The following is a 115,343-nucleotide window of genomic DNA, read 5'->3' as shown; positions in this document are numbered from 1 at the left end:
TGCCGATAACACCGTCTCAACAGCCTCAGCCAATGTGATTTCGGCTCCATTATTATATACTAAATCGCGGCCAAAAGCGCCAAGATGAATTCCGGTAAGCACGATCTCATTAAATCCTGCTGCCACCAGTTTTTCAGTCTCAGCAGCAATGCTGGCAAGTGACCGGGACCGCAAAGGACCACGGGCATAGGGAATAATACAATAGGTGCAAAAATTAGTGCAGCCTTCCTGGATTTTCAGAAAAGCCCTTGTTCGCCCAGGCATTGAAAATAATGGTATATCTTCAAATTCCTTAGCCTGCATAATGTCGGCAACAACGTTAACCTGGCAGGTACGGTTATTGTTAGCAGCCTCTTCCACCAGTTCAACAATCCGTGTCCGGTCTTGTGTACCGACAATAACATCAACACCGGGAATTTGTGAGACTTTATCAGGCGAAACCTGCGAGTAGCAACCAGTAACAGCAATAATAGCCGCTGGATTTTGCCTGCCGGCGCGTCTAATAAGCTGACGGGATTTTTTTTCGCCAAGATTAGTAACCGAACAAGTATTAATTACATAGATATCGGCATGTTGGTCAAAGTCCACTACTTTGTAACCACGTACCTTAAACAGGCCTTCCATGACCTCAGTTTCGAACTGATTTACCTTACACCCCAGCGTTGTAAACGCCACTTGTGGCATAGTTAGCCCCCCAAATCGCCGCATTCATACATAACCGCAGAAATAGCTGCTAACGCTGCAGTTTCTGTACGCATAATACGCGGTCCCATGGTTACAATTCTTATGCCATGTTCCTGGCATAAGTCAACTTCAGCCAAACTAAAGCCACCTTCCGGACCAATAAACAGCAGATAGGTCTGACTGCTGGAATCAGTAAGCGCCTGTTTTAATCCCTGGACGGCTTGTCCTTCATACAGCATGATTTTATTGGCTGAAGAAAATTCGTTATTATCCAATACTTGCGCCAGACTAGTTACCGGATAAACTTGCGGAATATAGCTCCGGCCACACTGTTTGGCTGCTTCCCGGGCTATTTTCTGCCAGCGCGCTACCTTATCTGCCTGTTTAGCAGCATCGTAGCGAACTACTGAGTGTGCGGCAGCAACCGGAATAATACCATACACACCAAGTTCTACTGCTTTTTGAATAATAAAATCCATCTTTTCGCCTTTAGCTAAGCCTTGAACCAACCAAATGTTAATCGGCGGCTCGGTTGTATCTTCGAGAAATTCAAGCAGCCTAAGCTCAATAGCCTCTGGATTTGCCGCCATGATTTCGGCCTTGCCCGATTTACCGTCCTGATCAGACACCAGAACAGTAGCACCGGCACTAAGCCTAAGCACAGAAGCTATATGGCGGGCATCGGCATTCGCAATAACCATATGCTCGCTAAGTGGTGCATCAATAAAGAAACGACGCATAACAGCGTTACCGGCTGACGCTGTTAGCTACAATGGCTACCCAGCCGCCTTCTTCAATCACTTTATCAATAACAAACTCATTTTCAATCAGCGCTTGGGTAACATCGCTTAAACGTTCACAAATAATACCGCTGGCAATGAAGACACCGGAATTAGCCAGTCGGTTGCGGACATCTGGCAGCATTTTTATTATTATGTTAGCAATAATATTGGCAACAATAACATCAGCCTTACCTGTCACACCTGTCAATAGATCTCCCTGGATAATCGTAACAGTATCTACAACCTTGTTAAAGGTAACGTTTTCTGTTGCGACCCGTACTGCCACCGGATCAAGATCAATCGCATGAACCAAAGATGCGCCCAGCTTAGCTGCAGCTACTGACAAAATACCGGAACCGGTACCCACATCAAAGACAGTATATCCAGGTTTAATTACATCCTCCAATGCGCGTATACACATTGAAGTGGTATGATGGGTACCAGTACCGAAAGCCATCCCCGGATCAAGTTCAATAATAATGTCATCTTCAGCGGGCAGATATTCTTCCCATGATGGTTTTATGACAATATGCTCACTTACCCGCACTGGATGAAAATATTCTTTCCAGGACGAGGCCCAATCCTCCTCCTGTACTTCCCGGCAATGTATACAGCCACGCCCTTTGTCAAGATCATGTTCCTTTAGACTGTTGAACCGTTCTTCAAACACGCGCAGTTTATCATCCAAGAACTCGTCAACAGGCAAATAAGCCTTAATAGTTACAACTTCAGTCTCCAGTTCTTCGGGGATGTCGCAGTAATCCCAACTTCCTGAGCGCCGGTAAGTATTAATCAATTCAGGATCTTCTATTACTACCCCGCTTGCCCCTAGATCATGGAAGATATTAGCTACTGCTTCTGTAGCTTCATGGGAGGTTTGAATGCTGATCTCAGACCATTTCATGCGCCATCGCCCCTTAAACTTCAATTAATAAGCCACTACCATTTACAAAACACCGAAGACGTCTTTAAACTTTTTAAAAAAACCTTTTTCCTCGGCAGTAGGATCAGCCCCGCCGGCATTCGCAAATTCCCGCAACAGGTCTTTTTGGCGATTGGTTAATTTTTTAGGTGTTACGATCTTAACACGCACATGTTGATCACCACGCCCGTGCCCTCGTAAATGCGGAATGCCTTTGTCTTTAATGCGAAATACAGTACCGGTTTGTGTCCCTTCAGGAACTTTAAGCTGAACTTTACCATCCAGAGTGGGAACTTCAATTTCATCACCCAAGGTAGCCTGCACAAAATTAATTGGTACTTCACAAATGACGTCATTGCCTTCACGTGTAAACAGTTTATGCTGTTTTACAAAAAGATAAACATACAGATCCCCGGGAGGACCGCCACGTTGCCCGGCTTCTCCTTCATGGGTCACTCTAAGCCGGGAACCATTATCAACACCGGCAGGAATTTTAATTTTAATTTTGCGGTTAACACGCACTTTTCCCCGTCCATGGCACTCTTTACAAGGTGATTTTATAATTTTACCTTCGCCATGGCAGCGATCACAGGCCTTAACGTTAACCATGCGACCAAACGGAGTATTCTGCGTTACCTGAACCTGGCCTGTGCCGCGGCAGTCAGGACACGTTTCCGGATGCGTTCCCGGCGCAGAACCTGAACCCTGGCAAGCACTGCAATCTTCGGTACGAGGTACTTGAATTTCCGTATCTAATCCGAAAGCAGCTTCCTCAAATTTAATTTCCATGTCGTAGCGTAAATCAGATCCACGTTCAGGTCCTGGATTACGACCGCCACCAAACCCTCCGAAACCAGACTGGCCAAAAAACATATCAAATATATCAGAAAATCCACCAGCACCGCCACCAGCGCCAAATCCACCAGCGCCAAATCCGCCACCACCGTTAGCAGCATCAAACGCAGCATGACCAAATTGGTCATACTGCGCCCGGCGCTCGGCATTAGATAGAATTTCGTAAGCTTCGTTGACTTCTTTGAACTTTTCTTCGGTTTCTTTAGGATTATCGCGGTTAACGTCAGGATGGTACTGGCGGGCCAATTTACGGTACGCCTTTTTCAACTCGTCTTCAGATGCTGTTTTGGCTACACCCAGCACTTCATAATAGTCTCGCTTACTCACTTCACACCATCCCAGCTATTTTATTTCTTATCTTCGTCTACCACTTTATACTCAGCATCAACTACTTTGTCGTCCTGTGGAGCAGCGCCCTCAGGAGCTTGTTGACCGCCTGGCTGTGCACCTTCGGCTTGCGCCGTTGCCTGATACATAGCAGTTGATAATTCATAGAGCGGCTTGGTAAGAGCTTCGGTATCAGCCTTGATCACTTCAATGTCACTGCCTTTTAACGACTCTTTAAGTTTGTTAGCAGCTTGTTGAACTTGTTCTACCAGCGCTTTGTCGGCCTTATCACCAAATTCTTTAATAGTTTTTTCCGCATTATATACCAAAGAGTCGGCATTGTTGCGTACTTCTATTTCATCTTTGCGTTTTTTATCTTCAGCGGCGTGGGATTCAGCCTCTTTAACCATTTTTTCTACTTCATCTTTATCCAGACCGCCGGAAGAAGTAATAGTAATCTTCTGTTCTTTACCTGTACCTAAATCTTTTGCCGATACATGAACAATGCCATTGGCATCAATGTCAAAACTGACTTCAATGCGTGGTACACCCCGGGGAGCCGGCGGAATACCTGAAAGTTCAAAACGTCCCAGGGTTTTGTTATAGGAAGCCATTTCCCGTTCGCCCTGAAGGACATGAATATCAACAGAGGGTTGATTATCGGCAGCAGTTGAGAAGGTTTGGCTCTTGGAAGTCGGAATAGTAGTATTGCGTTCAATAATTTTGGTGAAGACCCCGCCCAGAGTTTCAATACCCAAAGACAGTGGGGTAACATCTAACAGCAGGACGTCTTTGACTTCGCCGACAAGTACACCGGCTTGGATAGCTGCGCCAACAGCCACGCACTCATCCGGGTTAACTCCTTTGTGTGGTTCCTTACCTAAAGACTTTTTAATAGCCTCCTGAACAGCAGGAATACGGGTAGAACCACCAACAAGAATAACTTTAGCAATATCGCTCGCAGATAATCCGGCATCACTTAATGCCTGACGGGTTGGTCCCATAGTAGATTCGACAAGATCAGCTGTCAATTCATCAAATTTGGCACGAGACAAGTTGAGATCAAGATGTTTTGGGCCAGTTTGGTCAGCTGTTATAAAGGGTAGATTAATATTGGTAGTAAGTACCCCTGACAACTCGATCTTAGCTTTTTCAGCAGCTTCTTTCAGACGCTGCATAGCCATACGGTCACTGGACAAATCAATACCCTGTTCTTTTTTGAATTCACTTACCAGCCAATTTACAACGCGCTCATCAAAATCATCACCACCAAGACGGTTATTACCGCTGGTAGCCTTAACTTCGAATACACCGTCACCTAACTCAAGAATAGACACATCAAATGTGCCGCCGCCTAAATCAAATACCAACACAGTATGGTCATTACTTTTCTCCATACCATACGCCAAAGCTGCTGCTGTAGGCTCGTTAATGATACGCAGCACTTCCAGGCCGGCGATAGCACCGGCATCCTTTGTGGCTTGGCGTTGACTGTCCGTAAAGTAGGCAGGTACAGTAATTACTGCCTGACTTACTGTTTCACCAAGATATGCTTCGGCATCGGCTTTAAGTTTTTGCAAAATCATTGCCGAAATTTCCTGGGGAGTATAGTCTTTACCTTCAATAGTTACCTTATAAGTAGTACCCATATGACGTTTGATGGAGCTAACAGTACCGTCAGGATTAGATACTGCCTGCCGCTTAGCTATCTGCCCAATAAGGCGTTCACCATTTTTTGAAAAACCTACAACGGAAGGGGTAATACGACTGCCTTCAGGATTTGGAATAACAACAGGTTCGCCGCCTTCCATTACAGCCACACAGGAGTTAGTAGTACCAAGGTCAATACCAATTACTTTTGCCATTATCGAATTCCTCCTTAAGTAAAAATCTTGTTAATTAGTTTCCTACTACTTTTACCATGCTGGGACGGATTAATCGTCCCTTTACTTTGTAACCCTTTTGCAATTCTTCAACTACCATGCCATCAGGCTGAGTATCATCTGCAACCCGCATGACGGCTTCATGCTGGGTTGGGTCAAAAACAGTACCAACCGCATTGACAGACTCTACACCCATTTGGGACAGAGCATTGTGCAATTGTTTGAAGATCATTTGCACTCCTGTTGCCAATGTTTCAAGATCTGTGGCCTTACTGGCCGTTGCTCTTTCAAAGTTATCTACCACAGGCAGAAGCTCACAAACAATTTGTTCAGCTACGACTGTTGATAATTCTTCCTTCTCCTGCCTGGTACGCCGCCGAAAATTATCAAAATCGGCCTGTAAACGTTTATACCGGTCAGTCATTTCGTCAAGCAATCGACTCTTTTCATCTAACGCAGTCATAAATTCATTTACATCTTCAGGCACAAAACATATTTCAGGATTTTCGTCAGCAGTTGTTGCATCAGAAACGCTTTCCTGTTTTGCCTCAAGTTGCTCTTGCTCGGTTTCCTTTTGTGTCACTAACTTTCACCTCCACATTAAAAATCAGGCATGCTGTTATCGGCGCCGCCCGCTTTCTGGGCATTGGCTCCTTCTTCTTTTTTCTTAATAATAGTATCAATACGCAAAATAGCCACAGCCACTTCACCAGCGGCCTTGATAGCATGAAGCTTGACTGGGACAGGATCAATTACACCCCGTTCCAGCATATCGACTACTTCACCAGTATCACAATCAACACCTAACGAATCTGTGTTTTGCGCCGCTTGCACAGTCATAATTTCTTCTACTTTTTCCAGTGGATTAAAACCGGCATTCTCTACAATTTGCGACAATGGCTGTTTCAGTGCATTGGCCACACAGTCAAGACCATAGGCAGCCATGCCTTTGAGATTCTCCCGGTATTTGATAACCTCGCGCGCCATAGCAATTTCGATTGAACCACCCCCTGGCACATAGCCGCCTTTCACTGCCGCCTGTACACTGGATGCCGCATCTTTAGCAATACGCTCGCGTTCTCCCACCACCTCTTCTGTAGCTGCGCCAACCAAAATAGTGGCCATAGGTTTTCCATTACCACCAATGACGCGCACTTGTTCAAGCTTTTCATCCTGGTATACCTTTTCTGCAGTACCCAGGTACTTTCCAATATCGGCAGAATCTTTTTTAAGACCTGTGCGTTTAATCATGCGTGCACCTGTGTGATCGGCTACCCGCCGCAAATCCTTTGAGGATACACGCTCAATAACCATTATATTAGCATCTGTAAGTATTTCTTCAGCAGCACTATGTACACCCCGGTCCGCCATCACTACGCTGACACCAAGCTCGACAATTTTCTGCACGTTTTTCTTAAACTCATCTTGCAGATCAATATAGCGTTTAAAGCCGGTCTCGGTACTTAAAGCTTCATCTTCAATCTCTTCCGGTTCAAGCGCATCATCAACAAGCAGTAACTTGGCATCTACTATTTTTTCCGGCATTTCCTGGGACATACGTTCTTGATCTACAATAACGCCCATAAATACTTCATTGTTGGCACTAGCCTCGGCGGTGATAATTTCAGATAACTTGAAATTGTATTCATTAAGTTTTTCCACACCGATCAGCTTAGCAGCTTCTACAACTAAATCGGCAATATCCTCATGCTCCCGTCCAGCAATCATGGCAATACTCCGCAAAATAGGGTCATTAACATCAGTAATGCTGCGTGAACGCTCGCGTACACCCGCTAAAATCTGGGCGATACCATATTTCACACCTTCAATGACTCTGGCGACCGGTACGCCGCGCATGACTTGGTTTACACCCTCTGAGACCAGACTGCCGGCCATAATTGTGGTTGTGGTTGTCCCATCACCAACTTCTGCCTGTTGCGCTTTGGCTGTATTTATAAGCATTTTGGCTGCTGGATGGTTAACATCCATTTTATCTAATATAGTAACACCATCATTGGTAATAATGACTTCACCAAAACGGTCAACCAGCATAGTATCCAGTCCTTTAGGACCGATAGTGCCTTCCACAGCAGCAGTTATTGCCCGTACAGCATTGGCATTTGTTAATAGCGCGGCTAACCGCTCATCAACATCAGCTCCACTGCCGGCTTGCTTCAAATTCATGTAGTTCCTCCCATCTATAACACTTTATACTGTTTCAAAATTTCACCTAAATGACGTTGCATAAACTTAAGCACCGACATGGTTTTACCATATTCCATTCTGGTAGGTCCAAGCACGGCTACAGTTCCTACTACCTGACCATCGATACGGTAGGTGGCCTGAACAACACTGCAATCATGAATGCCAGTATATTTATTCTCCTGACCAATTGTAACAATCACACCATCACTATTGGACATGTGGAGAATATCACACAGTAACCTGTCTTCTTCAAGCATGGTTAAGAGGCCTTTGATTTTATCAACATCCCTGAATTCAGGCTGATTTAGCATTTGCGTTGTGCCGCCAAGATACACCTTCTCATTTTTTTCAACAGTAAGTACTTGCTTTAAAAGTGTGATCGCCCGCTCATACACTTGAGGATCAGGCAAAATATCATTTTGTATATCTTTTAGAACCGGCGTTGTGATCCGGTCAATAGCCAACCCTCCCAGACGGGAATTTATCGCATTGGCCACACGCCCCAAATCCTCATGATTAAGCCCCTCAGGTATGGCAATAATTTTGTTTTCTAACAGGCCTGTGTCTGTAACGATGACAACAATCGAACGTCGTTCATCCAGTGGTAGAAACTGAATGTATTTAAAGGTACATTGCGACACTTGTGGTGCTAATACCATGGATACATTACTGGTCATGCGGGACATAATCTTAACAGTTTCCTGAAAAACCTCTTCAATTCGACGCGCTTTAGTATGATACCAATTATCAATGATTGCGATATCTCTATCGGAAATCTGAGGTGGAGCCAGCAAGCAATCAACATAAAAGCGGTAGCCTTTGACTGATGGTATTCTGCCGGAGGAAGTATGTGGTTGTTCAAGATAGCCCAAAAGTTCCAAATCTGCCATTTCATTGCGAACGGTGGCCGGACTAATACCTAAATCATACTTACGGGCAATCGTCCGTGAGCCAACCGGTTCGGCAGTAGATATATAATCATCAATAATAGCCTGCAAAATTTTCCGCTTTCTTTCATCTAATATGGGGTCCACCTCCCGCTTGTTAGCACTCGCGTCAGTCGAGTGCTAACACCTACTAAAAAAATACCACTCATTGGAGTTAATGTCAAGATAGTAAATGTGTATTTAATCAGGTAAAAACGAACGAAATACAATATTGCCAAATTTCATACCGCGCTCAGTTAGCCATATCTGTCTAGTATCTGCTGCCACTAAACCCTGACGGTTAAGCTTATCCCAAACCTCACCAAATTGACTGAAAAAATCAGTCGCAAAATATTGGTTAAATGCTGCTACTCCCATTCCTTCTACAGTCCGTAAGGCTAAAAAAATATATTCAGCCATCGACTCGTTTTTCGTAAGCTGTTCTTTCATCGCAACAGATGAACTTTTGGCTGCTATCGCTTCAATATAGTCCTCAATCCCGGTTACCTGGCTTATCCTCTCACCCTGTAAAAAAGAATGCGCTGCACAGCCAAGACCCAAATATGGCTGATATTGCCAGTATTTTAAATTATGGCGGCATTCGCTTCCCGGGCGGGCGAAGTTTGAAATCTCATAGCGCATGAGACCGTGAGCGGGTAAAAAATCAGTCATACGATCATACATGGATTCTTCCTCTAGCTCATCTGGTAAGACAAGTACGCCTTGGTCATAAGCAGCAGCCAACGGAGTGCCTGCTTCCAATTTAAGACCATAAACTGAAATATGACTGGTATTCAGTGCTACTGCCTGCTCAAGTTCCTGGGCAAAACCGTCACTAGTCTGTCCTGGCAAGCCATACATCAAATCAAAACTTATATTAGTAAACCCAGCATTGTAAGCAGATTCTATCGCCGCAAGACTATCTGGCGTTCGGTGAATTCGTCCCAGGCAGGCAAGCAATTTGTCATTAAAAGATTGAATACCAAAACTGAGCCTATTTATACCCATAGCCTTTATGGCAAGCAGTTGCTCTTTGGTAACTGTACCAGGATTGGCCTCCATACTAATTTCCGCCCCAGGCTGGATAGTGAAGTTTGTAGTCAAGCTTGTAAGTATTTTTTCCAACAAAGGTACAGGCAGTACACTGGGTGTGCCGCCACCAATATAGACTGTGTCAACAGTTGGTTTACACAGCATACCGCCCTGATCAGCAATCTGCTGACACAAGGCGGTAGTATAGGCATCAAACAGATGCTCAGCCAGAGCATAAGAAGAAAAGTCACAATATAAACATTTTTGCCGGCAAAACGGAATATGCACATATAGACCAAGCTTACTCATAGTTATTTTGTCCTTAGTCCATTTTCAAAATTGCCATAAAGGCTTCTTGGGGAACTTCCACATTACCCACTTGTTTCATGCGTTTTTTACCCTCTTTTTGCTTTTCCAGCAGCTTTCGCTTGCGGGTAATATCGCCGCCATAACATTTCGCAAGTACATCCTTGCGCATCGCTCTTACTGTTTCGCGGGCAATTATTTTGCTGCCAATAGCGGCCTGAATAGGAATCTCAAACATTTGACGGGGAATAATCCCTTTGAGTTTCTCGGCAAGCTGCCGGCCGCGATGAGCAGCCCGGTCCCGATGAACAATTACACTCAAAGCATCCACAGGTTCGCCGTTAAGTAAAATATCCAATTTTACAAGCTCTGAGGTCTGATAGCCACAAAGTTCATAATCCAGCGAAGCATACCCGCGTGTCGATGATTTCAGCTTGTCAAAGTAATCAAAAATAATCTCACTAAGTGGCAAATGATAGGTTAGCGTAACCCGGTTCGTATCCAGATATTTCATATCTTTAAATTCGCCGCGTTTTTCTTGTGAAAGCTCCATAACCGGGCCTACATAATCATTAGGTACAATTATGGTTGCTTTTACATACGGTTCTTCCACATAGTTAATTTCTTGTACTGTCGGTAATTTTGACGGGTTTTCAATCTCGATAACCTGGCCATCGGTTTTAAACACACGATAAATTACACTTGGTGCAGTAGTGATAAGGGTTAGATTATATTCGCGTTCCAGGCGTTCTTGAATAACATCCATATGAAGAAGTCCCAGGAAGCCGCAGCGAAAACCGAAACCAAGCGCAATGGAAGTTTCCGGTTCAAAGACCAGTGATGCATCATTTAACTGTAGTTTTTCTAAAGCATCCCGCAAATTATCATAGTCAGTGCTGTCTACCGGGTAAAGTCCGCAATACACCATCGGCGTAATTTTGCGGTAGCCAGGCAAAGGTTCAGCTACTGGACGTTCGGCCCCGGTAATGGTATCGCCCACCCGGATATCGATTACATTTTTTACACTGGCAGCAACAAAGCCGACCTGGCCTGGCCCTAATAAGGCAACATTAGCCAGATATGGCTTGAAAACGCCAACTTCTGCTACTTCAACAATCTTATTAGTGGCCATCATTTTAATTTTCATACCTGGCTTAATACTGCCGTTCATAACCCGTATATAAGCGATTACACCTTTATATGAATCAAAATGAGAGTCGAAAATTAAAGCGCTTAAAGGTTCGTCAACCTTACCTGCAGGCGGGGGAACCTTTCTTACAATCGCTTCAAGAATTTCTTCAATACCAGTACCAGTCTTGGCACTAGCCAGAACTGCATCAGAAATATCTAACCCAATTACTTCTTCGATTTCGGTTTTCACTCGCTCTGGTTCGGCACTTGGCAGGTCAATTTTATTGATAACAGGAATAATCTCAAGATCATGCTCAAGAGCTAAATAAACATTAGCAAGCGTCTGTGCTTCAATCCCCTGCGCTGCATCAACAACTAACAACGCACCCTCACACGCGGCTAAGCTGCGGGAAACCTCATAAGTAAAATCAACGTGTCCGGGGGTGTCAATAAGATTGAGCATGTAGATTTCGCCGTCTTTGGCTGTATAAGACAGCTGCACAGCCTGGGCTTTGATTGTAATGCCACGCTCCCGTTCAAGGTCCATATGATCTAATACCTGTTCTTCCATCTCACGGGCAGAGAGAGCTCCTGTATACTCCAACAACCGGTCTGCAATGGTAGATTTACCATGGTCGATGTGGGCTATTATTGAGAAATTACGTATATGTCCTGTATCCATATAACTGGGGCTCCTCCCTGGTATAATAAAGCTTTTTTACATACTTCTATAAATTATACCATTACCAGCCCGCAAACTGCAAGTTTTACCTATATTCACGAATATACTCATCCATTTGCTGCACCCCTTGCCAGGTTTTTGTTCTTAGATTGTGCATAGCAGCTTCAACATAAGGCTTACTTTGCTTCCAATATTCTCCAGCTGCCTTTTTAGCGCTAAATGCTTCATCAACAAATTGTTGCTGCCAGATAGTAAGCCAATATTCTAATCGCGAAAAATAAGTTTCAATTTTCATCGGAACAGGAATTAAATAATTGGCAATAGTTACTACGACACTATATGCAAAAATGTCCTGTGCCGGACGATGAGTCAGTGTTGCCATCTGGTATTCAACTATCCCTACACCAACGGCAATAATTGTTAGCAATATAAACAGACCACGAATAATCAACCTTATATCTGGTGTCACCACCTGTCGGAACATGGCAATCCTCCTTACTGCAACTACCGGTTTTCAGCAAGTATCTCGACCAATATGTTTCCCAGCAGTTCCATGCTCCGTATTGCTTCTTCCTTGCTGCTTTCCTGCGAACCTACCTCAAGTAAGAGAGCACGCGGATGAAGATGTTGGTTATACCGCCATTCCTCAAGCAGAATACCACGACATAAACCAGGATATTTTTCATTGAGTTTAGCCTCAATTAATTTTGCAAAAGCGTGATTCTGCTGCCAATGGGGCTGGGGTAAATCCTGATGTCCGGTAGCTACAACAATAGCAATTTTGGCTACTTGTATGCCATTGATGATAGCTGTCACATTTTCACGTTTTTCAGCATCTCGATGAATATCAAAAATCATTTGCAGCGAGGGGTTTTCACCTAACATTTTTTGGACTGTAGCTTCTGAAGGTCCATACGCTTTCATAAAGCTGGGATAATCATGAATAGCCCGACTATGGATAGCTTTAACACCAGCCTGTTCGAGCTGGCGGGCTAAAGCTTCACCTACTTCTACAATATCACCGCATTGACCGCCTGGCCGGTGGGCAACACCGGAATCAGGAATAAATGATTCTGCCGTATGAGTATGATAGATCCCCACTAATGGCTTTTCCTGGCTTGCACTTTGAGAGTCAAATTGGGGGAAATTCGGTAGAGTTGCAGCACTGACAACAGGCGTACCTGACTTTTTAAAAGCCAGCATAAAAGGAATCTCTTGGGTAAATAAGGTGCGTAAATCCCTAAAATCGATATTTGTCAATAATGACACTAAGCGATGACTGACAGTCCTGGAAGTTACTTCAGGCGTTATTTTTACTGCATTTTGCGTCCTGGTTACCTCAGATAACCCTGGTACACCTAAAAATAACACGGTTTTCGCGTTAGGCCATAAGGCTGGAAGACGTTGACCATAATAGGCTGACCCGCTTACAGGAATGGCACTGGTTGTACAATTAAGATAAGTACTAAATGCTAATCCTGCTGCCATCGCCATCATACAACTAATAAATGCTATATTTATTAGTTTAGAGGTGTTGTATACTCGCAGGAAATTGATCCAAATCCTATTGGTATTGCTTTGTTTTCGCTCTTTTCTTGATACCATTGCTGCCTCCACCAGACTACCCTGTTGGAATTTTGTTTACATACAATCTATATGCCTGACAGCAAGGCGATAGTACACTTATTATCGGACTAGCTATATTATTAATGTAAATACATATGAATGTTCTCATAATCAATATTAGGATGCATAGCTTGATTGATACCACCGGCCACAACAGCAGCAACATCCTCAATAAGCCGGTCAACTTCTTTTGGCGTTACCATGAGGTCGCCGAGCATTTCCGGCAACACTTGCCGAACAATAGTGTGACGGTCCTGATCAGACAAATTTGCCATACTTTTAAAATAACGGCCAAAAGCAGCATGTTCTTGTAAGGCATTAATGGTATCCATAGCGATTGTGGTGGCGTGAACTACAGTTGGCACTCCAATCGCGACAACAGGCACGCCTAAAGAAGCTTGTGTAAGACCAAAACGTTTATTGCCTACACCTGAACCAGGATGGATACCAGTACTTGCTAATTGAACTGTGGTAATTACCCGCTGACTTGACGCCGCAGCCAGTGCGTCAATAGCAATTACCAACCCAGGCTTTATTTTACTTACAATTCCCTGAATGATTTCACCTGTCTCCATACCGGTTATACCCAGGACACCGGGAGAAATAGCACATACCGAACGCACACCGTCTTTTAGTTCAGGGGACAGCATATCCTGAAGATGACGAGTTACAACAATTTTATGTGCCGCCCGTGGTCCTAAAGCATCAGGAGTAACGTTCCAGTTGCCAAGCCCCACAATTAAAACAGTGGCATTACGTGGTAATTTGATCATGCTAACAAGCTCATTAGCCAAAAAATTCATGATCTTTTGTTGCAGCGGGGTATTTTTGTAGCGGAGGCCTGGTGCTTCAATAGTAATGTATTTCCCTTGCATTTTGCCCATCATTCGTTCGGCTTCCGGTGTAGTAATACTTACACGGGTTATGCTTGCATCCTCATCTTCACTGGTTTCAATCAAAACACCGGGAATGTCTTCGCGCACCCTTTTTGTCAACATTTCACGCGCTTCTAAGGCCAAGTCGGTCCGTACTGTAGTAACGATTGGGTCCATATATGTTCTCTCCTTTAGTGCCCAATATATCTTAAACCTATCTTTTCCGAAAAAAAAGGCACCTATACGAAGCTATTTATTATGGTGTTTTGCTTGCTTTTTCCTGAATGCCATGCTAAAATGTTTTAGTAATATATACATAAGGAGGTGAATTACTTGCCAAATATTAAGTCATCTGAGCGTAGCGTAAAAACTGACGCTGAACGGCGTGCCCGCAATTATTCGGTAAGATCAGCAATTAAAACTTCTACCCGTAAGGTGGAGGAAGCTGTGAATGCTGGTAAAGCAGATGAGGCCAAGAACCTCCTGATTACTGCCGCAAGCGTTATTGACAAAGCAGCCGCCAAGGGCGTTATTCATAAAAATGCCGCTGCCCGTAAGAAATCCCGCTTGGCTATTAAAGCCAATGCTACTCAACAAGCTTAATAAGTAAAACCCTGTTCGCCAGCGAACAGGGTTTTCGTTTTTTTACTCGCACAGTTCTATGATTATTTTTTCCAATACTACCGGTCCACTCTTGCTTGCTTTTAAATCCCGGTCAGCGGCCGCTAGACTAAGTAGAGCGGCTTTCAATTTACCTTCATTAAAACTACGGCTTTGTTTGACCAGCTTTTCACCAATAAAACCAGGAACTTTGAAAAAATCGGCAACTTCCCGGCTGCCACAGCCCTTATGAATGAGCTCTTTAGTCTGCCAAAGCTGTCTAACTTGCCGGGCTAAAAGAACCAGTATCCGTAGCGGATGTTCACCTGCTGTCAATTGCTCTGCAAGTAACGCCAGGGCCTGCGGCGTTTGCCTTTGACTTAATGCTTCCACCATGGCAAAAACCGATACTTCCGGCACAGTTGATAAGATCTGCAGTAAGTCTTGCCGGGTAATGCGTGACTTGCCTGCTGTATATAAAAGGACTTTTTCTAACTCATTATTCACAAAATCAAGTGAAACCTGCGGCATCATGCTGACAGCCGCCAACAAATGTTCCTGGGCATCAGAAGCCATTTTTATGTTAAGCTCTGCCAGTCGCTGTGTCAGCCAACTCCTCAATTCTTTGCCTTTTAATGGTGCTGCTTCCAACACCACACCGTTTTTTTCCAACACTTTAAAAAGTTTGCGACGTTTGTCAGGTTTATCTGGTGTAATAAATACAACATGACTATAGGCAGGCATGTTGCCAAACAATTTAATTAACCGTTCGGTGGCAGCATCTGTTTTATCTTGAACCTCGCTAGTGCCTGTTTTGCGGCCAGTACCAAACAGCCCGGTATTGCGCACAATAATCAGGTTCTTTTCGCCAAGGAATGGTATTGTTTCAATTGTATTAATAAGTTCTTCTCGCTGCGGATCAGACTCAAAAATAATAAGATTCATATCCCGGTCTTCTACAGGCACGACACTGACAATAAGCGCCTGCTCAACCTGACGGATGTAATAGGTTTCCTCACCGTGCAAAAGATATACTGAAGCAATTTTATTCTGTTTGATACCGTCAAGCACTGTTTTATAATCCATGTTTCACCACATTTTTATTATTTAATATAAGGTTCAACCGTTAACTGTTTGCCGTCTGAGGTAAACACTATCGCACCCTGTTTATCTGTGCGATACACTTCAATTTTCCTTGCGGCAAGCCGGTTTAGCGTTTCCGGGTGCGGGTGACCGAATTGGTTACCATAGCCGGCAGAAATAACCGCAAATTTAGGATCAGCAGCTTGTAGAAAAGGCTCGGTAGTGGATGTTCTTGAGCCATGATGTCCTACCTTTAATACAGTACAAGATGCAAGGCCTTTTGTCAAAAGTGCCGCTTCCCCCTGTGCCGGCAAATCGCCGGTAAGCAAAAAACTATGCTGCCCATAGCTCACCCGAATTACACTGGACACTTCATTTCCACCAGCGACACGCAAAATGGTATCAGATTCGTCCCCGGCCTGCTCGATACTTACTATTACTTTGTCAAGCTCAAAGCATTGACCCGTATAGGCAGGAATAACCGCTACCGGTGGTTGGGTACGAAGCAAGGCTTGTACTGCCGGTGAATATTCTTCTGGCGGCAAGAGCACGTTAGCAACCCTAAGAGCACTGGCAACACCAGTTGCTCCACCTGCATGATCCTGATGTCCATGGGTCAAAATCAGATAATCAATCGCCCGCACACCGTAATGCTTAAGATAGGGAGCAACTACCCTTGCCCCGATATCGAAATCTGACTCTCCCATAGTTCCGCCAGTATCAACCAAAACTGCTTGGCCATGGGGAGTAATAATCAATGCTGCATCCCCCTGCCCCACATCAATAAAGTGCACTCTCAGGGGGTTCGGATACCAGGTATACACTGACACGGTGATACTAAGCAGTACGGCTGCCAAACTACAGCAGCGCGGCCATTGACGAACAACCTGCCCCGGCCCTAGCAGTTTAAACAGACGCCAGCCATAAACCCAGGCTAAGACTAAATAATACCCGGCACTGCCTATTATCCCAATTGCGGGTATATATACAGTACTATAAGGTACTGCTGCCAGTAGTTCTGTAAGCAGCATAACAAGACCGATTAAGAGACTGCTAATCACAAAGATTACATTGCCGGCAAACGGAACCATTGTATAAATAATGACCCCGGCCAAACCCAGAATAATTACCAGTTCAATAACCGGCAAGACAATCATATTAGCTGCAAAAGAGATCAGTGAGAAACTATTGAAATACCAGGCAATTACCGGCAATACACAAAGCTGCGCCGCAAGCGTCACTGCTAACGGTCCTGCTAGCCAGGAAGGCCAGCGTGACAGATAATCTACCGTCTGCTGATACAAAAAGACCAACCCGGCGGTAGCGCCAAAAGATAATTGAAAACTGATATCAAATAATAACAGCGGCTGATAAATGAGCATCGCTAATGCAGTAACTGCCAAGGCTGCCGGGGCATAACTCTCCCGTTCAAGTATTACCGCCAGCAAGCTTATAAGCCCCATAAGCGCAGAACGTATGACTGGTGGCGTTAGCCCGCTCATGCAGGCATAGAGAATAACTGCCATCGCAGCTAAGGTTACCGTAAATAAGCAATTCCAGCGCAGTCGTCTGCCAAGCCAGGTTATCAAACCAACCACAAGCGCGATATGCGCACCTGATACAGATAAAATATGGATTAACCCTGTTGCTGCAAAATCACTGATAACATCCTTATTTATTCCCTGATAGCCGCCAAATAGAACAGCTGTCAAAATAGCGGCATCATTTACCGGCATTACTTGTTGCAGCCCGGTAATCACCCTGTCTCGCCAGTTAGCCAGGACTACCTGCCAGGAATACCCCTTGTAAGGAGTAAGCACCTGCAGCATTTGCTCTTGTCCGTTCATGCGGGCAGTGATCCCCTGCCGTTTAAGAGCGGCAACCATATCAATCTGACCTGGATTATTGTAGCCATGAAGTTCTAATAATTTTCCAGTAACGGTTACTTTGTCGCCATAGGCTGCCGGTTTACTCTTTGCCTCTTTATACTGGATATTTATTCTGATGTTTCCCGTCACATAGCAGGCAGCCTTTGCTCCTGCGGGTGTAACCTTTTCGGCTTTGAGCAGATAGCGTACCCGTCTTTTTTGTCCGTCAATCGGTGTTATTTCAGGAACAGCCACCAGCGTGCCTTCGATATTGACAGTCTGCCCTGCATAATAGCCAATATCATCAGCTCGTACCATAACAGCCTGATGATAGCAAAGCATTCCAGCTACAAAAAACAGGGCGATAACAGGCCAAAAGCTCTGCTGATAATTACGACTAATTCGCCATAATGAGGTTATTACCAATAAAACGGCCAATAGTGCAAGCGTGGGAAAATGCCAGCTATATAATGCCGCCTGCCAAATGCCTGCGGCAAAAGCAACACAGGCAAATAAAAGGATATTGGTTAGTTCCATGGCTACAACGATATCTTATCTTTAAACTGATTGTATTTGGCTTCCCCAATTCCCGGTACTTTTTTGAGGTCAGCAAGATCACTAAATGCCCCGTTTGCCGTACGAAATTGTGCAATCCGTTCCGCCAGTGCCGGACCAATACCTGGCAGCTTATCAAGCTCAGCCGCAGAGGCGGTATTGATATTAATTTTATCATTAGAATTGCTGGCAGACGCGCCTGAATTAGGAGTACCATTACCAGCAGCAGTAACCGTATACGGAACATTGACTTGCATCTCATCTTTCAAATGCAATGCCAGATTAATTTTGGCAGGATCTGCACCAAAGGCAAATCCGCCTGCCGCAGTAACCGCATCAACGATCCGGCTGCCCTGGGGAAGTTTATATACACCAGGTTTATTCACTCCACCACTAACATAGACGACAACCTCGCTACTTAAAGAGCTATTCGCAGTAGTATTGGCGGCTGGTAAATTTCCTGGAGCAGTTGACACCGCGCTCTCCCCCGGGTCATCAGGGTCTTTTTGCCAAAAGCCATGGAAACTATAGACTACTATCCCGCATGCCAGCAGAACCACAATAAGCAGCTTTTTCTGCAGAATCCCCATATGTCCTACCTCACATTATGCTTTTGACAGTACTATTTCAACATATTGCGTCAATATCCTGCTGAGTTTGTAATATTTGTAAGTCATTTTACAGATATCACCATTGACACTTTTTGCCTAATTGATTACCATAAAATTTGTAGAATTGGTTTTGGCTTGGTAGTGTAGGATGGCAGGATTGTATAGCCCGGAAAGTGAGTAAGTTGTGTGTAACCGGCCAATAACTAGGTTAGGTGTAGAAAGGTAGGATGAAATATGTCGATACAATTTTCAATCGTGGTTCTGTATATTTTTATGCTTTTTGTCATTAGTCTTTACGCCAAACGTAAGGCCGCAGGCGGCAGTATAAACTTTTTATTTGGTGGACGGCAGATGAATACGCTGTTAGTTGCTGCCAATGTTACCGGTTTGGCCGTAGGCGCTGCCTCGACTATTGGCGTTGCTGAAAATGCCTTCACCGCAGGTATTGCCGCCGGTTGGTACAATGGCGCCTGGTCGGCAGGTGCCCTGGTAATGGGCGTACTGGCAGCCGGTAAATATCGTGCAATGAACTGCACTACTATTCCTGAATTATTTGAGCGCTATTATGATAAAAAAGGCCGTGTAATTAGTGTTATTGGTTTAATTACCATCCAAGTAGTCATAACTTCCATGCAATATCTGGCCGGCGGAGCGATTTTATCTTCTCTGCTGCCCGAGATCTTCTCTTTTACCGGTGGGATGATTACGAGCGCCGTTGTTTTCATTGGTGTAACTTTGATCGGCGGGTTATGGTCTTCAGGCCTATCAAATGTCGTTAGTATTATTCTTATCTATATTGGTGTTATTACGGGAACCATCATGACCGTAAACCAGCAAGGTGGGTTACCCGCCATCGCGGCCAAATTACCGCCTGGCACCGATTGGTTTGGCCCGCTCGGCGGTCTGGGACTAGCTACTATAATTGCCTGGTTTGCGGTCATGATTACTCAGTCAATAACGGCGCAGGGCCCGGTACAAATTGCTTGTGGCGCTGCTAGTGCCAAAGCTTCAAAACACGGTTTTATTTGGGGCGCAGTCCTAATTTTGCCGATTGGGTTCCTTTGTGCCGTCATGGGTCTTGCCGCCAAAGTAGCGATGCCTAATGTTCAGGCAACCTTGGCAATGCCCAAGATTATTATGGGACTTGATCCCATAATCTCCGGTACCACCCTTGCTGCCTTATGGGCAGCCGATGTATCAACAGCCTGCACCCTGCTGCTCGGCGCGGGCACCTTGTTTTCCCAGGACATCTATAAACGCTTCATCAACTCTGAGGTTACGGAGAGTAAATATGTGATAATTAATCGCGTAACCATTTTAGCCCTTGGGGTTATTACGCTATGGCTGGCCTTTAATGCAGTAGGAATTTTGAAAACTTTATTACTGGGCTTAAGCTTAACAACAGCTTTTACACTTGTATTTCTCGCCACCCTCTTTGCACCAGGCTTATGTCGCCGGAGTTCAGCTTTCTATACAACACTTGCCGGCATCCTGGCTTTGCTAGCGTGGCAGTTCATCCCTGCAGTACGAATATTTGCTCACCCCATCTATTTAGAATGGTCAGTCTGTTTGCTGACCTTTTTGACAGTGGCACTCGTTAATACGCGAAAAATTACTGCTAAAGCAGCCCCGTCCATTCCGGACTAGTAAATAACAGGAGGACACGTAATGCATGAGGATATAACCAGTATTGATGTCGGACGAGCTGCTTTGCGAATGGCGATTAGTGACAGCCGACAAGATGAACAAGCTGTCCGCCAGTTGCTTACAAAACAAAACATGCAGGCGGTAGCCGTAGATTTTGGTGGCGAGTTTATTCCCTCAGTGAAAAAAATTATTGAACGGGCGGCTGTGGCTGCCCAGCGTCAAAATTTAGTACCCTCCAATCATATCGGCGAAGGTGCTGTTGCCGGTGCTGTGCATGACGCCTTAGAGCAAATTGCCACTAAAGCAGTAGGCCTTAATGTGGGCGGCAAAATTGGCATCGCACGTTATGGCGAGCATCTTTGCGTCGCTGTTTATTTTGGGGTTGGCGTATTAAACCTAAATGAAGTTGCCATCGGACTTTCTCATCGATCCTTACCATTAGGCTAACAAAAAGAAGGGTGTCTCAAAATAGGTTTTTTACCTATATGAGGCACCCCCCTTTTTTGTTTTGGTAAGCAACGAGCACGATGGCTTACTACGTAAAATTAAAACTTGCTCTCTATGCCAAAATAAACCCCTTTCGTGACTAAATCTAAACCTTTAACTGGATCCTTCCAAGTATCAAATTCGTGATTCTTAATGTTTTGGTATTTTGTATATCCATATCCTAAATTAAAATTCGCATGAGTTAATCCAATCTTATACTCTTGAAAATCATGACCAGCATCAGCCTTGATATAAGCATTTGTTTGCTTCGTTAATTCCTTTTCTGCAATAAAACCAATAACCGCCGTATTTTTACTGATGTTATCCCTTGTAACTGCCGAAAGCGGATTGTCAGTATGATAACTCCAACTCCCTGAGGTATGCCTTATACCAGCAAAAACAGCAACATTGTCCGCTATTTGTTTTTGAATGTTTAGATTAATTGAATCCAACTTTGGCCTTGTATATTGCTGGCGATTATCATCGAAAAAATCATACCGGTAAGTACCAACACCTATATTCACGGCATAATTGTTTTCGGAGCCAACATTTACGCCGTACTCCAAGGCGTAACCATCGACGTTTCTATCTTCATGCCAACCATGTCCATTATATGTTTCTTTGTTATGTGTATTTTGGTAACTAAAATCTACCTGGATATCACCCGGGGCAATGTTTACATGGGGAGCAGCTACAGCAATATTGGATATTAAAAATACCCCTGCAACCCCCAAAAATATAGCACGTTTTACCATAGAACTTACCTCCGCCTAATTTAAACTTTATTTTATTTTACCATAATATATACTAGAGATAAGTTAAAGATTACCTAAAGATTCCGAATAATGACTACTTACGAATCACTGACATTCGCTGTTGCGTTTGCTACGTTGATAGTTTTGGTTATAAAAGCAAAGTAACCGCCCTGGCTCAATAGTGCGGTTACTTTCTTTAATCTCGCATTTTGGGCTAACCGTTGGTTAGGCAACCCAAGGCTGGCATGTTAGAGCATGTCAGCCCTTTTCTATATTGTACCTAATTAAAGAAAATTATTCAAGCGTATTGCTTAGATATTTTTTGGCGTTAGTCAAAACTCCCTGCTGCCAGCTTTTGTTCCTGATAAGAAGGCCCCACCACTGAGAAAGGCCTGCCAATGACCGGCACAGCGCCAATTAACTCCTTTATATAAGGATGCAGCGGCTGCAGCATAACATCCTCTACCGCTCCCAGCTCCACAAAATTTCTGCTCCATAATCCAGGCTCCTCGAGGTAAATAGTTACAATTATACCATATTATACAGATCTCATTTGCAGAATACTTACACTTAGTTCACTCAATATTTTCCATCTCCAAACAAGCAACCTGGTGTCCTAAAGCATATTCCTGCAACGTTACCGTTTTTTCCAAACAATGTTTCTTGGCCAGCGGGCATCTTGAGTAATACAGGCAACCGGCAAAACTCCCTGCTGCATGCTTTTGTTCCTGATAAGAAAGATCAACCTCTGATAAAGGCCTGCCAATGACCGGCACAGCGCCAATTAACTCCTTTGTATAAGGATGCAGCGGACGCAGCATAACATCCTCTACCGCTCCCAGCTCCACAATTTTCCCGAAATACATGACGGCAACCCGATCGGAAATATACTTGACAACAGATAAATTGTGAGAAATAAAGATATAGCTAAGACCTATGTCAGTTTGCAGTTGCTGCAGTAGATTCAATACCTGGGCTTGCACGGAAACATCCAAAGCCGAGGTAGGTTCATCTAAAATAAGAATTTCAGGATCGTTTATTAACGCACGGGCAATTGACAGGCGCTGCCGCTGGCCGCCGCTGAATTCATGTGGATAGCGATGCAGATGTTCTTTTGACAAACCAACTAATTCCAATAGTTGTACTACTTTTTCATCAATTTCACAGGGCTTCCATTTCCCTATAACCCGCATAGGTTCTGCCACGATTTGCCTCACAGTAAACCGCGGATTTAAGGATGAATAGGGATCTTGAAACACAATTTGAATACGCGAGCGCAAGGGGCGCAGCTGCGCCTCAGAAAACTGAGCAATATCAATACCAGCAAGCAAAATTTCGCCACTTGTCGGTTTTTCCAAACGAAGTATCAGGCTGGCTAGTGTGCTTTTCCCACAGCCGGACTCGCCGACAATCCCGAGTGTTTCCCCTTTGTACAGCGTCAGGGAAACACCATCGACAGCACGAATGGTCCGCGTCTTTTCTAATATAGACCTTTTGGTAAAATGTTTCTCTACCATTTTTAATTCCAGCAAATTGGTCATTGGTATCTCTCCTTGGAAGCTTGCCAACAATTAATGCGATGGTTTTCCGGCAATGTTATAGCAGCCGGTTTTTGTTTGCTGCAAACTTCCTGGCGTTCAGAACACCGTGGATGGAAACGGCAGCCGTTCACAACTGCCCGTACATCAGGAACAGTACCGGGAATAGACGTTAATGTCCGGCTTTTGGTAGAAAAATCAGGAATTGAATGCAACAACGCCTTAGTATACGGGTGCTTTGGATCTTGCAGAATGGTTTCGACCCTGCCACATTCGACAATTTCTCCGGCATACATTACAGCTACTCGCTGACAAAGCTGAGAAATAACACCCAAATCATGAGAAATGAAAATGGCTGACGATCGCGAATTTTTAACTGAAGCACGTAACAGGCGCAGAATTTGCGCCTGAATGGTTACATCCAGGGCGGTTGTTGGTTCGTCGGCAATTAACAGCGAGGGTAAACAGGACTGGGCCATGGCAATCATTACCCGTTGCCGCATACCGCCGCTTAATTCATACGGATAACTTTGAAAAATCCGCTCAGAATCAGGTATATGTACTGCTTTGAGCATGTTCAGCGCGTGTTGGATGGCCTCTTTCCTGGTAATGGCCTTATGGGTGCGAATAATATCAACAAACTGTGACCCGATTGTAAATACCGGGTTCAGGCTGGTCATTGGTTCCTGAAAAATCATTGCCATCTCTTTGCCGCGAATAGCTTGCATCTGCGCCGGTGTCTTGTTTACTAAATCCTGTCCTTTAAACAAAATCTTTCCGTCGGCAATGGCTTTGCTGCCACCTGGCAATAGCTGCATAATAGCTGCGGCAGTAACTGATTTTCCTGAACCTGACTCACCGACAAGTCCGAGAATCTCGCCGGGAAACACGTCAAAACTGATATCATGCAATACCCGGCGTATTTCACCGCCTGACAGCAGCTCCACGGTTAAATTCTCTATCGATAAAATGGTTTCTTTCATACTGTTCTCCTGTTCAGTTTTTCGAGCGGGGATCAAGCAAATCCCGAATCCCATCGCCTAAAAGATTAAAACCAACTACAGTAATAAAGATTGCTATGCCGGGAAAGGCTACATACCACCATTGGTCAAGCGCATAGATTCGCGCTGTACTAATCATGGCCCCCCATTCCGGTGTTGGCGGTTGGGCACCAAGACCAATGAAGCTAAGAGAAGACGCAGTCAAAATGGCTTCCCCAATACCAAGCGTAATCTGAATCAAAACCGGTGCCAGGCTATTGGGGATAATATGACGAGACAGAATCCAGGCTGGGGATGCCCCAAAAGTCCGGGCCGCTTTAACATAAGGCTTTTCTTTTAATGACAGCACCTGACCGCGAACCAGCCGCACATATACAGGAATCTTTACAATGGCTACGGCCAACATGGTATTATACAGGCTGGGTCCAAGGGCAGCAGCCAAAGCCATTGCCAGCACAAGAGAAGGGAACGACAGCAAAATATCAGTTACCGTCATAATTACCTGATCAAGTAAACCACCCTGATAGCCGGAGATACTGCCGACAATTGTTCCCACAACCGCTGCCAGCAAAACAATATAGAGGCCAACCTGGATTGAAATGCGACAGCCATATACTACACGGCTGAAAATATCCCTACCGATCTCATCTGTACCAAACCAGTGCGCAGCACTTGGGACCTGCAGTTTATTGACAATATCAATAGCGACAGGATCATAGGGAGACAATACCGGTGCCGCCAAACCAATAAATAACATGACCAGCACAATAATGCAGCCAATTAGGGTTAACGAATTTCTTCGCAAAATCGAGTAGACCGAACCAAAAGACTTCATGGATTATTCAACCTCCCGAATTTGCGGATCTAACACACGATATAATAGATCAACCAGTAAATTTATCAATACATAGCTGAGAGCTACTACCATCGTAAAGCCCATGATAGCGGGAAAATCCAGGAATGCAACTGAGTCAACTACATATTTTCCCATCCCCGGCCAGGAGAAAATGGTTTCCGTAATAATAGCTCCCCCCAATAGTTCACCAAAAATTAGTCCGGCAACGGTTATGGTGGGAAGCAACGCATTTTTCAATGCATATTGACAAATGATTTTGCGATTAGAAAGACCAAAGGCTTTCGCAGTACGAATATAATCCAACGATAATACCTGAATCATACTTGCACGAACCTGGCGGGCTATAACAGCCAATTGTACATAGGCCAGACAACTTGCCGGCAAGACTAAATGTTCAAAGGCACTTACTACCACTCTGCCATCGCCGGCCAGCAGTCCGTCAAGCAAATATAACCCCGTTACCTGCGGCGGCGGTGTGAGAAATGTATCCAATCGTCCGGAAGCCGGGAATAATTGCAGCCATTTATAAAAAACAATCATAACCAGCAACCCTGACCAAAACAACGGGGTCGATACACCCAACAGAGAAATAAATCGACTCACATGATCCCCCCAGCGGTCTCGCTGCACTGCCGCTAAAACACCAAGGGAAATTCCAATAAGTAAAGTTAGCAGCATACTAACAAGTGTTAGTTCTAAGGTCGCCGGAAAGTATTTTTTTAGTTCACTGGCTACCGGTTGTTGGGTTCGAATGGATGTTCCCATATCACCATGCAGCAAATCCCCGGCATAGCGGAAATATTGTACATAAATCGGCTGATCCAGACCAAGATCCGCCCGTATTTTGGTCAATGTTTCCTGGCTGGCCTTTTGTCCGGCCAGCATCCGTGCCGGATCACCGGGAATCACATGCGATATGGCAAACGTAATAACAGATACACCCAAAAATACAATCAATAACCGTGGCAGCCTTTTTATAAAATATCGCAGAATAAACATTCCGGACGTCCTCCAACATAATGGTTACGGGCAGGAGTTTCCCTGCCTGTAACCCGCTAAATTTAATTATGACTTACGCTTAATTCTTTTTCATTGATTCGAAGTTGTACATATTTTCCAGCATAGGATTAAATACAAAACCTTGTACATTTTTCCGCATAGCTGTCATAATATCGCTTTGGAATAATAAGATATAAGGCGCGTCCTCTAAAACGATTTGTTGGGCTTGCTGATACAATTTGACACGTACCGGCTGCTCGCTGATGCGTTCAGCCTCCCTCAGCAGTGTATCAACTTGATCATTTTTATAGAAGGCCCGGTTTCCTGACAAACCGTGCATCCGCGAATCATAAAGATAGGTCATAAACATTTGCGGATCAGCATAATCAGGGCTCCATGCGCCAAGACAAAGATCAAAGTCTGCTTTATCTACCTTTTCACGGAGCGTTGCCCATGCAACTTTTTCCAGTTCCACCTTGATACCGACTTTACTCAAGTTATCCTGGATAAGCAAGGCTTCACTTTCCCAATACGCTTTGTAATCCGAGTATAATAATTTTAAAGTTAAGTTGGGACCTACACCGGCTTCTGCTAGTAAATGTTTAGCCTTTTCTACATTTGTACTGTAGCTTTTCAGATTGGCATCATAACCCCAGAGGCCTTCCGGAACAGGTCCTTTCAACTGAATCCCTTTACCTTTGATTGCTCCCTGAATAAGCGTTTGATAATCGATTGCATAGTTTAAGGCTTGTCGTACTTTTACATTATTCAGCGGAACTTTTTTATTATTGATGTATACCAGATTTGCGTTCAAGCTGTGAAATTCTGAAATCTGAATATCGCTTTTTCCTTTAAGTGCATCCAACTGATCAACAGGAATACTTTCGGCAATATCAAGATCGCCATTTTCCAATTGCAGCCGCTGGGTAGACGCATCTTTTATAAATTGAATCAGGATTGTTTTTAATGCTGGATTTCCACTCCAGTATCCTTCCATTGCCTGCAATTTGATATTTTGTTGGCTATTCCATTCTTTTAGATCATAGGCACCACTGCCCATTGTATGGGAAGCAAGATATCCGGAAGCCAAATCACCATCTTTTTCATACTTCATAACAGCCGGATTTATAATGCTTGCTGCGTTGGTTGCCAACGTATACAAAAACGGTGGAAATGGTTTTTCCATTATAAATTTAACGGTATAGTCATCAACCACTTCAACTGTTTTCAAGGTCGGAAAATAATCTGCAGGACCTTTTCGAATTTTTAGCACACGATCAAAGCTGAATTTGACTGCCTGGGCATTAACTGGCGCACCATCATGAAACTTTATGTCTGTGCGCAGTTTAAAGACCCATTCCTTTCCGTCCGGACTAACTGTCCAGGACTCTGCGGCCATCGGTTCAACCTCGGTACTGCTTTTGCCATCCACTGTTTTGTACTTCACAAGGCGATCATAACAAGGATAGGTAATTTTCCATGAGGCATTATCCATGGTTGCTGCCGGGTCAATTGTTGCCAGATCAGCAGCCATACCAATAACCAATGTGTCTTTAGGGACCTTGGCCTGCTCTGCCGGTTTTCCGCCGCAGCCGGCTAATAAAAAGCAGAGCATAACCAGCATCAAAATTTTTTTCATACTAACCCCTCCAATAAAACATATATGAAAAGCTGCCTTCTAAACAGAATTACTGTAAAGAAGGCAGCTTTACCTTTATATTTTTAAAATTTTCTCTAGTTATTCAATATTATCCCTTTAAGGACGTTTGCCGTTAAGTATTTTATCCGCTTCTTCGGCGGAAAGATCATAGTTGTAAAAAGTTTTAAAGAAATCTATTGTTTCCTTAACCATATTGATCTGTTCAAATTTATTGGGGTGTAAAAGCTTGGCCGCCCATTGAATCTGCAATGCTTCTTCCGCACCATAACGATCCCAGAAAAATACCCCTTCCGGATTGATATATACCTTGCCATCTTTTATTGCTCTTATATGTTGCCATGCCGGATTCTTCAATAGTCCGTCAATATTTCCACCTTTCATAAACGCTGTATTTCCCAGGATGATAATATCCGGATTCCAGTTGCTCACCTGTTCCAGCGACACTTCCTTGCCGTTGCCGTCCATGTCCGCCACATTGGTGCCACCGGCTACTTCAATCCAGGAATTTACAATGGTATCTTTGCCATCCACCATCAAAGGAGTCAATGATGTAATATGCAGAACCTTCGGCCGCTGCTCCCGGGGAATTGGGGCTGTTATTGCGGTTATCCCGGCAAGTTTGCCATCCAGATAGGCTATATATTTTTCCGCTCTGTTTTTTGCCTGCTCACCAAGAATTGCGCCGGTAATTCTAACACACTCTTTCAAACTATCAAAATTGGTAAAATGCAGTTGAACAACAGGAATACCCAACCTTGCCAGCGTTCCCGCGTTCTTGCTATTGGCAGTAATAAAAATAATGTCCGGTTTTGCCTTTACCAATTCTTCCATATTGGTACCTGCTGTATCAAAAACAGCTACCGCATTGTTCAACTGCGGATTTATTTTTCCCATCCACGGCCTTTGCGCCGTTGCTGTCGTAGCTACTACCTTGTCACCTTCACCTAAAATACATAGTATAGCGTGGTGCGCAGGCCATGAGTCGGCAATTCGGTCAATTGCTACAGGAATTTTAACTTGTGCCCCACTCATATCTGTGATGGTGATGTCCGGTTTTGACTCCCTTGCGGGTGAATTGGTGACCTGCGCACATCCAGACAGCAAGAATACAATTAGTAACATACTCCCGAGCATTATATTCTTTAGATATTTACTTATCCTCATCGTTTCACATCTCCTGTAGTCTCTATAGCATTATCTCCTCCGGTCGCCACCACATTACAAAAGTCTTAGTCTTTCTTAGAAGTTTAAATCCCCCGTCTTGCTTTGGTATCAAATAACGATCAATATTCCGACGGTATTGCTCTTCAAACTCCGGCAGAATCTCGCCAACAAAATGCAAATCTGCATAGGCCTCTTCTCTGGAAACATAATCCCGCTCAAAGCCGTCGTCCACCACGACAATATTCGGATTTGCTCCCATATCATATACCATATTAAACATAATATTATAGCCAAACATGCGAGCATACGGATCCTGCGGCATTTTTTCCTGCACAATGCCCTCAAGAAAGTCCAGTTGTATTTCCCGAAGACTTGGAGCATTTGCCCAGCCTAAAATATAGACATATTTCCTGGCAATAGCATTGATTTTTACTATATCGGAAAATCCCACTGAGCGTGATGCAATTGCGATATCATGTTTGCCAACATTTTCAACCGCGTCATCTGACAGCCAATTAGACCTTAGCGGCGTAATATTGTCAACGCCTTCACTCCTGGCATTTTCCATACACTTTGCCAGCATCTTTTCGGAAACATCCAGCGCTGTAACACTCTTTACTTTTTTTGCCACAGGAACAGACAATCGTCCTGGTCCACAGCCGATGTCCACTACCGAATCCTCAGCAGACAACAGCATCTGCTCCACCTGGTTCTTAGTAAAATTCTTTTCCAGCTTCGCCATGCCGTCATACATACCGGCAACACTTCCCCAGCGTTTTTTTTGCGAGTCCTCATCCATATTGGCAAAGGGCATCTTCCCGCGCTGGTGCAAAACCTTCCAATTGATCAGTCCATTCATCGTTATGCCTCCATATCATACAAAAATACTTTTCCATAACCACTTGGTCGTAAAGCTGTCATTCTTTCCTCAGTTAAGCCCATCCCTTTCGCGTATTTAAGAGCAAATACAGGAAAAATGGCGCCCCAATTATGGAAGTCAAAATTCCTAAAGGAACTTCCACAGAAAACAAGGTTCGCGCTAAGTTATCTACCATTAACATAAATATACTACCCATAAGGCTTGATGCAGGAAGCAAAATTTTGTAATTAGGTCCCACCAGCAACCGGGACAAATGAGGCACAACCAGCCCCACCAGTCCGATCACGCCGCTAATTGCCACCGCCGAAGCCGTTATCATTGTTGCACAGATCACAACGCAAAATCGCAATCGAACGGTATTTATCCCTAATGCTTTTGCTTCTTCATCGCCAAAAGACATGACATTCAGATTCCAGCGCAGCAATGTCAGCACAAACAATCCTATCAGGATCGGAGCAGCCGCCAGATACACATCACTATCGTTAACAGAAGCCAAACTACCCATCAGCCAATAGGTAATAGCTGGCAGTGTGTTATTGGGATCAGCCACATATTTTATCAACGAAACAAATGAGGTAAATAAAGTTCCTATTATAATACCTGCCAAGATCATCATCAGAATGGTTTCGCCTTTTTTCCCCAACCAGATTGCAATCATGTATGTTATCATCACCGCCAATAATCCAAAAGCAAAAGCAGACGCCTGAATGCCAACCGCATTTAAGGACAGCAATATTGCTAAGGCTGCACCAAAACTGGCACCGGATGTCACTCCTAAAATTCCGGGAGAGACCATTGGATTGCGAAACATGCCCTGATAAGCGGCACCAGCAGTGGCTAAGGCCGCCCCCACCAATATAGCAGCCATAATTCTTGGCAACCTGATTTTTAGCATGACAATTTCCATATCCGCTGGCCAAAATGGTGTCATGTGAATAATTTTTGATACAAGAATTCCAAAGGCAATATCTGGTGCAATCGCATAACGGCCTACCGTGAACGATAAGAAAAATATACCGATTAATATCATGATTAATATGATTATTTTTAATGATTCAGCAGACTGTTCAATTACTTTTGCCATTAAAACTTCTTGCTGAGCTCAATCCCATACTCAGCGCCAGAATCATAATAGTTCATGCCTTTGACATAACGTTGGTCGGTGATATTGCGTCCATATAAAGTAAGTGTTGTATTCTTGTCCAATTCTTTGCTGATGTTGGCGTCGATGGTAGTGTACCCACCTAAGATGCTTGACGCCGTCCAAGTGTCACTCAAATTATTGGCATTTGTCGTACCTGCAAACTTGCTAACATGCAGCAGCATGATATTGGCCGCAATATCCCTGTTTTTATAGTTAAGTGCCAGATTATAGCGGTTATGGGGAGACTGGCTGTCATCTAGCGCATTGCTTGAGGTGAAATAGGAGTAGCCACATTTATAACCGAGCTGATCGGATAAATTGCCATGAAACGCCAGTTCAAATCCTTTGCGCGCCAAATCTTTGCCTGTATAGATGGACGTAGTATTATTATCCGCATCTTTATGTGACCCTACAGCAACCCGGGCCTCATTGATATCATAATAGAATGCTGTCAATGAAGCATTTAGCATTTTATTATAGTTTGCTACAATACCGGCCTCATACTTATAGCGTTCTTCCGGATCAAGTTTTTCATTATTTTCCGTAAGGAGATATTTGCCGGCCGGTTGGCGCGAATATCCCAACCGTGAAGACAGCTTATAGACTGAATCCAGTTGATAAGCACCTCCCAGAGAAAAGCTGGTTGAATCTCCCTCCCATAACTCCCCATAACTATTATCATATGCTATACCACTTCCACTGCCATTATTAAAATATTTAGCCACCCCTTTGGTAATATGTTTTTTATCCAACCGTGCCCCGGCATCCAGTGTCAGTTTATTATTAACTTGCCTTTCCCCGTACAGATAGGTTCCGTACAATTCCTCCTGACGCTCATAGTCGGCCGTTCCCTGCACCCCAGTTGGCGAATGCCACCATATAGCCTGAGTGCCAAACTTCAGCGTATCCCGGCCAAAATTCAGCGTATGCATCAAATTCAATTCGCGAAGGTATTCATTTTCTTCTACGCCTTTTCCTGTTTTCAGCGTAACTCTGGTTGATCGTACCGAACTGTAGCCGAAGCTGAAGGAGGTTGTATTATGTTCATTCCATTGTTTAGCTGCATTAGTCGTGAATAGTGTCGTATTAATGGGATCCCATTTGCCAATAGTGCTTAAATTCATGTAATTGCCATTTGCGTCAAACCAGGCTTGCTGGTCATTCCTGCCACGGTTGACCATCAGTGTCATATCAGCAAACCAGTCCGGGCCTTTGTCGCCGACTTTCAGAAAATAAGTGTCAAAATCCCTGCCGTTATTCCAACCACTCTTGCCGTCGCTCCTGTCTTTCGCATAGCCCATTGTATAATAAGCCGTATCATTGATTTGATCACCATGCACCAAACTCAATTTTTCCGTGTCAAAAGTTCCGTAACTTATCTTGGCTTGGTCAATCGATTTAGTGGCTTTCAGGGTTTTAATGATAATGTAGCCCTGATTGGGAGCACCGCCTTTGCCGAAATTGCTGGCAATCGAAGCCACTGGCCCCATTGTCAGAATGGACGCATCCCTGACAAAGGTGATGGATTCGATAATGTCAACAGGTAAGTTGGCAATTACACGCGAAGCCTGAGTTTCGGGAAAATAGACACCATCAATGATAAACCCGACACTATCGCCACCACGGGTCTCGACTTTGTAATAGCCTTTATTACCCCAGCGCATACCAATAATCCCTGACCCGCTTTCGATTAATTCCATTACATCCTTGGGGTGCATGGCCTCAATTTCTTTCCTGGTAATGATTTCTGTTGCCGCCTTACTGCTTTCTGGAACAGTCAAACGATCGTAACCAGGTGTTGTTTTCTCTTTTTCCGGCTTTGCTGCCGATACCACCACGGGATTCATTTCGCTGTCAGGCACCGGCTCTACTGCAAAGGCTGATGGCGATACAGTGAATAAAGAGGATACGACGAGAGCTGCAATTGCTTTCTTGGATTTTCTAATTTTCATAATAATCTCTCCCCTGAATTATTTTGTTCTTAGGCTGATTTATTGCAATTTAAATATAACAGGTACAACAACCCAGGCGGGAACCGGCCGCCCGCCTTGATAAGCCGGACTGAACCGCCAGCGGCGCAATCCGCTGATAGCCGATTGATCTATGCTGTCATAACCAGAGTTTTGCACAATTGCCGAATCACCGACGATTCCATTTTCGAGGATTAAGACCCGTATGCGCACTGTTCCCTCCCAACCATGAACTCTGGCTTCTTCCGGATAAGATGGCGGTGGACCGTCAATGACATAGGGAAGCCTGCCTGAGCCGCCGGATGGTGAACTTTCGGCGGTGCCATTACCGCTATTACCGCTACCTATCTGACCGGTCGTAGTCGTTGCAGAGCCATTGCCGTCAGCGATTCCGTCCCGTGTTGCCTGGCCTTTGAATGCCGGTTCTGTGGCAGTGGCATTCGCCTGTTCGAAAGTGGGTGCAGGCTGAGCAAGAGCGGAAGCCTTCTCGGCTGGAAGTCGGCTGTCTGCTGCCGCTTCAGCATGGCTAGGCGGTGAGGCAGCCGCCGCTTGCACTGGTGCATCGGCATGGTTGTCGTCACTTATATATTCGCCCAATTCCACTTCAATGGGAATCAGAGGCTCTGGCAAAATCTCCTGTTGTTTATCCTGAATGTATATAAGCCCAATGCCGACAACGATCATCAGATGAATAATAGCGGACAGTGAAAATGCAATTCCCCAACGTTTTTCTATCATTGTAGCCATTAATAAAGCCTCCTTTATTGTTGTACATCGTCGGAAGTAAGTGCATAAATCCTGTCAAATAATAACCGGACGCTTCCTATTTTTTACAAGAAAGCGTCCGGTTATTATCATTAAAATAGTCCGGATAAATTACATTTTCGAATAGAAAATAAGTCCTGCTTTTTGAAGTCACAACTTTTATTGTAAATTCAGAACCTGGCAATAATATATAACTATCCTGTAATGTAATTTGTATGCTCCTTTTCAAAAAGAAGACGCCGCCTTTTCCAGCTACACCCCTCGGTTGCCTATCATACGTTAGTGGATTAGATAAACAATTCAGAGTTACATAAAACTTAACGGAAAATGAGAAAAGATATAAATTTAATTTAGTCTGTTCACGTTTTAACAAAATTTCTTAAACAAATTCCATTTTAGACATTTTTTCTTTTATTTCTACATTATTATATACTATAACTACCAAAAATGTAAAGTAGCATATATGATCTATAGCTAATATAAACATAATTATATAATTTTTATATTTGTTTATGTGTATTTATATTTGATATTGTATATTTTAACTTTCTTTTAAGAAGAAGCCCGTTTATGTAAGTACACCCATTATTTACTTTATCAGTAATAGCATGTGTACCACATACCTTCGCCGCCCGCTTTTAACGATACTGAATGTCGATTACCAGGCTCCAACCCGGCAGAAGGCAAAAAAATACCCAGCTTAGTGCTGGGCCAAAAGAAAGTGATTGAAATTTGACATATAAATTATATATCTTTATGGTTGTAATATCAATCATTATGTACCTTTTTCAACTTTTTTATTGTTATTTATCTAAGTAGCCAGTTAATTCATTACATGCAATTCGAGCCTACACATATCTAAAATTATTTATGACCATTACATAACCATCAACATATTATACATTGATCCCAGAAGGAGGTTGCATAATATGGCTGAAACTGAAATAGATAACTTTAGAGACTATAAATGTTTATACAAAGAAAAACATCCTGCACAAGTACATGGGCGAACCTGTTTCCGGCTAGAGGAGACGGCTCCTGACTTCTGTTTGCCTGCATACTATCGTGGAAAAGAAATAGAAGTTTGCCTGAAGGATTTCCATGGATGCTGGCTGCTTCTTTTCTTTTATTCCAGTAACTTCACTTTTGTTTGACCAACGGAATTGGCGGCAGTTGCCGCTGCTTATCCTTGCATCCGTGAACTTGGTGCGAATGCCATAGCAATCAGCACTGATAGCGTTTACTCCCATAAAGTATTTGCTGAAACCTCGCCCAGTGCCAGGAAAGTAATGTACCCGCTCCTATCTGACCGTAATGGTAAAATTTCATGTGCCTACGGTGTATTAGATAAAGACAAGGGAGCAGCGTATCGTGCATCTTTTATCATTGATCCGAGTGGACGAATTCGCTATTATTCTGTCTATCCTCGTGAAGTGGGACGAAATGTGTGGGAAATTATCCGCACACTTCAAGGTATTCAGTATGGTGAGGCAACCGGTGAAGGAGTTCCTGCTGGTTGGGAACCGGGTGAACCAGGTATCAAAAGGGATTTCAGAAAAGTTGGTACCATATAGCAGAACCAAACCACCCGATATATATGGGTGGTTTGGTCATGTGCCTTATACAAACATAACCTTAAGCAATGTTTGCATCCCTGTTTGCCAGCCCCTCTTCAATAATTTTTTAGTGGCATGCTTTGTATATAAAACTATCCAAGTGTAGCCGTAGATACAGTCTTATCCAAATAATTGCATTATAATAGGACTGTAAGTAAATGAAATAAAGGGGTGGTCGTGTTAAAATGAAAATTCTAAATCTATTTTGCTCTTGTACAGGCAATACCAAAAAAGTTGCTTTGCAAATCGAAAAATCAGCACAATGTCTTGGACATGATGTTACTACTATTGAAGTAGTTGCTAAAACTAACGAGAATGTATTTAATTTTTTGGATTTTGATTTTGTGTTCATTGGATCAGGAGTGTATTCATGGCTACCACCAAAGTTTATGTGCGATTTTCTTGCTGCAACGCTGAAAAAGCATATTAAACAAGGCGATGTAAAAGGATGTGCTCCAAGAATTGCTGGAAAAAGAGCAGTAGCGTATTGTACATATGGGGGTGCACATACCGGGATAAATGAAGCTGTTATTACTCCGAAATATTTAGGTCAACTACTTGATCATCTCGGCTTCGAAATAGTAACAGAATGGTTATTTGAAGGTGAATATAATAGTGAAGGTTACGCCCACTGGTCTGTAGACGGACGCCTGGGAGATATTACCGGTCGACCAAACGTTGATGACCTGCGGAAGGCTGGAGCTTTGGTAACCGGTATTTTAAAAGTATAATCTTGAATCTGCATACAAGTAGTTTCATGAGGCTGAATTAGCGATTATAAGAGGTAGCTTATTCGCTTTTTATTTAATTCAATCTGCCTAAATAAATAAATTTAACCCAGAATCGTCTGTGGCAGCTAAATAAGAAGCCACCCCAGCAATTTCAACACCATCGATAAACTCTTCTTGTTTTATGCCCATTAAATCCATTGACATAGAGCAGGCTACAACCTTTACACCCATATGCAAAGCATTCTTTATGAGAGTTTCTACATCGTCTACGTTGTTCTTTTTCATAATATATTTAATCATCATAGGACCCATCCCACCCATATGCATGTTTGATAAAGGTAACTCACCTGCATTGTTAGGCAGCATAACATCAAACATTTTTGCAATAGTATCCTTAATAACTACTGGCCTATCTTTTCTCTTAAGAATATTGAGACCCCAGAAAGTAAAGAACATAGTAACATGTTTCCCTAACGATGCTGCCCCTGTAGCAATAATAAAAGACGCGATTGCCTTATCCAAATCTCCGCTAAATACAACGAGCGTTGCTCCCTCTTTGCCTTTTTTACCTGCAACGGAGTTATTGTTCGCAGTATCATTTCCGGTATTTTTATTTCCCTTCTGAATTAGCGTCACTATTTGTTTTGTATCTCTTTCAAACTCGCCTTTAAGCAAAGTATTCCCCGTTTTATTACACCAAGCAGAAATATCTTTTTTAAATCCTGGGTCTGTGGCTCTTACTTCCAGTATGTCACCGTCCTTTAATTTAGTCATTTCTTCGAAGACCCTTCGGATTGGGCCGGGACATTGGAGACCACAGGCATCAAGTTTTACAGTTATTTTGGTAGAATTCAGAACCTCAGTTACCTCATTATCTTGTGTGTTATGCCAAACTTTGTCCCCCTTATCACCATTAATTCCTTTTACTAAAGCATACGTTTTATATCCACCATCTATATTTTTGCACATATACCCTAATTGAGTAAGAATCCTACAAGCTACGTAACCACGCAGCCCGACTTGGCAATATACATATATAACTTTATCTTTTGGCAGTTCGTTTAACCGACCACGCAGCTGGCCAAGAGGAATGTTAACAGCATTCTCAACCGTACCCAAATCTGCTTCAAAAGGCTCTCTTACATCAAGGACTAATCCACCATCACGAATGATGTCATCCACTTCATGCCATTGGATAGTGTCAACTAAACCCTCTATAATATTAGTGGCAACATATCCTGCCATATTTACAGGGTCTTTTGCCGAAGAATACGGTGGTGCATAGCATAATTCCAAATCAGGTAAGTCAAACACAGACAGCTTACCTTTAATGGCGGCTGCAATAACATCTATACGTTTTTCTACCCCTTCAAAACCTACCCCTTGTGCTCCAAGTATTTTACCTTCTTTCGCGGTAAAGATTAGTTTCAATGAGATTGGGAATGCCCCAGGATAATAAGCAGCATGAGAACCTGGATGGATGTGTAAAACGCGATAGTCAATACCGACAGCGTTGAGGGTCTTTTCATTATTCCCGGTTGCAGCAACTGTTAAATCGAATACTTTGGCTACAGATGATCCTAAGGTACCGGGATAGTTAGCAATTCTACCTGCTATATTATCGGCAACAATTCGTCCTTGCCGGTTGGCCGGCCATGCCAACGGAATTAAAGTGGAGTTACTATTTATATAGTCCTTGACTTCTACAGCATCTCCAACTGCATAGATGTGGGGATCAGATGTTTTCATAGAAGAATCAACTATAATTGCATTTCTGGCATTCAGTTCAAGACCGGCATCTTTTGCAATCTTAGTTTCCGGCTGAACTCCGATAGAAAGAATAATCATTTCCGTATCAATTTCCCGGCCACTCTTTAATGTAACTTTTCTGCCATTATTACTAAAAGATTTCACACCATCTTCTAGTATCAAATCTACGTTCTTGTCCAGCAGATGATCATGAACAATACATGCCATTTCATAATCAAGTGGTGCCATGACTTGGTTAGCCATCTCTACAATAGTTACATAGATACCGCAAGCATGCAGGTTTTCCGTCATTTCAAGACCGATAAATCCCCCGCCAACCACTACAGCGCACTTAGGCTTGTTGGTATCGATGTAATTTTTTATTGCATCTGTATCTGGAATATTTCGCAGCGTAAATAAATTTGTTGCTTCTTCTATACCGGAAATTGGTGGCTTAAGCGGGTTCGCTCCTGGAGAAAGCACCAAAATATCGTAAGTCTCGTGATAGCTTTCGTTAGTTCTTAAATTTTTTACGGTTACAGATTGATTAGCCGTATCAATTTGTATAACTTCACTCAAAATTCTTATGTCAATATTGAACCTGGCACTCATTTCCTCAACTGTTTGTACAATAAGTCTGGATCTATCCATTATTGTTCCACCGATATAATAGGGAAGACCACAATTTGCAAATGAGATATATTCGCCTTTTTCAAACATAATAATCTCATAGTTTTCATTGAGTCTTCTAAGACGAGCAGCAGTTGAAGCACCACCAGCAACGCCACCTACGATAACAATTTTTTGGATCATATTGGATTCCTCCTGTTTTCCACGTTATGACTACTGCAGTACCAATGACGTATACTATTTATAAAGATATTGTCCATTAGTTTCGATGTTTATATGCGTTTCATTAGCACTTACGTTTTTTGACGTATAGAAAACAGGGTACCGGCTGACCAGTACCCTGTTTTCATAGTATATTTAATTCATCTATCAATATCGATTATCAATAACTCTGGCTGTTTTCTTTTCACTACGCGGCAGCTGTCCGATACTGAGCGCCTGAGCATTAATTGTTAAACCCACTTTGGTTTTAAAATACTTTTTCACACGCAGTTCCAGGCTATTGGCATCAAAACCCTCTTGCTGCTCAAACCGTAGCAACATAGCATCCTTGCCTTCTTCGCGGTCTATGATAATCTGGTATTCACTGCTAATGCCTTCAATATGTTTTAAAACATCTTCCACTTGACCGGGATAGATGTTTACCCCCTTGACCTTAACCATATCATCAGTTCTGCCCAGAATTAAGTCATGGCGGGGATGGGGTAAACCGCAGGAGCATTCTCCTGTCAGCATCCGGGTAATATCCCTTGTCCGGTAGCGAAGTAGCGGTGCCCCTTCTTTGGTCAAGGTGGTGATAACCAATTCTCCAAACTCTCCGTCAGCAACAGGCTTGCCTGTCTGGGGATCAATAACCTCAAATAACAGATAGTCATCCCAATAATGCAGGCCATTACAGGCACTGCAGCTTATAGAAATTCCCGGTCCATATATTTCAGTAAGTCCATAAATATCATATAACTCAACACCCAGTTCCTCACGTATTCTAACACGCATTTTGTCGCCCCAGCGTTCAGAACCAAGAATTGCTTTTTTTAGTTTGATATGTTCTTTCAGGCCGCGTTTGTAAATTTCTTCCGCTAACAACAATGCATAAGAAGACGTCGCGCAAATGGCTGTTGACTGTAAATCCATCATCATCTGCAATTGTTTCTCGGTATTTCCCGGTCCCATTGGAATCGCCATCGCCCCTAATCGTTCAACACCAGCCTGAAAGCCGATACCAGCTGTCCATAAACCATAGCCTGGCGTAATTTGCACCCGGTCTTTGGCTGTCAAACCAGCGACGCTCATACAACGATGCATTATCTCGGCCCAAACTGCAACATCTTGGGCAGTATAGGGAATAATTATCGGTTTTCCTGTTGTCCCCGATGAGGAGTGGATTCTAACAATTTCTTCATCAGGAACGGCTTGGATATTAAGCGGATAGGCCTCACGTAATTCCTCTTTAGTGGTAAATGGGATTTTGGCAATGTCTGCCGGGGTTTGAATATCAGCTATATCAAAGCCGGCAGCTTTAAATTTATTCTGATAAAAAGGACTTTTTTGCTGCACTCGCCGGATTAAGGCCTGTAACTTGGTAAATTGTTCTGCGTTCATTACTCAGCACTCCCTTATTTATTGCACATATTGCTGGAAGTTGTAGCCAATTTCCAGTGCCTTCTTATTTAACTCCAAAAATTTCGCTGGCAAATTTTCTGTAATTGTCTGTAAAACTTCTTCCCGCGAAAAAGGCAATAACTGCTCCTTAATGGCAACTCCCAGCATAATAACATTTAGTACCTTGGCAGTACCGGCGGCAGCGCACAGCCTTTGTCCGTCGACAAATACCACCTGCTGCCTAGTGCTTTGCAGATAATGAATCATTTCAGCTGCCTGGTAGCTGTTGCCTCCCAGGGAGGATGTCACCGGGATAATTGGTTTAATATTGACTAATAACTGACCATCAGGTTTCAGAAATCCAATATTTCGCAAGGCTTCAGCTGGTTCAAAACCGATAATTAAATCTGCCATCCCTAGTGGAATGGCCGGCGAACAGTTTTGATCACCAATGCGCACATGACTAACTACACATCCACCCCGCTGCGCCATGCCAATAGTCTCCGAAGTTCTGGCAAAACACTGGTTGCTAATGGCTGTCTGAGCAATTATTTTGGAAGCAAGCACAGTTCCCTGACCACCAACACCTGCCAATAAACAATCTAATCTCATCATTCTAACCCTCCAATTGCCTGCGCCGGACATATCTGCCCGCACAGCTGACAGCCATAACATAAATGCGGATTAATTGTTACCTTATCCTCGACTGCACTCATGGCCGGACAGCCAATCTCCTTAATGCATTTCTTACAGCCAATACAGGTTTCTTTTATTTCCTGAATAGTATTCGGTTTGATGATCGCAATACAGGGAGATTCAAATATTACAACAGATACACCTTTATAGTTTACTGCTGCAGTTACTGTTGCGATTGCCTGCTCTAAATTTAGCGGATTGGCCTTGGCAACAAATGCCACACCACAGCCCTTCAGCACATTTTCGATACTAATTTTTTCCGAGATATTTCCCATCATGGTTTTGCCTGTGCCAGGATGAGGTTGATGGCCGGTCATGGCTGTTGTACTGTTATCGAGAATAATAACTGTGATGTCATTTTCATTGTAAACAGCATTAATAATTCCGGGAATACCTGTATGGAAAAAAGTTGAGTCGCCAATAAACGCAATTTGCTTCCGATCCGGTTCAGCCAGCTGCAAACCCTGGGCAATAGTGATGCCAGCTCCCATGCAGAGACAAGTATCTACCATATCCAGCGGCTGGGCATTGCCTAAGGTATAACAGCCGATATCCCCGGTAAATACTGCTTTTTGTCCGGTCTTTTTCAGGGCTTGCTTTACACTGTAAAAGGAAGCCCGATGCGGGCAGCCCGCACAGAGTACTGGCGGTCGCACCGGTAACTGCGGCAGCTCAACCGGCTTAGGTAATGCCGCCTGCGCCTGCCCGAGGAATTTACTGATGGCTGCGGCTACAATTTCATAGCTATATTTACCAGCTACCGGCATAGCCTTGGTCAACTTGCCTGTTATGCGAACGGCAAGACCTAGCTTACCACATAATCGAAGTAAATTTTCCTCAACCACCGGATCTAATTCCTCAATCACCAGAACCTCTTCCAGGCCATGCAAAAACTCAAGAGCCAAGTTGTCAGGAAAAGGATGTGGTGTTGCCAGCTTGAGCACCTTAACAGGAGTATTAATCGTTGCTAGCGCTTCCGTTACATAAGTAAACGAAACACCACAACCAACAATGCCCAAGGGACCCTGGCCACTAATGTGGTTATAAGGGGAAACCGAAAAATCCTGACTGATTTTAGCTTCATTAGCATCAATTTTTATATGATTTTGATAAGACAAGCGCGGGAATATTACCCACTTGGGGTCTTTTATAAAGCCTGCTATTTTGTTGCGATACCGTTCATCATCAGTTTCAACACTGGCGCAAGCGTGGCAAACCTGGGTTGTGGGTCTAAGCAGTACCGGTGTATTATATTTCTCAGACAAAGCAAAGGCCTCGCCAATCATGGTATAGGCTTCCTCCGGCGTCGACGGATCAAAAACCGGCAGATGCGCATAGCGGGCAAAATGCCTGGTATCTTGCTCAGTTTGCGAAGATATCGGGCCAGGATCATCAGCTACCAAGACAACCATACCGCCTTTTATGCCGATATAGGTCAAACTTATCAACGGATCGCTGGCAACATTAAGACCTACCTGTTTCATCGTAACCAAGGTCCTAGCCCCGGTATAGGCCGCCCCGGCAGCTACCTCCAGGGCAACTTTTTCATTGACTGACCATTCTACATATATATCATTATCCCGATGCTTAGCAATGGTTTCCAGTACCTCGGTCGAAGGTGTCCCCGGATAGCCACAAACAACGTTGACACCAGCTCTGATAGCACCAAGCGCGATTGCCTCATTACCCATAAGAAGTTTGGTCTTCATGTATTCTCCCCCATCTTTTCTGGACAAATAAAAAACACCTATCCTTTTTACAAGGACAGATGTCTAACCTGCGGTACCACCTTGGTTGTCAAACATTGTGTTTGACCGCCTCATAAGAATGCCATCACATTCTTGGCTCGGTAACGTAAGCACACGTCCAAAGCTAGTCAGTCCAAAAAACTTTTCACTCCACCCTCAAGGGTCCATTTGTTCAGTCCGCATTTCTGCCAAGTTCCCAGCACTCCTGGCTCTCTGTAAGCGCGCGAATGATTTAATCTCCCTATCATCAGTTTACAATATTATATTGGAAACTAAACTTTACTATAAATATATTTAACCACACGGCATTCTTATTGTCAATATGTACTTAGGTGAAGCGCTCCTCCCTGAGCGCTTCACCTACTTAATAGTGTCCATTAAAGAGATTCTATTAAAGACCCGTAAGTAACTGAGCTAATATCTTATACTTAGCTTCACGGAAAATCTGATCATAGTCAACAATGTACCATTCCCCATTGATTTTCTCAAGACCTACTGGTTTAAATACAAGATTAATTGAATTTTGTTCTGCTTGCATAGTTGCCAGGGCTGCAGCATAATTACCTTGCTGTGCCACAATCCTGACTGAGAGTAAATTAGCGTTTTTTATAGTAGCGCTGCTCTGCCCAGTCACAAACTTTAGGACTGTTTGCGTATCCCCAACAGATGTTGGCGACACATATAACGCAGCCTCATTCATACGATTGCTTTTGGCAGCATCAAAGAAATTTTCGATTACCGCTTCGGGTGATAGATTAGCCTGACGCGTAAGATTAGAACCGTTACCGCCGCCACAACCTGCTGTAATTAGCAAAGCCATCATAAATACTGCAACTGCAAGAAATTTTTTGTTCATGGTTAGTTTACATTCATCCTTTCGCTCTAATATTATGGTAACAGGATACGGTTTCATTATAGCACATTGCAACTGCCTTTTTATCTGGAAATTTCCACCATCAATAAATACAATGAGCGCCCCCCTTATTGGTTGGCGCTCATTGTATTTTAGTTCTACCGTTTGCTTTGCAACTCCCTGGTAAAAGCAATCAATTTATTCGTTACTGCCACATCACCCATCCCCATTATGTGAAGTCCATTTATTTGCTGATAAATCTGACTGATAAACTCACAGGCTACCTCAAAACCAGTTTTTCCCTGCTGCATTTCAGTAAGTATATTGGGGGGTATGGTTATCCCGGCCACATTCTTGTTGACAAATTCAGCCATGTACATAGTCCCTCCCAAGAAATTGCTATTATTGTTCATCTTGGGGATGATCTTTCATAGGAACTTTGCCATTGATCATATCGTCGACGTGATTTTCCATATTAGCTTTTATTTGCTTAGCTTTATCTGCTGGAATTCTGCCTTCTTTTACATCTTGATCAATGCGTTGAGCCATCTCTTCCAGCATCAATTTTCTAAGACTCTGTTCGCTAACACCATGCTCTTTCGCAATTGTCAGTAAAGATTTCCCTGATTTCATCTCCGTTTTCAGAGTTGCTTCATCTATGTTAAGTAGACTTAATAATTTTTCATTATGGAACATGTGACCCATAGGCCCATGTCCATGCATGGGAGCATTGCCATTAATAATGTCTGTTACATGCTTTTCCATATTGGCTTTCATTTGTACTGCCTGATTCTCCTGGATACAACCTGCTTTTACATCCTCATCAATACGCTCAGTCATTTGTTGGGTCATGAAAGCCGTAAGTTCTTGTTCGGAAACATTATGCTCTTTCGCAATCGTTAGTAAAGATTTTCCGGATTCTCTCTCCGTTTTCAGAGTTTCTCTGTCTATGTTAAGTAGATTTAATAATTTTTCACTATGGAACGGACTGTGACCCATCGGCCCAAATCCATGCATGGGAGCTTTGCCATGAATCATATCTGCTACCCGTTGATCAGTATCAGCTCTCATTTGCGTTGCCTGAGCATCAGACAGCCTACCTTCTTTTACCTTTCTGTCTATATGTACAGATAGTTGTTTAACCATAAAATCTGTGAGTTCCTGCTCTGAGATACCTTGTTCTTTGGCAATGATCGCTAATGTTTTGCCATCCTTTATATTGGCCTCAAAGGTTTTAGCATCGACTTTCAGGAACTCCAGTAAGGCTTGCTTATCCTCATGAAAGCCGTTCATCCCACATCTTTTAGGAAAATCACCTTTTTCAAATTGAGTCTGTTGCAATTTGCCTGTTGAATTATCTTGCTTATCTACAGTAGTAGCAGCCAACACAATTCCAGTTGCTGTAACCATTGTTGCCACACTGATTGCTAATAACCACATTCTCTTCTTATTCATTTTATTACCATCCTTTTCTTTTCATTTAGCCTGGAGGCTATAGTTGTATTATGAGCTCCAATTTTTTGAATAACTTTTGAAAATATTAGAAAAAAGTAAAGGACTATAAAAAACGCAAAAAAAAGAACCCGGCTGGATTTTAGTTAGCTGCAGACATCCGGGTGCCGGGAAGACCATTCAACAGTTTAACACAGTATTTACCACTATCACCTACCAATATATTTGTACAGCAATAGTCTTGTGTGATGCGAAAAAGATTTTCTATAGGCATACCAAGAACATGACACAACAATAGTCTGTTGATTCCGGCATGTCCAACAATAAGAATATTTCCTTGGGTAGTATTCACGATGTCTGTGAATGCAGCAAGAATCCTTGACTGGCATTCGGCAAAACTCTCAGCTCCGGGAATACGATAATTGGCAATATTGTTCCCCCGTTTGGCGTACTCTACAGGATAGGCCGCTGCAATTTCCCGGAAGGTTTTCCCCTCCCATTCACCCATGCTGATTTCCCGCAGTTCGCGCTTACTTGTCAGCTCGATATTTAATTGCTCTGTAATAATTCTGGCAGTATCAACCGAACGTATCAGATCACTGCAAAAAACTGCCGTAAGCTCTTGCCTGGCGAATTCTACTTGCAGCAATTGGGCCTGACGCACCCCCTCAGCAGCTAAGGGAATATCAATATGACCAATATAGCAGCGCTCCTGTTTTTCCATGACTATCTTACCATGGCGAAGCAGATAAATCCGTCGTTCCTGCCTGTTACCTGCCACTTACGGCATCCTCCCTTGGTCCAATTACGCTAATACTTCGCTTACCAGGAGGTAGTGACAAATCACAGGCAATTGCTGCTTCAAGCACAATACTTCGTTCTTGTTCAGCTTGCCGGATAACTGGTAATTGTCTGACAGCCTGTAACACAACCGCTTCATCCAGTATTTTCTCCTGGGATAATACTTCTACAACAAGCTTTACCTTACTAGGCTGGCCGCTGAAAACGGTAGCTGTAAAATTGATAACCTCAGGCAGAGGCAACAGTACTTCATCAAAATCAGCCATAGTAATCATACCGGCTTGCCCCAGGCTTATCCTTCCATCCTTCCGGCAGCGGACGCATTCCAAGCGCCGCAATATACTGCCGCAGGGACATAGCTCAGGAATAAACCGCGAAATATCCCCTGTGCGGTAGCGAATTAGCGGCATGCCCTTCCTTGTCAGAGTAGTAAATACGACCTCGCCATACTCTCCGTCTGGAAGCACGCTGGTAGAATCAGGATCAATAATTTCGAAGTATAAATCAGCTTCCCGTAAATGATGTCCGGTATGGGCACTGCATTCCATTCCGCCACCTAAACCCATTTCGGTCATGCCATAATGATCGTATATTTCACAATTCCAGATGCGCCTTAGTTCATTCACGACAGCAGCAGGTACATAATCAGTACTTAATAAGCCGCATCTTGGCGCCCAGCTGCTCTTGCCCCATTTTTCCCAATAACGGGCCATTGCCAGAACTTGTACCGGAATACCAACAAGACTTGTTGCCTGTTCCAAACACATTTTCCGGACAGCATCTGCGAGATTTTGCACAAGGCCGTAAGCAACAGGCACTACCCCAATACCAAGCAATCCTTTTAATAACAGATCACCTACACTACCGGGACGCTCGCCAGGCAGCAAAATCAGTGTTTTGTCACCTGGTCCCACTAAGGTAGACATACCACAACCAAAATGCTCAATTGTCAATTGCTGATCATATTTACTGAAATAAACCCGCTTGGGATTGCCGGTAGTACCTGAGGTAGCAAGCGTCACCACCCGGTTGATTTCGCTTTGGGAACCACATACCATCTCAATGGCATGCTCAGTCACATCATCAGCTGTAGTAAAGGGATATTCAGAAAAATCTTCCAGGCGTGTAAGGGCTGCTACTTTTTGATCGGCCAGACGCCGCCGGTAAAAAGGACTCAGACTCTGCACTCTTGTTATTGTGTCCTTTAACCGGGCTAGTTGGTAGTCAGACAGTTGTGCCTGGGTCAGTTGCCCGCCTACTGCCCCTATTTTCGCCGCTACCAATGCATCTAATGGTGTTTTCTCCACTCCAGCTGTCATTGTCCCCTCCGATACAAAGCCTGCCCCTGCCGGTTAGTAAGATTATAGGCACAAAAAGGAATCAGTTTATTATCAGGCCCCACCACATGAATAAAACACTGTTTTAACCGGTCTAAATCCAAGGTCCAGGCATCCTGAAATGCCATTCCTGATACAGCCAGCTTATAGGTACTTACTCGTTCCAAAAACTCATCAAGGCTGGCTACATTACCCATACCGGCTTGTGGCCCGGGTTGCTGTTTACGCTGACCTGCTTCTGAGTGAGCTGACGACCATTGCCTGGCAACAAACTGTCTGGCACGTTTTGCCCCATCGGCTATAGGTTCACTCTGACAGCAGCAAGCACTCGTATTTTCTTGTACCAAAGGCTTTAGATGTCCTCCAGGCATTAAGACAAAGTTACCATGAAAAGAACAATGGGAATGTTCACCACCCGGCGGCCTAAAATGCGCTATTTTCATCTGTCCATCTGTCTGTTTCTCAATTTCCCGCAGAACTTGGGGAATAGTAATCCTGTCAGTATCTTTCGGTTCTACCGGATATCTGCCAAAATAGCTTACCGGCTGAAAGTGAACGCCCCGTACAGCAGGTATCTTGCTTATAGCAAAGTTCAGGATATCGCCAATCTGACTGTCATTTACCCCTGGTACCAAAGTAGGCACTAGCACAATCCCAATTTCATGGGCGGCACAAACCTCAATGGCTTTTTTCTTGATATCAAGTAATGCTTTCCCGCGCAATTTGACGTAGACATCGTCGCTCATTCCATCAAATTGCAAAAAAACACAGTTTAGACCTGCCGCTTTCAGTCTGCTGACATACTGTTCATCAGTTGCCAGCCGCAGGCCATTGGTATTAACCTGAAAAAAAACCAAGCCTAACTTTTTTCCCAAGGCAATGATTTCTGGTAAATCATCACGGACAGTCGGCTCACCGCCTGATAATTGAATATTATAGGGACCGCCGCTGTTCATGAGCATCCGGTACCACCCCTCAATAACTTCAAGTCCTGGCTCGTCCTTAGCCACCGGCGAAGTGGCGGCAAAACAGACAGGACAGTGTAAGTTACATTGATTTGTCACTTCCAGCAGCACACAACAAGTCTGCTGACGATGCTCCGGACATAAACCACAGTCAAACGGACAACCCTGGCTGACTTCGGTTGCGCACACCGTCGGCGAAGTTGGTATTTTAGCATTAGTCCAGCCTAAATAGCTGGGCTCTCCCTCCCAAATACAAACTTGGTACTCGCCATGCTCTGGGCAATGCTTCCGCAAAAACACCTGATTGCCTTTTGCCACCCGGGTTGCCGGAACCCGCGCCAGGCATTCGGGGCAAACACTTTCCGTTGTAGAAAGTACGATTTCTTCTGTTTTTTCAATGGCATCCATCAGTACTATCTCTCCCTGTCAGCAGTCTGCTGTTTAAGCAAATCTTCTAAAAAAATTTCAAAGTTAGCTTTGCTTTCCTGTGGGTTGCTGTCTGGAAAGCTAACCTTAATCACCGAATCCGCAATAATTCCTTTGACTGTTGTACCATCTGTTAGAGTGGCTTGATAACAAGGCCGCGGAAAATTCTTATGATATTTAATAACACCAAGCGGCGCAAAACATTCAATAAACTCTTCCTTGGCTTTTATGGGCAGCCGATACTCATAAATATTGGCACTGCTAAAACAATTTTCGACTCTCTTACATTCATACTGTTTCATGTGTCAGTGCATTGATTGCCTTAAGACAGTAATCAATGTCCTCATCAGTAGTAAACCGTGATAAGCTCAGCCGTATTGTGCCGGCAGGAGCTGTACCCAAATAAGTATGAATCAGCGGCGCACAGTGGAGACCTGTGCGGCAGACGATCTCAAAACTTTTTTGCAGCACTTCGCCAGCGTCTTCTACCGTCCAGTCCTTTAGTGTAAAAGAAATAACCGATGTTCGGGGTGGCTCGACATTAATAACATTCGCTCCGGCTGTCACCAGTCCGGTGGCCAACCGCTCGGTCTTACTTTGCAGCGCACTGACGTTTAGAATATGCCCGTCACTCCACTTTAGGGCCGTTGATAGTCCGGCGATTGCAGGGTCATTGGCTGTACCGGCTTCGAAACGGATGGGCATAGTTACCGGCATCTCGTCAAGATCACTCTGGACGCCTGTTCCACCTACCCATACAGGTTCCAGATCAACTTCGGGAGCTATATATAAGCCACCTGTGCCAGACGGACCTAACAAATACTTATGGCCGGTAAAAGCTACTAAATCAATTCCCCAAACTTCTGGTAGAACTGGCACAATTCCCAGGCTTTGCGACGCATCCAAAAGCGTAACTGCGCCTGCCTGTTTAGCCAGCCTGCCAAGCAAAGCGGCGTCATTTACTGCGCCGGTAACATTAGAAGCATGTGTAAAAACAACCACTTGCGGCTTATATTTTGCTAATGCAGTTTCCCATTCCTCCGGGTCAACCCGCCCCAGCTTATCCACGGGAAGTATATGAACAGCTACCCCCTTAGTTTTTGACAGATAGTGCAAGGGGCGCAGTACGGAATTATGTTCGGCAGCTGTAGTTATCACCGCGGCCCCCGGTTGCCAGTGAATACCGTGCAAAGCAATATTTAAGGCATAGGTAGCGTTTGATCCCAGAACAATTCGGGTGGCATCTTTTACCTGCAGCAAATTAGCCAATAATTTTCGGCATTCGCCGGCAATATCCGGCCCGGAAAAACCAGAACGTCCGGCATGATAGGGCACGCCACTAACATAAGAAGCCACTATTTCACCAACTTGTGGTGCCTTGGGCCAGGAAGTCGCAGCATTATTTACATATACCTGCATTACAGATTCGCCCCCTATTGTAATACTATTTTCTCCAAACTGCCTATTCCCACCAGGGCTGTTATCCGGTCCCGGATAAATTCTGCCGTCTGCTGTCGACGCAAAACCGCCGCTAGTATTTCAGAATTTCCGGAAAACTTTGCCAGCGGCAAACTAAACCGCTCGTTTAGCGATACCCGCCTGTCACCTTGTACTAACTTGTCAGCAAGAAACAGCACCGCTGCTTCATCAATTGCCTGCTCTGCTGTTAATTCTAAATCCATATGTGCAGCTACAATACCAGCTAAAGCTGAAAAACCATTGCTGGTAACCAAACGTCCCCCCCGCAGGGGATGATTAGGTTTACCTTTAGCAAGATCATGCAACAATCCCCCGGCGACCACCAATTCACTGTTAAGCTTTAAACCAACGCCATTAAGCAGGTCCACCAACTGCTGCGCGACCGCAGCAACAGTCTGCCCATGGCGCAATACCTTATCGCCGGTCTGATACTTATCTAATAAGGCCAGACATTCGTCATATGTCGGTATATTCCGTTTGACATAAAACTTGGCGAGTTGCCGATAGTCATCCAGAGTATCCATATCCATCAGTATACCCTGATCAGCAACCGGCACAACCACACTGTCGGCAGCAAACTGTTCTAAAATATGGCGAAGCCCACCAGTACCATCCCCGCTAAGAATGCTGGCGAAACACTTGTCACTAATCACCGGCGGATGACCACGCTTACCGTTAAAAGTTGGATATACCACGGCAGCACCTGTCTGCCGGTATTTTTTTATCAGTTCCTTAATACTGCTGCTTCTTATCAGCGGGGTATCGCCAGGCAGCATCATAAAGGCCTCTGCATCTGCGGCCAAAGCTCTAACACCAGTAACTATAGAAGAAAACATGCCTGACGCATAATTTGGGTTTTCAATAATGCTGACAGACAAACGTTCTAATACCGGATATAATTCGGTCGCCCGGTGTCCAACTATCACCCGGATATCATTTACCCCGCCCAGTCGCAAACTGTCTACTGCCGTTTCAATTACTTTTTTTTCCCCTAAGGGCATCAGTGGCTTGAATGTTCCCATCCGGGAAGAATAGCCTGCAGCAACAATTAATCCGGTTATCCCTGAGCTATACATTTTTCCCGCTCCACCCTGGCTTTTATCAATTCAGCGACAATGCTTACCGCGATTTCCTCCGGAGTTTCCGCATAAATGTCAATGCCAATTGGTGAATAGACTTGTTGGAGCTTGGCTGCGCTAACGCCTTGCTCTTGTAATATCTTATATAAATGATCCCGTTTATTTTTGCTGCCAATCATCCCAATATAGCCTGCCTCAGTTTCTAGCGCTTGTTCTAGCACAGTTCTGTCGTGAAGATGTCCGCGCGTTACAATGACTAGATAACTATCTTGGTCAATAGGCAATTTTGCCATACACTCAAAATTGTCTACAACCATAATTTCCGATTGAGGAAACCGTTCCCTATTGGCAAAAGCCGGTCGATCATCAATAACTACTGTTACAAATCCTACCATTTCTGTCAGTTTGGCAATTTGCTGGGAAATATGACCAGCCCCAAATAGATATACTGTACTAATCGTACGGATAGGATCAACAATAAAAATTCGGTTCTCGTTCGCATCAGCATGAATAGAAATTTTGGCCGGACCTGAAGACATCTTTTCCATAAACTCCGGTTCACAGTGGAAGTTTCCGATAATAGTACCATCCTGCATAACAAGGCATTGCTGTCTTGTTTGACCAGCCACCGGTTGGCTGCTTAATTCTGTCATTAGCCATGCCTTTTGTGCCTTATTCATTGTGGCGAGAATGGCTTCATAAATCAGTCGATTATCGTTATTGACCGCATCCAGATAATCCAGCAGGATTTCGCCTTTACCGCCACAGATCATGCCCAACCCAGCTGCATCTGCACCTGTCAAATCAAAAGGCAATATTACCGATTGACGGTTTGCCAACACTTCTTTTGCTAATTCAATTGTATCGGCTTCTACCCGCCCACCGCCAACTGTACCAATAATGGAGCCATCTGCACAAATTATCATCTTGGCTCCGACGGAACGCGGAGCTGACCCAGCACTATGAAAGATGGTAGCCAAAACAACATTTTCGCCAGATGAAAGCAGCTTAACTAAGTTTTGGTATAGCTTTTTCATGCAAGCCTCCTAACATTTCTTAGATACAACATGTTAAACAGGTGGTATGTTGGCAATACACCACCTGACTATATCTATAAGTTTCTTTTGTGCGCGAAATAATATATAGGAGGCCTAAATTTCGAGCCGGCCTGAGAGGTCATAGCCATTGGCTTCTAGGATTTCCTCAACTTTATCAAGCGTCTTTAACACAAGGTCCGGGCAGCGTGATGCCCGGTTTTGCGGGTTCTTCTCTAAGATGATATCACAGGTACTGCCGCTATATTGAGAACTTGCTTCCTGCTCAAACCATTCCGCAAACTCTCTTATCATATCATTGACACGACTGTCTTCCATTTCTTCGACTGATCCCTTACCGGCATATAGACCGATCAGACAGGCCCCGCCAGTCAAAGCGCCACAAGTCCTGCCACTGAACCCCAGGCCGCCAACAAGTCCTGACATAGCCCGCACCAGATCAGGATTTTCTTTTCCCTGGGCTTCCAGCCCAATAATAAGTAAGATTTGGCTACAGTAAAAACCCGCTTGTGATAACTCAAGCAACTTTAAAAATCTGTCTGTCATATTTCCAGCCCTTCCTTTCGCCTCATCATAGCTTATATGACCTGAATAAACACTTCCATGATTCCTCCGCAGACCATCCCTTCATCTGCAGCCACATCATTCAGCATTCTAACTGTATACATCTGGGATTGCTTATTATCTAGTGCTATTAACGCCTGACGCCTAACATCTGCTTCCCCACAGCCACCGCCAATGGTACCACAAGATCTGCCATCAGGTAAAATCAGCATTTTACTGCCTGCCTTACGAGGAGTTGAACCACGGGTTTCCACAATAGTGACTAAGGCTGCCTGTTCCCCTTTGCTCTGACATTCACAGATATACTCTAACAAATCCCGATCCATTAGAACGCCTCCTTATGCCCACTCAGTGGACAGCCGGACCCACCACGAAAAGCCGCTACCACTTCTGCCGCAATACTAAGTGCTATTTCAGTAGGCGTTTCTGCTTTTATATCAAGACCAATAGGCGCGTGAAGCCGTTTTTCAATATCTATTGGTGCTCCTTCTTCCTTCACCAGATTAATAATCTCTCTAATACGTTTTTTACTGCCAATCATTCCCAGATACCGGGCATTGCTTCCCATAGTAGCACGCAGACAATCCAAGTCATAGCGGTGTCCGCGGGTGACAATAATAACAGCCGTACCATTGTCTATTGTTAGGTTTTTCATGGCTAGCTGAAAATTATTACAGACTACCTGGTGAGCGCCAGGAAATCTGGCTGTATTGGCAAATTCCGGACGGTCATCAATAACCGTCACGGCAAAATCTATTAATGACAGTATCTGAACCAACGGTTGGCTAATATGGCCGCCGCCAAATACGATAGCGCGCAACTTTTGGACAATTCTATCCCAAAATAGTTTGTATGTATTTTTTTGCTGATCTTCAACTAAAATAATTACCGGCTTGGTCCAACTCGTTGTCCGCACTATATCCAATATTTTATCCATCACAAATGGCTCTAGTTGTCCATCCATTTTTGTTTCTGTTTTGCCATCTGATTGAATAATAATCATTTGCCCAAGCAGGCTAGCCTGCTTGGGGTTACAATCTATCACCGTCAAGGTATCTATTACTCCGGCACTATTGCTATTCAACGCTGACAGCAATTTAGAAAAACTCATCCCTGCTCCTCCTCGTTGTCACAATGGGACTGATCAGGGCCTTTTCCAAACAAATCAGTGATTTTAGCTATGGCGGCATCAGATAAAAAGTTAATTTCTGCTGGCTTGCCGTCAAAGGTCTCTCCCGACAAGATTATGCCGTTACCGGTTTCCAAATATCCCAGCGGCAGGTTCCGTCTAAATAGTTTGCCTGTGTTTTTATCAATAACTTCAACAATAACCTCATCTGCCTCAATTTTTTCTAAAAGCTCTGTTTCTTCTGTCATTATTCGTGCCACCACACTTTCTTATTTTCCCGTTGGAACGATCAAGCGCGGCCCCATATTACATTTAGGACATTTCCGGCCATTATTGCTCTCTTCACAATTTTTGCAATAATAGGTAAAACACCTACAGCATTGATACAAGGGGGCATTATTCGTTAGTACACTATTACAGCGAGGACATGTTTTTTCGTCCAAAGTATTTCATCCTTCCATTTGCCTTTTTTTAGCCACTAGTAAAAAGTATCCCGCCTTAATCTTGGGAATGGATACACATTGCCACAGTTCTTCCACTGATCCGCATTCCATAATATAGCAGGCAATAAACTCCCGCAAAAATGCCGACTGGTCTTCCCAAACAACGATAGTAAAGCCGGATTTCTCCAGCATTTTTTTTAGTTGGTTTCTATTCAGATATCCAGCCGTACTATCGGAAACCGGTAAATAAACATCTGTTATCGCCAGCTTTCCTCCCGGCACAAGAACACGGCTAATTTCAGTTAAAACTGTACCGGCATCTTGCATAACCGACAAACTACATTCAGTTATTACGCCGTCAAATGAGACATCGGCAAACGGCAGGCTTTCGCCTGCTGCCTGAATAAACTGCAAATATGGCGAGCACATCCTGCCTTGCTCCAGCCGGGCCTCAGATACATCGACTCCTACTGCCTGTAACCCACAGGCATCCTGCAGATACTCCATAGTTACTCCGGTGCCGCAGCCGACATCAAGCACTTTTGCACCAGGCATAAATGCACAGTACTTAATAACCTGTTTGGTTAATGTCAGCCCGCCCGGATGTTGGTGAAGCATCATTTATCCTCCAACGCTGCTTCCACCTTTTTCATTTTGCCATTAGCTAATTCCTCAGGAATATAAACTAAGCCACACTGCGGACATCTATACAGCTCAACCGGAAAGTTGCTGCCAAGATACGACAACTCTACCTTTCCCAATGTCAGCTTAATGCCACATGTAACACAAACAATATCTAATGGTTCTTCTAACAGTTTGCTCATGTTTCCTCCACTATCCTTCAATTTCTATTCTGTGACAATAAGCATTTTGAACGACAAATCCATCCGCCTGCGGCAAATACTCTACCCAATAGGTCACGCTGGCCGGCTTAAAATATGCTATATAATGGCCGCTCCTGGCGTCCTTGAGTTTACTGCCGGAACTTTCCGCATGGGCAATAACGTTAGTAACATCATCGACAAGAATCCGCCTATCCTCCATCAGTTGCAATACATCAGCAGGAATAGTGACCTTGACCTCAGCTTGCGGCTGTGCCACCTCTTCACCCCAAACTTCTCTTAATAATGTTTGTTTCAATTTGGCACGGTTTTCCTGACGCTTTGAATAACCAGGCCCTGGTTGCGCAGCCAGATTTTCCTGGCCACCACCCAAAATCAAATCAAGGAGATGGTATGTACGTTTTCCCTGACTGGCAAAATTATCCCGGCACATGCTACAGTACGCGAGATAGTCTAATTCACTTTCATTAATTCGTCTATCTATAACTTTATGCGCAATCTCCTTGTTGGCATAAAGCATTAAACCTCCATAACCGCAACATACTGTAGTTTCACGGCTTAAAGGCAACTCTTCAATTTGATATCCCAGTCTACCCAAAAGGTTTCTTACACTGGTCTGAATCTCAGCATCATGCCTTGTGGTACAGCTGTCATGTATCGCCAATTTTTGCTGTGTCTTGGCTAATTGGGTGCTGCCTTCCGGCAAACCAATACGTTCCAGCAATGTCCATAAGTTTTCCACCGGCATGTCAGGTGAATCATTTTTAAATAGGCTCAAACAGGTAGGACAAGCCGTAATAATCTTGGGACTTCCCAAACTACGCCAGTTGCTTTCCAGATTATTCCTTGTCTCCCGAAACACTGCCTCCTGTCCTGCCCAACTGGCTGGTGCTCCACAACAACCTAATAGTAACCCGACACCACCGTCCAGCTTTTCACGTAAAAAACTGTACATCTGTTGCACATATTGCGGTGATGAGGCTGCTAACTGGCAACCGGGATAAAATACCCACTCACTTGTTGAAGTGCCAGGCTGATTTCTAGTCAGAGCACATGCTTCGCTATTGCTAAATTGCATATCCCTTAAAGCAAAATCGTGAGTCGATGGTGGCATTTTCCCCTTATTTACCATTATTTTTCTTGCTTCATGGCAGATTTCACCCATATTCAAATTTCCCGGACAAATTTGTTCACACAGACCACATAAACTACAAGAGTTAATCATATTGTTAGCATGGTGGATTCCCATAACAATGGACAAGTTATTGTATACCTCGCGTGCATACCGTTTGGGGTACCCCCGATAATGTGCAAGATATTCACAGGCTTTCACGCACTCCTGGCACTCACATAACAAACAACGATTAGCTTCCTGCACAGCTTCTGTTTTACTGTAACCGCTGTCACAATCACCGGCAATTACCATGGGTTCAGGTTTTATCCCTTTTATATTGGTATAGAGGGCAGTCTCATAAGATCCCTCTTTCTCTCTATTAGCAGTAAGGGATGCATTTTGAAACAGCCGGTCAATCGAAATCGCGGCGGTTTTACCATCAGCTATTGAAGCAATCGGCGATGGATGTCCGTATTCACGGCGAAGACTGCCACCGGCGAACACTTTGCTGTTGCTTGTTGCTAACGATGTCAAATCAACCTTGATTTTGCCATCTGACGCTAACTCCAGACCTAAGTCTGAATTGTCAGTTAGTTGAAAACCTGTAGCCAGATAGATCGCATCATACTCCGCGCTCAAACTATCTAAGGCATTAATAGCTGTATTATAGCGAATCTCTATAGGAAATTTGGCGATAATCTCAAAATCATTATGAATCAATTGCCGTGGCAGCTTGTTTTCCGCGATATCCCAGATGCTTCCTCCCAAACGGTCTGCAGCTTCAAAAACAGTCACTTTGTACCCTTTGCGACTAAGCTCCAACGCTGCGGTCAAGCCGCTCAACCCGGCGCCAACAATAGCTACCTTCTGACTTTTAGCTTTCGGTAATAGTAACTTGGGAGCAGTATTGTTGTTGTTATCAACACAAATTTGTTCTAAACCCCTGATAAAAATAGATTCGTCAATTTCATTACGCTTACAGGTTTGCCGACAGGGTTGATCACAAATTCTGCTAATAATTCCGGGAAAAGGGACCATTCTGTTAAATAAGGCAAATCCTGTCGCGTAATCTTCTTTCTGTACAGCTTTAGCCATACCCCGGGCATCAACATGAACCGGACACCCCGCAGTACAAGCCGGTGGATTTTCCTGAATACATTTTGATTCCCGTTCACGCAATAAATTTTGATCCATTTGATCCATTTGAAACACCCTCTTCCTGGTATAGAAATCCTAAAACGACCGGAAAGCGATACGCTTTCCAGTCTAATTTTAGAATACTACATTTTTTATATTCGCTTATTTACCGCTAATTACTTTTTAGCAGCGAGTGCGTCCAGGCCTGCTTTAATTTTTTCCGGCAATGCAGGTACTGAGTAAATACGTACGCCGCAGGCATTATAAATGGCGTTAAGAATAGCCGGATGTGGAGCTGTCAACGGTCCTTCACCTACGCCAGCTGCACCATATGGTCCGTTCTCACGCGGGGAGATATTGTAGATGATTTCCATATCATCCGGAATATCCTTAATAAACGGCAGGCCGCAACCAACAAGGCTGGTATGTTTTTTGAGGTCTTCAAAGTCTTCAGTAAGAGCAAGACCGATACCTTGGGCCAAACCGCCGTAGACCTGGCCATCGCAGGTTGTTTTATTGGTAAGTGTTCCAATATCCTGAACAGTTACAAACCGGACTACGGTTGCCTTACCGGTCTTCATATCAACTTCTACTTCAGGCATAAAGACTGCATACATGTAAATGGCAAATGGGTCACCTTGCATGGTTTCCAGATCGCAGTCAGTGCACATGGATGCCGTCCATGAACCATCATAGTGGAGAGGAATTTTTTCAGCTACCATTTCGTCGTAAGTCCGGAACGTGCCGTCAGGTTTACGCATAGCATTGACCAGCATTTCACTGGCAACCCTCGTGGCGTTACCAGTCATAACGTTTTGACGGCTGCCGCCGGATGGACCGCTGGCTGGTGTAAAGGCCATATCATTCATGACAAGCTTAATTTGATCAGGAGTAATCCCCATCTGACGGAAGGTTTCATGAGCATGTGTCAAAGTTGCAAGGTCGGCACCTTGACCATGATCCTGCCAGGAATTACCAACAGTTATTGTGCCGTCCGGATTAAGTTCTGTCCAAGCATGCGAACTGTCCGCGCCATCCAGACCGCAACCATATATTCCGAGTGATAAGCCAACGCCGCGTTTCTTTTCAGGGGTTGAAAGTTCTTTACAACGTATCTTGGCTTCTTCCCAGTAAGGACGGATTTTATCAAGCATTTCCGGCAGGCAGAATACTTCCGGTACCTGGCCGGTTGGTGTGGTAGCACCAGGGCGATATACATTCTTATAGCGCAATTCCAATGGATCCATGCCAAGTTTTTCGGCCAGCTCATCAATGCAGATTTCTGATGACAAGAAGGCTTTAGGCGAGCCGTAGGCGCGGAATGCAGATCCCCAGCCATGGTTGGTGCACACGCACTGGCCTTTACCGCGGATGTTCGGAATATCATAACCAGCACCGGTAAACTGACCTTGACGGATGCAGTTCAGGTCACCGAATTCACTGTACGGACCATGATCCAGCCACCATTTGGTTTCCATTGCCAAAATTTTACCTGTTTTATCAGCAGCCAGTTTCGTTTTAACAAGTGCAGGTGAACGCTTGCCTGTATAAGTAATTTGCTGGAACATATTGAAGACAAGAGAAACAGGCTTACCATCGCAAGCAAGACAGGCAACACCCAGTAAAGCTTCATTTGTTGGACTAAATTTGTAGCCAAAAGTAGCACCAGTCGGGTTAGCTAAAAGGCGGCATTTCTCCGGTTCAATACCAATACCGGCGACAATCATGGCATGATGCAAGTGTAATGCAATACTCTTAGAATGAATAGTCAGGCGACCTTCTTCATCAATATAGGCACTGCCGCAATCAGGCTCAAGCGGAAGATGCGGCTGACGGCTGCAGTAGGTTTCGACTTCTGCAGTAACAACATCTGCGCGATCCATAAATGGTTTAGTGTCTTCGCCTTTTACCACACCAGTCTCAAAGTAAATATTAGGAGTTCCGGGATGGATTTCAATAGCATCAGGTGCCATTGCGGCAGGAGCACTCATGTATGCCGGCAATACTTCAAGATCAACCTTTACTGCTTTAGCTGCTGCTTTGGCATGTTCTTCCGTATCTGCGGCAACTATGGCAATAGCATCACCAAACTGGAATACTTTCTCATCGCAAAGAATGGGGCGATCCCAGCCGTCACCTTTATTAGTCGGGAAAGTGATCAGACCGGAAATCCGGTTTTTACCTTTAACGTCTTTATGGGTGATTACTTTATATACACCAGGCATTTTCTCGGCTTCCGAGTAGTCAATGCCTTTAATATTCGCATGAGATACCTCTGCTTGAACAAGAGCTAACCGCAAAGTGCCTGTAGGCATTTGCAGCGCAACATCGGCGCCAAAATCCCAGGTACCGGTAACTTTCTGCAAGGCAGACGGACGAATATAGGTTGTGCCGTAAATTTTGTTGCCGACAGGTTTGAAAATCAGTTCTTCTTTGCGCATTTCCCCGCGAAGAATACTAGCAGCTGCCATAACAGCATCGACTAAAGGTTTATAACCTGTGCAGCGGCAGGCATTGCGGTGTTTTTGGAACCATGCGCGAATATCTTCTCTAGTGGGGCTGGGATTCTCATCAAGCAATACTTTCGCTGATAAAATAAATCCAGGACTGCAGAAACCGCATTGAGCGCAGCCATAGGCCATCCAGGCAACTTGCAGCGGATGGAGGTTAGTAGGTGTAGCCAATCCTTCAATGGTTGTAATATTGGCTTCATCAGGAACCTTTTTCATCTTCGTGACGCAAGACCGTATTACCCGGCCATCCATAATAATTGAACAAGTCCCGCATTGCCCTTGATTACAGCCAACCTTGCAACCAGTCAACAGCAGTTGTTCCCGGAGCACACTAGCCAAACTGGCATCCAGATCAACAATTAGCGTTCTGGGCAAACCATTGATAATCAGAGTTTTCTTTTGCATCTGCTCTCTCGTCTCCCTTATTATTCAATAATCTATATTTCAGGGGATTTCTTCATCCCCGAAATACGCATAACCTTACTGTGCAGCTATTAGTAACCTTTGCCAAAGCTGCATTCGGGATAGCGGCATTCTTCACATACAAGACACAACCCGCCATAGCCAAACTTTGTTATATCTTTCCTGGACAGTACTTCTCCAGCCAGTATGCGGGGGACCACTAAATCAAATATCGTACTTTTATGATACATTACACAGCCAGGCAATCCAAGAACCGGAACAGTTCCTAAATAAGCCAGCATAAACATTGCACCAGGCAGAGTAGGTGCTCCATATATAACAATCTCACCGCCTGCCGCCCTGATACCGGAAGGTGTTACATCATCCGGATCGACAGACATGCCGCCGGTAGTCACAATCATATCGGCGCCTGCGGCGCGCAAACTATGAATGGCCTCTGCAATCATAGAAATATCATCCGGTACAAACACTTGCTGTAAAATAGAACTGCCTAACTGTTCAAATTTATCTGTCAATACCGTGCCGAAACAATCCTTTATTCGACCATGATATACTTCACTGCCGGTAGTTACCACTCCCACCTTGCAGGCCTTTAAAGGTTTAACCTCCACAACCGGGTAATAGTCAATACCAATCTGCTCAATTTGTCGAAGCTTAGCTGCGTTAATCACCAATGGAATAATTTTACAGCCCGTAACCTTTTTCCCTGCATTCACCACCTGGTTAGTGTGTAAAGTAGCTGCAGCCACTTGGTCAATATCGTTGATTTTTTCCAGGGCTTCGACATTTACTTTTAGCAGTCCAAGAGTATTGGCTCTTATTTCAACCTTGCCTTCTGAGGCCTCATTCAAGGCCAGACCTGGCCCGGCTACGGCCTTAGCAAATCTGGTTGCCGCATCATTTTCATGAATTGTCTGCGCATTTACTTCCCAGACATAAATATTTTCCTTGCCAATATCCAGTAGTCGCGGAATATCTTCCTTACAGATTACATGGCCCTTCCTAAATGCTTTGCCTTTACGTTTTCCTGGGATAATTTCAGTAATATCATGACAAAGAACCATACCTTCTGCCTGATATACAGGAACTGCTCTCATTGATCTTCCTCCTTAGCTAATTCCAATCTGCATATATAGCCTCTTGCAACACTAGAGCGTTCTAGAATGTTCCAAAATGTCCTAGAATTATTTTAGAGCAATTTCGAAATTATATAATTGCAAGATTTATGCCAATTTTGACTATTTTTCAAAAATACAATCAGTGCCATTTATTCTCTATTATTCACCTCCTCTCCACACGGACATTTTTTTTATTCGGAATACATTATCCCATATTTATGGCTATAAGTAGCTTTTTAAGCCAAATAAATTACTTTAATTACCATTAATTTTTCTTTGCAAAATAATAAATATAAGCGTGTACTAGACACATAATAACAATACTTCTCTCTCTCTCAGTCTAATATGTGTACCTAAATATGTGCATAATTGTGATGCAAAAGTGACACTTATGCACTATTTGTATATTTCATACTGTTTCATTTTTCGGTACAAGGTATTTCGCGAAACTCCCATGCTGCGCGCTGTCAGACTAACATTTCCTCGATGGTTGAAAAGCAATTCCAGTATTTCCTGTCTTTCATGCTCTTCAAGCATGAAGCGTCGCCCCTGTCGCCCCTCTCTCCCGCAAAAAGATTCTGCAGCATGATAATTTGAAGAAACCACATTTTCGCTATCTGTATTTGCTGGTTGCCAATTACAAATTTCTTTCGGTAAATTCCCGAGATTTACCACCTGCCCTTCTGTCAGACTAACAATTCGCTCCACCACATTCTGGAGTTCACGCACATTTCCTGGCCAGTCGTATCGTACAATTCGGTCAATAACCTCCGGACTAACCAAAAAGTTCCGGTCATGCTTATCCTGCTTTTCTAAAAAATAGTTAAACAATGCTACGATATCATCGGAACGTTCCCGCAGCGGCGGTATTGTGATCGATATAACATCTAACCGATAATATAGATCTTTGCGAAAGGTCCCCTTTTCTACTTCTTTCAATAAACTTTTATTGGTAGCACAAATCACCCTGACATCAACAGGGATTACCTTATCACAGCCAATTCGATTTACTTTTCTCTCCTGCAATACACGCAGCAACGCTACTTGCTGTTCCAACGGCATATCGCCAATTTCATCCAAAAACAGCGTTCCGCCGCAGGCGAGCTCGAATTTACCTGGCTTCCCCCCACGCTTAGCCCCAGTAAAGGCACCCTCCGCATAGCCAAATAGTTCACTGCCAATAAGTTCCCTGGGTATAGCCCCGCAGTTTACAGCTATGAAGGGTCCGGTGTTACGTTCACTTCGATTGTGGATAGCCTGAGCAAATATTTCTTTTCCTGTACCGCTTTCGCCTTGAAGCAATACGCTGGATAGTGAGTTTGCGGCAAGTGAGGCTATCCGGACAGCTTCCAGAATAGCTTTACTTTCGCCAATAATGTCGCTAAACTGTAAAGTCCCATAGTTTCCGCTAAACCGGTTCACCAAATTTTGAATTTGTTTAATGGGCCGTAGAATAATAACACCGCCTGTCACTGCTCCCTGTTCATCGGTAACAGGCTCCCCTGATGCCCAAAAATGACTAATCTCACCGTTGATGTCAAGCATGATTTCAGTGTCTGCGCAGGATTCTTTACACATTAGCATTCTTCTAACAAAGGAATTTTTAGCTCCTAAGATGCTTTCTACCTGAATTCCACGCGTATCCTCAATGTCATTTATGCCAATGCCAAGTATATTTTTGGCAACAGGGTTCAGTTCGCTAATAACACCATTATTGTCAACCATAATTACGCCATCAGACATAGTATTGAAAATACTTGTCAACCGATTATTAATTACACTTAGTTCTTTATTTTTTTTTCTAATACCTAGCTGAGCCATAATTGCTTCCGCTGCAGCCATCACCATCCCCAGTGTATGTAAATGAGCAGCCTCTGATTTGCCTGAAACATCAAGAATTCCTATAACTGTCCCTTTCTCGTCAATGATCGGGGCTGCCGAACAGGTCAAACAGTGATGTTTGCGGCAGTAATGCTCAGATCCTGAAACCTGAATTGATTGCCCTGTAATCAATGCTGTACCAATAGCGTTAGTACCAGCTTCGGCTTCACTCCAATTCGCACCTTGAAAAAAACTCGCCGTCATTGGGTTTGTCAAGGTATCCTTATCGCCAAAAATTTCCATAATATAACCACGTGTATCGGTTAGTGCCACAACAAAACCAGAGCCTGCGACAATCTGGTACAAGTTTTCCATAAAGGGTTTGGCAATAATAATAAGATCCCGGTTTTTTCGCAACATAACCTGAAGACTGGCAATTTCCAATTGGCGATGAATGCTATCATCATTGGGATTAACCTTGGCTTGACGGCACCTTATCCATGAATCCCAAATTTCTGGTCTGATAGAATAATTATAATTCTTGTCAGTACTTTTTAGCGTGGCTGTAAAATTTAGCCATCCGTCCCAGGTACTATCAATAGAGTTTTCGGCATACACAGCCATAAGTCACCCTCCTGTCTAAATTTTAACGTAACATCAGGTCCTGCAAATAAAGAAAATACGGCTTGTGCCAATCTTTTTACTAAGCAGCAGCCGCTGTTGTCCTCGTTCCGGTTTTAAAAAAGTTATGCTTATAGGGAAAATAAAAAGACAGAGCACGCAAAAAAAGGAGAGCGCTCTGCCTCAAATAGTAGCACTTACTCCTTTCCGCAACGGGAGGCTTACCGGTTTCCTGGTAAACCCAACGATCTGGTTGTCGTAGTTTCCATTAGACTACCAGATTCGGAGTTAATGAATATTCTGTTATTCATCAATATTATTCGTTACTAGCGATTAAAATCCTGCCTCATCGATGAAATATTCTCCAACGAGTTACATTTATCTGTCTAATGCGATATTTGAAAATTATAACCAGTGTGCATAGTGCCATTTCCCTTTGCTGCACTTTGCTTTTTTATTTATAATATAAATAGTACAGCTTGTTCTAGGTACTTTCATAATTATAAGGAGTTGAGCGGATGAAAGTCGTATCAGTATACGAAGCGGAAGGTATGGTAATGTGCCATGACATTACAGAGATTGTTCCCGGAAAGTCAAAAGGCCGGGCATTTAAAAAAGGTCATGTAGTAAAGAGCGAGGACATACCTAAACTACTAAATTTAGGGAAAGAGCACTTATATGTCTGGGAAATAAATGAGAATGCTTTGCATGAAAATGCTGCAGCAATTAGAATCGCCGAAGCCGTTGCCGGCCAAGGCATTACCTTGACAGAGCCAGTGGAAGGCAAGGTTGAACTTAGAGCGAAAATGGCGGGTCTGTTAAAAATTAATACCAGTGCATTAGAAAAAATAAACGACATTGATGAAATAGTGTTGGCTACCATTCATTCAAATCAGATGGTCGGTGCCGGAGACGTTATTGCCGGCAGCCGGGTTGTTCCTCTGGTAATTAATACTGACAAAATACGCAATGTGGAAAAAATAGGTGAGGCGTTTTTCCCAATCGTGGAGATCAAACCGTTAAGATCGCTAAAGGTAGGAGTCGTTACCACCGGCAGCGAGGTTTATCATGGACGCATACAAGATCAGTTTGGCCCTGTTATACAGAGAAAAATAACGGAATTAGGCAGTCAAATTTTACGGCAGATCTTTTCTGATGATAATGTTGCGATGATTTCTGAGTCCATCCTAACGTTAATCAAAGAAGGGGCCGAAATGATTATAACCACCGGCGGGATGTCGGTTGACCCGGATGATGTAACCCCTGCGGGAATTAAAGAGGCCGGCGGCTGTGTCATTGCTTACGGAGCACCAGTACTTCCGGGGTCAATGTTTATGCTTGCCTGTATCGGCGATATTCCGGTATTAGGTTTACCCGGTTGCGTGATGTATCACAAAACAACAATATTTGATTTGCTTGTTCCTCGTATTTTAGCAGGAGAGGAAATTACCCGGAAAGACATTACTCGCTTGGCCCATGGGGGATACTGTTTCAATTGTGATTTGTGCCAATACCCTCATTGCACTTTTGGTAAAGGCAGTTAGGTGATGAATGTCAATTTTTACTCTTTGCAACTACGTACCATCGTCCATCTGCTTTAGCGAAGGTTACCGGTATCTGGGATTTTGGTGCTGATGTTATGCTTCAAATGCCGCCTGGAACACTTTAGGCGCGACTTCACCGGAATGAGCGAACTAACCAAACTTACAACGAAGTTAACCCAGGATTAAAATATTATCCTCGTTATAACCTTTTAAAACACTAGCAACCCTTTGGTTAACATTAATTGATAACCAAAGGGTTTGCTAGTGTTTCAGTTCCGGACTGTATAAGAAACTGTAATTTTGAATTTCAGTTATTCATTTTTCCACCTTGTGTATTCTCAGCAACGTTTCCGCCAATTCCTCCGGTGCTACGAAAAATGGAGAATGGCCCGTATTTAATTCACACACTAGTGTATTGGGAAATCCGGCAAGCATTTGTTTTTGCAAATCAGGAGGTATTGCATTATCTTTAAGAGTTTTAATATACACTTTGGGAACACTCCCCCACTTTTGAGGGGTTATATTAAGGGGTTTAACAAAGACCTTGGGAATGTTAGCACCTGTTACATGTACCTGCTCACTCAGCGCCTCTGCCGACTCAGCTGAAAGGTGATTTAAGGCAAATTTTATATCCTGTTCTACACAATCATTATAAAAGAGAGATTTTGCATATTCTGGCTTTAGCGTCATACTCTTTCCATCTGCAGATGGTATAAACGCCCGCATATATTCAGCAGCCAAGTCAGCAGGCAACACAGAACTTATCGATTGTCCATTTTGTAATAAAAATGCTGCAAGGTATACTAATTTTTTTATCTTGTGCGGTCGATATTCAGCAGCCTCGGAAATAATACAGCCTGCCATACTATGTCCGACCAAGATAACCTTTCCCGGCTGTTCATCAATAACTTGAATGACTTTATTAACATATGTTTCTAAATTCTGGTCGGCAATAGGGGAATGGTCTTGACCATGTCCCGGTAAATCAATTGCGATTACTCTATGACCTGACATTCTTAAAATTGGTACTACCTTGTCCCAACACCATGCTCCATGCCATGCTCCATGGACTAATATATACGTTTCATGTTGCTGTCCGCTTGACAAAGGCGGGGACGTTGTACCAGTCATGGCTGCGAAGCCAGTCACTGACTGGAAGATAAAACACAAGGCCACGATTATAGCTATATCTCTAAAAAAATTTTTAACCATCTCTACCACTCCTTGTATGATTAAGGTCAATTCAATGTCAACCTGCAACAGTGGACGTCATTCTCCATGTTCAATTTCTTCAGATAAGATCACCTCAGTGCTATTCAACCACTGCCCACGCAAAGTGCATATTCTCCCACGCATAATAACCATCTGTGCGTCCCTGGAAGTAACGCTTTTGGATATCGGCCGGGCTTAAGTCTTGATGGAGGTGGAAGCCCAAAGGTGCAAGATCTGCGGCAAGCGTGGATGGGTCGAATCCCGTTTTTATCGGTTCACCCTGTTTCTGGGCATACTCTAACATAGTTCGAATACGTTTCGGAGCTCTCTCAGGATAAAATGCGTCAGTATCTAAGTAATCAAAAACAACCCCGCTGCCCGCGGGAGCGATTTTTGCGATGTCACGCAACGTAGTGAATATCTCGTCGCGGGTCAAATATATGGTGACTCCCAACCAACTAAAAAAGCTTACGATCTGCGGATCATACGCTGAGTGCGCGAGTGCCGCTACTAGATTCTCCTGTGTAAAATCCACCGGTACAAGGTGCAGTTGCGCCGGTTGCTCCCAGCCCAACGCAGCAAGGCGCTGGCGCTTAAGGGCTTGTGTGGCGGGATGGTCAACCTCGAACACCTGAAGTTGTTTCAATGTCTTCAAATGTCGAAACGCGTATGTATCCATTCCCGCCCCTAGAATTACATATTGTTGTACTCCCTGCTTGATAGACTGCTCAAGGCATTCTTCCGCATATTGCGAACGACTGCAGGCAATGGACACGGGTAAAAAGGTTTTCATCGCCCATGCCAGGGCGGTGGCCGGATCATGGTACTGAGCAGAAATTCTTTGGACGGTTGACGTTAAACGCACGTCGAAGTTTGCACATACCTCATCCCCAATCAATTGATGGGCAAGAAAGTCATCAAATATCTTGGGGGTGTCATGTACAGCATGATAACCCCGGCAGTAGGCAATAAGCAGTGCCATACGGCTGGCCTTGTTCTCTTCCATTGCTCACCCTCCTCATTACATATTCAGCAAACTAAATTAAACAAATTTTTTTATATAATACTTGGTATAGTGACTCTTATTCTACCTAACGTATTCCACATTCTATCGGTAAACACGATGTTTTCAGTGTCCTTCTCAATAAATTTCCTTTTTTTCATATCGTCTAAAACTTTAAAGTACAATTCATTTATGGATGTATTAAAGTATTCAAAGAATCTTTGTCCAACTAATTTTTGAAAATTTGCTGCCGAACGATGCATATATATAATTCTATATAAAATAAACCGTTCGAAATTCTGCTGTTGCGTCACTTTGTAACCGGCCAACACAGGAGAATTGTTTTTATTAAGAGCGGCAATATACTTTTTGACATCATAATTATTATAAGTCTCTCCCTCATCAATCATCGTTCCGGCACCGGCACCTAAACCGACTACTCTCGTTTCTGTTGAAACATATTTATGTAGAGTAGATCTCTTATTATAGAACATAGGATGTTCTTCCCTCGTATATTGGTGTGCCGTTAGTTTTTTTTCTGCTAAGGCATCATATTCTAACAACCTTTTATAATGAGCCGGCACCGTAAAGTCTTCTTTTTTCTGAAGTTCTTTACTCAAGGGAGTATTTTCAACAATTTTCAGTGCATATAAAGTCAATTGCTGCAAATTCTTAAACTTACATAATTCATCTAAATCCTCTTCAAACTCGTCTTGAGATTGCCCGAGTAATCCATAAATCATATCAACATTGACTATAAAACCATATTCCAATAACAAATTAATAGCATTCTTGGCTTTTTCCGCAGTATGAGGGCAACCATTTTCTTGCAGTAAATGATCGTGGAAAGTTTGAATTCCCATGCTAACCCGATTAAATCCAGCGCTTTTTAAAGCATCTGCCTTATTTTCAGTAAATGTTGTCGGATTCCCTTCAAAGGACCATTCCGCCCCGCTTTCAAATGAAAAACTGTTTAGGATAACTTCAGAGATTCTTTTAATTTCATCAACACTAAGCAAGGTTGGAGTTCCGCCCCCAAAGTGCAGAAGACTAAATGTGGTTGATTTAATATAAGGAGTATCTTTTATTGCCATTATTTCCTTTTCTAAGGCAGCTAGATATTCGGATACTAATGCCGGATTATATGGATCGGTATAATAGGGACAATACTCGCATCTGGTGTGACAAAAGGGAATATGCACATATAGGCCATTTTTCGTGTGTGGATATTTATTTTCTTTACTAAACAGTATTTCTCGGAATTTAGGTATTACATTCATTGACCAGTTCAGTTGTCCCAGGCGCGAACGAATGTCAAACATTTCTGTATAACTTTTTTTCGCAAAATTCTCTAAAAACTTTTCCCTTTCCACCGGATTTTCAAGATTCATTTTAAAATCCATTTTAACACTTCCCTTACATAATTTTTATAATTATTTAATTTTTTATAAGGTCGGTTAAGTACAATTTCATATAATGATTTACTTCCTCATATTTTTCGATAAACGAAGCATGACCGCAATTTGCTAGTATATAATGCGTAGAATTTTTTATTTTGGCTACAATTTCTTCTTGGCAAGGCAGGGGAAAGATAAAATCCTTTTCACTGCCCATGATCAAGGCCGGAACGGATATTTTTTCCAATACAGCTTCTAAATCCGGATGGTTTTTAATGGCCTTCAATAATGACTGAAAGGATTTAATATTTTGATTGTATTTTGTATAATAGCGAAGTACATCCCTTTCCATGCTCGAAACTTTTTCAAGATATTCTTGCGAATGATGCCACGGATAAATAAACATAAATAGATTTTCCAAGCTTACGCCTTCCTCTAAAAGCAGCGATAAACCTCGGACCAGTTTTTCAGCGTGCATGTATGGTTTTACTCCGGTATTTAATAAGATCAAACCATTAATGTCCTCTTGAAATCTGTACGTAAACCAAAGTCCGATCATGCCGCCAACAGAGTAACCCACTACATAAATCTTCTCAAATCCTTCTTCATCCACAATTTCCCTGCCGGCGTTAACTATATCTTCAAATCCAAATTCTTGTTCAGTTTTTTCAACTGAGCCACCCATTCCGGGATAGTCAAAGAATATCATTTTGTAATTATCGCGAAAATACGGATAGCGTTGTTGTTTGATCCACGATTCATTGCCAATATAAAGACCATTAAAAAACAACAGGCAATTTGTAGAGTTTTCATTACCGCATACATAATAACTTATTGTTCTTTTATCACTTTCCTTAAATTTTTGACTAACATTTTTTCTCATTTTTATGACACATCAATTCTTTTTTACTATTAATTCCAATTAAATATGTTACTGTTCTTTAATTGTTTGCCCAAAACCGCCATCAATAATAATATTTGAGCCGTTTTCAAATACATGATTATTATTCGTTAAAAATGAGATAAAATCAGCTATTTCCTCAGCTTTGGCATAGCGTCCCAGCGGAATTCTTTGCAGCGATAGTCATTATACCATGGTGATTTTTTTATTAAGTCGGTTGCCACCGGTCCGGGAGAAATAGCATAATACTTGATTTTATCGCCGTTTTTATCACTACTTATTTGTTTTGTCCATTCTATAAGCATGGCTTTAGAAACAGATAGGCTAATTGACCCTTCCGCGGCCTAACTCCCGATATACTACCTAAATTAACGACAGTGGCAGAATTTGAGGCTTTTAGTTTTTCCACAAAAGCGTTATACACTGCTACAGCACCAAAGTAGTTGGTCTGAAGAACCTTACACCAATCCTCTACCTTGATCTGGTAAATTAAATTATCTTTTAACACGCCGGCATTATTAACAAGTATATCCAGTCGTTCGAACTGGAACCTTCTTGCAGCTTCGTCAATTTGTCCTCTGACAGTAACATCAAATTCAAGAATTTCACCTTTCCCACCGGCACACACAATATTTTCCAATAGAGGGATAGCACTATTTTTATTGCGGCAGTTGATATAAACATAATGCCCGTTTAAAGCCAGCTTTTTGCTGATTGCCGCACCGATTCCCCGATTTCCCCCTGTTATCAACGCAATTTTTCTATTTGTATCCATTCTTCTTTTCCTCTCAGATGGATAATTCCTGGGCAGTTACATACAGATTATTTTCTTCAAGTGTCCATAGCAAAAAAGATTCTAATTTTTTATAATATTTTTCTTTGCTGATTTTGATTATATTAACGTTAATTGTCTTTTTGGCCAACTCTAACGCGGTTACTTTCCCGATTGTCTCCAACCCGGCACTAAAAGAATGCAATTGGCGAATATTTTCCAGATTTTTATAACCATCATTTTGCAAAATTAACGGAGTTGTATCTAAAAGCCATATTTTACTTACTCTGTGACGAATAGTAGGCAAATAAATCATTTTTATAAAGATGAAGATTTTTTGTAAAAGATTGTCTAGTTCCTTTTCCGCCACGCCGGTCGAACATTTATATAATAAGGGGTAAATAATAATGTTGGGGATCGGCATAAGGCTGGATATTAACTCCTGGATTGTGTCCCCTGCGGCAAGATTAATAATTTTTACGTTTTCCATGGATGAAGGACCATTTACCGAATTCATACCGTCCTGGTCGAATAAACAAAGAGTATCCCCTGAGTGGAATTAGCGGGGAGAAATTCAAATTCTTCTTCCGGGCTACCCAAAAAAACATATAAAAATTTTATTTTCATTTTTCCCTCCCTTCACCTACCACCACTGGAACGGTTCTGATATATTTTCAGTAAGCATTCTGTCGAAGTCTTCCCGGTCCACTAATTTATGATAGGGTGATTTTCGCACGATAAACTCCTTAGCATGAAAAATGGCTCCTGCCGAATCAAAAGAATAAATATTGCTTACCATATCATCATTGATAGCAACACATTCCACAAATACCTTTACCTTTCCTAATGCGGGATGTGTTCTGTAAAATTCTAATTCCTGGCCGCCGATTGGCAGTCTGCCAATAAGATTAATGATTCTTGAAAAAAACACCGCTGATTGCAAACAGGAGTCATTGCCAAGGGGAGAGGTTAAAAAAGCCGACTCTTGCCCGAGAATATAGTTTCTTTCTTTGTCAAGACAATCGTACTCGCCAATAAAATAATTTTTGTTCTCGCTCACGGCAAAACGAGCACATGAACTTTGGAACAAAGGCCCCAGAGACGGGAAATATTTCACGTAGTACTGATTTTTAGGCAAATGATAATAATGATAAGCGCAATCAGGTATATTCAGCTTACGCGGTTGCGGGGAAACAGCGGAAAGGATTACTTTGGAGACGGCATTAAGCCTTGTTCCAATAGCTATATTAGACTTATTAACCCTTGGAGAGGTAATTTCAATTTCTAATTCAATATCCTTACCCCTCTCAGTAACTTGTTTGAACACAAATTCTGCATTCAGCGCCCCACCCGGCGGCATAGCCAACGCACGTAAAATAGAAAAATCAATAAGTCTCGCCGGTTTTAAGTCTTTTACATCCTGGTTCCTATAATGCTCACAATAGTACAATGCCGCTTCAAATAAAAGTTCCATGATCATGGTAGCGGGAACAAAGGAATTAGTTCCAAAAACATGATCTTTCAAATAAATGTGATGAGAAGAATCTATATTTAAATGTAAACCGATTGTTCCCCCATAATTAATAAAACTTCCCACTTTGTTTTTTAAATGCGGATACTTATCTGCATTTAAAAAATGATTATCAGAGTATTCTTTAACTTGGGCAATATCATACATATTACAAGTTCCTTTCAGGCTTATTTAAATTTAGCATAGAGAATAGAGGTGTTTTGACCGCCAAAGCCAAAACTGTTGGAAAGTGCATACTTTACCTTTACTTCCCGAGGTTCTCCAGGAACATAGTCCAGATCCAATTTAGGATCACGGTTCCGCCAATTTCTCGTAGGATGAATAACGCTTTCGTTAATACTTTTTATACAAACAATACCTTCAATCGCCGCACTGGCCATGATTGAATGACCAATCATAGATTTGGTGGACGAAATAGGTATGGAATAAGCGTAGTCTTTAAACACATTTTTTATTGCGACTGTTTCTGTCATATCATTCATTTTTGTTGATGTTCCGTGGGCATTTATATATCCAACAGCGGTAGGACAAACTTTTGCCATTTCCAGACAGGCCGTTATGGTAGCCGTACTGACTTTGGCTTCTGGATCGGGATCGGTGGAACGGTAGGCATCGCTTAAATATCCGTATCCCAGAATTTCCGTCAATATATTGACATTTCTTTTTTGGGCTGACTCAAGACTTTCAAGTATCAATATGCCACAACCGCTCCCCATAACGAAGCCGTCCCGATTGGCATCGAACGGTCTGCAGGCTGTCTCCGGATCAGGATTTCTTGTTAACGCTTCCAGACGGGTAAACCCAATCATTGCGTTCAAATTCCAGTTATAAGCACCACCGGCGATAGCCATATCAATATATCCGTGTTTTATCTTTAAAAATGCTTCACCAATGGCACTGTTTCCGGATGCACAAGCTGTAGCTATGCTCAATTGTGGACCGGTTATGTTGTAATTCCGGGCAACAAAATGATTTATGGAATCCGGGTCATCAAACAGTGCCTCTTTCCCAACTTTTTTTGTTTTAAGTAGCATATAATACTTATCATTATTAAAAATGCCATTTTCAGTAGCCTCCGCAAGCAGCGGAGCATATTGATCAATATATTCGATAAAACTCATTTCCCTGTCAGCAATACAAGTTGCAATGCCATCGGTGGATTCCATTTTTCGCGGGTCAAGCTTTGCCTGTCTCAGTGCCTCATACACGGCAATAGAAAATTTTCTAACATCATCATCCTCCGGGATGCGAGAAAAAAAGCATGGATCTTCTTCGCAATAATGCCAGTAGTCAACTTCCGGCAAACAGCCTGCAATTTGCACTATTTCTCCCGTAATTTTTTTACTATTTATTTTTGTAATTCCGTTTTTATTTTTTAAAAGAGAATCCCATAGTAAGTTAACACCAAAACCAAATGGAGTTACCGCTCCCATTCCCGTTACCACTACTCGTCTCATTTTTTTACCTCTTTTTAATAATCAGACTGCAGGTTTCTCCCAAATAACTAAAGACATTAATTAAACAGACTTTATTCTCATTTTCAATTGCTTTGGCTTTGACATACCGTAATTCATCGTCCAAAAAAAGTCTGTCAAAATATAACTGTGGAGCTATAATATTGGCTTGAAGTGCCAAGCAGGCAAAGGCTACTGAGATCGCCCCGGATGCAGCAAGAGTATGTCCTACGTAAGATTGAGCAGTAGTTATAAATGGATTGTCACCAAATAAGTTTTTAATAGCCAAAGCTTCAGCAAAATCCAAATCTGTAATACCACTGGCACTCGCCTGAATAAAGTCAATATCCTTATACTCGATTTTTGCCATTGCCAGGGCCCGGACCATACACTTTTCGAAGTGTTTTGCAATATCTTTAGCGCTATTCCTATTCTTTTTCGTAAAATTAGGTATGTAATAATTGCTATAGCCGATAATTTCGCCATAAATTCCGGCTTTTCTTGTTTGTGCTACGTTTTCTTCTTCAACTATACACAGGCTGCTGCCCTCACTGCATGAAAAACCTTTGCTGTCAAAACAAAACGGCTTCGAATCGGCAAACGACTCACTGACTAAGCCATTTTCACTCAGTCTGCAAAAATAGTCCGCATAAATTTCATCTTCAATACCACCGCAAACAACTCGAATAGCCCGCTCATCTTTTACAGCCAAAAAAGCTTCGCCTATTGCGACAATTCCGCTATTGACTCCATTTACCAGCGTATTACTTAAGCCATGCAAGGAATTTTGAATTGATATTTGTCCCGCCGTAGTATTAGGCAATCTAGTCAGCATCCACAGGGGAGAAAGCAAACGATATCCCTTTGATAACCGGGCATCACAGATAGCAAGCTGTGCGGCAGAACACTATCTCCACCAGTCTGTTAAACTCTAGCAAATACTATGGATGAGTTATATCCCCCAAGGCCGCTTGTGTTACTTAAGCAATAGTCTATTTTCACATCGCGGGCAGCATCTTTTACATAATCCAGATTGCAATTGGAGTCGCCTTTCTCAAAATTCCTATTTACATGGACTTTTTGAGTTGCAAGACTTTTAGCGCAAACAAAAGCTTCGATGGCTCCGCAAGCGGCAAATGTATGACCGAGCATCGATTTTGTACTATTAATAGGGATCGAATATGCCTTTTCGCCAAAAACTTCCTTGATGGCGGCGCTTTCTTCAGCGTCATTTGACTTTGTGGACGTCCCATGAGCGTTGATATAGCAAATTTCATGTGGCAAAAGTTTCGCGTCCTCCAATGCACCTTCCATTGCAAGAATTTTTCCTTTGCGAGATGCATCGGTTATACTGACACCATCCATTGCACACCCATATCCCACAATTTCCCCTTTCACATCGGCCCCTCTTTTTCTTGCGTGTTTTAATGATTCCAGCACCAAAACGCAAGCACCCTGTCCAATCACAAACCCGTCCCTGTTCTGGTCGAACGGCCGCATGGCATGTTCCTTGTCGCTGCTTGAGGTTATCATACTCAGGCGGCTGAATCCAGCGGCATGCACGCCCGTCAGTTTATTATCCACTCCTCCTGCTAATATAATCTGCACTTCCTCATGTTGAATCTTTCTAAAACCTTCCCCAATTGCTTGATTACCGCCAATACAAGCTGATGCGATTGTACTGCCATATCCTTGTAAAGAAGCAACAATGGAAAGATGGGAAAGGAGAAGGTTAGGATAGGTCTCAAGAAACCACTTGGGGTTTCTTTCCTCCACTGGTATTCCTTCGTATTGCTCGCAAATTGGGGCTCCACATGCGATAATTGCACCAATATTATATTTCATCGTATCCTCAACAGGGTGCAAATTGGCATCTTCCAAAGCTTTGAGACCAGAATAAACAAGCATTTTAGTCGCTAAATCCTGTTTATTGAGTTTAGCTTTCTTTTGCCTGTCAATATTCCCAAAATCATTAAAAGAAAAATCATGGGCTATGCCGCCAAGAAAAACATTGTATCTTGTCAACTTTGCATAATTGCCTTCCAAACGGCGAATGCCATTCTCTCCAGCTATTAGCGAATCCCAAACTTTGTTACAATCGCATCCAAGCGGGGTCACCAATCCGATACCTGAAATGACAACAGGTTCCGCCTTAGCCATTTGCCAGTCTCCATTCGGCAAAATACACTAAATTTTTGACCTTTAATAAGGATTTAAAATTTTGTGTTTGTTTGATCTCATTCAGCAATTCATCCTTAATATGCGGGTATTCTTTTAACCTGTTAATTTTTTCATCCTTACTTTCACTATTTTCTTCCTGTAAGAAAGGTGGAAAAATATCGTCTATCGAAACTTTACCCAAATTGAAATCTTTTTCCAAACGAAAACAAATATCGATAAAATCAATTGATTCGGCGGCCAAATCAGCAATCAGATCAGATTCCATGGTTATCTCATCCATTGAATCTTCTAATCCCAGCACCTCGCTTAATAGTTTTTTTACTTTTTGCTCAATCTGTTTATTCATAATTCATAATTACTCCTTTCGAATATTTAGAGCTTATCCCTAATATAAGGCTTATCGGATATATGTTGGAATATATTATTTCCCTTAATTATAAAATATAGGTAATTATTTAATCAAGTTCAATATTATACCATTTTATACAGAAATAACTTGTATATCTAATAATTACCTAATTTATATGCCAAACTCTCTATTTTATACTAAAACTTTACTAAAACTAATATCCCAAGTTTGGCAACATATTTTTCCAAGTCATTATAAATCAAAATAGCTGTCCCCCGCTATTTCGGGAGTTTATTCCGAAGCCTGACTCAAAAGAGAATTATGAACATCCATTAACTCGTACCGAACGAGTTAATGCTCATGTCACTGTTTGCATTTTGGCCTATCTTCTGCGAAATACTATGGAGATGATGCTAAAGAAGGCTGGATATTCAATATCTCCCATAGACGTTTTGAAACAAACACAAAGTTGCCAGTTAAATCAAGTAAGTATCAAGGGCTCACCTGGTTATTCTCTTACCATATTAGAAATGACAGAGGATCAAATAAAATGGAAAAAACTCTTCAACTGTGAAAATTTATTGAAACCAAAGACATTAGAGCAAATAACAACATTTTTGAAAAATGCGTTGTAGTGACAAAAATACTATTGATGCATGACTTAAAGCCTTGCTACGCTTAGTTCTGGAAAATTTTACGCCAAACTTGGGCTTTAATGGATTCGTATCGATATTTCTCGACAAACTTAATCTTTTCTTCTGGATTTATTTTTGTCTTTACTGGCATAAAAACTCCCCCCATAGGAGACAATTTATTTTTTATTGTCTCCTATGGGGGGAGCATATCAGAATGCGACAGCCCCTTTTTCTCTCTATAAAATACTAATTCCGGCTCGTGAATAGATCATTATGGAAAGGCGCCTGCTTATTTTATGCAAGCCTGATAGCCGTCCACTACAACTTCAAGTTGTCCTGTATGGGGATTAAAAATCAAACCATGAATAGGTACATCCTTAGGGATAAGTGGATTATTGCGAATTTTTAAAACTACTTCCTCTATGTTATCTATGGGATGATGAAAGTGATCTATCCAATTTCTCAACTCTGCTTCTATCATTTTGATAGCATCTGGTGAAATTTTGCGTACTAACATTTTTTGAATAAGGCCCTCAGCTGTTGTATGAGCCAAACCACAGTCAAGATGACCAATCACCATTACTTCTTTTACACCTAATTCGTAGATACTAACAATTAAACTGCGAATCGTAGATTCAAATGGACCAGTAACCGAATTACCTGCATTTTTTATTACTTTTGCTTCACCGCGTTTGATACCCATTGCCGGTTCTAAAAAATCTACCAATCTTGTATCCATACACGTAAAAATGGCTAAATGCCGGTTAGGCAATTTGCTGTTCTCAGGACAATAGTGAACACTCTCAACAAAACGTTCCATAAACTGACCATTAGCTGCTAATACTTGTTCTAAAATATTCACAACAAATCTCCTATCATACTATTTCTACTATATATTTAGTATAACATAACAGCCGCCGTCATCGTATAGGCATAACAATTTTCGTCAATAGTTCGCTCTCAGAAACTTCTTGTGGAGAATTGAAGTAATATTCATAAGAAACGCCTGTCGCAGTATAGCCGTTTTCCTCAAGCCACTTGGCCATCTCGCAATAAGGCTGTTCCATGCCGCTGTAAGGGCCTTTGTACATACTGGAAATCACCTTACCTGCAGGAAGTTCGCGAGCCTTCATGTTGCCTTTTTCCGGCAGCAGTTTAGCAACAGGGAAGCCCATCTCAACATCAAGGTTTTGCATATCCAGGTTATGATAAGCGGTAAACGGAGCAAATACGGGTTGCTCACCAAGTTCCTGCAAATAGGACATAATTTTCATATAGCTTTCACCAATGACGTGGGGAAGTAATTCCAGAGTGGTAGTGGTTCTGATTGACACTACTGGTTGTACCTTTTCTTCACTTATTTCAATTAACATTTGTTCTCTTACTCCTTCACAAACCTGTTTTTGCTGCTTAAACTTGTGTGCTCTTTAGCTTGGCCACCCTGTCGTCAATTGATTTTTGGTGTGCTTCATCACTTAACTTCGGGTCTTTCAGGGTAAACCAGGTTTTACAGGGTAATTTTGCGCAATCACCGCAATTTTTATAACCGTTTTCCACTACACACTGGTAAACCGGGCACACAACGGCATTAATATGCTTTGTCCAAAACACCCGGCCTTGTAGGGCTTCACATCCCCCGTTACATTCACTGTCACGGTAGGTGCACCCAACACAACTGGCTCCACAAACACATAGCATTTTTCTATCAACTCCTTCCATAATCTGCTAATAGCATAGTGACCTACCATAGTTATAACATAAAGCTAAGGAATACGCATGCTAATAATGCCTTTTATATTTCGCTTTTTATTCGTTTTAGATATAATTAAATAGAAAACTTTGGTGATATATAAAGGAGCACTATGAAAATACTGATTGACGCTGACGCCTGTCCCAGGGCAGCATTACAGTACTGTTTGGAATCAGGAAAAAGGCATAATATCCCCGTTTGGACGGTAGCAAGTTTTAACCATACTATTCTGTCCGATCACCATGTAACGGTGGGCAATGCGTCACAGGAGGCCGATATAAAAGTCATCAATCTAACTGAAGCCGGCGATATCATCATTACCCAGGACTGGGGTCTGGCTTCGATGGTATTGGCTAAGTCGGCCTATTGCCTTAACCCAACAGGTATAGAATACTTACCAGACAAGATGGACTTTTTATTAGAAGAACGGGAAATCAAGGCTAAATTTCGCCGGGGCGGCGGACGAACAAAGGGACCCAGCAAACGAACCCCAGCGGATGATTCACGCTTTGCCGCCGGGTTGGAAAGAATTATTTGTACCACAAAATGAAAAGTAGGCATAAATCCCTAATTACATAAGGATTTATGCCTACTTTCTATATCCTCTAAGTACGTTATGCCACTTTCAGAAAAAAACATTCACATATAAGTAAGTTTTGGCATTTTCCCATCCATCAGGGAGCTATAATTTGTTCTCTTCTCCCATTATTAAGATAATCTGCGATAGCCCTATGGAGCGCATCAGCTGCAATATTTGAACACCTCAATTTATTAGGCGGCAATCCGTCTAAGGCTTCAGCTACATCTTCATTACTTATCTGAAGCGCTTCGTTAAGTGTTTTGCCAATAGCCATTACTGTAACCATGCTGCTTGCAGCTATAGCGGCAGCACAGCCGAAGGTTTTAAATTTGACATTAGCCAGTGTATTGTCTTTTATTTTTATATATATTGTTATCCTGTCACCGTCTACAGGATTGCCTACACTGCCTATCCCGTCTGCAGCTTCTATTTCTCCTACATTTCTGGGATTTGAAAAATGATCAAGCACTCTATCATTATACATGTTATACATGATTTTCGCCTCCTGCTATGCAGCTGTACACGCTTATGTTTATATATGATTCCACTGCAAAAAGTACCCTGCAAATATTTCAACGATTATAAAACTTAACCACCGCCTACTGGTGGGAACAAGGCAACCCGGTCACCATTGGTTAATAGCTTCTCAAGCTCACACCCGATGCCATTTATCATAATCAAGTGAATCTCTGTCGGATCAATTTCAATTTTTTTAACTAAATCAAGTACAGTCATGCCCTCAGGTATATCGACCATTATGACTCCATGTGGGCTTGATGGCGCATAACGTCTCAATGTGGCATATAAACGCACTTCCAATACCATACAAAAATCCCCTCCTCTAGGATTATTTTAAAATTATGCTTATATATTATCATACCTATCGACTCTAAGCAAAACTAAGTGATAAAAAGCCGGGCAATCAGCCCGGCTTTTTATCCAGATAGAGAGGTTAACTTCCCTGGATTGAACGACTAAGGCTTCTGCTGGCCTCCTAAAGAACTAGTCACAAGCAAAATTGGCTAGAAATTGTAGACTTCGTCGATTTCTTCAGGCTTGAAATCCCAAACTTGGTTATGTGGCGGGCAAGGCTCATATTCAAAGAATTCCGGCAGACGATCATGAGCGTTAGTAAAACCAGCTGCTGCATTAAAGTCCCGTTCAACTTTAAGAATTGATTTTCCGAGGGCAGTTACGTCGTCTGCTGTCAATGACAGACCATAGCGGGCATTGATCATATCGACCAGAGCGTTGAAGCCTTCCGGAATATCCAGGATAGCGAAGGCAATGAAGAGACACATACCAGTGCTGTCAACAGCAGCGGTAGCGATTTGCAGGTTACGGGAGAGTTCTACTTGTCCTTCCTTCTGGAGCGGATCTACATAGCCGCCAACTTTCAATATGTTTGTAGCAATAGTGTAACCAGAGGTGTGGTCTGCTCCCATTGGAGAAGTCGCATAGGTCAGGCCGATCCCCTTAACGTTACGTGGATCGTACGCCGGGATAGCCTGATCCTTAACTATAGGAGTCCGGAACAGACCGCAAACCTTACCAACAATAGCTGTACCACCACCAATGATTCGGCCAAGTGGAGTAGGCGTAGCGATTTCCTTGATAGCAGCCAGAGCAGCGTTGCCATCACCCCAAGGCAGTAAACCACCTTCAATAGCTGTAGCTACGGCAACAGAAACATCGATAGCGTCTACACCGACATCATCCATTGCCCGGTCAATATAAGCGATGGCATCCAAATCTTGAATACCGGCGTTAGCGCCAAGAGCCCAGATAGTTTCATACTCAAAACCACTCGTAATGTAATTGCCTTCTTTGTCCGGATACCACTGTGAACAACGAATGATGCAGCCAGTGTGGCAGCCGTGAGACACTTTGCCTTGACCGCCACGCTCACTGATCGTGGCATTCAGGGTTTCACCGGAGATTTTGTCATTCCAGTCGATGCGACCAGTAGTGAAGTTCTTGGCAGGAAGACCGCCAGCTTCATTCAAGATGTTAATCAACACGTCCGTACCGTACGCCGGCAATGCCTGACCAGTAACCGGATGAGTAGTCAACGCCTTGGCAAACGCTTTGGCTGCCGCTCTGAATTCCTCTGGTTTCGCAATGGTAACGCCTGGTGCGCCGGTATCATCGATTATCAGCGCTTTTACCTTCTTTGAACCCAGCACTGCACCCAGACCGCCACGGCCGGCACTTCGAATGTTGCCTTCAGGATCTTTAAAGGAAATATTAGCGGTAGGCAGGCGATATTCGCCAGCCGGACCTGCCAACGCGATACCAACTTTTGCACCATATTTCGCATTTAAGACAGTGATTGCTTCGTAGTTGCCACAGCCGCCAAGTATTTCAGCCGGAGCCTCATCGATGGTTACACCATTCATATCAATTTTCAGTATATAGAACTTGTCTTCTTCAGGCATTCCTTCGATAACCAGAGCTTTGATACCCATTTTGGCCATCTTTTGAGAGAAAGTTCCGCCAGTGTTACTTTCCTTGATGGTACCGGTCAGCGGACTCTTACCACCTACAGAGAGCCGTCCGGACTGAGCAGCAGTAGTACCGCTTAGGAGGCCGGGAGCAAAGATCAGCTTGTTGTTTTTTCCCAGCGCATGGCAGGTGGGCTTGACTTCATCGTTTACGAAGTATGAAGTAAGAGCGCGACCTGCTAGGGCTGCGTACTTTTCTGGAACCTCACTTGTTGCAACTTCCTTGGTTGTCATGTTTATACGGATAAATTTGTCCATGAAAACCCCTCCTAAATAATTTTTAAAAATAATAGAGGCGAATTCGCGGGCGCGATAATTGCTTATCACACCTTAACATTTATTATCTCCTGTAAAATGATAATAAAGCAGCAGGAAAATATTAATTTTTTGTCTCGAACTTACACCACATATCATACACAGAGTATCAGAGCCAAGTACTTTCTCATGACACCAAGACAGACAAAAGGCTCTCTTATCCAAAGCAGCGGATAAGAAAGCCTTTTTGTCGTTCCGGCCATAGCCTGTGACAGCAATATTTATTTCACGGCAACATCTTCAAGAGCAAACACCGTTTCTTCTTCAATAGGCTTGTTACCCCAATAGCTGGCTAATACGCTGCCTGTAATGTATTCCCAAACAGTCATGACTGCAGCTGGTAAAGCTGCCATCGGATCCAAATGCGCTAATGCCAGGGCAACGGCAAGACCTGAATTTTCCATACCGATTTCAAAAGTAATTGCCCTGGATTTTTTCTTTGACATGCCAACCACCCTGCCGGAATAATAGCCAAGAAGCAGTCCGGCTATATTATGAATCGCTACGGCTACACACAGAACCAGCGCCACTGTCGCTAGCTTAGCTGCATTCAACGCCACTACGGCAGCAATGATAGAAATAATACAAGAGACCGACACAGCCGGAACCACCTTGGTGAGTTTCTCCACTAAAGCGGGAGCCAGCATATGCAGTGCAACTCCGGCAGCTACCGGAACTAATACAATTTTGACTATGTCCATAAGCAGTGCGTTAACATCAATAGGAATCATGGCCCCTGCCAAATAGGCAAAAATATAAGTGGTAAGTACCGGTGCCAAGATGGTATTAATACTTGAAACTGTGATAGAAAGAGCTGTATCCCCTTTGGCAATATATGTCATAACATTAGAGCCAGTACCGCTGGGGGCGGCTCCCAAAAGAACCATCCCTGCGGCCAATGCCGGTGGCAAACCAAGCATGTGGGCTACACCAAAACCTACCAGGGGCATAATCAAATAGCGAAAAAAGACTCCATAAAATACATCTTTAGGCCGGGTTAACACCAGACGGAAATCTTCGAATGACATAGTAAGACCCATCCCCAGCATAATAACTCCAAGGAGGTACGAAATATTCTTACCGATCGGTTTAAATGGTTCCGGATAGAAAAAGGCAACTATTGAAAAAATCACCACCCAAAGCGTCATATTCCGACAAATAAACTGAGCCAATTTTTCCAAATACTTCATCACTAATATCCTCCTGCAAAATAAAAATCCTCTTGCCCTTCAAGTCAATAGACTTAAAGGGGCAAGAGGCAATTCTCGCGGTACCACCCTTTTTACAGATAAAAACATCTGCATCTCATCAGGTCAAACAACCCTAGCAGAATAACGACTGCACTCCCGGCGGAGCCGAGACCGGCAAAGCTTACTTTGTAGTTCAGCTTTGCTGTTCAGGAGTGATGTTTGTATTCCCATCGTACTGATTCGCACCAACCATCAGTTCTCTTAAACGACATAGAAAGCAAGTTCTCCTTCATCACATTTATCATATTAAATTAATCGTATTTTCAGGTTATATATACTATACCCTTATAGTTTTCTCCTGTCAACATAATTTAGCATTCTACTTAGCTAAATCTTCCACCTTTTTACCTGCATCTGGTACGAATAGCGGCTGACCATATTTACTTACGCCGAAATCCTTGATGATGGCCTGGCCTTCATCAGACACCATGAAATCAGCGAACGCCTTGGCTCCGTCTTTATTAACTTTAGAGAACTTCTCAACGTTTACTTCCATTACATGATAAATGTTAAGCAGCGCGGCCTCTTTTTCTAAAACAATATCCAAATCCAAATTCTTTTTCTGAGCGAGATAAGAAGCGCGGTCTGTTAATGTGTATCCCTTTTTCTCAGAGGCAATCTTCAGCGTCTGTCCCATACCGGCACCGGTTTCCTGATACCATTCACCTTTAGGGGTTATAGCTGCTTTTTTCCAGAAGCTTTTTTCCATTTTGTGAGTTCCCGAATCGTCACCACGCGAAACAAAGATTTTTTCAGCTCCTGCAATTTTTTTGAAGGCATCTACTGTGGTTTTTAGGCTTTTAACGCCTGCAGGATCATCCTGGGGTCCAACGAGTATGAAGTCATTATGCATAACCAAGCGTCTGTTAATCGCGGCCCCACTGTCAACTACTTTCTTTTCCGCGTCAGGAGCATGAACAAGCAACACATCAGCTTCTCCCTTTTCTCCCATAGCCAGGGCTTGACCAGTACCTACAGAAATAGTTTTAACTTTATAGCCGGTCTTTTTCTCAAAAGCGGGGATGATTTCATCAAGCAATCCGCTATCTTGGGTACTTGTGGTTGTAGCAAGAATAATGTCTTTATTAACTGGAGCAACCTCAGCTTTGTTCTGTTTCGTTTCATTTGAGGAGCAGGCCGCTATTGTAAGTGAAAAGGCAACTAGCAACACAAGCATTATATAAAGCAGATTTTTATTTTTCATTGTTAACCTCCAAAAAATTTAATGTTATTTTAAAAATTACTTTAGACTCTTTCCAGCCGGCGAATTCGGGAAAAAGAGCGGTTCACCATACTTATCCTTGCCAAAGTCACGAATAATTTTTTGCCCTTCTTCCGAAGTTACCCAATCTACAAACTTCATGACCTCAGCGTTTTTTACGCTGGTGAATTTTTCCGGGTTGACGGGGATAACCGATATGTAGTTAAGCATAGACTCGTCCTTCTCCACCATTACCTGCAGTTTGATAGTATTCTTCATAGTAATACAGGTAGCTCTGTCCATGATGGTATATCCCTTTTGTTCATCTACGTATTTTAATGTTTTGCCATTGCCTTCGGCACCCTTCTCGTAGACACGATACCATTCCCCTTTAGGCTGAAGCCCTGCAGATTGCCATAACTCCATTTCTTTTATATGAGTTCCAGATTTGTCGCCGCGGGAAATAAACAGGCTTTTGCTGTCCATTATTTTCTTCAAAGCAACGGCAATGCTCTTCTCCCCTTTAACATTAGCAGGGTCTTCAGCAGGACCGACTAAAACAAAATCATTATACATGACATCATAGCGCTTGGTACCAAAGCCACCGGCAACAAACTTTTCTTCCAAAGCCTTGGCATGAACCAAGACAACGTCAAAGTTACCGCTTTCCGCTAATTTTAGCGTAGCTCCTGTACCTGCTCCCACATGTCGGATAACAATACCTGTCTTTTTATGAAATTCGTTTTCTAAAACATTTACAATTCCTGCATCAATTGGTCCAATAGTGCTTGCAAGCAAAATCTGCTGCTGCGCATCCATCTTTTGCACTGACGGTTGATTTCCGCAGGCTGTTAGCAGTACGGTCAGCGATAGTAAGAAACAAAGCACCCAGGATTTTCTCCACCTCATCATCGCACACTCCCCCCCAATTACCATCAAAAATCGCTGTCCAACAACAAAATCTTCCCTACTACATGTTATCCACCGTTTCCAGACTTCAATAAAACTCCTCTCTAAAAAAATAGAAACCAGCTTCTCACCCCTTTCGCTCCTAGGACGCATGCCAGTTTCCCTGCAAATGTACAACCCTGGAAATCATAGTTCTTATTATTAGATAACCAGAGTCGAAGCAAATACAAGAGAGACATAACATGATTTCCCGTCTATATTTCTATATAGATATATATTATCCTTTTATTCCTGAAGATATTTCTATATTCACTTCCCTTTCACCTTGGCCACCAATATGTTCTTTCCATTCTCATAGCTGTAGCGGATACTGTCACATGTGCCTTTTATAAGCATTAATCCGATATCATCGTCTCGCACGCCTTCCTCAAGCGGGTTTACAGAAACTCCCACGCTTTCAAACACAAATTCTAATTGCCCACTTTTTTCTGAATAGGCAAAGGTAAGTGTAATATCGGAAAACTCTGTTTGCAAGCCTAAAACTTCCTCAACAAGCAGCAGAACATTAGTAGAAATTTTTCTTGGTAACAGATGTTTTGCACAAAAGGCTTCAATTTCTGCGTTCATTGCATACAGATCATAGTTTTTGCTATTAATATGGTAGTTAAAGCTACGTATTCTATTAATAAATGCTTTTGTTTTTTCCTTTTGCGGATTTTCAAATATCTGTTGTGGTGTACCCTCCTCGTAAATTATTCCTTCGTCCATATAAAATACACGACTTGAGATATTGCGGGCAAATTCCATTTCGTGAGTAACAATCATCATCGTCATACCAGCTTTGGCAAGACCGCGGATAACCGCTAAAACCTCACTTACCATTGTCGGGTCCAAAGCTGATGTTGGTTCATCAAATAGTAAAACCTCCGGGTCCATGGCAAGGCAGCGGGCAATGGCTACCCTTTGCTTTTGCCCCCCGGATAGTTCATCAGGAAAGCTGTATGCTTTCTCGGCAAGCCCAACCAGCTTCAGCAGTTCTAACGCTTTGCTCTCTGCAGTGGCTTTGCTTTTGCCCAGTAGTTTGACCGGTCCTATCGTAAGATTATTCAACACCGATAGATGCGAATACAAATTAAACGACTGAAATACCATTCCGACTTTTTGGCGTATTTGGGGAACATTGGTGGTTTTTGCCAACAAAGGGGTATTGTCAATAAAAACACTGCCGCCGCTGGGAATTTCCAAAAGGTTAATACAACGTAAAAATGTGCTTTTTCCTGTGCCGGAGGGCCCGATTATCGAAACAACCTCACCTTTTTGTATTTGAGCGCTTACATCTTTTAGCACCATAAGTCCGCCATAACTTTTAGAAAGATGTTCGGTTTTAATCATTTGCCACCCTCCTTGCTCTACGATTTCTCTTCGGATTACTTCTTGCTTCCATATAGTCCAGAATAAGAGCAAGTGACCATGAAACAAGGAAGTAAAGCACAGCTACCATGATAAGGGGGAAGAACGCATCGAAAGTACGACTCCTGATAATATCGCTGGCCTTTGTCAAGTCCTGTACCGCAATGTAGCCAACGATTGAAGTCATCTTTACTAAAGAAATTAATTCTCCTTTATAGACAGGAAGCACCCGCCGTATTGCCTGCGGCATTATAATATACAAGAAAGTCTGGGTTTTGGTAAAGCCGCCTGCAATCCCGGCTTCGGTTTGGCCTTTATCTATACTTTCAATTGACATCCGAAACATTTCGGAAACATAAGCTGCAAAATTCATACCAAAGGCCAAAACTGCCACAAGGATAGGGCTAATATCTACCGAGGCAAACACCACATAGAAGATAATCATAAGCAGCACAAGTACCGGGATTCCCCGCATGATGGAAATATACAACCTGGCGATAGTATCTGCAAGCCAGTTTCTGCTCATTCGCATAAAACAGACCAAAGCACCAAGCAGAGTACCAAAAATTGCAGCCACCAGAGCAATTAACGCAGTTGTTTTTAAGCCATCAAGGATAAGTAAATAGCGATTTTCACGGATAATATTGTTATGAAACCTATCGGACAGATTTTTTATTAATGGTATGGCAACTACTGTATCTGGCTGTTCAGCATATTTGGCAATATTCTTTTTAAGGGCAAACACACTTGCCCCCAATTCATAATAAGGGTCAGAAAAATCAATTTGCTGCTTTCTTTCTTCTGTTATCATCATGGAACTGGCAATCATGTCAATCTTTTTGGTAGCAACAGCGGCAACTAAGCTGCCAAACTCTGTATCTACCAGTTTAAGTTCTTTTCCCAGATAGGCCGCGAATCGTTCGGAAAGTTCTACATCAAAACCTACCATCTTATTATCTTTAACAATCGCGAAAGGCAGTCCTTTATCACTTACCATACCTACGATAAGGACACCGTTGGTTTTGGGATTATCAATCACCGGCATATCGGTAACACCATTATTGATCCAACGATTAACCATATCGTCATACACGCCGTTTTCTTTGCTTTGTTTTAAAAAAGCATTAAACTGCTCTCGCAAACCGCTATTTTGCTTATTAAAGCCAATACCAATAGGAACTGAATACACTCTTTCTTCCAAAAAAGCCAATTCATTGTCGTTCCGAAAGATTTCGATCAGTGTTTCCCGGTTATAAAAAGCGGCGTCAACTTTTCCAGACTTTACGCCAAGAATTAGGTCTGGTGGACTTTTATACTGCAATAGCTCCGCCTGGGGGTATGTTTTTGTTGCGTATGCATCGTGAATAGAACCGAGTAAAATCCCAATGCGTTTATCTTTTAGATCCGCAGCTGTTTTTAGCTTACTGCTCTCAGTTATTACGGCAGTTTTTGTATCACCCTGGATGGCCGTTGACAACTCTGTGGGTTTTCCGTTTTCGCCATTACACCCGACGAGCGACAAAAGTATAATAAAAAGCAATACTACCATAACTGCTTTATTTTTCATAACTTCGCTCCTTTACTTATAAACTACTTCGCAGCATTAAACAGATAAACTTCTTTACCACTCCGGCAAGTGGGCCGCACACATTCGCCTCCTTTACCTATACATAGGCATCTGCTTCCATATGATAATAATTATGAGAAAAATAGCGATAACTTACTAAAAAGGTAAGTTATCGCTATTTTCTCTACATTTAATCATATTTCCTGCTATATATGACATAAAAGGAGCCAAAAATGTGGGTTATATACAATTCGGATAGTACATAACTTATTACAAACAAATTCAGTAGCAGATGGCTTGTCCCTCCTTTGTCTTACGTTGAGTCAATGGGATACAAAGTGAGGGGTTTTACTTTTGGCATTGCCCCAAAAGTAACAAAAGGTCTAGGCCCTAAGCGTCCAAAAGCTGAAAAGCCGGGCGGTATTCCTAAAATCCGTAAACTCGCTACGCTCAAACAGTACGGATTTTTTAACGGAATACCGCCCGGCTTTTCTCCTACGGAACGCTTTTTCCGGCAAAGGCCGGGGGGTACGGGAGTTACGGGAGTTGTCGGGGTAACCACCTTATGAGAGCACAATTTCTTTAAAGCAAGGAGGTGGCGGTACTATCTTACTAGCCTTATTTATACTAGGCTAGTTTTCGTTTCATCCACAGTATGTTGAAAATTTCTATAGGTTTAAAAGTATATATATATACTATTAATAATTTGGCAATTGACTAAATGAGTTCTTTGAACATTTGAACATTTGATACCATTCTTCTATTTGAGATTCAGGATAAATTTTTAGGAGCTCAATTATGAGACGAGCAAACTCAACCGAGCCTCCACCGTTAGCCGTTATTATATTACCATCGCGAACTGAAAAATCAACAACATAATCCGATTCATTACAATAATCAGGTACAAATTGATCTAGAAAGCCAGGTGCATTGCTTGTATGTCTAATGCCTCTTAAAAGCCCGGCTCGGGCCAGCGTTATTGTAGCTCCGCAAATTGCTGCTATTGGCACCCCTTGTTTATGAAAGTCAATTAACATACTTTCAAGAGTCTCGATATAATCAAAGTACTTCCTAAATTCAGGTTTTTTCTTTTGCCACATTTCGCCGCCTGGTAATAGTAATAACAGTGTTTTATCATAGCTAATCTCTGATAAGGTTATATCTGGCGTTACCTTTAAGCCACCCATAGTAGTAACTGACTCTTTTGAAAAACCAACACTGACAACAGAGAGTTGTCCCCGCCGTCTTAATTCACAAAGAGCAATAGCCGGTTCCCAATCGGCCATGCCATCAAATACAAGGATATAAACGTATTTTCCGATATGCACATTTTTTGATCGTTCCTCGTTTATAATACTAATCATTTAATTTTATTTTTCCCTTGAAATAAGTCTCTTTGACCTTGTGGGCCTTTTCCTCTGCCCATTTTTCTAGCCCCATTTTTTTTATTAGACAAGAATTAAACACTTTTGTATTGTGCGGTCTTTGGTCGGCTTGGTCAGCGTAAGGGTGCAAGTAGTCACATGGAAAGTCGGTGCAATCGTAACAAAAGCTTATCCCTTTTCGCTTAATACATTGATAGATGTAACAAGGTTGATTTCGTCCAATGGCAGCGATTACTCCAGATACGTTGCGGCACCCGTGGCACACGGCTTTTTCTGCTGGAACATTAAGTCGCAGGCCAATAGCTTCTCTCAAACTCTCATCGGTGTTTGCCAGATAAATGGGGCAATTAAAACAGTCTAATCCGCAGGGCGCAGTCATGTTTTGATAGTCCATACATTACCATCCTTTAATCACTTATTTGATTTTCTACAATCAGCAATAATCGGAAAAGAACTTTTAAAGCTACCATACATTGTGTTATATTAATTATAGAGTTAACATTAAAAAAAAGGAAGTAGTTACATTATTTGTAGCTACTTTACCAGGAGAAACTATGGAGAAATGTTGTACTTGTGAAAAATGTAATGCCGCATTAGAAGAAACGCTCTCTATTATTGGAAGTAAGTGGACGTTTTTGATCTTGTGGAATCTTTATGAAGGGACGAAACGATTTAGTCAATTACAAAAGTCTCTACAGGGAATAAGCCCTAAGACGTTGTCTTTACGATTGCATGAATTAGAAGCCAAAGGAGTAATCATAAAAACTGTCTATCCTGAAGTTCCACCACGTGTTGAATACTCTATGACTGATAAAGGCAATAATTTAAAAGATATATTTGGCGAATTAATTAAATGGAGTAATACTCATTCTTCTACAAAGCACGATTAGGTGACTTGAGGCTACTCTGCTCATCTCACCTACTTTACCGCTGATGGTTCTTTACAACAAGAAAAGCACTCTCTTATGAATGAGAGCGCTTCAACGGCAGGTTTACATGTAATAATCCGTTATTGGTTCGTAAGACAAAACCGCACCTGGCTGAATATCGTTTCGCAAATAATCCCGTGGGTCAGTTGACAGTATCCGAACTATTCGATATTCATTATCAGCGGTTTTCTCAACCATCATTTTTGTTCCTGCGTATTCGATTTCTTCATAATTCGGCTGATACTCCTGGGAAAGTAGTATTTCCATTGGCATAACTGTCCACAATACCATTACTGCTTCAGCCCCTTAGATTCTTTCTTTGCATGAATCATATCCTGCAATGTAGTCATGGCTTGAGCAATACCGCCAATTTCGTCAATAAGACCATAGTGAACTGCGTCTCTGCCTGCTAAGGAAGTACCAATATCCCGCGATAACTCACCTGTCTTAAATAATAATTCTTTTAACTTTTTCTCCGATATATTAGAATGTGAAGTAATAAAGTTATTAACACGATCCTGCATTTTTTCAAGATAATCGAAAGAACTCTGCGCACCTATTACAAGCCCAGTCAGACGTATTGGATGGATTGTCATCGTAGCACTTTCGACAATAAATGAATGAGTAGCTGATACAGCCACCGGTACGCCAATACTATGCCCGCCTCCCAGTACAATGGAAACAGATGGCTTCGACATGCTGGCAATCATTTCAGCAATTGCCAAACCAGCTTCCACATCACCACCAACTGTATTTAATAATAACATAAGTCCTTCCACTTCAGAACTTTGCTCAATAGCTACCAGTTGCGGCATTATATGTTCATATTTAGTAGTTTTGGAGTTTGGCGGTAATACCATGTGGCCTTCGATTTGACCAATTATTGTCATAACGTGTATATTGCTTTTCGCTATTGGCACTTCCGTAGCGCCCAATTCCTGGATAGTTTCCGTTGGGCCTACTTTTTGGGCTTGTTTGCTTTTTTTAGGAGCCTCCGTCGGAGACGGCTGTATTTGTGGCTCTTCAGGATTAGTACCGGGAGGAGCAACTACCGGATTATCATTCACTATCATATGAATATCCCTCCAGCTAATTAGCTAGTCTTTTTTACCTTAACAGAAAGGTTAACTTTCCGTTAAGCACCGATAAGAGCAACATCGACTTGTGCTTTCGCGAAAGGCTCGGCTCAAGCCGTATTTTCTTTATCATACATAGTATTGGCACTGACGGTGATTTCATACAGATATAAATTAAAAAGCCCCAGCTTACCAAACCATCTTGCAGCAGGTAGGCTCAAGGCTTTCTTAAATGTATCAGTATATGTTTTTGAGAGTTATAGAGGCCTTATAAAACAAGGAGTGTCAAGTATAAAACCCGGCACAGGCGGCCCCGTACCCCGTGCCCCCGTACCCCGGCCTTTGCCGGAAAAAGCGTTCCGCAAGAGAAAAGCCGGGCGGTATTCCGTTAAGAAATCCGTACTGTTTGAGCATAGCGAGTTTACGGATTTTAGGAATACCGCCCGGCTTTTCAGCTTTTGGAGGCGTAGGGCCTAGACCTTTTGTTACTTTTGGGGCAATGCCAAAAGTAAACCCCCGCTCCTTGTATTTCATTAACTCAACAATAGGATTCATGGATTTGGGTATTGGATAACTGATGTGCTCAAATCCAAAGGACGCGAAGCGTTTTTCTTATTATACTTCCATAATAATTGGCAATATCATAGGCCGGCGTCGCGTACGTTCATATAAGTATTTGCCCAGCGTATCACGAACATTTGATTTAATTGTCGCCCATTCGGTAACACCATTAAGCTCACATTTATCCAGGGCCTGTCGCACTCGATCTTTGGCATCATCCATTAGTTGCTCAGATTCGCGCACATATACGAAGCCGCGGGAAACAATATCTGGCCCGGCAGCTACTTGACCACGCTGTTTATCCATGGTTACAACAACAATTAGTATTCCATCTTGTGAAAGTTGACGGCGGTCTCTCAGTACAATGTTGCCGACATCACCAACGCCGAGACCATCTACTAAGACATTGCCAGATGTAACCTTGCCGTTAATTATACCCTTTTCAGCAGTAAATTCTAGTGATTGTCCGTTTTCAGCAATAAAAATGTTTTCCTTCGGCATCCCTAATGCTTGTGCTAATTGGGAATGTTTGATTAAATGCCGATATTCTCCATGCACGGGAATAAAGAATTTAGGACGTATAAGATTGTGCATTAATTTAAGTTCTTCTTGACTGGCATGCCCGGAAACATGAATACCGGAAGTTGACTCATACACAACTTCGGCTCCTTGCCGGAAAAGAAAATCTATTGTGCGTGAAACTAACTTCTCGTTACCAGGTATTGGCGTAGCCGAAATAATTACTGTATCTCCTGGAACAATCTCGACCTTTTTATGATCTGACATAGCCATTTTGGTTAGTGCCGACATCGGTTCACCTTGGCTGCCGGTTGTTAAAATAACAATTCCTGATGCAGGATAATTATTAATTTCATCAACATCAATAATCACGCCTTCTGGTACATTCAAATATCCTAGTTCCAGTGCAATAGTAACAACATTGACCATGCTGCGACCAAGTATAGCCACCTTGCGCCGATACTTGCAAGCCGTGTCAATGGCCTGTTGAATTCGATGAATATTGGAAGAAAACGAAGCAATAATAATACGTTCCCGCGCAGTACGAAAAGTTTCATCAAAAGTTACACCAACCGATTTTTCACTCTGCGTATAACCAGGGCGCTCTGCATTGGTACTATCGGCCAAAAGCACTAGCACACCCTGATCACCTAACTCAGCAAATTTATGAAAATCGGTCACCTTGCCATCTACTGGAGTTTGATCAAGTTTAAAATCACCAGTATGAACGATCACCCCCGCTGGGGTCTTTATCGATAACGCTACTGCATCAGCGATACTATGACTTACCCGGATAAATCCTATCTTGAAATTGCCAAGTTGAATCTGGTCACCGGATTGTACAGCATACAAATTATTGGCAGCAACATTATTTTCCTTTAAACGTCCTTCCAAAATTCCAAGTGTCAATCGAGTTCCATATACAGGTACGTTAAGCTGTTTTAACACATATGGCAAAGCCCCAATATGGTCTTCATGCCCGTGTGTCAGCACAATTGCTTTTACTAAATCACGATTATCCAATAAATAGGAGATATCAGGAATAACCAGATCAATGCCCAACATGTCATCTTCGGGAAACATCAAACCGGCATCAATTACTATTATCTCATCACCGTATCGGATAACAGTCATGTTTTTACCAATTTCCCCCATCCCGCCCAGGGGAACTATCTGTACTTTGTTTGGTTGTCGAGCCAAAAAAACATACACCTCCAGAATTTAAAAATTCAATATAAATTAAGTTGTAACCGCCCGTTCATTAAACCACTGAAAAAAACCGGTAGTCCTGCCCACTTGTCAATAATTATAACCTATTTAATCTCTGACAACAAGTGGTACTGCTCGCCAGCAATATTATATGCAATAGACATATAAAAAAACCGGTAGCATCCGCTACCGGTCGACTGTAGTTATATAGCGCCTATTGATTTCATTACCTTTTTTAGTTGTTCCTCTTCACTGGCAGTAGGAGGAACCAATGGCAATCTTACTGGTCCGGTATTTATCCCCAGGATATTTACCGCTTTTTTGATCGGTATAGGATTGGTAGTAACAAAAATAACTTTAAAGAACGGCATAAGTTCAAGATGCAATGCCTGCGCTTTATTCATATCACCAGCCAAAAAGGCGGTTATCATCTCCTGCATGCGTTTACCTACAACATGAGCAGCTACACTAATTACCCCGTAGCCACCCACAGACAAGCTCGGCAAAGTTAGTCCATCATCCCCGCTATATACCAAAAAATCATCGGGAGTTATACGGATAATTTCAGAAACTTGATCTAAGTTACCACTTGCTTCTTTAACTGCAACAATATTATCTATTTCGGCCAGACGTGCAATCGTTGCCGGTAAAATATTAGAAGCTGTTCGCCCGGGAACATTATATACAATAAGTGGCAGACTTGTTGATTCGGCAATGGCTTTAAAATGCTGGTAGTACCCTTCTTGCGGCGGCTTATTATAATAGGGACCAACGAGCATTGCGCCATGCACACCAATTTTTTCCGCCTCTTTAGTCAATTCAATAGAAGCTCTCGTATCATTTGATCCAGTGCCAGCAATAACCGTAGCCTTATCACCTACAGTCTCCATTACTATTTTGAACAATTTTAACTTTTCATCGCGAGTTAATGTAGCTGCTTCACCAGTGCTGCCGGCAACAACCAGTCCGTCAGAACCGTTATTCACAAGATAATTCGCCAAATTGGCCACTTCACTATAGTTTACACTATAATCAGCATTAAACGGGGTTACCATTGCGGTTAAGACTCGCCCGAAATTCTTCATTACACTCGCCCCTTATTAATTTGATAAACCAAATTTCTCATGAAGCGATTTAACAGCAGCACCAACATCACTTTGCAGCACAAGCACTGAAATAGAGGTATGAGAGTCTACTGTCTGGAGAATAGCAATTTTATTGCGAGACAGAGCTTCAATAAAGCTTGCCATCACACCTGGTACTTCTCGCATTCCGCCGCCAACAACGGATACTTTTGCACAATCTTCTACTATTTCAAATTCATAATTTAAACGTTTAAGTTTTATTGATGCTTTTTCGGCATGGTCAGCATTAATGGTAAACATGATCTCGCCGGGATGAATATTAATTAAATCAACGCTAATACCATTATCAGCCATAGTTTTAAACACCTTAAAACTTGCATCAGTTCCCATAGTATCGTCTAGATGAACTTTAACCTGAACAATATTGGTCAAGTAGGTTACGCCTGTTGCAACACGGTCAATTACTGCTGAACCACCGGTGTCTTCTTTGGCAATATTAGTAATAAGTGTTCCGGGAGCTTCAGAAAATGTTGATTTTACTACAAGGGGAATATTTTTTTGCATGGCAATTTCAACTGCGCGGGGATGTATAACCTTGGCACCTTGATGAGCCAGTTGACATACTTCCCCATAACTTATGCAATCAAGGATTTTTGCATTCTCAACAATTCTTGGATCAGCTGTCATGATTCCGTCAACATCTGTATATATTTCAATAATATCAGCATTCAGAGCCGCCCCCAAGGCTGATGCACTAGTATCACTGCCGCCTCGTCCCAAGGTGGTAAATTCGTTTTCGCCAGTCATACCCTGAAAACCACACACAACAGGTACCTTTCCCTGTTTTAACAGATTGATTATCTTTGTTGGATCACACTTTAAAATGCGGGCATCAGTAAAATGTTCGTCAGTAATAATACCCGCAATTCCTCCTGTCAACATTACTGCGTCCATACCTGCGGCCTGCAGCATACCGGCCATAATCACGGCTGAGATTATTTCGCCACAACACATAATCTGATCAAGTTCGCGATCAGCAATATTCTTATAGGCTGACCGCGCGATATCAATTAGTGTATCGGTAGCGTAAGGAGCCCCCTTGCGTCCCATAGCCGATACTACAACTACCGGATTAAAGCCTTGATCCCGCGCCTTTTCAATTTTGCGCAGTGCAAGTTCCCGCACTTCGGGTGACGCAACAGATGTGCCCCCGAACTTCTGGACAATTATTCGCATTTTGTACACCTCAAATTAAATTATGCTCAATCATATACTCAGCTATTTGCAGAGCATTAAGCGCTGCACCTTTTCTAATTTGATCGCCTACTACCCACATGTTTAATCCATAAGGTACAGTTTTATCGGCCCGAATACGACCGACGAACACTTCATTACTGTCCGAAGTATATAACGGCATAGGATACAGCATTTCAGCCGGGTTATCTTGTACAATTACACCCGAAAATTTAGAGAGTACCTGTTTTGCCTCTTCTGGAGACAGCGGGCCATTCAACTCGATGTTAATAGATTCAGAGTGACTGCGATATACTGGTACCCTAACTGTCGTCGCAGTTATCCCGATGTTATAGTCATTGAATATTTTATGGGTCTCATTTATCATTTTCATTTCTTCTTTAGTGTAATCTTCCTCAACAAATACATCTATCTGTGGTAAGAGATTAAACGCTATTTGATAATGCTTGGGCAAGCTGGCACTTGGTAAAATATTCGCTTCTACAGGACGATTTTCTACAACCGACCTAACCTGGTCAGTCAGTTCATCAATGCCTTCTTTGCCGGCGCCCGAAACAGCTTGATAAGTAGAAACAACTATGCGCTTGATCTTTGCTGCATCATAGACAGGCTTTAATGCCATAACCATAATAATTGTTGAACAATTAGGGTTAGCAATAATCCCTTTGTGATTTTTTATAGCTTCAGGGTTAACTTCCGGCACAACCAAAGGTACTTCCGGGTCCATACGGAAAGCACTTGAGTTATCAATAACAACCGCTCCCCGTTTGGCGGCCTCAGGAGCTAATGTTTTACTAATTGAACCGCCTGCAAATAAGGCAATCTGCACACCATTAAATGAATCTGGTGTTGCCTCCTCAACGATGTAGTCTTTACCCATAAAGGCAATAGTTTTACCTGCTGAGCGTTCAGATGCTAACAACTTCAATTCGTTAAATGGAAAATTACGTTCTTCAATAAGTTTTAAAAATTCTTGGCCAACTGCTCCAGTTGCCCCTAAAATTGCTACATTATACTTTTTCATTTAAGTTTTCCCCCATTCAATAATTCAACTCATAGTTCTTGCAGATCAGCATTCTTTGGCACGCTCTAGCCCATTATATGCTCAAGACCCAAAATCAGTCCATCAACGGTTAGCACTTTCTTACAAGCCAGTACTACTCCCGGCATAAAAGATTCTCTGGATATCGAGTCATGGCGAATTGTTAGCGTTTGTCCCAAGCCACCAAAAATTACTTCCTGATGAGCTACATAGCCAGGTAACCGAACACTATGTAATCGAATACCTGCTTCCTCGCCGCCACGCGCACCAGGTAATTTTTCTTTCTCATCGGGATGGCCTTGCTGCATTGTTCCCCGTACACCGGCAATTAATTCGGCAGTTCTGAGAGCTGTGCCAGACGGAGCATCAAGTTTTTGGTCATGATGCATCTCAATAATTTCAACATGCGGCAAATACTTAGCAGCCTCTTGTGCAAGCTTCATCATAAGAATAGCGCCGATGGAAAAATTAGGTGAAATAACCGCATTAACTTTAGAAACGGCACATAGTTCACGAATATCCTCAATATCAGGTTCCGTTAAACCGGTTGTACCTACAACCGGACAGACGCCATTTTTAATTGCAAACTTAATGTTATTTAAAACTGATTGCGGATTGGTAAAATCAACCATAACCTGAGGTTTCGTTTCATTGATAACAGTAAGTAAATCATTGCCAACTGTTACCCCTGTTTTACCTGCACCGATAATATCACCTACATCAGCAAACTCGGAATTTATATCTACTGCTCCTACTATGCTTAACTGTGGATCATTATGAACGGCTCTCAACACTTCCCGACCCATTTTGCCATAGGCACCACATACCATCACTCTAATCAAGCACTATCCACCTCCTGTTTAATAAGAAAAGAAGCCTTGTTCAATCCAGAGAAAGTAAACTTTCCAGCTGGATAAAAGATAAAAAGCAGCTGGTGAGTACATTTCTCACCAGCTGCTAAACAGCATTTTCTGACCTTAGGAAAATATATGCGTATATATCGTCCCTGACCAGATGAGATAGCACTCCACCAAGTACTGGTGACAGTCTTAAATCTATTTGATGTAAGACCAGTAAGAAGATTTGGCGTTCTTTCTTACTTCGGCGGTTACCCCTTTTCTTTCAGCTCATCGATTCCACTCTCACTGAAAGTACTCTTGACTCCCGCACCTCTACTTCATCCTTTACAGGATGTTGCTTATTCATTTTATACACATTTTATACCAAATGTTCCTGCATTGTCAAATAAATATTGAGAGTTGTTTATTTTATCACCCAAAATGCTTCTGGTAAAAACACATTTTTAGGTTAATGCATGAGTTTCAACATCTTTTGCTCCGTTTTGACGCAGAATTTGAGCTGCTTGATTCGCTTTAGCGGCATCAGAGCGGATTATTGCCAGAATCCCGCCTTGTACTACATGTTGTTCATAGCGCCTGCCTGCTTCCGCCGGAATACCCCAATCAATAAGGCCACCCGTAATACCGCCTGCTACCGCCCCACTTAAGGCAGCTGCTATTGGCCCTGCGGCTAATACAGGTCCTACACCAGGAATAGCTAAAGCACCTGCCCCCAAAAGCAAACCGCCAATACCGCCTAACGTGCCGCCTGTTAGGGCACCATCGGTAATATCATCCTCAACATATTCAGTTTCCCGGCCTTGCTGCTTTTTATTCTTGGAAACAATATTTATTTCTTCTGTTGTGAACCCTTGCGTTCTAAGCGCATTTACCGCCTGCTCAGCCTTATCATGAGAATTAAATACACCAATTACGCTCTTTACTCCTGTTGTGCCTGCCTGCATTGCAGACGGCTGAGTCTGCGCCGCCGAACCCGCAACCGGTATCTGAGCATTTGCAGTTTGCGACTGGGTGCTTGTATTACTATTTACCAAAGCATTCTCTGTATGGCCTGAGATTTGAGTTGTTGGCTGACTGCCAGTAGTTCCTTGCAAAATAGAATCGTTTGTTATTGACATCAATAAGCCTCCTAACATTAATCTGATATACAGTTTACTGTTAGGGTTGACAAGTACCGCATTTTTTATGCTAGATGGAAAGGTAAAGAATAAAAGACTTGACACAAACCAAGTCTTTTATTACCCAAACTTAGCTAGAATACATGCGCTCATACGCATTATCTAAGTCAACAATAACAACTTCATCCCCAATGCGTTTGATTGCCTCCCATGGTATTATTACTATCTGATTGTCACCTAAAAAATTAAATACTGTTTTTCGTTTGGGGAGAATTAATCCGCCAATAACACCGGAGCAACTGTCAAAAGTAAGTTCACACTCGCCAACGATACCTAAACGCGCACCGTCTCCCAAATTAATAACTTCTTTTCCAGTCATTTCACTTATCCGCATGCTTTCACCTACTTGCTATCAAATAATTTACTAACAACTGGTTGAACAACCGCCACTGCAATCGCCGTCATGGCCAGAGGATCGAAAGTAATTATACTGATAGTTATCCGTTCAGGCAGCTCCAGCTTTAAAAATGAAACAATCATTACCAAAGAAAGATATACGCCGCCGGCAGTGGCAACTAAATCTTGTACAGCATGGGAAAAGGGGGATGTTTTTGGCTCAATATAGGGTATATTGTCCAAAGACATGCGCAAACGGCAAACACGCAGCCAAACAGACCCCATAACCACCAAGATAATTAACACTAATGTCGCCCAGGTATACATAGTAGCCCTCCCTTAACCTGCTTCTACCTATGTATATGGTTAATAAGAATAAGTTATGAAAAAAAATCACCATCCGTTACTGACCGGTACTCCCAAAGCCGCCTGAACGAACAGTATCAGCACAATCGTTATCTGCTATAAGATACTTATAAAAAATCGCCTGTGCTAATCTGGTTCCTTTGGTAATTGTAACAGATTCTGACCCATGGTTAAAAACGGCAATTAAAATATGTCCCTCATTCTCCTTATTATTATAATAGTCAGCATCAATAATCCCTTGCCCATTAATTAAACTCAAACTATGCTTAACAGCCAAACCAGAGCGAATATGAATGCCTAGGTATTCGTCTTCCTCCATATAAGCTTTAATGCCTGTCGGAACTAACACAACCTTTCCGGGAAACAAAGTAACATCCTGGGCAATTGTAAGATCATACCCGGCACTTAATGTAGTCTTGCGAATAGGTAATTTTATATCATGCTCTCGATATTGACTAATTACCTCAAAACCTCTTGCCATAAAATTCCTCCTTAAAAACTAAAATTAGTATTAATAGTTAATGAACCAATAGGGCCCAGCGCAGTAAAGCATAGTTTTTCAGCAACAAGCATTTGCTCAATCATCTGATTCACATCAGTTAGCGTCACCTGGTCTATCTTGTTTACAACCTCATCTAAAGAAACAAATTTTCCCAAAGTAACTTCCATTTTTCCAATACGGGACATCCTGCTGCTTGAACTCTCTAAGCCCAGCAGCAAACTCCCCTTTATTTGCTCTTTGGACTTAATCATTTCTTGCTCACTTATGCCTTTACTTCTAAATTCCCGCAAGTTTTCTATTATAAGGTCCAAAACCTGATTTACATTTACAGGTCGAGTACCGGCGTAAATTGTAAGCAAGCCGGCATCCTTGTAGCTATTTTGATAAGAATAAATGGAATAGGCCAGTCCACGTTCTTCGCGAATGGTTTGGAATAATTTAGAGCTTATTCCGCCACCTAATAGATTATTAAAAATATAAACTGGATAGATCTTGGGGTCCTCCTGGGGCACACTCAATGTTCCTAAGCAGATATGCACTTGCTCGGAATCTTTGCAAATAATTGTTCTGGCCGACTCAAAGGTCGGGGGAGTTATCGCTAATTCTCTTTTTTGTCCTTTAAAGCCATTAAAATAACGGGTCGCTAATGCTACTAATTCTTCATGCGTTATGTTTCCGGCAGCAGCAATTACCATATTATCAGGCGTGTAAAAATCCTGATAATATTTCAGTATAGTATCTCGATTAAAGCGTTCAATTGAATCAGTCGTACCCAAAATATTTCGCCCTAGTGGATGAACAGGCCACACAGTATCCAGATGAAGATCATGCACCAATTCATCTGGGGAATCTTCATACATATGTACTTCTTCCATTACTACTTGGCGCTCACGTTCTATATCTTCTTCGGCAAATTTTGATGACAGCAGCATATCGCTTAGAATATCCATCGCTAAATCAGCATGAGAATCCAAAACCTTCAAATAGTAACAAGTACACTCTTTAGCAGTAAATGCATTCAACTGCCCACCAACAGCATCAACTAGCTCAGCAATATCCTTGGCCGAACGCCGGGCCGTTCCTTTAAACATCAAGTGTTCAATAAAATGAGAAACTCCATGATTATATTCTTCTTCAAGCCTTGATCCTGTTGCAAGCCATACGCCCATACTAACTGATTTCACATAAGGAATCGTTTCAGATACAATGCGAATTCCATTTGGCAATACTGATTTTTTGTACATAAATCTCCTTTTCATTACAGCAAAAATAATGCCTTCGTATTTTACTACAAATTGTTCTTATTGGTAACCATTTCAAAAGAATATGTTTCCAGGTAGTATAAACCTTATTATACCTAAATTTGCTAAAGAAAAAAACAGAGATATTCGCACTGCGTTTATCTCTGTTAAAAAACAAACTAACATTACTAGTTGTTAAAGTATTTTACTACACCATTAAAAATACCCTGCGCTATTTTATTCCGGTAATTATCTTCCTGCAACTTACGGGCCTCGCTCGCATTGGTCACAAAACCCATTTCGACCAAAATGCTCGGCATGGATGTATTGCGCAGCACATAGAAAGTTGCCGAGGAAGTTCCTTTATCTACAGCACCGGTTTCTTTAATGATACTGTTTTGAACCTCAAGTGCCAATTTGGATGATTTGCCACTCGGATAAAAAGTCATCGTTCCATATATGGAAGGGTCGGGATTGGAGTTCGAGTGGACACTGACAAAAATATCTGCATTATTCGCTTCAGCAATATCCACGCGTGCTGCCAACTCCTGACCTAACGAACTGCCTTCAGGTGCAACAGTGCGATCACTTTCCCTTGTCATAATAACTTTTGCTCCAGCTTTAGTCAGCTTATCTCTCAATTTGAGACTAACTGCCAAGTTGTTATCTGTTTCTCTGGTGTAATTAGCTACCGCACCGGGGTTGCTACCACCATGACCAGGATCAACAACAATAACTTTACCGCGTAATATACCGCTGTCTACAATACCTGTAGTCCCTTCATCAGCAGGAAGCGGTGTCACTTTTACCGGATTTTCGGGTAAGGTGGTTGCTGCTTTGCCACCACTAAAAATATTCAATATTGGCCCGAGTATTTTATCAAATAATAAGCTAAATAGCTTGCTAAATACGTCTGACCCGCCAGCCCCACTATTGGTGGATGAAACAGTCGAAGCTGCCAGAGTATTGATAACATTGTCCAAAGCTGCAGCATGACTTACTTGTACTGGTCCTGCTATATTAAATACCAAGACCAAAAGCATGGTTACTATCAATATTTTTTTACTATACACCATAAACCTCCTGTATTGAGTTTTATTCATTTGGAATCACTTGCGAAACTTATCCCGCAGGATTGTCCAAACTCCGGGATCTTCTTCGCCAAGCTTCCACATAGCTGCACCAGCAATGTCATATTTAGTAATAAGTGCCAGCTTATGTTTTATACTTTCGCTGCTTTCAAACCAAACGGTGTGAGCAATACCATCAGCGGCAGTATAACTAAAATACGGAGATTTTGCTGCATCATCCCATTGTACTGCTTGTCCATAACGCTGGGATAGATCCATTATCGCCTTATACTCTAACGACTGTGTTCCCTGGGCTGACCAATCATACCCATAGGCAGCAATACCAAGGTATAATTTATTCTTAGGGATAAACTTGAGTGCATATTTTAGGTTGTTTTCTACCCAACCAATATCCGCAATCGGGCCGGGCCCACTCCACATGCCATGATTGTCATAAGCCATAATCATAATTTTGTCAGCATAGTTAGCCAGCTCTGCATAGTCATAGGCAGCGGCCACATCATTATTTTCATTTTGTTTAGGAAAAACATCAATTGTAACAAGCAAGCCCTGTGGTTTGAGGCGAGCAGAAAGCTCCCGCATAAATGCTGTCAGGTTATCGCGATCTTCAGCAGGCACCATTTCAAAATCAACATTAATACCGTCAAGATTATACTTCTTGATATAGGTCTCAAAATTGTCAATCGTTTTCGTCCTAAGTGCCGGATTTGCCAGTACGGTATGAACTGGCGCAGAGGTGTTGTTGTCTTGTTTGGCATTATTAACCAGCAGCAATACTGTCATATCCTTCTGCTGAGCAGTTTTAACCACTGCAGCATGGTCATTGCCGCCGCGGTCAATCACTGTGCCATCAGCCTGCATTGTAGCCCAGAATGGGGCAATTGTTTTAATTACATCAGTGTTTTTTACCATGGAATTATAGGAAGAAGTATCAGCTCCCCACCATTCGGCGTAAAAACCCACAAATTCTTTCGGTGATGAACTAATTAATCCACCGGCAGAGTTATTTTGCGTTGCCGCAGTGGTAGAGCCGTTATTGCCCAAAACTTTGCCTAGTAATAGGCCAAGTAAAATGTCTAGCATACCTTTACCAGTACTCGTGCCAGCCGATACACTAGAGTCATTAGCCGCAGTAGCTTGTCCTAGTAAATCAGCTATTGAAAAGGCGGCATATGCAGGGGTAACAGGCAGCATAATGGTTATCATAAAAACCATTATTACTACCCAGGATAGTAAATTCTTGTATTTGTTCATATCGTAACCTCCATTCCAAAAAGCATAGCTTACTTACAGCCTTTGCGAAAAGTGAAAGGCTGTAAGTAACTTAGTTCTCAGCTAAACATAATAAAAGGTTTTCCGCTTATGTAAACATAATACTATCATAGATGACGCAATTAGGCAATAAAAAAAGCAAGCTTTCGCCTGCCTATTTATTCTATTTTAGTATATCAGATACACTTGTTATCGTATATCCTCGTTTCTTTATTTCAGCAATTAACCCTGGAAGAGCCTGAGCTGTTGGTGCTGTCGGATGCATCAGAATAATAGCACCATTATGAAGTTTTTTTAGCACCCGCTCGGTAATAACTTCAGGGGGCGGGCGCTTCCAGTCAATTGTATCAATGCTCCACATAACAGTAGTATAGTTGAGTTCTTGTGCAGCTTGCAGTACTGTATTGTTGTATTCACCATAGGGCGGTGCATATAAATTTGTTTTTATCCCTGTAACGCTATTCACAAGCTCCTCTGTTTTTACTATCTGTTCTTTATTTTTTTCTTTACTTAAGTTATTAGGATGCGGATGACTATAGGTATGGTTTCCAAGTTCGTGGCCTCTATTAGCCATATCTTTAAGTACTTCCGGATATTTGTTGGCCCAGCTTCCACCAATAAAAAAAGTAATATGAATATTATTTTCATCAAGTGTTTTCAACATGTCTGGAAGATATTCCTCTCCCCAAAATACATTGCAAGCCAATGCAATCTGTGGCTGAGATGGATTACCTTGAAATACCGGCGGCACTGCAGCAGCTAGCTGCGTAGTGTTTACTAATGGTTGGAGACTGCCTGCCAGCATAGCGACTACCATAAAAACGCCAATAGTAAAATATACATACCAAGCACGAACTTTTCCTACAGTTACCACTTTACACTGCATATAATCAACTCCCGCTCACTACTCTTGCGTAGTAATACAATGTATTACTATTACCTGTATTTTATGAGCCAAAATAAAAAGACTTGGCTTATTGCCAAGTCCCAGCTGATTATCTGCTATTTTCCAGCGTTTTCAGGCTGATTTTCCTTTTGTTCGGCCTTCAACAATTCTTTACGAGACAAATTAATACGTCCCTGGCGGTCAATTTCGGTCACTTTGACCATAATTTCATCGCCTACTTTAACGACATCTTCCACTTTGGCAATACGCTCAAGTGCGAGCTGCGAGATATGCACAAGACCTTCCTTACCAGGAATAATTTCGACAAATGCACCAAAATTCATTAACCGGGTGACTTTACCAGTATATGTGGCACCAACTTCGACACTGCGTATTAAGGCTTCAATGATGCTCACTGCCTTCTGGCCAGCCTCAACATCAACTGCTGCGATGAAAACCTTACCATCATCTTCAATATCAATGCTAACGCCGGTCTCTTCAATAATTTTTTTAATTGTCTTGCCACCTGGTCCAATAACATCTCGGATTTTATCCGGATCAATTTCCATGGTAATAATGCGTGGTGCAAATGGGGAAAGTTCTTTTCTGGGTTCTTTGATCGCCTCAAGCATTTTGTCTAGTATATGCATCCGGCCACGTTTCGCTTGTGCCAGTGCGTCTTTAAAAATTGCTTCCGTAATCCCCGATATTTTCATATCCATCTGCATAGCAGTTACACCTTTAGTAGTACCGGCCACTTTAAAATCCATATCTCCAAGCGCGTCTTCCATACCTTGAATATCAGTTAAGATTGTGTAATTGCTGCCATCTTTAACTAAGCCCATAGCAACACCAGATACCGGCGCTTTAATTGGAACACCTGCATCCATTAGGGATAAGGTACTGCCGCATACACTGCCCATAGAAGTAGAGCCATTGGACTCTAGTACTTCTGATACTAAACGAAGGGTATACGGGAACTCCATCTCGGAAGGGATAACAGGTACTAGTGCCCGTTCAGCTAACGCGCCATGTCCAATTTCACGACGTCCAGGCCCACGTGAAGGTCTAGTCTCACCAACACTAAATGACGGAAAATTATAATGATGCATATAGCGTTTGGATTCCTCAACCCCAAGACCATCAAGAATCTGTTCGTCGCCAATAGCTCCTAACGTAGTGATAGTAAAGACTTGTGTTTGACCACGGGTAAATAGTCCAGAACCATGAGTACGTGCCAACAAACCTACTTCACAGGTAATAGGACGTACTTCGTCAATCTGACGGCCATCAGGGCGAATTTTATCTACTGTAATCATTTTCCGCACAATCTCTTTGAGAATCTTTTGGAACATATTATTAATATCTTTTCCGTTCTCAGGGTAAATTGACAGGAAATGCTCAGTAGCTTCATTTTTAATCTGTTTGATATTTTCCTCACGTACAAGTTTGTCCGCATTAGCTACAGCAACTTTTAACTGTTCGGTTATGTACTCACGCATAGCCACGTCAATTTCGGCTGGCACTTCATAAATCGGTTTTTCTTTCTTAGGCTTGCCAATTTTAGCAATAATAGTTTCCTGAAAAGCCACTATCTCTTTAATTGCAGCATGCCCAAATAAAATCGCTTCAAGCATAGTATCTTCAGACAATTCATTTGCTCCTGCTTCAACCATCAGGATAGCATCTTTTGTGCCTGCTACAGCTAAGTTAAGATCGCTTTTTTCTTGCTGCTCTATCGTAGGATTCAAAATAAATTGATTATTGATCAACCCGACGCGAACGCCACCAACAGGCCCGTTAAAGACAATGTCGGAAATACTTAAAGCGCAAGATGCACCAATCATAGCTGCAATATCAGGCGGGTTATTTTGATCCACCGACATTACTGTCGCTACTACATGAACATCATTACGCAATCCATCGGCAAACAGTGGTCGAATCGGGCGATCAATTAAACGACTGGCTAAAATAGATGCTTCACTTGGACGCCCTTCCCGCTTAATAAAACCACCTGGAATTTTACCTACCGAATATAAGCGTTCTTCATAATCAACTGTTAACGGGAAAAAGTCAATACCTGGTCTCGGTTCAGCTGATTGGGTTGCTGCGACCAGCACTGCAGTATCGCCATAACGCACCAACACCGCACCGCTGGCTTGTTTAGCCATTTTCCCTGATTCAATGATCAAGGTCCGGCCACCTAGTTCCATCTGGAATTTTTCCATATTTTATTTTCCTCCTCTGTATAAGCCCCTTTTCTTTTAGCAAAGATTAACTGTTCGACATTTTTCTTATTATTCCCTTTTTTATTTTCTTTAACCTAAGAAAAAAATAAAAAGCGGAAAATCCGCTTTTTACTTATTTTCGTAAGTTAAGTTTTTCTAAAATTGAACGATAACGCTCAATATCGCTTTCACGCAGATAATTCAAGAGACCTCTGCGCTGACCAACCATTTTTAGCAGGCCGCGACGGGAGTGATGGTCTTTTTTGTGTTCTCTCAAATGTTCAGTTAGGTAATTAATACGTTCTGTAAGAATAGCAATCTGAACTTCAGGAGATCCAGTATCATTTAAGTGTACACGATATGTTTCAATAAGCTTTTGTTTGTTTTCAGGTGTCAACACTGTGGTTCACCTCCTTTTTCTTGTCTATCCCCATTAGCCAAGACATCGCCGGAGACTCGATTATCCTCGCTACGGTTAATGATGTAATTTACTCACTAAAAAATATTTTACCATAAAATTAAAAACATGTAAACCAAAACAATTAAAAATAATGTTTACGAGAAAATTCAATATCTGCCTGCATTTGCTCTTTAAGTTGCCTAACGTTAGTAAAAGCAATCTCACCACGAATTCTATCGATAAATTGGATCCTTAGCTGCTGCCCATAAATAACGCGGTCAAAGTCCAATATATGTACCTCAATACGGTGGGTTTGACGAGTAAAAGTAGGATTATTGCCAACATTGGCAACACCATTATACTTAGCACCGGCTTCATCATATACATAAACAGCATAAACTCCGTCACTCGGAACCAAAAACCCCTGTACAATCGCCAAATTTGCTGTAGGAAAACCGAGTTTTCGCCCGCGTTGGTCACCTTTACTGATTTTACCGGATATAGTTATCGGCCGACCAAGTAAGTTTGCTGCCTGCTTAACCGCACCCTCTGTAACCAGTTGCCTAATGACGGTACTGCTTACAATAACCCCGTCCCTATCCACCATATTGACCACATCGACAGTAAAACCGTGTTTAGCGCCAGCAGCTGTTAATAGCGCCGGCGTTCCAGCCCCCCGATATCCATAAGTGAAGTTAGCACCAACAATTATATGCCGAAGATTAATGTTAGTAACTAATTTCTCAATAAATTTTTCAGGAGTTAATTGTAAGAATTCGGTAGTAAAGGGAACATTAAATAACATGTCCACACCCAACTCGGCAATTAAATTTACCTTTTCCTGATTAGTTATAATAAGTGGCGGACAGCGGTCAGCATCAATCACGTCAAGCGGATGATTACTAAAAGTAAAGACAGCACTGCAACAGTTGTTATTTTTTGCCTGTTGCAGTGTACGCATAATGATTGCCTGATGTCCAATATGAATACCATCAAAAGTGCCTAAAGCCATATAGACAGGTGGATGGTGCTTCACGTTCTCTATCTGGTTAAAGACTTTCATTCTTTTTCTGTTTCTCCTCATTACCCGTCTATGTAAGAATCCGGACCGTTACTGGCCCGGACCTAATATCTTCACGGGAGTTAGTGTTACATGCCCGCCCAGTTGACATGTTTCTCGACCAATACCAATGAATGTGCTTTCCCTGTCATACATTTTTATTAAATCAGAACCGCTTTGCTTGCAGCAGATACTACGCCCATTTTTTATAGCCTGGGCTTCTTGTTCTGACAACACGATCGCTGGCAGATGAGTCAAAACACTATCCGCAGTTTGAATAGCTTGCTCTTTATTAGCGGCAATTTCCTCAAGAGTTAAAGCCTGCTCTAAATGAAAATTTCCTACTCTTGTCCTGACTAAAAAACTCATTACTGCCAAGCAATTTAACCGGTAGCCGATATCAGCACACAAGACCCTAATATAGGTTCCTTTAGAACAGGTTACATCAAATACAATACCTGTTTCGCATTCGGTTACAAGTGAGATATTATTGATTATAATTTTACGCGGTTTTCGCTCAACAACCTGACCTTGCCTGGCCAGTTCATACAACTTTTTACCACCAATTTTTATCGCAGAGTACATCGGCGGAATTTGCTCATTTTCGCCGACAAAAGAAGCAAGTGCATCCTCGATCTCATTCAAATTAGGCCGACTATATGAGCGACTATTTATAATTTTTCCGGTATCATCACCTGTATCTGTTTCAAAACCAAAGGTAAGCTCAGCCCGATAGCTTTTATCTGCGTCAGCCAGGTATTCAACAAGCCTTGTTGCATTGCCAATAAACACAGGTAATACGCCTGCTGCTGCAGGGTCCAAGGTACCCGCATGCCCAACACGCTTTATGCTATATTGCCGCCGGATATATGATACAACATCATGTGATGTCATGCCCGGCGGTTTAAGTACATTAATTATCCCGCTCTGCATCATCGACTCCTAATCCTTTAACTAACAGTTGTTTGGCCGCGTCTATAATCAAAGTTTTAGCTCTGCCAAGAGTTTCTGGCACCGTACATCCAGCCGCCCGGGCATGGCCACCGCCGCCAAAGGCAAGTGCAAGCTGACTTACATCTACCATTTTTGAACGTAAGCTAACCCTAACACTGTGAGTATCGGCTTCTTTAAACATAATGGCAATTTCAATGCCTTCAATATTGCGGGGATAGTTAATAAATCCTTCTGTATCGTCTTTGAAATCAGCTAATATTTCTTGACTCAATGTCAAGGCTGCAATTTTCCCATTTTGACCACCTTCAATAATCTCGAGTGTTTCAAGCACTTTGGGTAATGCCTTAATCACAGCCAGTGGCTTAGCATCCAGATATTCAGAAATAGTATGAGGCTTTGCACCCAAAGCTACTAGTTCTGAAGCAAGTTTTAGCGTTTCTGCTGAAGTATTGGCAAAGCGAAAGAAACCGCAGTCAGTAGCTATCGCCATAAACAAAGCTGTAGCCATACCGCTAGTGATAGCTGCATTCATTTCTTTTAGCAGTTTAAAAATCAATTCTCCTGTTGCCGCTACTTGACTGTCTACATACCAATACTCAGCAAACTTGAGATTAGATATATGGTGGTCAATATTAAGGATAGGCGCTTTAACAACATCCTTTACTTTACCAATCCGTTCTAAGTCGCTGGAATCAAGCACTACCAGCAAATCGGTCTCAGGCATTGCACTTTGAGGCTGTTCGATTTTTTTCCAATCAGCAAGAAATCTAAAAGCACGAGGAACTTCATCATCAAGTAGCATCTTGACATTTTTCCCTTGGGCTGATAAATAGGCATAAAGCGCCAGCATTGACCCCAGTGCATCGCCATCAGGATGGATATGGGCAGTAAGCACGATATGATTAGCCTGACTTAACAGCTTAGCGCTGTGTTTAATAGACACTTCCATATTGTTACTAGTTGCCTTCTTCCTGCTTGATTTTTAAAATCAATTCCTGAATGCGCGCACTATACTCTAAGGTTTCATCAAGATGCAAAGATAGTTCGGGAGTACATCTCATTCTAATTCGTTTGCCAATTTCCGACCGCATATACCCCAAGGCTTTAGTCAACCCGGCCCAAGTCTCTGCTTTTTGATCATCATTTCCCATTAAGCTGACATATACTTTAGCACTTCGCAAGTCACCAGTAGCTTCCACTCTGGTTACTGTTACAAAACCAATGCGCGGATCTTTAAGCTCAGACAGAATGATTTTACTGATTTCTTGTTTTATGAATTCCTGCACTTTTTCTACCCGCAGTTGTCCCATCGTAATTCCTCCACCATCTTGACATACCGTTTACGCTTAAGCCTTAGGAGCGACCTCTTCCATGGTAAAGGCCTCAATCGTGTCGCCTTCCTTAACATCCCGAAACTTTTCAATGGTTATACCGCACTCATATCCTTGTGCGACTTCTTTAACATCATCTTTAAAGCGGCGGAGTGATTCAAGCTTTCCTTCATGAATAACAATACCATCTCTAATCAGTCGAACTTGTGCAGTACTTGTTATTTTCCCTTCAAGTACATACGAGCCTGCAACTACTGCTTTAGGAATAGAAATAACTTGCCGTACCTCTACACGTCCTAGTATAACTTCTTTAAACTCGGGTGCCAGCATTCCAGTGATAGCAGCTTCTACATCATTAATGGCATCATAGATAACACGATAAAGCCTGATATCAATTTTTTCACTATCAGCAGCCTTACGGGCATTCCCGGCAGGCCGAACGTTAAAGCCAATAATAAGTGCGTTGGAAGCAGCTGCCAACATAACATCAGATTCATTAATAGCTCCGACACCGGCATGAACAATGTTTACCCTGACTTCCTTGTTTTTGATATTTAACAATGATTGCCGAAGTGCTTCAACAGAGCCCTGAACATCTGCTTTAACAACTATATTGAGGTCTTTTATGCTGCCTTCCTGAATTTGATTAAACAAATCTTCCAGCGAAACTTTCTGCGATTGTTTAATCTCGTCAGTACGTTTTTTGGCCACACGTTTTTCAGCCACAGCTCTGGCTGTCCGCTCATCCACAGCTACTAAAATATCTCCGGCTGCCGGGACATCTGCTAAACCAAGTACCTCTACCGGAGTAGAAGGCTCAGCTTTCTTTATCTTTTCGCCCCGGTCATTTGTCATGGCTCGAACTTTACCATAAGCTGTTCCGGCGATAATTGTATCACCGACCCGCAGTGTACCTTTTTGTACAAGCACTGTTGATACTGGACCGCGTCCTTTATCAAGTTTGGCTTCAATAATTATGCCATATGCAAGACGGTTGGGGTTTGCTTTAAGGTCAAGCATTTCAGCGACTAGTAAAATCATTTCAAGTAAGTCACTAATACCTGTCTTTTGATGAGCAGACACCGGTACCATAATGGTCTCGCCGCCCCAATCTTCAGGAATTAACTGGTGTTCTGCCAACTGTTGCTTAACTCTGTCAGGATTCGCCCCTGGGCGGTCCATTTTATTGATCGCTACAATAATTGGTACTTTCGCTGATTTAGCATGATTAATAGCCTCTATAGTCTGAGGCATAACACCATCATCAGCTGCAACTACTAAAATGGCAATATCGGTAGCTTGTGCACCACGCGCACGCATGGCTGTAAAAGCTTCATGCCCCGGGGTATCTAGAAAGACGATTTTCTTTCCTTTGCACATCACCTGATAGGCGCCAATATGCTGTGTAATCCCGCCAGCTTCTTGCGTTGTGACATGTGTTTGACGGATAGAATCTAAGAGTGAAGTTTTACCATGGTCAACATGACCCATAACAGTAACAACCGGTGGCCGGTAAACCAAGTCCTTTTCCTCATCTTCGATTTCAGGAATCTCTGTTGGATCTTCCTCAGGTGGAATTGCTTCTACCTCAACCCCGAATTCTCCGCCTAAAATACAGGCAGTATCAAAATCAACTTCTTGATTAATATTCACCATGGTTCCCAGCATCATCAGCTTTTTGATAATTTCGCTGACTTCGCGGCCCATTTTCCCGGCAAGATCTTTAACTGCAATTGATTCGCCAATCCGAATACTCTTCGGTTTGGGCATCTCAACTTTTACATGAGGAGCCTGATTTTTCCCAGGTTGGTGTCTGTGTTGATTAGAACGCGGATTCCTATTTCCATGGCCTGGACCACCGCTATTGCGAGAGTTATTAGTAAAGGGACGACGATTATTGTTAGCCGTCTGTTGTCCTTGCTGACCAGCCCCCGAACGCTGTTGGGTATTCGGGGTTTGCCCTGCTGGTTGCGGACGATTATTAGATTGTTGTTGATTAGTATAGCCTGGACGATTAGTTGATGGCTGCTGTTGATTATTGTAGCCCGAACGGTTATTAGATTGTTGTTGATTGGTAAAGCCCGGACGGTTAGTTGACTGTTGTTGATTGTTATAACCCGGACGGTTACCTGTTTGTGGCTGCTGATGGTTATAGCCCGGACGGTTGGTTGATTGCTGTTGATTATTGCTATAACCCGGGCGGTTACCTGCTTTTGGCTGCTGATGGTTATAGCCCGGACGGTTGCCTGCTTGTGGTTGACTATTGTTAGATCCCGGACGGTTGCCTGCTTGTGGTTGACTATTGTTAGATCCCGGACGGTTGCCTGCTTGTGGTTGACTATTGTTAGATCCCGGACGATTGCCTGCTTGTGGTTGATTATTGTTAGAACCCGGACGATTACCTGCTTGTGGTTGATTATTGTTAGAACCCGGACGATTACCTGCTTGTGGTTGATTATTGTTAGAACCCGGACGGTCACCGGTTTTTGGTTGCTGATGGTTAGACTGAGGACGATTTGGCTGCAAGCTTACAGTTTGGGCTTCCTTTGCCGATTGCAGCACATTCCTTGGTTCGTTCTTTTCAGATTGAACAGGCTGCGCAGCCTGTGTTGGTTCATTTGTTCCAGTCTTTCTGGCAAAAGTCCGTTCAATAGCAACTTTGGCATCATCATCCACACTACTCATGTGATTTTTAGCAATAATGCTATGCCGTCCTAAAATATCTATGATAACCTTGCTGGTTGTATTATGTTCTTTAGCTAATTCATATACTCTATATTTGGACATTGATCCACCCCCATTTTCTTTCTCTCCCATAGGCAACAATTACTCTTGCAAATTCAAGATAATTGGCTTGACAAAACCTTCATCAGTTATCACCACAGCAGCCCGTAATGCTTTGCCGATAGCACTACCTAACTGTTCTTTCGATAAAACACAGAAAACAGTGATATTTTTGGATGCTGCCAAATATTGATACTCTTTTTTAGTACTCTCAGAAGCATCAGCAGCAATAATAAGCAATCTAGCTTTACCTGATTTAATAGCTCCTTGTACAGCAAAATCACCAGAAACAATTTTGCCTGCCTTTTGAGCCAGCCCCAAAAGCGACATTAGTTTTTGTTGATTCATTCTATGATCCCAAGTCTAAGCGCAGCATAAACCTCTTCTCCAATCGGATGTTTCAGTGCCTTTTCCAGTCGTTTTTCTTTAAAAGCTTTTGTCAGACATTGCTCACTACGGCACATATAAGCACCTCGTCCGGCCTTTTTACCGGTCGGGTCCAAAACAATCTCGCCTTCTGGCGTTCGAACAACTCTCAGCAATTCTTTTTTAGATTTCATATCCTGACAGCCCACACACATTCTGAAAGGAATTTTTTTTGGTTTCACTCCAATTCCTCCTGCGCCAAATTCACTGGTGCATTCGGCAATTGCGCAGCTTGCGACTCGCTCTTAATGTCAATTTTCCAGCCAGTAAGCTTAGCTGCCAGCCGCGCATTCTGCCCTTCTTTCCCGATTGCCAATGAAAGTTGATAATCAGGCACAACCACCCTGGACATCTTTTCTGCTTCCTGAACCTCTACTGAAATTACCCTGGCAGGACTTAACGCATTGGCTATATATTTTGCCGGATCAGTATTCCACTTAACAATATCTATTTTTTCACCTTTGAGCTCATTGACGATAGTCTGTACCCGCATACCTTTATGACCTACGCAGGCCCCTACCGGATCAACAGTTTCATCACGAGAGTAAACTGCAATTTTAGATCTCATTCCAGGCTCACGTGCTACTGATTTTAATTCAACTACACCATCATGAATTTCTGGAACTTCCAACTCAAACAAGCGCTTTAACAATCCGGGATGTGTTCTGGATACAAGTATTTGTGGTCCCTTAGTAGTTTTTTTTACTTCCACTATATATGTTTTCAGTCTATCATTATGTTTATATATTTCATCAGGAATTTGTTCAGACGGTGCGAGAACAGCTTCCGCCTTGCCCAAATCAATATATACATTCTTTTGTTCAATACGTTGTACAATACCTGTTACAATGTCGCTTTCCCGATTAGAAAATTCTTCATAAATCATGCCCCGTTCGGCTTCTCTAATCCGTTGAACAACAACTTGTTTAGCTGTTTGGGCCGCAATTCTCCCAAAATTCTTCGGAGTAACTTCAAGTTCAACTACATCCTCCAGCTCGTAGCGTGGATCGATTGCCTTGGCTTCAGTAAGAGATAGCTCAAGCCGGGTATCACTAACGTCTTCAACAACATTCTTGCGGGCATAAACATGTATTTCTCCGGTAGTTCGGTCTAAAGCTACCCTTACATTTTGTGCCGAGCT

The 115,343-nt window shown here is 42.6% G+C and carries 110 protein-coding genes, 1 pseudogene, 2 riboswitches and 1 other annotated feature (2 of these 114 cut by a window edge); of the genes and pseudogenes, 9 read left to right on the top strand and 102 right to left on the bottom strand.

Annotation, left to right across the window (positions count from 1 at the left end):
• The 13 genes from mtaB to gpr form a co-directional block, all read right to left on the bottom strand.
• A protein-coding gene (mtaB, locus tag AC1ECB_RS06285) for a tRNA (N(6)-L-threonylcarbamoyladenosine(37)-C(2))-methylthiotransferase MtaB (protein ID WP_485667925.1) crosses the window boundary here: on the bottom strand, nucleotides 1-684 show its 5' portion. It extends 651 nt beyond the left edge of the window; only the first 684 of its 1,335 coding nucleotides appear in the window; it begins with the start codon at nucleotides 682-684; the stop codon falls past the left edge of the window.
• Nucleotides 685-686: 2 nt separating this feature from the next.
• Nucleotides 687-1,424, bottom strand: a complete 738-nt coding sequence (locus tag AC1ECB_RS06280) for a 16S rRNA (uracil(1498)-N(3))-methyltransferase (RefSeq protein ID WP_485667924.1) — start codon at nucleotides 1,422-1,424, stop codon at nucleotides 687-689.
• 7 nt (nucleotides 1,425-1,431) lie between these two features.
• A complete protein-coding gene (prmA, locus tag AC1ECB_RS06275) occupies nucleotides 1,432-2,370 on the bottom strand; it encodes a 50S ribosomal protein L11 methyltransferase (RefSeq protein WP_485667923.1) in 939 nt (312 codons plus the stop codon).
• Between the two features lie 42 nt (nucleotides 2,371-2,412).
• On the bottom strand, nucleotides 2,413-3,570 hold the full coding sequence (gene dnaJ / locus AC1ECB_RS06270; protein WP_485667922.1) for a molecular chaperone DnaJ: 1,158 nt from the start codon (nucleotides 3,568-3,570) through the stop codon (nucleotides 2,413-2,415).
• A gap of 20 nt (nucleotides 3,571-3,590) precedes the next feature.
• Nucleotides 3,591-5,435, bottom strand: coding sequence for a molecular chaperone DnaK (gene dnaK / locus AC1ECB_RS06265; RefSeq protein ID WP_021167725.1), 1,845 nt, complete (start codon nucleotides 5,433-5,435; stop codon nucleotides 3,591-3,593).
• A 34-nt stretch (nucleotides 5,436-5,469) separates the two neighbouring features.
• A complete protein-coding gene (gene grpE, locus AC1ECB_RS06260; protein WP_485667921.1) occupies nucleotides 5,470-6,036 on the bottom strand; it encodes a nucleotide exchange factor GrpE in 567 nt (188 codons plus the stop codon).
• A gap of 17 nt (nucleotides 6,037-6,053) precedes the next feature.
• Nucleotides 6,054-7,637 carry a TCP-1/cpn60 chaperonin family protein gene (locus AC1ECB_RS06255; protein ID WP_485667920.1) on the bottom strand — a complete coding sequence of 528 codons (1,584 nt, stop codon included), beginning with the start codon at nucleotides 7,635-7,637 and terminating at the stop codon, nucleotides 6,054-6,056.
• 14 nt (nucleotides 7,638-7,651) lie between these two features.
• Nucleotides 7,652-8,683, bottom strand: a complete 1,032-nt coding sequence (hrcA, locus tag AC1ECB_RS06250; protein WP_028972401.1) for a heat-inducible transcriptional repressor HrcA — start codon at nucleotides 8,681-8,683, stop codon at nucleotides 7,652-7,654.
• A 102-nt stretch (nucleotides 8,684-8,785) separates the two neighbouring features.
• Entirely contained in the window at nucleotides 8,786-9,925 is a 1,140-nt protein-coding gene (gene hemW, locus AC1ECB_RS06245; protein ID WP_485667919.1) for a radical SAM family heme chaperone HemW, read from the bottom strand.
• 13 nt (nucleotides 9,926-9,938) lie between these two features.
• On the bottom strand, nucleotides 9,939-11,735 hold the full coding sequence (lepA, locus tag AC1ECB_RS06240; protein WP_485667918.1) for a translation elongation factor 4: 1,797 nt from the start codon (nucleotides 11,733-11,735) through the stop codon (nucleotides 9,939-9,941).
• An 85-nt stretch (nucleotides 11,736-11,820) separates the two neighbouring features.
• Entirely contained in the window at nucleotides 11,821-12,219 is a 399-nt protein-coding gene (locus AC1ECB_RS06235; protein ID WP_485667917.1) for a hypothetical protein, read from the bottom strand.
• Between the two features lie 20 nt (nucleotides 12,220-12,239).
• Nucleotides 12,240-13,340: a stage II sporulation protein P gene (spoIIP, locus tag AC1ECB_RS06230; protein ID WP_485667916.1), complete on the bottom strand. Its 1,101-nt coding sequence runs from the start codon at nucleotides 13,338-13,340 to the stop codon at nucleotides 12,240-12,242.
• A 101-nt stretch (nucleotides 13,341-13,441) separates the two neighbouring features.
• A complete protein-coding gene (gene gpr / locus AC1ECB_RS06225; protein ID WP_485667915.1) occupies nucleotides 13,442-14,413 on the bottom strand; it encodes a GPR endopeptidase in 972 nt (323 codons plus the stop codon).
• 156 nt (nucleotides 14,414-14,569) lie between these two features.
• On the opposite strand from gpr, the gene rpsT reads away from it, so the two are divergent.
• Nucleotides 14,570-14,839, top strand: a complete 270-nt coding sequence (rpsT, locus tag AC1ECB_RS06220) for a 30S ribosomal protein S20 (protein WP_485667914.1) — start codon at nucleotides 14,570-14,572, stop codon at nucleotides 14,837-14,839.
• Nucleotides 14,840-14,881: 42 nt separating this feature from the next.
• On the opposite strand, the gene holA is transcribed toward rpsT, so the two are convergent.
• The 3 genes from holA to AC1ECB_RS06205 are packed head-to-tail and all read right to left on the bottom strand — an operon-like array spanning nucleotide 14,882 to nucleotide 18,932.
• Nucleotides 14,882-15,922, bottom strand: coding sequence for a DNA polymerase III subunit delta (gene holA / locus AC1ECB_RS06215; protein ID WP_485667913.1), 1,041 nt, complete (start codon nucleotides 15,920-15,922; stop codon nucleotides 14,882-14,884).
• A gap of 17 nt (nucleotides 15,923-15,939) precedes the next feature.
• Complete coding sequence (locus AC1ECB_RS06210) at nucleotides 15,940-18,324, bottom strand: DNA internalization-related competence protein ComEC/Rec2 (protein ID WP_485667912.1); 2,385 nt, start codon at nucleotides 18,322-18,324, stop codon at nucleotides 15,940-15,942.
• 2 nt (nucleotides 18,325-18,326) lie between these two features.
• The gene (locus tag AC1ECB_RS06205) at nucleotides 18,327-18,932 is read right to left on the bottom strand and encodes a helix-hairpin-helix domain-containing protein (protein WP_485667911.1); all 606 of its coding nucleotides are present in this window, start codon (nucleotides 18,930-18,932) and stop codon (nucleotides 18,327-18,329) included.
• 255 nt (nucleotides 18,933-19,187) lie between these two features.
• Here AC1ECB_RS06205 and AC1ECB_RS06200 point away from each other — a divergent pair, with 255 nt between their 5' ends.
• Nucleotides 19,188-20,600, top strand: a complete 1,413-nt coding sequence (locus AC1ECB_RS06200; RefSeq protein WP_485667910.1) for a sodium:solute symporter family protein — start codon at nucleotides 19,188-19,190, stop codon at nucleotides 20,598-20,600.
• Nucleotides 20,601-20,621: 21 nt separating this feature from the next.
• Entirely contained in the window at nucleotides 20,622-21,047 is a 426-nt protein-coding gene (locus tag AC1ECB_RS06195; RefSeq protein WP_485667909.1) for a HutP family protein, read from the top strand.
• Between the two features lie 98 nt (nucleotides 21,048-21,145).
• Here the strand turns inward: AC1ECB_RS06195 and AC1ECB_RS06190 are convergent, their stop codons facing one another.
• The 12 genes from AC1ECB_RS06190 to AC1ECB_RS06135 all read right to left on the bottom strand — a co-directional run bounded on the left by AC1ECB_RS06190 (nucleotide 21,146) and on the right by AC1ECB_RS06135 (nucleotide 33,800).
• Nucleotides 21,146-21,841 (bottom strand): hypothetical protein, encoded by a 696-nt coding sequence (locus AC1ECB_RS06190; RefSeq protein ID WP_485667908.1) that lies wholly within the window; start codon nucleotides 21,839-21,841, stop codon nucleotides 21,146-21,148.
• Between the two features lie 328 nt (nucleotides 21,842-22,169).
• Nucleotides 22,170-22,322, bottom strand: a complete 153-nt coding sequence (locus AC1ECB_RS06185) for a hypothetical protein (protein WP_485667907.1) — start codon at nucleotides 22,320-22,322, stop codon at nucleotides 22,170-22,172.
• A gap of 94 nt (nucleotides 22,323-22,416) precedes the next feature.
• Nucleotides 22,417-23,382, bottom strand: coding sequence for an oligopeptide/dipeptide ABC transporter ATP-binding protein (locus AC1ECB_RS06180; protein ID WP_485667906.1), 966 nt, complete (start codon nucleotides 23,380-23,382; stop codon nucleotides 22,417-22,419).
• The gene (locus AC1ECB_RS06175) at nucleotides 23,379-24,362 is read right to left on the bottom strand and encodes an ABC transporter ATP-binding protein (protein ID WP_485667905.1); all 984 of its coding nucleotides are present in this window, start codon (nucleotides 24,360-24,362) and stop codon (nucleotides 23,379-23,381) included. Before AC1ECB_RS06175 ends, AC1ECB_RS06180 begins: the two co-directional genes overlap by 4 nt.
• A gap of 13 nt (nucleotides 24,363-24,375) precedes the next feature.
• On the bottom strand, nucleotides 24,376-25,215 hold the full coding sequence (locus AC1ECB_RS06170) for an ABC transporter permease subunit (RefSeq protein WP_485667904.1): 840 nt from the start codon (nucleotides 25,213-25,215) through the stop codon (nucleotides 24,376-24,378).
• A 3-nt stretch (nucleotides 25,216-25,218) separates the two neighbouring features.
• Complete coding sequence (locus AC1ECB_RS06165; protein ID WP_485667903.1) at nucleotides 25,219-26,235, bottom strand: ABC transporter permease; 1,017 nt, start codon at nucleotides 26,233-26,235, stop codon at nucleotides 25,219-25,221.
• 79 nt (nucleotides 26,236-26,314) lie between these two features.
• Nucleotides 26,315-27,874 (bottom strand): ABC transporter substrate-binding protein, encoded by a 1,560-nt coding sequence (locus tag AC1ECB_RS06160; RefSeq protein WP_485667902.1) that lies wholly within the window; start codon nucleotides 27,872-27,874, stop codon nucleotides 26,315-26,317.
• A 117-nt stretch (nucleotides 27,875-27,991) separates the two neighbouring features.
• Nucleotides 27,992-29,059 carry an ABC transporter substrate-binding protein gene (locus AC1ECB_RS06155; protein WP_485667901.1) on the bottom strand — a complete coding sequence of 356 codons (1,068 nt, stop codon included), beginning with the start codon at nucleotides 29,057-29,059 and terminating at the stop codon, nucleotides 27,992-27,994.
• A gap of 22 nt (nucleotides 29,060-29,081) precedes the next feature.
• The gene (locus AC1ECB_RS06150; protein WP_485667900.1) at nucleotides 29,082-29,918 is read right to left on the bottom strand and encodes a class I SAM-dependent methyltransferase; all 837 of its coding nucleotides are present in this window, start codon (nucleotides 29,916-29,918) and stop codon (nucleotides 29,082-29,084) included.
• A 73-nt stretch (nucleotides 29,919-29,991) separates the two neighbouring features.
• Nucleotides 29,992-31,023 (bottom strand): FecCD family ABC transporter permease, encoded by a 1,032-nt coding sequence (locus tag AC1ECB_RS06145; RefSeq protein ID WP_485667899.1) that lies wholly within the window; start codon nucleotides 31,021-31,023, stop codon nucleotides 29,992-29,994.
• A complete protein-coding gene (locus AC1ECB_RS06140; protein WP_485667898.1) occupies nucleotides 31,023-33,035 on the bottom strand; it encodes a TonB-dependent receptor plug domain-containing protein in 2,013 nt (670 codons plus the stop codon). Before AC1ECB_RS06140 ends, AC1ECB_RS06145 begins: the two co-directional genes overlap by 1 nt.
• Before the next feature lie 39 nt (nucleotides 33,036-33,074).
• Nucleotides 33,075-33,800 carry a TonB family protein gene (locus AC1ECB_RS06135; protein WP_485667897.1) on the bottom strand — a complete coding sequence of 242 codons (726 nt, stop codon included), beginning with the start codon at nucleotides 33,798-33,800 and terminating at the stop codon, nucleotides 33,075-33,077.
• 947 nt (nucleotides 33,801-34,747) lie between these two features.
• Here AC1ECB_RS06135 and AC1ECB_RS06130 point away from each other — a divergent pair.
• The 3 genes from AC1ECB_RS06130 to AC1ECB_RS06120 all read left to right on the top strand — a co-directional run bounded on the left by AC1ECB_RS06130 (nucleotide 34,748) and on the right by AC1ECB_RS06120 (nucleotide 36,165).
• Nucleotides 34,748-34,972 carry a hypothetical protein gene (locus tag AC1ECB_RS06130; protein ID WP_485667896.1) on the top strand — a complete coding sequence of 75 codons (225 nt, stop codon included), beginning with the start codon at nucleotides 34,748-34,750 and terminating at the stop codon, nucleotides 34,970-34,972.
• A 9-nt stretch (nucleotides 34,973-34,981) separates the two neighbouring features.
• Nucleotides 34,982-35,392: a redoxin domain-containing protein gene (locus AC1ECB_RS06125; RefSeq protein WP_485667895.1), complete on the top strand. Its 411-nt coding sequence runs from the start codon at nucleotides 34,982-34,984 to the stop codon at nucleotides 35,390-35,392.
• 227 nt (nucleotides 35,393-35,619) lie between these two features.
• Nucleotides 35,620-36,165 carry a flavodoxin family protein gene (locus AC1ECB_RS06120; protein ID WP_485667894.1) on the top strand — a complete coding sequence of 182 codons (546 nt, stop codon included), beginning with the start codon at nucleotides 35,620-35,622 and terminating at the stop codon, nucleotides 36,163-36,165.
• 87 nt (nucleotides 36,166-36,252) lie between these two features.
• On the opposite strand, the gene AC1ECB_RS06115 is transcribed toward AC1ECB_RS06120, so the two are convergent.
• The 24 genes from AC1ECB_RS06115 to AC1ECB_RS06000 all read right to left on the bottom strand — a co-directional run bounded on the left by AC1ECB_RS06115 (nucleotide 36,253) and on the right by AC1ECB_RS06000 (nucleotide 63,765).
• Complete coding sequence (locus AC1ECB_RS06115; protein WP_485667893.1) at nucleotides 36,253-38,727, bottom strand: CoA-disulfide reductase; 2,475 nt, start codon at nucleotides 38,725-38,727, stop codon at nucleotides 36,253-36,255.
• 186 nt (nucleotides 38,728-38,913) lie between these two features.
• Nucleotides 38,914-40,146 (bottom strand): phenylacetate--CoA ligase family protein, encoded by a 1,233-nt coding sequence (locus tag AC1ECB_RS06110; RefSeq protein ID WP_485667892.1) that lies wholly within the window; start codon nucleotides 40,144-40,146, stop codon nucleotides 38,914-38,916.
• A gap of 18 nt (nucleotides 40,147-40,164) precedes the next feature.
• Entirely contained in the window at nucleotides 40,165-40,761 is a 597-nt protein-coding gene (locus tag AC1ECB_RS06105; protein WP_485667891.1) for an indolepyruvate oxidoreductase subunit beta, read from the bottom strand.
• On the bottom strand, nucleotides 40,758-42,551 hold the full coding sequence (gene iorA, locus AC1ECB_RS06100; RefSeq protein WP_485667890.1) for an indolepyruvate ferredoxin oxidoreductase subunit alpha: 1,794 nt from the start codon (nucleotides 42,549-42,551) through the stop codon (nucleotides 40,758-40,760). Before iorA ends, AC1ECB_RS06105 begins: the two co-directional genes overlap by 4 nt.
• Before the next feature lie 430 nt (nucleotides 42,552-42,981).
• On the bottom strand, nucleotides 42,982-43,446 hold the full coding sequence (locus AC1ECB_RS06095; protein WP_485667889.1) for a nuclear transport factor 2 family protein: 465 nt from the start codon (nucleotides 43,444-43,446) through the stop codon (nucleotides 42,982-42,984).
• 155 nt (nucleotides 43,447-43,601) lie between these two features.
• A complete protein-coding gene (locus AC1ECB_RS06090; RefSeq protein ID WP_485667888.1) occupies nucleotides 43,602-43,817 on the bottom strand; it encodes a hypothetical protein in 216 nt (71 codons plus the stop codon).
• Between the two features lie 28 nt (nucleotides 43,818-43,845).
• Nucleotides 43,846-44,898: a hypothetical protein gene (locus tag AC1ECB_RS06085; protein WP_485667887.1), complete on the bottom strand. Its 1,053-nt coding sequence runs from the start codon at nucleotides 44,896-44,898 to the stop codon at nucleotides 43,846-43,848.
• 139 nt (nucleotides 44,899-45,037) lie between these two features.
• A complete protein-coding gene (gene cobC, locus AC1ECB_RS06080; RefSeq protein ID WP_485667886.1) occupies nucleotides 45,038-45,676 on the bottom strand; it encodes an alpha-ribazole phosphatase in 639 nt (212 codons plus the stop codon).
• Nucleotides 45,666-47,015 carry a DVU_1553 family AMP-dependent CoA ligase gene (locus AC1ECB_RS06075; protein ID WP_485667885.1) on the bottom strand — a complete coding sequence of 450 codons (1,350 nt, stop codon included), beginning with the start codon at nucleotides 47,013-47,015 and terminating at the stop codon, nucleotides 45,666-45,668. Before AC1ECB_RS06075 ends, cobC begins: the two co-directional genes overlap by 11 nt.
• Nucleotides 47,012-48,406 (bottom strand): radical SAM (seleno)protein TrsS, encoded by a 1,395-nt coding sequence (gene trsS / locus AC1ECB_RS06070; RefSeq protein WP_485667884.1) that lies wholly within the window; start codon nucleotides 48,404-48,406, stop codon nucleotides 47,012-47,014. The genes AC1ECB_RS06075 and trsS overlap by 4 nt, the downstream gene beginning before the upstream one ends.
• A 5-nt stretch (nucleotides 48,407-48,411) precedes the next feature.
• Nucleotides 48,412-48,726 carry a hypothetical protein gene (locus AC1ECB_RS06065; RefSeq protein WP_485667883.1) on the bottom strand — a complete coding sequence of 105 codons (315 nt, stop codon included), beginning with the start codon at nucleotides 48,724-48,726 and terminating at the stop codon, nucleotides 48,412-48,414.
• Nucleotides 48,713-49,843 (bottom strand): aminotransferase class V-fold PLP-dependent enzyme, encoded by a 1,131-nt coding sequence (locus AC1ECB_RS06060; protein WP_485667882.1) that lies wholly within the window; start codon nucleotides 49,841-49,843, stop codon nucleotides 48,713-48,715. The genes AC1ECB_RS06065 and AC1ECB_RS06060 overlap by 14 nt, the downstream gene beginning before the upstream one ends.
• A gap of 14 nt (nucleotides 49,844-49,857) precedes the next feature.
• The gene (locus AC1ECB_RS06055; protein ID WP_485667881.1) at nucleotides 49,858-50,979 is read right to left on the bottom strand and encodes a DVU_1551 family NTP transferase; all 1,122 of its coding nucleotides are present in this window, start codon (nucleotides 50,977-50,979) and stop codon (nucleotides 49,858-49,860) included.
• On the bottom strand, nucleotides 50,961-52,019 hold the full coding sequence (locus tag AC1ECB_RS06050; RefSeq protein ID WP_485667880.1) for an XdhC family aldehyde oxidoreductase maturation factor: 1,059 nt from the start codon (nucleotides 52,017-52,019) through the stop codon (nucleotides 50,961-50,963). The genes AC1ECB_RS06055 and AC1ECB_RS06050 overlap by 19 nt, the downstream gene beginning before the upstream one ends.
• Nucleotides 52,020-52,133: 114 nt before the next feature.
• The gene (locus AC1ECB_RS06045; protein ID WP_485667879.1) at nucleotides 52,134-52,583 is read right to left on the bottom strand and encodes a DVU_1555 family C-GCAxxG-C-C protein; all 450 of its coding nucleotides are present in this window, start codon (nucleotides 52,581-52,583) and stop codon (nucleotides 52,134-52,136) included.
• Nucleotides 52,584-52,615: 32 nt separating this feature from the next.
• On the bottom strand, nucleotides 52,616-52,927 hold the full coding sequence (locus AC1ECB_RS06040) for an XdhC family protein (RefSeq protein WP_021167683.1): 312 nt from the start codon (nucleotides 52,925-52,927) through the stop codon (nucleotides 52,616-52,618).
• The gene (locus AC1ECB_RS06035) at nucleotides 52,927-53,712 is read right to left on the bottom strand and encodes an XdhC family protein (protein ID WP_485667878.1); all 786 of its coding nucleotides are present in this window, start codon (nucleotides 53,710-53,712) and stop codon (nucleotides 52,927-52,929) included. The genes AC1ECB_RS06040 and AC1ECB_RS06035 overlap by 1 nt, the downstream gene beginning before the upstream one ends.
• A complete protein-coding gene (locus tag AC1ECB_RS06030) occupies nucleotides 53,709-53,978 on the bottom strand; it encodes a hypothetical protein (protein ID WP_485667877.1) in 270 nt (89 codons plus the stop codon). The genes AC1ECB_RS06035 and AC1ECB_RS06030 overlap by 4 nt, the downstream gene beginning before the upstream one ends.
• A gap of 201 nt (nucleotides 53,979-54,179) precedes the next feature.
• A complete protein-coding gene (gene trsM, locus AC1ECB_RS06025; RefSeq protein WP_485667876.1) occupies nucleotides 54,180-54,794 on the bottom strand; it encodes a DVU_1556 family methyltransferase in 615 nt (204 codons plus the stop codon).
• Nucleotides 54,791-54,997 (bottom strand): DVU_1557 family redox protein, encoded by a 207-nt coding sequence (locus tag AC1ECB_RS06020; RefSeq protein ID WP_485667875.1) that lies wholly within the window; start codon nucleotides 54,995-54,997, stop codon nucleotides 54,791-54,793. Before AC1ECB_RS06020 ends, trsM begins: the two co-directional genes overlap by 4 nt.
• 10 nt (nucleotides 54,998-55,007) lie before the next feature.
• On the bottom strand, nucleotides 55,008-57,332 hold the full coding sequence (locus AC1ECB_RS06015) for a pyridine nucleotide-disulfide oxidoreductase/dicluster-binding protein (protein ID WP_485667874.1): 2,325 nt from the start codon (nucleotides 57,330-57,332) through the stop codon (nucleotides 55,008-55,010).
• Between the two features lie 110 nt (nucleotides 57,333-57,442).
• Complete coding sequence (locus AC1ECB_RS06010; protein ID WP_485667873.1) at nucleotides 57,443-60,184, bottom strand: molybdopterin-dependent aldehyde oxidoreductase; 2,742 nt, start codon at nucleotides 60,182-60,184, stop codon at nucleotides 57,443-57,445.
• An 89-nt stretch (nucleotides 60,185-60,273) separates the two neighbouring features.
• Nucleotides 60,274-61,299: a molybdopterin-binding protein gene (locus tag AC1ECB_RS06005; protein ID WP_485667872.1), complete on the bottom strand. Its 1,026-nt coding sequence runs from the start codon at nucleotides 61,297-61,299 to the stop codon at nucleotides 60,274-60,276.
• A 417-nt stretch (nucleotides 61,300-61,716) separates the two neighbouring features.
• Nucleotides 61,717-63,765, bottom strand: a complete 2,049-nt coding sequence (locus AC1ECB_RS06000; protein ID WP_485667871.1) for a sigma-54-dependent Fis family transcriptional regulator — start codon at nucleotides 63,763-63,765, stop codon at nucleotides 61,717-61,719.
• A gap of 182 nt (nucleotides 63,766-63,947) precedes the next feature.
• A riboswitch (molybdenum cofactor riboswitch) is annotated at nucleotides 63,948-64,062 on the bottom strand.
• 218 nt (nucleotides 64,063-64,280) lie between these two features.
• Between AC1ECB_RS06000 and AC1ECB_RS05995 the strand changes: the two genes are divergently transcribed.
• Nucleotides 64,281-65,306 carry a molybdopterin-binding protein gene (locus AC1ECB_RS05995; protein ID WP_485667870.1) on the top strand — a complete coding sequence of 342 codons (1,026 nt, stop codon included), beginning with the start codon at nucleotides 64,281-64,283 and terminating at the stop codon, nucleotides 65,304-65,306.
• Between the two features lie 315 nt (nucleotides 65,307-65,621).
• On the opposite strand, the gene AC1ECB_RS05990 is transcribed toward AC1ECB_RS05995, so the two are convergent.
• The 15 genes from AC1ECB_RS05990 to AC1ECB_RS05920 all read right to left on the bottom strand — a co-directional run bounded on the left by AC1ECB_RS05990 (nucleotide 65,622) and on the right by AC1ECB_RS05920 (nucleotide 78,439).
• Nucleotides 65,622-66,518 (bottom strand): alpha/beta fold hydrolase, encoded by an 897-nt coding sequence (locus tag AC1ECB_RS05990; protein ID WP_485667869.1) that lies wholly within the window; start codon nucleotides 66,516-66,518, stop codon nucleotides 65,622-65,624.
• Between the two features lie 100 nt (nucleotides 66,519-66,618).
• The gene (locus tag AC1ECB_RS05985; RefSeq protein WP_485667868.1) at nucleotides 66,619-67,524 is read right to left on the bottom strand and encodes a class I SAM-dependent methyltransferase; all 906 of its coding nucleotides are present in this window, start codon (nucleotides 67,522-67,524) and stop codon (nucleotides 66,619-66,621) included.
• 50 nt (nucleotides 67,525-67,574) lie between these two features.
• A complete protein-coding gene (locus tag AC1ECB_RS05980; protein ID WP_485667867.1) occupies nucleotides 67,575-68,924 on the bottom strand; it encodes a coproporphyrinogen-III oxidase family protein in 1,350 nt (449 codons plus the stop codon).
• Nucleotides 68,925-68,958: 34 nt separating this feature from the next.
• The gene (locus AC1ECB_RS05975; protein WP_485667866.1) at nucleotides 68,959-69,801 is read right to left on the bottom strand and encodes an alpha/beta fold hydrolase; all 843 of its coding nucleotides are present in this window, start codon (nucleotides 69,799-69,801) and stop codon (nucleotides 68,959-68,961) included.
• 48 nt (nucleotides 69,802-69,849) lie between these two features.
• Nucleotides 69,850-69,981 carry a hypothetical protein gene (locus AC1ECB_RS05970; RefSeq protein ID WP_485669289.1) on the bottom strand — a complete coding sequence of 44 codons (132 nt, stop codon included), beginning with the start codon at nucleotides 69,979-69,981 and terminating at the stop codon, nucleotides 69,850-69,852.
• A 133-nt stretch (nucleotides 69,982-70,114) separates the two neighbouring features.
• Nucleotides 70,115-70,594, bottom strand: coding sequence for an SDR family NAD(P)-dependent oxidoreductase (locus tag AC1ECB_RS05965; protein WP_485667865.1), 480 nt, complete (start codon nucleotides 70,592-70,594; stop codon nucleotides 70,115-70,117).
• Nucleotides 70,595-70,607: 13 nt separating this feature from the next.
• Nucleotides 70,608-71,108 carry a hypothetical protein gene (locus AC1ECB_RS05960; protein WP_485667864.1) on the bottom strand — a complete coding sequence of 167 codons (501 nt, stop codon included), beginning with the start codon at nucleotides 71,106-71,108 and terminating at the stop codon, nucleotides 70,608-70,610.
• Nucleotides 71,109-71,234: 126 nt separating this feature from the next.
• A complete protein-coding gene (locus AC1ECB_RS05955) occupies nucleotides 71,235-72,269 on the bottom strand; it encodes a hotdog family protein (RefSeq protein WP_485667863.1) in 1,035 nt (344 codons plus the stop codon).
• A 20-nt stretch (nucleotides 72,270-72,289) separates the two neighbouring features.
• On the bottom strand, nucleotides 72,290-73,579 hold the full coding sequence (locus AC1ECB_RS05950) for a beta-ketoacyl-[acyl-carrier-protein] synthase family protein (RefSeq protein WP_485667862.1): 1,290 nt from the start codon (nucleotides 73,577-73,579) through the stop codon (nucleotides 72,290-72,292).
• Between the two features lie 4 nt (nucleotides 73,580-73,583).
• Nucleotides 73,584-74,429: a beta-ketoacyl synthase N-terminal-like domain-containing protein gene (locus AC1ECB_RS05945; RefSeq protein ID WP_485667861.1), complete on the bottom strand. Its 846-nt coding sequence runs from the start codon at nucleotides 74,427-74,429 to the stop codon at nucleotides 73,584-73,586.
• A gap of 71 nt (nucleotides 74,430-74,500) precedes the next feature.
• Complete coding sequence (locus AC1ECB_RS05940) at nucleotides 74,501-75,736, bottom strand: beta-ketoacyl-[acyl-carrier-protein] synthase family protein (protein WP_485667860.1); 1,236 nt, start codon at nucleotides 75,734-75,736, stop codon at nucleotides 74,501-74,503.
• Entirely contained in the window at nucleotides 75,729-76,103 is a 375-nt protein-coding gene (locus tag AC1ECB_RS05935; protein ID WP_485667859.1) for an acyl carrier protein, read from the bottom strand. Before AC1ECB_RS05935 ends, AC1ECB_RS05940 begins: the two co-directional genes overlap by 8 nt.
• 927 nt (nucleotides 76,104-77,030) lie before the next feature.
• Nucleotides 77,031-77,603, bottom strand: a complete 573-nt coding sequence (locus AC1ECB_RS05930; RefSeq protein ID WP_485667858.1) for a beta-class carbonic anhydrase — start codon at nucleotides 77,601-77,603, stop codon at nucleotides 77,031-77,033.
• 58 nt (nucleotides 77,604-77,661) lie between these two features.
• Nucleotides 77,662-78,114, bottom strand: coding sequence for a GyrI-like domain-containing protein (locus AC1ECB_RS05925; RefSeq protein ID WP_485667857.1), 453 nt, complete (start codon nucleotides 78,112-78,114; stop codon nucleotides 77,662-77,664).
• Between the two features lie 37 nt (nucleotides 78,115-78,151).
• A complete protein-coding gene (locus tag AC1ECB_RS05920; RefSeq protein WP_485667856.1) occupies nucleotides 78,152-78,439 on the bottom strand; it encodes a DUF3795 domain-containing protein in 288 nt (95 codons plus the stop codon).
• 164 nt (nucleotides 78,440-78,603) lie between these two features.
• Between AC1ECB_RS05920 and AC1ECB_RS05915 the strand changes: the two genes are divergently transcribed.
• Complete coding sequence (locus AC1ECB_RS05915) at nucleotides 78,604-79,041, top strand: YaiI/YqxD family protein (RefSeq protein ID WP_485667855.1); 438 nt, start codon at nucleotides 78,604-78,606, stop codon at nucleotides 79,039-79,041.
• Nucleotides 79,042-79,165: 124 nt separating this feature from the next.
• Here AC1ECB_RS05915 and nifU read toward each other — a convergent pair whose 3' ends face one another.
• The 10 genes and pseudogenes from nifU to AC1ECB_RS05865 all read right to left on the bottom strand — a co-directional run bounded on the left by nifU (nucleotide 79,166) and on the right by AC1ECB_RS05865 (nucleotide 90,006).
• Nucleotides 79,166-79,564 (bottom strand): Fe-S cluster assembly scaffold protein NifU, encoded by a 399-nt coding sequence (gene nifU, locus AC1ECB_RS05910; protein WP_485667854.1) that lies wholly within the window; start codon nucleotides 79,562-79,564, stop codon nucleotides 79,166-79,168.
• 95 nt (nucleotides 79,565-79,659) lie between these two features.
• Nucleotides 79,660-79,896: a MoaD/ThiS family protein gene (locus tag AC1ECB_RS05905; RefSeq protein WP_485667853.1), complete on the bottom strand. Its 237-nt coding sequence runs from the start codon at nucleotides 79,894-79,896 to the stop codon at nucleotides 79,660-79,662.
• 197 nt (nucleotides 79,897-80,093) lie between these two features.
• A complete protein-coding gene (locus tag AC1ECB_RS05900) occupies nucleotides 80,094-81,833 on the bottom strand; it encodes an aldehyde ferredoxin oxidoreductase C-terminal domain-containing protein (RefSeq protein ID WP_485667852.1) in 1,740 nt (579 codons plus the stop codon).
• Nucleotides 81,834-82,111: 278 nt separating this feature from the next.
• Nucleotides 82,112-83,083 (bottom strand): bile acid:sodium symporter family protein, encoded by a 972-nt coding sequence (locus AC1ECB_RS05895; RefSeq protein WP_485667851.1) that lies wholly within the window; start codon nucleotides 83,081-83,083, stop codon nucleotides 82,112-82,114.
• A gap of 51 nt (nucleotides 83,084-83,134) precedes the next feature.
• Nucleotides 83,135-83,382 (bottom strand) — a binding site (T-box leader).
• Nucleotides 83,383-83,459: 77 nt separating this feature from the next.
• Entirely contained in the window at nucleotides 83,460-84,344 is an 885-nt protein-coding gene (locus tag AC1ECB_RS05890; RefSeq protein ID WP_485667850.1) for an ABC transporter substrate-binding protein, read from the bottom strand.
• Between the two features lie 36 nt (nucleotides 84,345-84,380).
• The gene (locus AC1ECB_RS05885; protein WP_485667849.1) at nucleotides 84,381-85,253 is read right to left on the bottom strand and encodes an ABC transporter substrate-binding protein; all 873 of its coding nucleotides are present in this window, start codon (nucleotides 85,251-85,253) and stop codon (nucleotides 84,381-84,383) included.
• 672 nt (nucleotides 85,254-85,925) lie between these two features.
• Nucleotides 85,926-86,642: pseudogene (locus AC1ECB_RS05880) on the bottom strand (amino acid ABC transporter ATP-binding protein); the annotation flags it as partial.
• Nucleotides 86,635-88,227: an ABC transporter substrate-binding protein/permease gene (locus AC1ECB_RS05875; protein WP_485667848.1), complete on the bottom strand. Its 1,593-nt coding sequence runs from the start codon at nucleotides 88,225-88,227 to the stop codon at nucleotides 86,635-86,637. The pseudogene AC1ECB_RS05880 and the gene AC1ECB_RS05875, both read right to left, overlap by 8 nt.
• Before the next feature lie 698 nt (nucleotides 88,228-88,925).
• On the bottom strand, nucleotides 88,926-89,591 hold the full coding sequence (locus AC1ECB_RS05870; protein WP_485667847.1) for a DJ-1/PfpI family protein: 666 nt from the start codon (nucleotides 89,589-89,591) through the stop codon (nucleotides 88,926-88,928).
• A complete protein-coding gene (locus AC1ECB_RS05865; RefSeq protein ID WP_485667846.1) occupies nucleotides 89,584-90,006 on the bottom strand; it encodes a DUF3795 domain-containing protein in 423 nt (140 codons plus the stop codon). The genes AC1ECB_RS05870 and AC1ECB_RS05865 overlap by 8 nt, the downstream gene beginning before the upstream one ends.
• A 160-nt stretch (nucleotides 90,007-90,166) precedes the next feature.
• Between AC1ECB_RS05865 and AC1ECB_RS05860 the strand changes: the two genes are divergently transcribed.
• Nucleotides 90,167-90,502, top strand: a complete 336-nt coding sequence (locus tag AC1ECB_RS05860) for a winged helix-turn-helix transcriptional regulator (RefSeq protein WP_485667845.1) — start codon at nucleotides 90,167-90,169, stop codon at nucleotides 90,500-90,502.
• A 102-nt stretch (nucleotides 90,503-90,604) separates the two neighbouring features.
• Here AC1ECB_RS05860 and AC1ECB_RS05855 read toward each other — a convergent pair whose 3' ends face one another.
• The 25 genes from AC1ECB_RS05855 to nusA form a co-directional block, all read right to left on the bottom strand.
• The gene (locus tag AC1ECB_RS05855) at nucleotides 90,605-90,832 is read right to left on the bottom strand and encodes a YlzJ-like family protein (RefSeq protein ID WP_485667844.1); all 228 of its coding nucleotides are present in this window, start codon (nucleotides 90,830-90,832) and stop codon (nucleotides 90,605-90,607) included.
• Nucleotides 90,832-91,614: a ClpP family protease gene (locus AC1ECB_RS05850; RefSeq protein WP_485667843.1), complete on the bottom strand. Its 783-nt coding sequence runs from the start codon at nucleotides 91,612-91,614 to the stop codon at nucleotides 90,832-90,834. The genes AC1ECB_RS05855 and AC1ECB_RS05850 overlap by 1 nt, the downstream gene beginning before the upstream one ends.
• 618 nt (nucleotides 91,615-92,232) lie before the next feature.
• Nucleotides 92,233-93,852, bottom strand: coding sequence for a ribonuclease J (locus AC1ECB_RS05845; protein WP_485669288.1), 1,620 nt, complete (start codon nucleotides 93,850-93,852; stop codon nucleotides 92,233-92,235).
• Nucleotides 93,853-94,109: 257 nt separating this feature from the next.
• Nucleotides 94,110-94,991: a 4-hydroxy-tetrahydrodipicolinate synthase gene (dapA, locus tag AC1ECB_RS05840; protein ID WP_485667842.1), complete on the bottom strand. Its 882-nt coding sequence runs from the start codon at nucleotides 94,989-94,991 to the stop codon at nucleotides 94,110-94,112.
• Between the two features lie 15 nt (nucleotides 94,992-95,006).
• Nucleotides 95,007-96,227: an aspartate kinase gene (dapG, locus tag AC1ECB_RS05835; RefSeq protein ID WP_485667841.1), complete on the bottom strand. Its 1,221-nt coding sequence runs from the start codon at nucleotides 96,225-96,227 to the stop codon at nucleotides 95,007-95,009.
• A gap of 10 nt (nucleotides 96,228-96,237) precedes the next feature.
• Nucleotides 96,238-97,269: an aspartate-semialdehyde dehydrogenase gene (locus tag AC1ECB_RS05830; protein WP_485667840.1), complete on the bottom strand. Its 1,032-nt coding sequence runs from the start codon at nucleotides 97,267-97,269 to the stop codon at nucleotides 96,238-96,240.
• 65 nt (nucleotides 97,270-97,334) lie between these two features.
• The gene (gene dapB / locus AC1ECB_RS05825) at nucleotides 97,335-98,129 is read right to left on the bottom strand and encodes a 4-hydroxy-tetrahydrodipicolinate reductase (protein WP_485667839.1); all 795 of its coding nucleotides are present in this window, start codon (nucleotides 98,127-98,129) and stop codon (nucleotides 97,335-97,337) included.
• A 170-nt stretch (nucleotides 98,130-98,299) separates the two neighbouring features.
• Nucleotides 98,300-98,470: riboswitch (Lysine riboswitch) on the bottom strand.
• Between the two features lie 120 nt (nucleotides 98,471-98,590).
• Nucleotides 98,591-99,265 carry a general stress protein gene (locus tag AC1ECB_RS05820; RefSeq protein ID WP_485667838.1) on the bottom strand — a complete coding sequence of 225 codons (675 nt, stop codon included), beginning with the start codon at nucleotides 99,263-99,265 and terminating at the stop codon, nucleotides 98,591-98,593.
• A 130-nt stretch (nucleotides 99,266-99,395) separates the two neighbouring features.
• Nucleotides 99,396-99,659, bottom strand: a complete 264-nt coding sequence (locus AC1ECB_RS05815) for a YlmC/YmxH family sporulation protein (RefSeq protein ID WP_485667837.1) — start codon at nucleotides 99,657-99,659, stop codon at nucleotides 99,396-99,398.
• Nucleotides 99,660-99,667: 8 nt separating this feature from the next.
• Nucleotides 99,668-99,988 carry a hypothetical protein gene (locus AC1ECB_RS05810; RefSeq protein ID WP_485667836.1) on the bottom strand — a complete coding sequence of 107 codons (321 nt, stop codon included), beginning with the start codon at nucleotides 99,986-99,988 and terminating at the stop codon, nucleotides 99,668-99,670.
• A gap of 76 nt (nucleotides 99,989-100,064) precedes the next feature.
• Entirely contained in the window at nucleotides 100,065-100,508 is a 444-nt protein-coding gene (dut, locus tag AC1ECB_RS05805) for a dUTP diphosphatase (protein WP_485667835.1), read from the bottom strand.
• 11 nt (nucleotides 100,509-100,519) lie between these two features.
• The gene (locus AC1ECB_RS05800; RefSeq protein ID WP_021167639.1) at nucleotides 100,520-101,773 is read right to left on the bottom strand and encodes a M16 family metallopeptidase; all 1,254 of its coding nucleotides are present in this window, start codon (nucleotides 101,771-101,773) and stop codon (nucleotides 100,520-100,522) included.
• A gap of 185 nt (nucleotides 101,774-101,958) precedes the next feature.
• On the bottom strand, nucleotides 101,959-102,846 hold the full coding sequence (locus AC1ECB_RS05795; protein ID WP_485667834.1) for an N-acetylmuramoyl-L-alanine amidase family protein: 888 nt from the start codon (nucleotides 102,844-102,846) through the stop codon (nucleotides 101,959-101,961).
• Nucleotides 102,847-102,879: 33 nt separating this feature from the next.
• Nucleotides 102,880-104,115 (bottom strand): glycosyl hydrolase family 18 protein, encoded by a 1,236-nt coding sequence (locus tag AC1ECB_RS05790; RefSeq protein WP_485667833.1) that lies wholly within the window; start codon nucleotides 104,113-104,115, stop codon nucleotides 102,880-102,882.
• A 181-nt stretch (nucleotides 104,116-104,296) separates the two neighbouring features.
• Nucleotides 104,297-105,019, bottom strand: a complete 723-nt coding sequence (locus AC1ECB_RS05785; protein WP_485667832.1) for a polysaccharide deacetylase family protein — start codon at nucleotides 105,017-105,019, stop codon at nucleotides 104,297-104,299.
• Nucleotides 105,020-105,135: 116 nt separating this feature from the next.
• Nucleotides 105,136-107,247 (bottom strand): polyribonucleotide nucleotidyltransferase, encoded by a 2,112-nt coding sequence (locus AC1ECB_RS05780; protein WP_485667831.1) that lies wholly within the window; start codon nucleotides 107,245-107,247, stop codon nucleotides 105,136-105,138.
• 133 nt (nucleotides 107,248-107,380) lie between these two features.
• Entirely contained in the window at nucleotides 107,381-107,647 is a 267-nt protein-coding gene (gene rpsO, locus AC1ECB_RS05775; RefSeq protein ID WP_021167634.1) for a 30S ribosomal protein S15, read from the bottom strand.
• A gap of 142 nt (nucleotides 107,648-107,789) precedes the next feature.
• Nucleotides 107,790-108,710, bottom strand: coding sequence for a bifunctional riboflavin kinase/FAD synthetase (locus AC1ECB_RS05770; protein WP_485667830.1), 921 nt, complete (start codon nucleotides 108,708-108,710; stop codon nucleotides 107,790-107,792).
• 48 nt (nucleotides 108,711-108,758) lie between these two features.
• Nucleotides 108,759-109,640 carry a tRNA pseudouridine(55) synthase TruB gene (gene truB / locus AC1ECB_RS05765; RefSeq protein ID WP_485669287.1) on the bottom strand — a complete coding sequence of 294 codons (882 nt, stop codon included), beginning with the start codon at nucleotides 109,638-109,640 and terminating at the stop codon, nucleotides 108,759-108,761.
• A complete protein-coding gene (locus tag AC1ECB_RS05760) occupies nucleotides 109,621-110,610 on the bottom strand; it encodes a DHH family phosphoesterase (RefSeq protein ID WP_485667829.1) in 990 nt (329 codons plus the stop codon). The genes truB and AC1ECB_RS05760 overlap by 20 nt, the downstream gene beginning before the upstream one ends.
• 7 nt (nucleotides 110,611-110,617) lie before the next feature.
• Nucleotides 110,618-110,971: a 30S ribosome-binding factor RbfA gene (gene rbfA, locus AC1ECB_RS05755; protein WP_485667828.1), complete on the bottom strand. Its 354-nt coding sequence runs from the start codon at nucleotides 110,969-110,971 to the stop codon at nucleotides 110,618-110,620.
• 36 nt (nucleotides 110,972-111,007) lie between these two features.
• On the bottom strand, nucleotides 111,008-113,779 hold the full coding sequence (infB, locus tag AC1ECB_RS05750) for a translation initiation factor IF-2 (protein WP_485667827.1): 2,772 nt from the start codon (nucleotides 113,777-113,779) through the stop codon (nucleotides 111,008-111,010).
• Nucleotides 113,780-113,818: 39 nt separating this feature from the next.
• On the bottom strand, nucleotides 113,819-114,124 hold the full coding sequence (locus AC1ECB_RS05745) for a L7Ae/L30e/S12e/Gadd45 family ribosomal protein (RefSeq protein WP_485667826.1): 306 nt from the start codon (nucleotides 114,122-114,124) through the stop codon (nucleotides 113,819-113,821).
• The gene (gene rnpM, locus AC1ECB_RS05740) at nucleotides 114,121-114,384 is read right to left on the bottom strand and encodes an RNase P modulator RnpM (RefSeq protein ID WP_485667825.1); all 264 of its coding nucleotides are present in this window, start codon (nucleotides 114,382-114,384) and stop codon (nucleotides 114,121-114,123) included. Before rnpM ends, AC1ECB_RS05745 begins: the two co-directional genes overlap by 4 nt.
• Nucleotides 114,381-115,343: the 3' portion of a transcription termination factor NusA gene (gene nusA / locus AC1ECB_RS05735; protein ID WP_485667824.1), read on the bottom strand. Its footprint extends 117 nt past the window's final position; the window shows 963 of its 1,080 coding nt (coding positions 118-1,080); its start codon lies off the right edge, out of view; it ends in the stop codon at nucleotides 114,381-114,383. The genes rnpM and nusA overlap by 4 nt, the downstream gene beginning before the upstream one ends.

Source organism: Sporomusa sp. 246TCP1, from assembly GCF_057319775.1.
This window is presented reverse-complemented; position numbering and strand designations above follow the sequence as displayed.

Excerpts from the sequence above, each read along its gene's own strand:
- AC1ECB_RS05845 (WP_485669288.1), bottom strand. The coding sequence starts at position 93,852 with ATGGGGGAAATTGGTAAAAACATGACTGTTATCCGATACGGTGATGAG.
- AC1ECB_RS05915 (WP_485667855.1), top strand. The coding sequence starts at position 78,604 with ATGAAAATACTGATTGACGCTGACGCCTGTCCCAGGGCAGCATTACAG.
- AC1ECB_RS06075 (WP_485667885.1), bottom strand. The coding sequence starts at position 47,015 with ATGACAGCTGGAGTGGAGAAAACACCATTAGATGCATTGGTAGCGGCG.
- AC1ECB_RS05935 (WP_485667859.1), bottom strand. The coding sequence starts at position 76,103 with ATGAATAAACAGATTGAGCAAAAAGTAAAAAAACTATTAAGCGAGGTG.
- AC1ECB_RS06160 (WP_485667902.1), bottom strand. The coding sequence starts at position 27,874 with ATGAAAAAAATTTTGATGCTGGTTATGCTCTGCTTTTTATTAGCCGGC.
- trsM (WP_485667876.1), bottom strand. The coding sequence starts at position 54,794 with ATGATGCTTCACCAACATCCGGGCGGGCTGACATTAACCAAACAGGTT.
- AC1ECB_RS05745 (WP_485667826.1), bottom strand. The coding sequence starts at position 114,124 with ATGAATCAACAAAAACTAATGTCGCTTTTGGGGCTGGCTCAAAAGGCA.
- AC1ECB_RS05800 (WP_021167639.1), bottom strand. The coding sequence starts at position 101,773 with ATGTACAAAAAATCAGTATTGCCAAATGGAATTCGCATTGTATCTGAA.
- spoIIP (WP_485667916.1), bottom strand. The coding sequence starts at position 13,340 with ATGGTATCAAGAAAAGAGCGAAAACAAAGCAATACCAATAGGATTTGG.
- AC1ECB_RS06115 (WP_485667893.1), bottom strand. The coding sequence starts at position 38,727 with ATGATCCAAAAAATTGTTATCGTAGGTGGCGTTGCTGGTGGTGCTTCA.
- AC1ECB_RS06200 (WP_485667910.1), top strand. The coding sequence starts at position 19,188 with ATGTCGATACAATTTTCAATCGTGGTTCTGTATATTTTTATGCTTTTT.
- AC1ECB_RS06020 (WP_485667875.1), bottom strand. The coding sequence starts at position 54,997 with ATGAGCAAACTGTTAGAAGAACCATTAGATATTGTTTGTGTTACATGT.
- AC1ECB_RS06050 (WP_485667880.1), bottom strand. The coding sequence starts at position 52,019 with ATGAAAAAGCTATACCAAAACTTAGTTAAGCTGCTTTCATCTGGCGAA.
- dapA (WP_485667842.1), bottom strand. The coding sequence starts at position 94,991 with ATGAAGAATTTCGGGCGAGTCTTAACCGCAATGGTAACCCCGTTTAAT.
- AC1ECB_RS06035 (WP_485667878.1), bottom strand. The coding sequence starts at position 53,712 with ATGAGTTTTTCTAAATTGCTGTCAGCGTTGAATAGCAATAGTGCCGGA.
- AC1ECB_RS05795 (WP_485667834.1), bottom strand. The coding sequence starts at position 102,846 with ATGGTGTATAGTAAAAAAATATTGATAGTAACCATGCTTTTGGTCTTG.
- hemW (WP_485667919.1), bottom strand. The coding sequence starts at position 9,925 with ATGAGTAAGCTTGGTCTATATGTGCATATTCCGTTTTGCCGGCAAAAA.
- infB (WP_485667827.1), bottom strand. The coding sequence starts at position 113,779 with ATGTCCAAATATAGAGTATATGAATTAGCTAAAGAACATAATACAACC.
- AC1ECB_RS05815 (WP_485667837.1), bottom strand. The coding sequence starts at position 99,659 with ATGCGGATAAGTGAAATGACTGGAAAAGAAGTTATTAATTTGGGAGAC.
- AC1ECB_RS06110 (WP_485667892.1), bottom strand. The coding sequence starts at position 40,146 with ATGAACGCAGAACAATTTACCAAGTTACAGGCCTTAATCCGGCGAGTG.
- AC1ECB_RS05820 (WP_485667838.1), bottom strand. The coding sequence starts at position 99,265 with ATGTCAATAACAAACGATTCTATTTTGCAAGGAACTACTGGCAGTCAG.
- AC1ECB_RS06170 (WP_485667904.1), bottom strand. The coding sequence starts at position 25,215 with ATGAAGTCTTTTGGTTCGGTCTACTCGATTTTGCGAAGAAATTCGTTA.
- AC1ECB_RS06140 (WP_485667898.1), bottom strand. The coding sequence starts at position 33,035 with ATGAAAATTAGAAAATCCAAGAAAGCAATTGCAGCTCTCGTCGTATCC.
- lepA (WP_485667918.1), bottom strand. The coding sequence starts at position 11,735 with ATGGATACAGGACATATACGTAATTTCTCAATAATAGCCCACATCGAC.
- AC1ECB_RS06190 (WP_485667908.1), bottom strand. The coding sequence starts at position 21,841 with ATGGTAAAACGTGCTATATTTTTGGGGGTTGCAGGGGTATTTTTAATA.
- AC1ECB_RS05975 (WP_485667866.1), bottom strand. The coding sequence starts at position 69,801 with ATGAGAAAAAATGTTAGTCAAAAATTTAAGGAAAGTGATAAAAGAACA.
- dut (WP_485667835.1), bottom strand. The coding sequence starts at position 100,508 with ATGGCAAGAGGTTTTGAGGTAATTAGTCAATATCGAGAGCATGATATA.
- AC1ECB_RS06135 (WP_485667897.1), bottom strand. The coding sequence starts at position 33,800 with ATGGCTACAATGATAGAAAAACGTTGGGGAATTGCATTTTCACTGTCC.
- AC1ECB_RS06155 (WP_485667901.1), bottom strand. The coding sequence starts at position 29,059 with ATGAGGATAAGTAAATATCTAAAGAATATAATGCTCGGGAGTATGTTA.
- prmA (WP_485667923.1), bottom strand. The coding sequence starts at position 2,370 with ATGAAATGGTCTGAGATCAGCATTCAAACCTCCCATGAAGCTACAGAA.
- AC1ECB_RS06040 (WP_021167683.1), bottom strand. The coding sequence starts at position 52,927 with ATGGATCGGGATTTGTTAGAGTATATCTGTGAATGTCAGAGCAAAGGG.
- AC1ECB_RS05905 (WP_485667853.1), bottom strand. The coding sequence starts at position 79,896 with ATGGTATTGGAAGTGCGTTTATATGCCACATTGAGACGTTATGCGCCA.
- holA (WP_485667913.1), bottom strand. The coding sequence starts at position 15,922 with ATGGATTATAAAACAGTGCTTGACGGTATCAAACAGAATAAAATTGCT.
- AC1ECB_RS05925 (WP_485667857.1), bottom strand. The coding sequence starts at position 78,114 with ATGTTAATTGAAATAAGTGAAGAAAAGGTACAACCAGTAGTGTCAATC.
- rbfA (WP_485667828.1), bottom strand. The coding sequence starts at position 110,971 with ATGGGACAACTGCGGGTAGAAAAAGTGCAGGAATTCATAAAACAAGAA.
- AC1ECB_RS05955 (WP_485667863.1), bottom strand. The coding sequence starts at position 72,269 with ATGTATGATATTGCCCAAGTTAAAGAATACTCTGATAATCATTTTTTA.
- truB (WP_485669287.1), bottom strand. The coding sequence starts at position 109,640 with ATGCAGAGCGGGATAATTAATGTACTTAAACCGCCGGGCATGACATCA.
- dapG (WP_485667841.1), bottom strand. The coding sequence starts at position 96,227 with ATGCGAATAATTGTCCAGAAGTTCGGGGGCACATCTGTTGCGTCACCC.
- nifU (WP_485667854.1), bottom strand. The coding sequence starts at position 79,564 with ATGTATAACATGTATAATGATAGAGTGCTTGATCATTTTTCAAATCCC.
- AC1ECB_RS06165 (WP_485667903.1), bottom strand. The coding sequence starts at position 26,235 with ATGTTTATTCTGCGATATTTTATAAAAAGGCTGCCACGGTTATTGATT.
- AC1ECB_RS05760 (WP_485667829.1), bottom strand. The coding sequence starts at position 110,610 with ATGGAAGTGTCTATTAAACACAGCGCTAAGCTGTTAAGTCAGGCTAAT.
- AC1ECB_RS06210 (WP_485667912.1), bottom strand. The coding sequence starts at position 18,324 with ATGGAACTAACCAATATCCTTTTATTTGCCTGTGTTGCTTTTGCCGCA.
- trsS (WP_485667884.1), bottom strand. The coding sequence starts at position 48,406 with ATGGATGCCATTGAAAAAACAGAAGAAATCGTACTTTCTACAACGGAA.
- AC1ECB_RS06010 (WP_485667873.1), bottom strand. The coding sequence starts at position 60,184 with ATGCAAAAGAAAACTCTGATTATCAATGGTTTGCCCAGAACGCTAATT.
- AC1ECB_RS05885 (WP_485667849.1), bottom strand. The coding sequence starts at position 85,253 with ATGATGAGGTGGAGAAAATCCTGGGTGCTTTGTTTCTTACTATCGCTG.
- AC1ECB_RS05865 (WP_485667846.1), bottom strand. The coding sequence starts at position 90,006 with ATGGACTATCAAAACATGACTGCGCCCTGCGGATTAGACTGTTTTAAT.
- AC1ECB_RS05875 (WP_485667848.1), bottom strand. The coding sequence starts at position 88,227 with ATGAAAAATAAAGCAGTTATGGTAGTATTGCTTTTTATTATACTTTTG.
- AC1ECB_RS05780 (WP_485667831.1), bottom strand. The coding sequence starts at position 107,247 with ATGGAAAAATTCCAGATGGAACTAGGTGGCCGGACCTTGATCATTGAA.
- dnaK (WP_021167725.1), bottom strand. The coding sequence starts at position 5,435 with ATGGCAAAAGTAATTGGTATTGACCTTGGTACTACTAACTCCTGTGTG.
- AC1ECB_RS05770 (WP_485667830.1), bottom strand. The coding sequence starts at position 108,710 with ATGAAAGTCTTTAACCAGATAGAGAACGTGAAGCACCATCCACCTGTC.
- AC1ECB_RS06255 (WP_485667920.1), bottom strand. The coding sequence starts at position 7,637 with ATGAATTTGAAGCAAGCCGGCAGTGGAGCTGATGTTGATGAGCGGTTA.
- AC1ECB_RS05940 (WP_485667860.1), bottom strand. The coding sequence starts at position 75,736 with ATGGCTAAGGCGGAACCTGTTGTCATTTCAGGTATCGGATTGGTGACC.
- AC1ECB_RS06205 (WP_485667911.1), bottom strand. The coding sequence starts at position 18,932 with ATGGGGATTCTGCAGAAAAAGCTGCTTATTGTGGTTCTGCTGGCATGC.
- AC1ECB_RS06175 (WP_485667905.1), bottom strand. The coding sequence starts at position 24,362 with ATGAAAGAAACCATTTTATCGATAGAGAATTTAACCGTGGAGCTGCTG.
- AC1ECB_RS06085 (WP_485667887.1), bottom strand. The coding sequence starts at position 44,898 with ATGAATAAGAAGAGAATGTGGTTATTAGCAATCAGTGTGGCAACAATG.
- AC1ECB_RS06145 (WP_485667899.1), bottom strand. The coding sequence starts at position 31,023 with ATGGCAAAAGTAATTGAACAGTCTGCTGAATCATTAAAAATAATCATA.
- AC1ECB_RS06055 (WP_485667881.1), bottom strand. The coding sequence starts at position 50,979 with ATGTATAGCTCAGGGATAACCGGATTAATTGTTGCTGCAGGCTATTCT.
- AC1ECB_RS05960 (WP_485667864.1), bottom strand. The coding sequence starts at position 71,108 with ATGAATTCGGTAAATGGTCCTTCATCCATGGAAAACGTAAAAATTATT.
- AC1ECB_RS06130 (WP_485667896.1), top strand. The coding sequence starts at position 34,748 with ATGGCTGAAACTGAAATAGATAACTTTAGAGACTATAAATGTTTATAC.
- AC1ECB_RS06065 (WP_485667883.1), bottom strand. The coding sequence starts at position 48,726 with ATGAAACAGTATGAATGTAAGAGAGTCGAAAATTGTTTTAGCAGTGCC.
- AC1ECB_RS06000 (WP_485667871.1), bottom strand. The coding sequence starts at position 63,765 with ATGGCTGTGTATGCCGAAAACTCTATTGATAGTACCTGGGACGGATGG.
- AC1ECB_RS06180 (WP_485667906.1), bottom strand. The coding sequence starts at position 23,382 with ATGACCAATTTGCTGGAATTAAAAATGGTAGAGAAACATTTTACCAAA.
- AC1ECB_RS06105 (WP_485667891.1), bottom strand. The coding sequence starts at position 40,761 with ATGATGAGATTAGATTGTTTATTGGCAGGTGTTGGTGGTCAGGGAACT.
- gpr (WP_485667915.1), bottom strand. The coding sequence starts at position 14,413 with ATGGACCCAATCGTTACTACAGTACGGACCGACTTGGCCTTAGAAGCG.
- AC1ECB_RS06060 (WP_485667882.1), bottom strand. The coding sequence starts at position 49,843 with ATGCAGGTATATGTAAATAATGCTGCGACTTCCTGGCCCAAGGCACCA.
- AC1ECB_RS05920 (WP_485667856.1), bottom strand. The coding sequence starts at position 78,439 with ATGCTATGTGTTTGTGGAGCCAGTTGTGTTGGGTGCACCTACCGTGAC.
- AC1ECB_RS05790 (WP_485667833.1), bottom strand. The coding sequence starts at position 104,115 with ATGAACAAATACAAGAATTTACTATCCTGGGTAGTAATAATGGTTTTT.
- AC1ECB_RS06150 (WP_485667900.1), bottom strand. The coding sequence starts at position 29,918 with ATGAATGGACTGATCAATTGGAAGGTTTTGCACCAGCGCGGGAAGATG.
- AC1ECB_RS06195 (WP_485667909.1), top strand. The coding sequence starts at position 20,622 with ATGCATGAGGATATAACCAGTATTGATGTCGGACGAGCTGCTTTGCGA.
- AC1ECB_RS05830 (WP_485667840.1), bottom strand. The coding sequence starts at position 97,269 with ATGAAAAAGTATAATGTAGCAATTTTAGGGGCAACTGGAGCAGTTGGC.
- AC1ECB_RS05900 (WP_485667852.1), bottom strand. The coding sequence starts at position 81,833 with ATGGACAAATTTATCCGTATAAACATGACAACCAAGGAAGTTGCAACA.
- AC1ECB_RS06005 (WP_485667872.1), bottom strand. The coding sequence starts at position 61,299 with ATGAGAGCAGTTCCTGTATATCAGGCAGAAGGTATGGTTCTTTGTCAT.
- AC1ECB_RS05870 (WP_485667847.1), bottom strand. The coding sequence starts at position 89,591 with ATGATTAGTATTATAAACGAGGAACGATCAAAAAATGTGCATATCGGA.
- AC1ECB_RS05995 (WP_485667870.1), top strand. The coding sequence starts at position 64,281 with ATGAAAGTCGTATCAGTATACGAAGCGGAAGGTATGGTAATGTGCCAT.
- AC1ECB_RS06235 (WP_485667917.1), bottom strand. The coding sequence starts at position 12,219 with ATGTTCCGACAGGTGGTGACACCAGATATAAGGTTGATTATTCGTGGT.
- AC1ECB_RS06120 (WP_485667894.1), top strand. The coding sequence starts at position 35,620 with ATGAAAATTCTAAATCTATTTTGCTCTTGTACAGGCAATACCAAAAAA.
- AC1ECB_RS05860 (WP_485667845.1), top strand. The coding sequence starts at position 90,167 with ATGGAGAAATGTTGTACTTGTGAAAAATGTAATGCCGCATTAGAAGAA.
- AC1ECB_RS05785 (WP_485667832.1), bottom strand. The coding sequence starts at position 105,019 with ATGCAGTGTAAAGTGGTAACTGTAGGAAAAGTTCGTGCTTGGTATGTA.
- AC1ECB_RS05810 (WP_485667836.1), bottom strand. The coding sequence starts at position 99,988 with ATGTATACCTGGGCGACATTAGTGTTAATTATCTTGGTGGTTATGGGG.
- AC1ECB_RS05990 (WP_485667869.1), bottom strand. The coding sequence starts at position 66,518 with ATGGTTAAAAATTTTTTTAGAGATATAGCTATAATCGTGGCCTTGTGT.
- AC1ECB_RS06045 (WP_485667879.1), bottom strand. The coding sequence starts at position 52,583 with ATGACAGACAGATTTTTAAAGTTGCTTGAGTTATCACAAGCGGGTTTT.
- AC1ECB_RS05980 (WP_485667867.1), bottom strand. The coding sequence starts at position 68,924 with ATGGATTTTAAAATGAATCTTGAAAATCCGGTGGAAAGGGAAAAGTTT.
- iorA (WP_485667890.1), bottom strand. The coding sequence starts at position 42,551 with ATGAAGACCAAACTTCTTATGGGTAATGAGGCAATCGCGCTTGGTGCT.
- AC1ECB_RS05890 (WP_485667850.1), bottom strand. The coding sequence starts at position 84,344 with ATGAAAAATAAAAATCTGCTTTATATAATGCTTGTGTTGCTAGTTGCC.
- AC1ECB_RS06015 (WP_485667874.1), bottom strand. The coding sequence starts at position 57,332 with ATGGATCAAATGGATCAAAATTTATTGCGTGAACGGGAATCAAAATGT.
- AC1ECB_RS05855 (WP_485667844.1), bottom strand. The coding sequence starts at position 90,832 with ATGGTATTGTGGACAGTTATGCCAATGGAAATACTACTTTCCCAGGAG.
- AC1ECB_RS06095 (WP_485667889.1), bottom strand. The coding sequence starts at position 43,446 with ATGAACAAAAAATTTCTTGCAGTTGCAGTATTTATGATGGCTTTGCTA.
- AC1ECB_RS06090 (WP_485667888.1), bottom strand. The coding sequence starts at position 43,817 with ATGGCTGAATTTGTCAACAAGAATGTGGCCGGGATAACCATACCCCCC.
- AC1ECB_RS05985 (WP_485667868.1), bottom strand. The coding sequence starts at position 67,524 with ATGGAAGAGAACAAGGCCAGCCGTATGGCACTGCTTATTGCCTACTGC.
- AC1ECB_RS06030 (WP_485667877.1), bottom strand. The coding sequence starts at position 53,978 with ATGACAGAAGAAACAGAGCTTTTAGAAAAAATTGAGGCAGATGAGGTT.
- AC1ECB_RS05950 (WP_485667862.1), bottom strand. The coding sequence starts at position 73,579 with ATGAGACGAGTAGTGGTAACGGGAATGGGAGCGGTAACTCCATTTGGT.
- AC1ECB_RS06280 (WP_485667924.1), bottom strand. The coding sequence starts at position 1,424 with ATGCGTCGTTTCTTTATTGATGCACCACTTAGCGAGCATATGGTTATT.
- AC1ECB_RS05965 (WP_485667865.1), bottom strand. The coding sequence starts at position 70,594 with ATGGATACAAATAGAAAAATTGCGTTGATAACAGGGGGAAATCGGGGA.
- AC1ECB_RS05850 (WP_485667843.1), bottom strand. The coding sequence starts at position 91,614 with ATGATAGTGAATGATAATCCGGTAGTTGCTCCTCCCGGTACTAATCCT.